98 protein-coding genes and 1 pseudogene are annotated in these 100,335 nt (G+C 70.8%); 55 read left to right on the top strand and 44 right to left on the bottom strand.

Going from position 1 to position 100,335, the window contains the following annotated elements; all coding sequences use genetic code 11:
* Positions 1–189 precede the first annotated feature (189 nt).
* Positions 190–513, bottom strand: a complete 324-nt coding sequence (locus ACWEQG_RS36465) for a hypothetical protein (RefSeq protein WP_452291890.1) — start codon at positions 511–513, stop codon at positions 190–192.
* A gap of 157 nt (positions 514–670) precedes the next feature.
* On the opposite strand from ACWEQG_RS36465, the gene ACWEQG_RS36470 reads away from it, so the two are divergent.
* The 4 genes from ACWEQG_RS36470 (at position 671) to ACWEQG_RS36485 (ending at position 4,048) form a co-directional block, all read left to right on the top strand.
* Entirely contained in the window at positions 671–937 is a 267-nt protein-coding gene (locus tag ACWEQG_RS36470) for a hypothetical protein (protein WP_452291892.1), read from the top strand.
* Positions 938–1,044: 107 nt separating this feature from the next.
* Entirely contained in the window at positions 1,045–1,518 is a 474-nt protein-coding gene (locus tag ACWEQG_RS36475) for a MarR family winged helix-turn-helix transcriptional regulator (RefSeq protein ID WP_452291894.1), read from the top strand.
* 132 nt (positions 1,519–1,650) lie between these two features.
* Positions 1,651–2,484, top strand: a complete 834-nt coding sequence (locus ACWEQG_RS36480; protein WP_452291896.1) for an alpha/beta fold hydrolase — start codon at positions 1,651–1,653, stop codon at positions 2,482–2,484.
* Between the two features lie 130 nt (positions 2,485–2,614).
* A complete protein-coding gene (locus tag ACWEQG_RS36485; protein ID WP_452291898.1) occupies positions 2,615–4,048 on the top strand; it encodes an alkaline phosphatase PhoX in 1,434 nt (477 codons plus the stop codon).
* 12 nt (positions 4,049–4,060) lie between these two features.
* Here the strand turns inward: ACWEQG_RS36485 and crcB (ACWEQG_RS36490) are convergent, their stop codons facing one another.
* From crcB (ACWEQG_RS36490) to ACWEQG_RS36515, 6 genes are all read right to left on the bottom strand, one after another.
* Positions 4,061–4,432, bottom strand: a complete 372-nt coding sequence (crcB, locus tag ACWEQG_RS36490; RefSeq protein ID WP_363464329.1) for a fluoride efflux transporter CrcB — start codon at positions 4,430–4,432, stop codon at positions 4,061–4,063.
* Positions 4,429–4,770, bottom strand: a complete 342-nt coding sequence (locus ACWEQG_RS36495) for a DUF190 domain-containing protein (RefSeq protein ID WP_452291900.1) — start codon at positions 4,768–4,770, stop codon at positions 4,429–4,431. The genes crcB (ACWEQG_RS36490) and ACWEQG_RS36495 overlap by 4 nt, the downstream gene beginning before the upstream one ends.
* Complete coding sequence (gene crcB, locus ACWEQG_RS36500) at positions 4,767–5,297, bottom strand: fluoride efflux transporter CrcB (RefSeq protein WP_452291902.1); 531 nt, start codon at positions 5,295–5,297, stop codon at positions 4,767–4,769. The genes ACWEQG_RS36495 and crcB (ACWEQG_RS36500) overlap by 4 nt, the downstream gene beginning before the upstream one ends.
* Before the next feature lie 369 nt (positions 5,298–5,666).
* On the bottom strand, positions 5,667–6,077 hold the full coding sequence (locus ACWEQG_RS36505) for an SgcJ/EcaC family oxidoreductase (RefSeq protein ID WP_452291904.1): 411 nt from the start codon (positions 6,075–6,077) through the stop codon (positions 5,667–5,669).
* Positions 6,078–6,142: 65 nt separating this feature from the next.
* Positions 6,143–7,096, bottom strand: a complete 954-nt coding sequence (locus ACWEQG_RS36510) for an alpha/beta fold hydrolase (RefSeq protein WP_452291906.1) — start codon at positions 7,094–7,096, stop codon at positions 6,143–6,145.
* Positions 7,097–7,113: 17 nt separating this feature from the next.
* Positions 7,114–7,722 carry a DsbA family oxidoreductase gene (locus tag ACWEQG_RS36515; RefSeq protein ID WP_452291908.1) on the bottom strand — a complete coding sequence of 203 codons (609 nt, stop codon included), beginning with the start codon at positions 7,720–7,722 and terminating at the stop codon, positions 7,114–7,116.
* A 158-nt stretch (positions 7,723–7,880) separates the two neighbouring features.
* Here ACWEQG_RS36515 and ACWEQG_RS36520 point away from each other — a divergent pair, with 158 nt between their 5' ends.
* The 4 genes from ACWEQG_RS36520 to ACWEQG_RS36535 all read left to right on the top strand — a co-directional run bounded on the left by ACWEQG_RS36520 (position 7,881) and on the right by ACWEQG_RS36535 (position 12,700).
* Positions 7,881–8,447, top strand: coding sequence for an NADPH-dependent FMN reductase (locus tag ACWEQG_RS36520; RefSeq protein ID WP_452291910.1), 567 nt, complete (start codon positions 7,881–7,883; stop codon positions 8,445–8,447).
* Positions 8,402–9,424, top strand: a complete 1,023-nt coding sequence (locus tag ACWEQG_RS36525) for a zinc-binding dehydrogenase (protein WP_452291911.1) — start codon at positions 8,402–8,404, stop codon at positions 9,422–9,424. The genes ACWEQG_RS36520 and ACWEQG_RS36525 overlap by 46 nt, the downstream gene beginning before the upstream one ends.
* A 37-nt stretch (positions 9,425–9,461) precedes the next feature.
* The gene (locus tag ACWEQG_RS36530) at positions 9,462–12,173 is read left to right on the top strand and encodes a helix-turn-helix transcriptional regulator (protein ID WP_452291913.1); all 2,712 of its coding nucleotides are present in this window, start codon (positions 9,462–9,464) and stop codon (positions 12,171–12,173) included.
* A gap of 242 nt (positions 12,174–12,415) precedes the next feature.
* Positions 12,416–12,700, top strand: coding sequence for a DUF1540 domain-containing protein (locus tag ACWEQG_RS36535; RefSeq protein ID WP_452291915.1), 285 nt, complete (start codon positions 12,416–12,418; stop codon positions 12,698–12,700).
* Here the strand turns inward: ACWEQG_RS36535 and ACWEQG_RS36540 are convergent.
* The 5 genes from ACWEQG_RS36540 to ACWEQG_RS36560 form a co-directional block, all read right to left on the bottom strand.
* Entirely contained in the window at positions 12,681–14,495 is a 1,815-nt protein-coding gene (locus ACWEQG_RS36540; protein WP_452291917.1) for an IucA/IucC family protein, read from the bottom strand. The genes ACWEQG_RS36535 and ACWEQG_RS36540 overlap by 20 nt on opposite strands.
* Positions 14,492–15,064 carry a GNAT family N-acetyltransferase gene (locus tag ACWEQG_RS36545; protein WP_452291919.1) on the bottom strand — a complete coding sequence of 191 codons (573 nt, stop codon included), beginning with the start codon at positions 15,062–15,064 and terminating at the stop codon, positions 14,492–14,494. The genes ACWEQG_RS36540 and ACWEQG_RS36545 overlap by 4 nt, the downstream gene beginning before the upstream one ends.
* Positions 15,061–16,356, bottom strand: coding sequence for a lysine N(6)-hydroxylase/L-ornithine N(5)-oxygenase family protein (locus ACWEQG_RS36550; RefSeq protein WP_363464337.1), 1,296 nt, complete (start codon positions 16,354–16,356; stop codon positions 15,061–15,063). Before ACWEQG_RS36550 ends, ACWEQG_RS36545 begins: the two co-directional genes overlap by 4 nt.
* Positions 16,343–17,839: a pyridoxal phosphate-dependent decarboxylase family protein gene (locus tag ACWEQG_RS36555; RefSeq protein WP_452291921.1), complete on the bottom strand. Its 1,497-nt coding sequence runs from the start codon at positions 17,837–17,839 to the stop codon at positions 16,343–16,345. The genes ACWEQG_RS36550 and ACWEQG_RS36555 overlap by 14 nt, the downstream gene beginning before the upstream one ends.
* Before the next feature lie 87 nt (positions 17,840–17,926).
* On the bottom strand, positions 17,927–18,970 hold the full coding sequence (locus ACWEQG_RS36560; protein WP_452291923.1) for an ABC transporter substrate-binding protein: 1,044 nt from the start codon (positions 18,968–18,970) through the stop codon (positions 17,927–17,929).
* A gap of 137 nt (positions 18,971–19,107) precedes the next feature.
* Between ACWEQG_RS36560 and ACWEQG_RS36565 the strand changes: the two genes are divergently transcribed.
* The 7 genes from ACWEQG_RS36565 (at position 19,108) to ACWEQG_RS36595 (ending at position 27,653) form a co-directional block, all read left to right on the top strand.
* Entirely contained in the window at positions 19,108–20,148 is a 1,041-nt protein-coding gene (locus ACWEQG_RS36565) for a FecCD family ABC transporter permease (protein ID WP_452291925.1), read from the top strand.
* Between the two features lie 11 nt (positions 20,149–20,159).
* Positions 20,160–21,182: a FecCD family ABC transporter permease gene (locus ACWEQG_RS36570; protein ID WP_452291927.1), complete on the top strand. Its 1,023-nt coding sequence runs from the start codon at positions 20,160–20,162 to the stop codon at positions 21,180–21,182.
* A complete protein-coding gene (locus ACWEQG_RS36575) occupies positions 21,179–22,042 on the top strand; it encodes an ABC transporter ATP-binding protein (protein WP_452291929.1) in 864 nt (287 codons plus the stop codon). Before ACWEQG_RS36570 ends, ACWEQG_RS36575 begins: the two co-directional genes overlap by 4 nt.
* Before the next feature lie 43 nt (positions 22,043–22,085).
* Positions 22,086–24,260 carry a penicillin acylase family protein gene (locus ACWEQG_RS36580; RefSeq protein ID WP_452291931.1) on the top strand — a complete coding sequence of 725 codons (2,175 nt, stop codon included), beginning with the start codon at positions 22,086–22,088 and terminating at the stop codon, positions 24,258–24,260.
* Positions 24,250–24,891, top strand: a complete 642-nt coding sequence (locus tag ACWEQG_RS36585; protein ID WP_452291932.1) for a GNAT family N-acetyltransferase — start codon at positions 24,250–24,252, stop codon at positions 24,889–24,891. Before ACWEQG_RS36580 ends, ACWEQG_RS36585 begins: the two co-directional genes overlap by 11 nt.
* A 14-nt stretch (positions 24,892–24,905) precedes the next feature.
* Complete coding sequence (locus tag ACWEQG_RS36590) at positions 24,906–25,613, top strand: hypothetical protein (RefSeq protein ID WP_452291934.1); 708 nt, start codon at positions 24,906–24,908, stop codon at positions 25,611–25,613.
* A 231-nt stretch (positions 25,614–25,844) separates the two neighbouring features.
* Positions 25,845–27,653, top strand: a complete 1,809-nt coding sequence (locus ACWEQG_RS36595) for a right-handed parallel beta-helix repeat-containing protein (RefSeq protein WP_452291936.1) — start codon at positions 25,845–25,847, stop codon at positions 27,651–27,653.
* A 60-nt stretch (positions 27,654–27,713) separates the two neighbouring features.
* Here ACWEQG_RS36595 and ACWEQG_RS36600 read toward each other — a convergent pair whose 3' ends face one another.
* From ACWEQG_RS36600 to ACWEQG_RS36615, 4 genes are all read right to left on the bottom strand, one after another.
* Positions 27,714–28,631 (bottom strand): RNA polymerase sigma-70 factor, encoded by a 918-nt coding sequence (locus ACWEQG_RS36600; RefSeq protein WP_452291938.1) that lies wholly within the window; start codon positions 28,629–28,631, stop codon positions 27,714–27,716.
* Positions 28,628–29,833: an NAD(P)/FAD-dependent oxidoreductase gene (locus ACWEQG_RS36605; protein ID WP_452291940.1), complete on the bottom strand. Its 1,206-nt coding sequence runs from the start codon at positions 29,831–29,833 to the stop codon at positions 28,628–28,630. The genes ACWEQG_RS36600 and ACWEQG_RS36605 overlap by 4 nt, the downstream gene beginning before the upstream one ends.
* Before the next feature lie 117 nt (positions 29,834–29,950).
* On the bottom strand, positions 29,951–30,472 hold the full coding sequence (locus tag ACWEQG_RS36610; RefSeq protein ID WP_452291942.1) for an AAA family ATPase: 522 nt from the start codon (positions 30,470–30,472) through the stop codon (positions 29,951–29,953).
* Positions 30,469–30,684 carry a hypothetical protein gene (locus tag ACWEQG_RS36615; protein WP_363464358.1) on the bottom strand — a complete coding sequence of 72 codons (216 nt, stop codon included), beginning with the start codon at positions 30,682–30,684 and terminating at the stop codon, positions 30,469–30,471. The genes ACWEQG_RS36610 and ACWEQG_RS36615 overlap by 4 nt, the downstream gene beginning before the upstream one ends.
* Positions 30,685–30,801: 117 nt before the next feature.
* Here ACWEQG_RS36615 and ACWEQG_RS36620 point away from each other — a divergent pair, with 117 nt between their 5' ends.
* Positions 30,802–31,416: a DUF6461 domain-containing protein gene (locus ACWEQG_RS36620; protein ID WP_452291944.1), complete on the top strand. Its 615-nt coding sequence runs from the start codon at positions 30,802–30,804 to the stop codon at positions 31,414–31,416.
* A 15-nt stretch (positions 31,417–31,431) separates the two neighbouring features.
* Here ACWEQG_RS36620 and ACWEQG_RS36625 read toward each other — a convergent pair whose 3' ends face one another.
* The 6 genes from ACWEQG_RS36625 to ACWEQG_RS36650 are packed head-to-tail and all read right to left on the bottom strand — an operon-like array spanning position 31,432 to position 39,425.
* Positions 31,432–32,100, bottom strand: a complete 669-nt coding sequence (locus ACWEQG_RS36625) for a response regulator (protein WP_452291946.1) — start codon at positions 32,098–32,100, stop codon at positions 31,432–31,434.
* The gene (locus ACWEQG_RS36630) at positions 32,097–34,679 is read right to left on the bottom strand and encodes a DUF4118 domain-containing protein (RefSeq protein WP_452291948.1); all 2,583 of its coding nucleotides are present in this window, start codon (positions 34,677–34,679) and stop codon (positions 32,097–32,099) included. The genes ACWEQG_RS36625 and ACWEQG_RS36630 overlap by 4 nt, the downstream gene beginning before the upstream one ends.
* A gap of 6 nt (positions 34,680–34,685) precedes the next feature.
* Positions 34,686–35,549, bottom strand: a complete 864-nt coding sequence (locus tag ACWEQG_RS36635; protein ID WP_452292052.1) for a potassium-transporting ATPase subunit C — start codon at positions 35,547–35,549, stop codon at positions 34,686–34,688.
* 14 nt (positions 35,550–35,563) lie between these two features.
* Positions 35,564–37,675: a potassium-transporting ATPase subunit KdpB gene (kdpB, locus tag ACWEQG_RS36640; RefSeq protein ID WP_452291950.1), complete on the bottom strand. Its 2,112-nt coding sequence runs from the start codon at positions 37,673–37,675 to the stop codon at positions 35,564–35,566.
* Positions 37,675–39,336, bottom strand: coding sequence for a potassium-transporting ATPase subunit KdpA (gene kdpA / locus ACWEQG_RS36645; RefSeq protein ID WP_452291952.1), 1,662 nt, complete (start codon positions 39,334–39,336; stop codon positions 37,675–37,677). Before kdpA ends, kdpB begins: the two co-directional genes overlap by 1 nt.
* Positions 39,336–39,425 carry a potassium-transporting ATPase subunit F gene (locus ACWEQG_RS36650; protein WP_169983891.1) on the bottom strand — a complete coding sequence of 30 codons (90 nt, stop codon included), beginning with the start codon at positions 39,423–39,425 and terminating at the stop codon, positions 39,336–39,338. Before ACWEQG_RS36650 ends, kdpA begins: the two co-directional genes overlap by 1 nt.
* 312 nt (positions 39,426–39,737) lie before the next feature.
* On the opposite strand from ACWEQG_RS36650, the gene ACWEQG_RS36655 reads away from it, so the two are divergent.
* A complete protein-coding gene (locus ACWEQG_RS36655) occupies positions 39,738–40,097 on the top strand; it encodes a hypothetical protein (RefSeq protein ID WP_452291954.1) in 360 nt (119 codons plus the stop codon).
* A 134-nt stretch (positions 40,098–40,231) separates the two neighbouring features.
* Complete coding sequence (locus ACWEQG_RS36660) at positions 40,232–40,609, top strand: DUF3147 family protein (RefSeq protein WP_452291956.1); 378 nt, start codon at positions 40,232–40,234, stop codon at positions 40,607–40,609.
* 20 nt (positions 40,610–40,629) lie between these two features.
* Here ACWEQG_RS36660 and ACWEQG_RS36665 read toward each other — a convergent pair whose 3' ends face one another.
* Positions 40,630–41,235 carry a dihydrofolate reductase family protein gene (locus ACWEQG_RS36665; protein WP_452291958.1) on the bottom strand — a complete coding sequence of 202 codons (606 nt, stop codon included), beginning with the start codon at positions 41,233–41,235 and terminating at the stop codon, positions 40,630–40,632.
* A 314-nt stretch (positions 41,236–41,549) separates the two neighbouring features.
* Here ACWEQG_RS36665 and ACWEQG_RS36670 point away from each other — a divergent pair, with 314 nt between their 5' ends.
* From ACWEQG_RS36670 to ACWEQG_RS36695, 6 genes are all read left to right on the top strand, one after another.
* Positions 41,550–42,716 (top strand): RICIN domain-containing protein, encoded by a 1,167-nt coding sequence (locus ACWEQG_RS36670; protein ID WP_452291959.1) that lies wholly within the window; start codon positions 41,550–41,552, stop codon positions 42,714–42,716.
* A gap of 156 nt (positions 42,717–42,872) precedes the next feature.
* Positions 42,873–44,147: a cytochrome ubiquinol oxidase subunit I gene (locus tag ACWEQG_RS36675; RefSeq protein ID WP_452291961.1), complete on the top strand. Its 1,275-nt coding sequence runs from the start codon at positions 42,873–42,875 to the stop codon at positions 44,145–44,147.
* A gap of 94 nt (positions 44,148–44,241) precedes the next feature.
* Positions 44,242–45,255, top strand: a complete 1,014-nt coding sequence (gene cydB / locus ACWEQG_RS36680; RefSeq protein ID WP_452291963.1) for a cytochrome d ubiquinol oxidase subunit II — start codon at positions 44,242–44,244, stop codon at positions 45,253–45,255.
* A gap of 97 nt (positions 45,256–45,352) precedes the next feature.
* Positions 45,353–46,216, top strand: coding sequence for an MEDS domain-containing protein (locus tag ACWEQG_RS36685; protein WP_452291965.1), 864 nt, complete (start codon positions 45,353–45,355; stop codon positions 46,214–46,216).
* Positions 46,213–47,013: an STAS domain-containing protein gene (locus ACWEQG_RS36690; RefSeq protein WP_452291967.1), complete on the top strand. Its 801-nt coding sequence runs from the start codon at positions 46,213–46,215 to the stop codon at positions 47,011–47,013. The genes ACWEQG_RS36685 and ACWEQG_RS36690 overlap by 4 nt, the downstream gene beginning before the upstream one ends.
* A 27-nt stretch (positions 47,014–47,040) precedes the next feature.
* Complete coding sequence (locus tag ACWEQG_RS36695) at positions 47,041–47,583, top strand: hypothetical protein (RefSeq protein WP_452291969.1); 543 nt, start codon at positions 47,041–47,043, stop codon at positions 47,581–47,583.
* Between the two features lie 12 nt (positions 47,584–47,595).
* Here ACWEQG_RS36695 and ACWEQG_RS36700 read toward each other — a convergent pair whose 3' ends face one another.
* Positions 47,596–49,434: a glycoside hydrolase family 15 protein gene (locus ACWEQG_RS36700; RefSeq protein WP_452291971.1), complete on the bottom strand. Its 1,839-nt coding sequence runs from the start codon at positions 49,432–49,434 to the stop codon at positions 47,596–47,598.
* Positions 49,435–49,651: 217 nt separating this feature from the next.
* On the bottom strand, positions 49,652–50,032 hold the full coding sequence (locus ACWEQG_RS36705) for a winged helix-turn-helix transcriptional regulator (RefSeq protein ID WP_363460293.1): 381 nt from the start codon (positions 50,030–50,032) through the stop codon (positions 49,652–49,654).
* A gap of 41 nt (positions 50,033–50,073) precedes the next feature.
* Here ACWEQG_RS36705 and ACWEQG_RS36710 point away from each other — a divergent pair, with 41 nt between their 5' ends.
* Positions 50,074–50,970 carry an NAD(P)-dependent oxidoreductase gene (locus tag ACWEQG_RS36710; RefSeq protein WP_452291973.1) on the top strand — a complete coding sequence of 299 codons (897 nt, stop codon included), beginning with the start codon at positions 50,074–50,076 and terminating at the stop codon, positions 50,968–50,970.
* Between the two features lie 68 nt (positions 50,971–51,038).
* Here ACWEQG_RS36710 and argG read toward each other — a convergent pair whose 3' ends face one another.
* The 8 genes from argG to ACWEQG_RS36750 all read right to left on the bottom strand — a co-directional run bounded on the left by argG (position 51,039) and on the right by ACWEQG_RS36750 (position 60,457).
* Positions 51,039–52,487, bottom strand: a complete 1,449-nt coding sequence (gene argG, locus ACWEQG_RS36715; protein ID WP_452291975.1) for an argininosuccinate synthase — start codon at positions 52,485–52,487, stop codon at positions 51,039–51,041.
* Between the two features lie 168 nt (positions 52,488–52,655).
* Positions 52,656–53,852, bottom strand: coding sequence for an ROK family transcriptional regulator (locus tag ACWEQG_RS36720; protein ID WP_452291977.1), 1,197 nt, complete (start codon positions 53,850–53,852; stop codon positions 52,656–52,658).
* A gap of 219 nt (positions 53,853–54,071) precedes the next feature.
* The gene (locus tag ACWEQG_RS36725; protein ID WP_452291979.1) at positions 54,072–54,260 is read right to left on the bottom strand and encodes a hypothetical protein; all 189 of its coding nucleotides are present in this window, start codon (positions 54,258–54,260) and stop codon (positions 54,072–54,074) included.
* Positions 54,257–54,814 carry a histidine phosphatase family protein gene (locus ACWEQG_RS36730; protein WP_452291981.1) on the bottom strand — a complete coding sequence of 186 codons (558 nt, stop codon included), beginning with the start codon at positions 54,812–54,814 and terminating at the stop codon, positions 54,257–54,259. Before ACWEQG_RS36730 ends, ACWEQG_RS36725 begins: the two co-directional genes overlap by 4 nt.
* A 10-nt stretch (positions 54,815–54,824) precedes the next feature.
* On the bottom strand, positions 54,825–55,565 hold the full coding sequence (locus ACWEQG_RS36735; protein WP_452291983.1) for a CbtA family protein: 741 nt from the start codon (positions 55,563–55,565) through the stop codon (positions 54,825–54,827).
* An 8-nt stretch (positions 55,566–55,573) separates the two neighbouring features.
* Positions 55,574–55,762 carry a CbtB domain-containing protein gene (locus ACWEQG_RS36740; protein ID WP_452291984.1) on the bottom strand — a complete coding sequence of 63 codons (189 nt, stop codon included), beginning with the start codon at positions 55,760–55,762 and terminating at the stop codon, positions 55,574–55,576.
* Between the two features lie 220 nt (positions 55,763–55,982).
* Complete coding sequence (locus ACWEQG_RS36745) at positions 55,983–56,285, bottom strand: STAS domain-containing protein (protein ID WP_452291986.1); 303 nt, start codon at positions 56,283–56,285, stop codon at positions 55,983–55,985.
* Positions 56,285–60,457 carry a SpoIIE family protein phosphatase gene (locus ACWEQG_RS36750; protein WP_452291988.1) on the bottom strand — a complete coding sequence of 1,391 codons (4,173 nt, stop codon included), beginning with the start codon at positions 60,455–60,457 and terminating at the stop codon, positions 56,285–56,287. The genes ACWEQG_RS36745 and ACWEQG_RS36750 overlap by 1 nt, the downstream gene beginning before the upstream one ends.
* Before the next feature lie 278 nt (positions 60,458–60,735).
* Here ACWEQG_RS36750 and ACWEQG_RS36755 point away from each other — a divergent pair, with 278 nt between their 5' ends.
* Entirely contained in the window at positions 60,736–61,068 is a 333-nt protein-coding gene (locus ACWEQG_RS36755) for a YnfA family protein (protein WP_452291990.1), read from the top strand.
* On the opposite strand, the gene ACWEQG_RS36760 is transcribed toward ACWEQG_RS36755, so the two are convergent.
* The 3 genes from ACWEQG_RS36760 to ACWEQG_RS36770 form a co-directional block, all read right to left on the bottom strand.
* Positions 61,065–62,243, bottom strand: coding sequence for an aromatic ring-hydroxylating oxygenase subunit alpha (locus tag ACWEQG_RS36760; protein ID WP_452291992.1), 1,179 nt, complete (start codon positions 62,241–62,243; stop codon positions 61,065–61,067). The two genes, ACWEQG_RS36755 and ACWEQG_RS36760, sit on opposite strands and share 4 nt — an antisense overlap.
* Positions 62,244–62,324: 81 nt before the next feature.
* Positions 62,325–62,918, bottom strand: coding sequence for a TetR/AcrR family transcriptional regulator (locus tag ACWEQG_RS36765; RefSeq protein WP_452291994.1), 594 nt, complete (start codon positions 62,916–62,918; stop codon positions 62,325–62,327).
* A 76-nt stretch (positions 62,919–62,994) separates the two neighbouring features.
* On the bottom strand, positions 62,995–63,720 hold the full coding sequence (locus tag ACWEQG_RS36770) for an alpha/beta fold hydrolase (RefSeq protein WP_452291995.1): 726 nt from the start codon (positions 63,718–63,720) through the stop codon (positions 62,995–62,997).
* 161 nt (positions 63,721–63,881) lie between these two features.
* Here ACWEQG_RS36770 and ACWEQG_RS36775 point away from each other — a divergent pair, with 161 nt between their 5' ends.
* Positions 63,882–64,700 (top strand): helix-turn-helix domain-containing protein, encoded by an 819-nt coding sequence (locus ACWEQG_RS36775; RefSeq protein ID WP_452291997.1) that lies wholly within the window; start codon positions 63,882–63,884, stop codon positions 64,698–64,700.
* 82 nt (positions 64,701–64,782) lie between these two features.
* Here ACWEQG_RS36775 and ACWEQG_RS36780 read toward each other — a convergent pair whose 3' ends face one another.
* Positions 64,783–65,823, bottom strand: coding sequence for a LacI family DNA-binding transcriptional regulator (locus tag ACWEQG_RS36780; protein ID WP_452291999.1), 1,041 nt, complete (start codon positions 65,821–65,823; stop codon positions 64,783–64,785).
* Positions 65,824–65,991: 168 nt separating this feature from the next.
* Here ACWEQG_RS36780 and ACWEQG_RS36785 point away from each other — a divergent pair, with 168 nt between their 5' ends.
* Positions 65,992–68,301 carry a glycoside hydrolase family 9 protein gene (locus tag ACWEQG_RS36785; protein ID WP_452292001.1) on the top strand — a complete coding sequence of 770 codons (2,310 nt, stop codon included), beginning with the start codon at positions 65,992–65,994 and terminating at the stop codon, positions 68,299–68,301.
* 220 nt (positions 68,302–68,521) lie between these two features.
* Here the strand turns inward: ACWEQG_RS36785 and ACWEQG_RS36790 are convergent, their stop codons facing one another.
* On the bottom strand, positions 68,522–69,343 hold the full coding sequence (locus ACWEQG_RS36790; RefSeq protein ID WP_452292003.1) for a sensor histidine kinase: 822 nt from the start codon (positions 69,341–69,343) through the stop codon (positions 68,522–68,524).
* 812 nt (positions 69,344–70,155) lie between these two features.
* Between ACWEQG_RS36790 and ACWEQG_RS36795 the strand changes: the two genes are divergently transcribed.
* The 16 genes from ACWEQG_RS36795 to ACWEQG_RS36870 all read left to right on the top strand — a co-directional run bounded on the left by ACWEQG_RS36795 (position 70,156) and on the right by ACWEQG_RS36870 (position 85,320).
* Positions 70,156–70,623, top strand: coding sequence for a general stress protein (locus ACWEQG_RS36795; RefSeq protein WP_452292005.1), 468 nt, complete (start codon positions 70,156–70,158; stop codon positions 70,621–70,623).
* A 22-nt stretch (positions 70,624–70,645) separates the two neighbouring features.
* Entirely contained in the window at positions 70,646–72,556 is a 1,911-nt protein-coding gene (gene dnaK / locus ACWEQG_RS36800) for a molecular chaperone DnaK (protein ID WP_452292007.1), read from the top strand.
* 13 nt (positions 72,557–72,569) lie between these two features.
* Positions 72,570–73,064, top strand: coding sequence for a nucleotide exchange factor GrpE (locus ACWEQG_RS36805; protein WP_346230458.1), 495 nt, complete (start codon positions 72,570–72,572; stop codon positions 73,062–73,064).
* Positions 73,064–74,053, top strand: a complete 990-nt coding sequence (locus tag ACWEQG_RS36810; RefSeq protein WP_452292009.1) for a DnaJ C-terminal domain-containing protein — start codon at positions 73,064–73,066, stop codon at positions 74,051–74,053. The genes ACWEQG_RS36805 and ACWEQG_RS36810 overlap by 1 nt, the downstream gene beginning before the upstream one ends.
* Entirely contained in the window at positions 74,050–74,376 is a 327-nt protein-coding gene (locus ACWEQG_RS36815; protein WP_452292011.1) for a chaperone modulator CbpM, read from the top strand. Before ACWEQG_RS36810 ends, ACWEQG_RS36815 begins: the two co-directional genes overlap by 4 nt.
* Complete coding sequence (clpB, locus tag ACWEQG_RS36820; RefSeq protein ID WP_452292013.1) at positions 74,349–76,985, top strand: ATP-dependent chaperone ClpB; 2,637 nt, start codon at positions 74,349–74,351, stop codon at positions 76,983–76,985. Before ACWEQG_RS36815 ends, clpB begins: the two co-directional genes overlap by 28 nt.
* 3 nt (positions 76,986–76,988) lie before the next feature.
* Entirely contained in the window at positions 76,989–77,432 is a 444-nt protein-coding gene (gene trxA / locus ACWEQG_RS36825; protein WP_452292015.1) for a thioredoxin, read from the top strand.
* Between the two features lie 279 nt (positions 77,433–77,711).
* Positions 77,712–78,863: a glutathione-independent formaldehyde dehydrogenase gene (locus ACWEQG_RS36830; RefSeq protein WP_452292016.1), complete on the top strand. Its 1,152-nt coding sequence runs from the start codon at positions 77,712–77,714 to the stop codon at positions 78,861–78,863.
* Between the two features lie 244 nt (positions 78,864–79,107).
* Positions 79,108–80,463, top strand: a complete 1,356-nt coding sequence (locus tag ACWEQG_RS36835) for a sensor histidine kinase (protein ID WP_452292018.1) — start codon at positions 79,108–79,110, stop codon at positions 80,461–80,463.
* Positions 80,439–80,630 (top strand): helix-turn-helix transcriptional regulator, encoded by a 192-nt coding sequence (locus tag ACWEQG_RS36840; protein WP_452292020.1) that lies wholly within the window; start codon positions 80,439–80,441, stop codon positions 80,628–80,630. Before ACWEQG_RS36835 ends, ACWEQG_RS36840 begins: the two co-directional genes overlap by 25 nt.
* Before the next feature lie 523 nt (positions 80,631–81,153).
* Positions 81,154–81,483 carry a PadR family transcriptional regulator gene (locus ACWEQG_RS36845; protein WP_452292022.1) on the top strand — a complete coding sequence of 110 codons (330 nt, stop codon included), beginning with the start codon at positions 81,154–81,156 and terminating at the stop codon, positions 81,481–81,483.
* 2 nt (positions 81,484–81,485) lie between these two features.
* Entirely contained in the window at positions 81,486–81,899 is a 414-nt protein-coding gene (locus tag ACWEQG_RS36850) for a DUF1048 domain-containing protein (protein ID WP_452292024.1), read from the top strand.
* On the top strand, positions 81,899–82,711 hold the full coding sequence (locus tag ACWEQG_RS36855; RefSeq protein WP_452292026.1) for an ABC transporter ATP-binding protein: 813 nt from the start codon (positions 81,899–81,901) through the stop codon (positions 82,709–82,711). The genes ACWEQG_RS36850 and ACWEQG_RS36855 overlap by 1 nt, the downstream gene beginning before the upstream one ends.
* Entirely contained in the window at positions 82,708–83,469 is a 762-nt protein-coding gene (locus tag ACWEQG_RS36860; RefSeq protein ID WP_452292027.1) for an ABC transporter permease, read from the top strand. The genes ACWEQG_RS36855 and ACWEQG_RS36860 overlap by 4 nt, the downstream gene beginning before the upstream one ends.
* A gap of 425 nt (positions 83,470–83,894) precedes the next feature.
* A complete protein-coding gene (locus tag ACWEQG_RS36865; RefSeq protein ID WP_452292029.1) occupies positions 83,895–85,073 on the top strand; it encodes a cytochrome P450 in 1,179 nt (392 codons plus the stop codon).
* A gap of 79 nt (positions 85,074–85,152) precedes the next feature.
* Positions 85,153–85,320 carry a hypothetical protein gene (locus tag ACWEQG_RS36870; protein WP_452292054.1) on the top strand — a complete coding sequence of 56 codons (168 nt, stop codon included), beginning with the start codon at positions 85,153–85,155 and terminating at the stop codon, positions 85,318–85,320.
* Between the two features lie 306 nt (positions 85,321–85,626).
* Here ACWEQG_RS36870 and ACWEQG_RS36875 read toward each other — a convergent pair whose 3' ends face one another.
* The gene (locus ACWEQG_RS36875) at positions 85,627–86,046 is read right to left on the bottom strand and encodes an ester cyclase (protein WP_452292031.1); all 420 of its coding nucleotides are present in this window, start codon (positions 86,044–86,046) and stop codon (positions 85,627–85,629) included.
* 347 nt (positions 86,047–86,393) lie between these two features.
* On the opposite strand from ACWEQG_RS36875, the gene ACWEQG_RS36880 reads away from it, so the two are divergent.
* On the top strand, positions 86,394–86,753 hold the full coding sequence (locus ACWEQG_RS36880; RefSeq protein ID WP_452292055.1) for a tyrosine-type recombinase/integrase: 360 nt from the start codon (positions 86,394–86,396) through the stop codon (positions 86,751–86,753).
* A 400-nt stretch (positions 86,754–87,153) separates the two neighbouring features.
* Here ACWEQG_RS36880 and ACWEQG_RS36885 read toward each other — a convergent pair whose 3' ends face one another.
* Positions 87,154–87,534: an ArsR/SmtB family transcription factor gene (locus ACWEQG_RS36885; RefSeq protein WP_452292033.1), complete on the bottom strand. Its 381-nt coding sequence runs from the start codon at positions 87,532–87,534 to the stop codon at positions 87,154–87,156.
* A 66-nt stretch (positions 87,535–87,600) separates the two neighbouring features.
* On the opposite strand from ACWEQG_RS36885, the gene ACWEQG_RS36890 reads away from it, so the two are divergent.
* Positions 87,601–89,598, top strand: a complete 1,998-nt coding sequence (locus ACWEQG_RS36890; RefSeq protein ID WP_452292034.1) for a heavy metal translocating P-type ATPase — start codon at positions 87,601–87,603, stop codon at positions 89,596–89,598.
* Positions 89,599–89,754: 156 nt separating this feature from the next.
* On the opposite strand, the gene ACWEQG_RS36895 is transcribed toward ACWEQG_RS36890, so the two are convergent.
* Positions 89,755–90,291, bottom strand: a complete 537-nt coding sequence (locus tag ACWEQG_RS36895; RefSeq protein WP_452292036.1) for a DUF4396 domain-containing protein — start codon at positions 90,289–90,291, stop codon at positions 89,755–89,757.
* A 946-nt stretch (positions 90,292–91,237) separates the two neighbouring features.
* Between ACWEQG_RS36895 and ACWEQG_RS36900 the strand changes: the two genes are divergently transcribed.
* Together ACWEQG_RS36900 and ACWEQG_RS36905 are read left to right on the top strand one after the other, a co-directional pair.
* Positions 91,238–92,590: an MFS transporter gene (locus ACWEQG_RS36900; protein ID WP_452292037.1), complete on the top strand. Its 1,353-nt coding sequence runs from the start codon at positions 91,238–91,240 to the stop codon at positions 92,588–92,590.
* Positions 92,591–92,607: 17 nt separating this feature from the next.
* Positions 92,608–93,240 carry a TetR/AcrR family transcriptional regulator gene (locus ACWEQG_RS36905; protein ID WP_452292039.1) on the top strand — a complete coding sequence of 211 codons (633 nt, stop codon included), beginning with the start codon at positions 92,608–92,610 and terminating at the stop codon, positions 93,238–93,240.
* Positions 93,241–93,392: 152 nt separating this feature from the next.
* Here the strand turns inward: ACWEQG_RS36905 and ACWEQG_RS36910 are convergent.
* The 3 genes and pseudogenes from ACWEQG_RS36910 to ACWEQG_RS36920 all read right to left on the bottom strand — a co-directional run.
* A pseudogene (locus tag ACWEQG_RS36910) lies at positions 93,393–94,007 on the bottom strand (M56 family metallopeptidase); the annotation flags it as partial.
* Between the two features lie 80 nt (positions 94,008–94,087).
* Entirely contained in the window at positions 94,088–94,708 is a 621-nt protein-coding gene (locus tag ACWEQG_RS36915) for a DUF305 domain-containing protein (protein WP_452292057.1), read from the bottom strand.
* Positions 94,709–94,783: 75 nt separating this feature from the next.
* Positions 94,784–95,221 (bottom strand): DUF6153 family protein, encoded by a 438-nt coding sequence (locus tag ACWEQG_RS36920; protein ID WP_452292041.1) that lies wholly within the window; start codon positions 95,219–95,221, stop codon positions 94,784–94,786.
* Between the two features lie 464 nt (positions 95,222–95,685).
* Between ACWEQG_RS36920 and ACWEQG_RS36925 the strand changes: the two genes are divergently transcribed.
* From ACWEQG_RS36925 to ACWEQG_RS36955, 7 genes are all read left to right on the top strand, one after another.
* The gene (locus ACWEQG_RS36925) at positions 95,686–96,045 is read left to right on the top strand and encodes a BlaI/MecI/CopY family transcriptional regulator (RefSeq protein WP_452292043.1); all 360 of its coding nucleotides are present in this window, start codon (positions 95,686–95,688) and stop codon (positions 96,043–96,045) included.
* 818 nt (positions 96,046–96,863) lie between these two features.
* Complete coding sequence (locus ACWEQG_RS36930) at positions 96,864–97,043, top strand: heavy-metal-associated domain-containing protein (RefSeq protein WP_452292059.1); 180 nt, start codon at positions 96,864–96,866, stop codon at positions 97,041–97,043.
* 136 nt (positions 97,044–97,179) lie between these two features.
* Positions 97,180–98,613 (top strand): MFS transporter, encoded by a 1,434-nt coding sequence (locus ACWEQG_RS36935; protein ID WP_452292045.1) that lies wholly within the window; start codon positions 97,180–97,182, stop codon positions 98,611–98,613.
* A gap of 106 nt (positions 98,614–98,719) precedes the next feature.
* Positions 98,720–99,001, top strand: a complete 282-nt coding sequence (locus tag ACWEQG_RS36940) for a metal-sensitive transcriptional regulator (protein WP_452292046.1) — start codon at positions 98,720–98,722, stop codon at positions 98,999–99,001.
* 26 nt (positions 99,002–99,027) lie between these two features.
* Complete coding sequence (locus ACWEQG_RS36945) at positions 99,028–99,240, top strand: heavy-metal-associated domain-containing protein (protein ID WP_452292048.1); 213 nt, start codon at positions 99,028–99,030, stop codon at positions 99,238–99,240.
* Positions 99,237–100,172, top strand: a complete 936-nt coding sequence (locus ACWEQG_RS36950) for a hypothetical protein (protein WP_452292050.1) — start codon at positions 99,237–99,239, stop codon at positions 100,170–100,172. The genes ACWEQG_RS36945 and ACWEQG_RS36950 overlap by 4 nt, the downstream gene beginning before the upstream one ends.
* A gap of 29 nt (positions 100,173–100,201) precedes the next feature.
* Positions 100,202–100,335, top strand: a 134-nt coding sequence (locus tag ACWEQG_RS36955; RefSeq protein WP_452292060.1) for a cation transporter, incomplete at its 3' end; no start/stop codon positions are given.

Genomic DNA, 100,335 nt, shown 5'->3' on the forward strand with positions numbered 1-100,335 from the left:
CCGCTGGCCGCCGCCGGGCTGCTCAACCCCATGATCGCCGGAGCGGCGATGGCCTTCTCCAGCATCTTCGTCGTCAGCAACAGCCTCCGCCTGCGGCGCTTCCGCTGAGAGGGTTTCACGGCCGGGTCGTCCACAGCCTGTGGACGACCCGGCCGCGGTCGTCGTGACACGGTCGTCGTGACACGGTCGTCAGCGACGCAGGCGGTCGCGGGTCTCCTCGGTCACCTGCCGCAGGACCGGCGCGATCTCCGGGCGCTCCGTCAGGACGTCCTCGATCCGGGCTCGCCAGGCGGCGACCTCGGCGGACAGCGCGTCCTCGTGCGCCCGGCCGGCCCGCGGAACGTCGTCGTCCCGTCGCAGGCGCAGGCGGGTGCGCTTCAGATCGAGCTCGTACGTCTGCCCGAGATGGCGGCCGAGCGTCTCGCCGAGCCACCAGTAGGCGTCGTCCGTCGCGGCCGCGACGAACACTCTCGCGCTCTCCCACGCGACACGTTCCCTGTGGATGACGGCCACGAGTCGACGGTACGTCCGGGCGCTCCCGCGGGCAATGGCCTCTTCACTCCGGCTCTTGGTGCTCCGCCGGGAGCGCCCTGGGTTTGTCACAACCAATGATCGGATACGAAGAGTGGTGATCGAACACGATTAGTGACATCTGAGATGAGGAATCTTCATGCGCCGCCCTATCCGCCTTCTGTCCGTGGCCGCCCTGACCTGCGCGGGCTTGCTCGCCACCGCTCCCGCGTACGCCGCGTGCGGCTGTGACGCGCCGAAGGCCGCCGCCGAGCCCACGGCCGCCCTTGATGTCGACGCCAACCTCGGCCTCGGCCTCGGCCTCGTCGTGGACCTGGCCGTCGACCTCGACCTGGACGCACGGGTGGGCGCAGGCGCGGGGACGCCGGGCTGCGGCACCCATCGAGTGGTGCGCGCGTGCCGCTGACAGGACGGGCGTGACCCGGCCCCCGCCGGGTCACGCCATCCTCGGCACCTCGTGCCCGATTGGACGGCGCACGTGCAGATGGCGGGCCAGGCTCCTACAGTGGATGGATGACGAGCACCCAGAGTGAGCAGCGGCGTCCCCGCGTCCTCGACGACAAGATGTGCTTCGCGCTCTACGCGGCCTCCCGCGCCGTCACCGGCCTCTACCGGCCCCTGCTCGACGAGATGGGCCTCACCTACCCCCAGTTCCTGGTCCTGCTGGTCCTGTGGGACGGCCCCGAGGAGGGCGTCACGGTCAAGGAGCTCGGGGCCGCGCTGCACCTCGACTACGGCACGATGACCCCCCTGCTCAAGCGCCTGGAGGCGAACGGCCTGCTGCGCCGGGAGCGTCGCGCCGACGACGAGCGCACGGTGCAGATCACGCTGACCGAGCAGGGCTCGAACCTCCGGGAGCGCAGCGACGGCGTCTTCGCCGCGGTCGGCGACGCGATGGCGCTCGAACCCGAGGAGTTCGCCCGCACCCTCGCCACGCTGCGCCGCCTGACGGACAACGTCACCGCGTTCGCGAACCGGAGGGGCTGACCCTCTCCTCCCATCGTCCGGCCTACCACGCACGCACGCAATTACCTTGCACACAATTTAATTGTGGACTAGTGTCTAGAGCGTACTGAGAAACCGGTTGCGGAACGCAGCGGAGAGCAGAAGGAGCGCGCCATGGCGTACATCACGGTCGGCCAGGAGAACAGCACCGACATCGACCTGTACTACGAGGACCACGGCAGCGGGCAGCCGGTCGTGCTCATCCACGGCTACCCGCTCGACGGTCACTCGTGGGAGAAGCAGATTCCCGCCCTGCTCGGCGCCGGCTACCGCGTCATCACCTACGACCGCCGCGGCTTCGGCCGGTCGAGCCAGCCGACGGTCGGCTACGACTACGACACCTTCGCCGCCGACCTGAACACCCTGCTGGAGACCCTCGACCTGCGCGATGTGATCCTCGTCGGCTTCTCGATGGGCACCGGCGAGGTGGGCCGCTATCTCGGCACGTACGGCTCGGCGCGGGTGGCCAAGGCCGCGTTCCTGGCCTCCCTCGAACCGTTCCTGCTGAAGACGGAGGACAACCCGGAGGGCGTCGACGGCAGCGTGTTCGAGGGCATCTCCGCCGCCGTCACCAAGGACCGCTACGCCTATTTCACCGACTTCTACAACGCCTTCTACAACACCGACGAGAATCTCGGCACCCGCCTCAGCGAGGAGGTCGTCCGGGCCAACTGGAACACCGCGGCCGGCGCCTCGTGGTACGCCTCGTCCGCCGTCGTCCCCACCTGGCTCACGGACTTCCGGGCCGACATCCCCAAGATCGACGTACCGGCGCTCATCGTGCACGGCACCGCCGACCGCATCCTGCCCATCGACTCCACCGGCCGGCCCTTCCACCGGGCGCTTCCCCAGGCCGAGTACGTCGAGATCGAGGGCGCCCCGCACGGCCTGCTGTGGACCCACGCCCAGGAGGTCACCGACGCGCTCATCGCCTTCCTGGCCAAGTGACGCCCGGGCGGGATCCGCCTTCCTGAGATCGTCGCGACGTGTTAACCCCCGCGTCCGTTTCGCGGAAGGAGGGGTTCAGTCCGGGGGAATGGGATCACATGGCCTGCCGAATGCACCGAAAGGTACGTCTGTGAGTTCCTCCCTCTCCCGCCGCGATCTCATCCGCTCGGCCGCCGCCGGTGGTCTCGGCATCGCCATCGCCGGCAGCATCGAAGCGATCGCCGGTCCCGCCGCCGCCCAGGCCGCCCAGGCCGGGATCGGCAGGACGACCGGGTACGGCCCGGTCGTCGCCGACCCCGCCGGTCTGCTCGCCCTGCCGAAGGGCTTCTCCTACAAGATCGTCGCCCAGGCCGGCAAGACGATGCTGGAGTCGGGTGAGCCGACCCCCAGCGACGCCGACGGCACCGGCTGCTTCCGCGGCCGCGACGGCTGGGTGCTGGTGAACAACCACGAGATCGGCAGTAACGAGCCCTACGGAGTGCCGCCCCTGCCCGGCCTGACCTACGACCCGGGCGCGAGGGGCGGCACGACGACCATCGAGGTCGACAGGAACGGCAACCGGGTCCGTGAGTACGTGAGCGTGGCCGGCACGCACAACAACTGCGCGGGCGGCATCACGCCGTGGAACACCTGGCTGACCTGCGAGGAGACCGAACAGCGGGCCGGCGGCGCGTACCAGAAGGACCACGGCTACGTCTTCGAGGTCGACCCGTTCGACCGCGAGGCCAACAAGGACCCGGTGCCGCTGAAGTTCCTCGGCCGCTACTCCCACGAGGCCGTCGCGGTCAACCCGCGCAATTCGGAGATCTACCTGACCGAGGACGCGGGCGGCCCGAACGGCCTGTACTTCCGCTGGACCCCGCCCCACGGCTTCCGCGGCCGCAAGGGGGCGCTGCGCGCGCTGGCCCTCGGCCCCGGCGGCGACACGGCCGGGAAGCTGCAGGCCATGCGGTGCCGCAAGGGCAACAGGCACATCGCCGACCTGTCCGAGGCGACCCAGCCGGGCACCCGCTACAAGGTCGAGTGGGTCGACGTCCCGGACCGGGACGCCAAGACCACCTCGGTGCGCAAGCAGTTCACCGACGGCCAGGTCACCCGCAGCCGCAAGCTGGAGGGCGCCTGGTGGGGCGACGGCGGCGCGTACTTCGTCGCCAGCTTCGCCCGGCACGACGACGGCAGCGTCAACGAGCACGACGGCCAGGTCTGGTTCTACGACCCCGAGTCGGAGACCGTCACGCTCAAGACCATCTTCGGCGTCAACCCCGACCCGGAGCAGGACACGAACTACGACGGGCCGGACAACATCACGGTCTCGCCGTACGGCGGCGTCATCCTGGCCGAGGACGGCGAGGGCCTGTCACACCTGGTCGGCGTCACCGACAAGGGCGCCCCCTACCCGATGGCCCGCAACGAGCTCAACGACAGCGAGTTCACCGGCCCGACGTTCAGCGAGGACGGCCGCATCCTGTTCGCCAACATCCAGAGCCCCGGCTACGTCTTCGCGATCACCGGCCCCTGGACCCAGAAGCACGACGATCACGGCCACGGGCACGGCCACCACTGATCCGACGGGTGTCTACAGGAGGAGGGCGGCCAGCGCGAATCCGGCGGCGGCGGCGAGGACGCCGAGAACCAGGCTGCCGAGCGCGTTGAGACAGGCCTCCAGGACCGAGCCCTCCTCCAGCAGCCGTACGGTCTCGAAACCGAACGTGCTGAACGTCGTGAGCGCGCCGCAGAAACCGGTGCCGAGCAGGGTGACCACGTCGGCGGGCAGCCCGACGCCGTCCCGCGCGCCGAGCAGCACCCCGAGCACGAGCGACCCGGCCAGGTTGACCGACAGCGTGCCCCAGGGGAACACGCTGTCGTGCAACCGCTGGACCAGCCGGTCGGCCAGGTAACGGGCGGGCGCGCCGACCACGCCGCCGAGGAACACCAGCAGGAGGATCACCGCTCCGCACGCCTCACGGAGCGGTAGACCTCCACGGGATCGACCATCACCAGGCCCTCGGTCACCAGTTCGTCCAGCTCCGCCAGGAACGCGCTGATCCTCTCCGGGACGTCCACGATGACGACGGCGACGGGCAGGTCCTCGCCGAGCGACAGCAGGCGGCTCGTATGGATGCGCGAGGATGCGCCGAAGCCCTCGACGCCCCGGAAGACGCTCGCTCCGGCCAGGCCCATCGCGTGCGCCCGATGCACGATCTCGGTGTACAGAGGCCGGTGCCGATACTGGTCGCTCTCCCCGACCAGGATCGTCAGTCGTTGCGCCGGGCCGTGCGATCTCATGCGTCCCCCGTGCCGCGCCGCCGTACGGGCAGGCCCGCCAGGGCGCGGGCGAGGACGATGCCGCACCAGACGGCGGCCAGCCCGGCGGCCAGACTGCTCACGGCGTAAACGGCGGCCGTGTGCCACGCGCCCCGCGCCGACCTGTCCACGATCTCCGCGGCGAAGGTGGAGAACGTCGTGTATCCCCCGAGGAAGCCGACCCCGAGGAACGGACGGACGTAGCGGCGCGGCGGCCAGACGTCGAGGACGAAGACCATGAGGGCCCCGAGCGCGAGGCAGCCGGTGACGTTGGCGACGAACGTCCCCCAGGGAAATCCGGTGGGCGACGCCGGGAACGCCAGGCCGACCAGATATCTGGCCACGCTGCCGCCCCCGCCGCCGAGGGCGATCATCGCGAGGACGTCCCAGGTCCGGTGACGGGCGGGGGCCGTCGGCGGACGGAACACGTCCCGTTCGTGGCGGAGGTCCACGTCGGGGTCGATCGGCAGATCCGTCTCTTCGCGATCGCCGTGTACGCGCCGGCCCACGCCGTCCTCCTCGTCCTCGCCCCGGCCCGTCCGCTCCCCGCTGCGGCCGGTGAGGGGAGCGCATTCCGAACGGGCGCATCCCAGTTTACGTACGGGCCTGGAACGGCCGGCGACGGGCGCGGCGGCTGGGGATTCGCGGACTGGTATGGGCGCGATCACGAGGATGAATCGGGTGGGGGCACGGCCGAGCCGTGCCGTCGGCGATGGCCTTGGTGTTCAGCCCCGTTTCCAACGCCTACTTCCGCGGTGTCCGTCGCCCGTGAGAGGTCAATCGAGCCGGCGGGATCGTCCTTGGCCGTGATGCGGCTCCCGCTGCTGGAGGGGTCGCCGTGGTCGGCCCAGCGGCGCTCCGTCTGATCAGTCACCCGATCACGTCACGGTGGTGTTCTGCATGGCGCTGATCCACCAGGAGTCGTCCTTCTTGACCGCCACGATGATGCCGTGGTTGCTGAAGGCCCTGTCCGGGGTCGTCGTGTCCTGCCGCACATGGACGACGGCGATGTCCGTGCTGAGGGAACTCACGCTGAGGATGGAGAGCCGGGTGCTCCAGTCGCTGACCGGGCCCGTCAGGCGGGCGGTGTGGTACGCGAAGAGTTCGTCCCATCCCCTGAGCATCGTGCCGTCAGGCACGGTCAGGATCGCATCGGCGGTGAACCGGCCGTCGAGCACCGCGGCGTCCTTGCCGTTGAAGCCGACCTCGATGTCCCTGACGAGCCGCTCGATCTGACGGATGTCATGCTCGTCGGCGGAAAAGTGGTAGGCGTTAGGCCGCTCAGTCATGTTTCTCTCGCTTTCCATGGTCGGTCGTCGATCTGCCGCGGTGTACGTCGTTCGCCGATTTCGCGTCACAAGGAGTGCAGGAAGCGGATGACCGCCGCGTTGACCGCCTCGGGTCGCTCCTGCTGCGTCCAGTGGCCGCAGCCCGGCAGCACGACCGAATCCCGCAGGTTCGGTACGAGGGGCGAGGCGCCGGCGATCAGTTCCTTGCCGCCCGGCAGGGTCGCGGCGCTGTCCCTGTCACCGGTGATGTAGAGGGCCGGAGGGGTGACGACGGCGTCCTGCCATGCGCTGGTCAGCGTCCAGTTGCGGTCGAGATTGCGGAACCAGTTCAAGGCGGAGGTGAACCCGGTGCGTTCGAAGTCCGCGGCGTAGACGTCGAGGTCTTTCTCGGTCAGCCAGCCGGGCAGCTCGGCGGGCTCCGGCCAGGTGTCCAGGAGCCCGCCGCCCTGCGGGACGATCGGGTTCCACGGGTACCCCTCGCCGGAGGCGCCATAGAGGGCCCGGCGGATCGTGGCGCGCGGGTCCTGCGCCAATTCGCGGTCCGCTACTCCCGGATGCTGGAAGTAGGCGACGTAGAAATTCTCTCCTGCCTGCGCACGCATGGTGGCCAGCGGTGGGGTGGCGGGCCGCGCCCCGTACGGGCCGCCCAGCGCGATCACCGCGCGTACCCGGTCGGGCCGCATCAGCGCGCTGTGCCAGGCGACGCCCGAGCCCCAGTCGTGGCCGGCGACGACGGCCTGCTCCTCACCGAGCGCGGTGATCAGACCGATGACGTCGCCGACCGTGTGCAGGATTGTGTAGTCCTCGACAGCCGCGGGCCGGTCGGTGCCGCCGTACCCGCGCTGGTCGGGCGCGACGGCGCGATATCCCGCCTCGGCCAGCGCCACGAGCTGGTGGCGCCAGGAGTACCACGACTCGGGAAAGCCGTGGAGCAGGATGACCAACGGGCCCGAACCCGCCTCGGCCACATGCATGCGGAGGTCGCCGACCTGTACGTGATGATGGGTGATCTGTGTCATCTGCGTCTCCTCACAGTTCATGGACGCTGGTCGGGTGACGTGAGCGCGGCCAGCAGGACGCGTTCCGACTGGGCGCCGCTCAACGCCGGCCGGCCGGCGAACTGGAACACCGGCACCGCCCGGATGCCTGAGCGCCGTACCCGGTCGAGTTCGGCTCGTGTCTCCTCGGCGCCTTCGTCGCTCCAGCGGACGCCGATCTCGTCGGCGAGCGCCTTCAACGTGTCCGCATCGGCGATGTTGAGCTCGTCGGAGTGGTGGGCCCGGAAGAGCCGCTCGACCATCTCCTCACCCAGTCCTTGGCGCGCGGCCACCGCGACGAGCCGGTGGGCCTCGAACGAGTTGGAGTAGATCGCCCTGTCGTGCCGGAAGCGCAGGCCCTCCTCCGCGGCCATGGCCGTGATCCGGGCCACGGCGTTCTCCGCCTCGTCGCCGAAGGCTCGGCGCAGCACCTCGATCTTCGGCTCTCCTTCCACCGTCGCGTCCGGATCCAACTGGAACGGGCGGAAGACGACGTCAGCCTGGCCGCCTTCGGCGCGGAAACGGGCCAGTGCCCGCTGCATGCGCGTGAAGCCGAAGTAGGACCAGACGCAGGGGATGTCGAAAACGAACGTCACAGTCGCGCTCATGTCCCGAAAACTACGAGCGGCCCGCCGACCGTCGCCTCTGTCGATCGACTGGGGTTGGCCGTCCAGGTCGGCAGACCCCAGTCAATCGACAGAGGAGCAGTCGCCGCCGGTCGCCCTAGCGTCATTCCCCTCGGCTCAACCGAAGGAGGACACACAGCGTGCTGAACGTGGCGATCATCATCGGCAGCACCAGGGAAGGACGTTTCGGCCACGTGGTGGGCGACTGGTTCACCGCCCAGGCGAAGGCGCACGGCGGCCTCAAGGTCGACGTGATCGATCTGGCCGACTTCGACCTGCCCGTGGCGCTGCCTCCCGGCCTGCCGCCCACCCCTCGGATAGCCGATCTGTCGCGGCGGCTGCACGCGGCCGACGCGTTCGTAGTGGTGACTCCTGAGTACAACCGCAGTTTCCCGGCCTCGGTCAAGAACCTCGTCGACTGGCACTACAGGGAGTGGCAGGCCAAGCCCGTCGGCTTCGTCTCCTATGGCGGGATCTCCGGCGGCCAGCACGCCGCCCAGGCGCTGCGAGCCGTGTTCGCCGAGCTGCACGCCGTCACGATCAGGGACACCGTCAGCTTCGTCGATCCCTGGCACGCCTTCGACGCCGACGGCCGGCTCGCCGACCCCGCGGCCCCGGAGCGGGCCGCCAAGACGATGCTGGGCCAGCTCGTATGGTGGGGATGCGCGCTGAAGACCGCCAGGTCCGAGCACCCGTACGGCACCTGACGATGAGGGCCATCAGGCAGCACGCCTTCGGCGGCGCACGTGAGCTGATCCTGGAGTCTGACGTCGCTGTCCCCGAACCCGGCCCGGGTCAGGTGCGCATCGAGGTGGCCGCCGCCGGGGTCACCCGGCTCGACCTCGCCGTACGCGCGGGCATCGGCCGGTGGCTGCCCGAGCTGCCGACGATCCCGGGTAGGGAGGTGGCGGGCGTGGTCGAGGCCCTCGGCGACGGAGTCGAGCGGCGCTGGCTGGGACGGCGTGTCGTCACCTGCCTCGGCCTGGCCAGCGGCGGCTACGCGGAGTTCGCGGTACGTGAGGTCGCCGCGGTGCATGAGATCCCGGACGGCGTGCCGGACCATGCCGCGGTGGCGGCCATCGGCACCGGGCGTACCGCGGTCGGCGTCCTGGACGTCGCCCGCCTTGAGCCGGAGGACGTCGTGCTGGTGCTCGGTTCGGCGGGCGGCGTCGGCAGCCACCTCGTCCAAGCCGCGGTACGCAGGGGCGCGACCGTCGTCGCGGCGGCCGGCGGTCCAATCAAGATCGCTACCTCGCGCAGGCTCGGCGCGGCCGTCACCGTCGACTACACCCGGCCGGGCTGGGCCGAGCGCGTCCGCGAGGAGCTGGAGGGCAGGGAAGTCACCGTGGCGTTCGACGGGATCGGCGGCGGCATCGGCCGTACCGCCCTGAACCTGCTCGGACACGGCGGACGGTTGGTTCTCTATGGCTGGGTGAGCGGACACCCCGTCGAAGTGTCCTCTCGCGAGCTCTACGAGCACGGACTGAGCCTCTGCGCCGCCCCCGGACCCAGCATGCCAAGCCAGCCGGGCGGTGTGCGCAGGCTGGAGGAACGTGCCTTGATCATGGGGACGGACGGCACGTTCTCTCCGCTGGTCCAGCGGTTCGCCCTCTCCGAGGCGGCCGCCGCTCATGCCGCGCTGGAGTCCAGGAACACTGTCGGCAAGGTGATACTAAGTCCGTAATTGTCGATTATTGTCCCGAGAGGTAGGACTTTTCGGCATGCTTCACGGGCGGCGCAGGGAAACGGCCGTGATCGACCGGCTTCTGCAGGGAGCGCGTCACGGCAGGAGTGGCGCGCTCGTGCTCAGGGGCGAGGCGGGGATCGGCAAATCCGCGCTGCTCGACCACGCGGTAGGGGCCGCCGCCGACCTGCGCGTCATCCGCGGAGCCGGGATCGAGGCGGAAAGCGAACTGCCTTTCGCAGGCCTGCATCTGCTCTTCAAAGGAGTGCTCGACCGGATCGGCGCGCTGCCGCAGAGGCAGGAACAGGCACTGCGCGGCGCGCTCGGAATGGCCGCCGCAGTGGAGGGCGACCGCTTCCTCGTGGGCCTGGGCGTGCTCATGCTGCTGGCCGACCTGGCCGAGGAGCGACCCGTGCTGTGCGTCATCGATGACGCGCACTGGCTCGACGGCGCGTCGGCGGAGGCACTGCTGTTCGCCGCCCGCCGCTTGGAGGCGGAGGGCGTCGTCATGCTGTTTGCCGCGAGGGAGGTGCACGCTCCGCCGTTTCCCACGCCTGGTGTGGCCGAGCTGCGGCTGGCAGGTCTGGCTCCGGAGGCGGCCGCGCGTCTGCTCGACGAACACGCGGAAGGGCTGCCTGGACACATCCGTGATCAGATCCTCCAGGAATCCGCGGGCAATCCACTCGCCGTGCTGGAGCTGCTCGCCGCCCAGCGCGAGGGCCAGTTCGCGGCCGTCCCGTACGGCCTGCGCGTCTCCTCCGCGGTCAGCCGCATCCAGCAGACCTTCGCCGACCGCATCGCCACGCTGCCCGAGCCGAGCCGGACGCTCGTGCTGGTGGCCGCCGCCGAAGAGGACGGCGATCCGGCGACGGTGTTCGGCGCGGCCGAACTCCTCGGTGCCAAGGTGTCCGACCTGGAGCCGGCCGAGACCAGGCGCCTGCTCGGCATCTCCGGCGGCCGCCTGGTCTTCCGGCACCCGCTGATCAGGACCGCCGCCTACCGCAGTGCCACCCTCAGCAGGCGGCTGGCCGTCCACCGGGCGCTCGCCGAGGTGCTGGACGGAGACCGGCGGGCCTGGCACCTGGCCGCGGCGAGCACCGGACCGGACGAGCAGGTGGCGGCCGAGCTCGAACGCAGCGCGGAAAGCGCGCGCCACCGCGGCGGACACGCGGCCGTGGCCGCCGCCTTCGAACGCGCCGCCAGGCTCAGCGCCGACCCGCACGAGCGCGGGCGCCGCCTGGCCCACGCCGCCCGTGCCGCCGCCGACGCCGGCCAGCAGGAGCGGGCGGCGATCCTCGCCGACGACGCGGCCGCCCTGACGTCCGACCCGGTGGCCGCGGCGGAGATCGCCCGGTTCCGGGCACAGCTGGCGGACGAGCGCGGCGGCGCCGCCTCCGCGCACCGGCTCTTGGGGGAGGCGGCCTGCGCCGCCGCCGGACAGGCTCCCGGCCTCGCGGCCGACCTGTTGTTCTCCGCCGTCGAGACCGCCTGGACGGCGGGTGACTTCCACGCCGTACGATCCGTGGCCGACCACGCATACAGAATGAAGATCCCCGACGCCCGGCGCATCGGCGAGCTGGCCGGCCACATCACCACGCTGAGCGGTCCTGGAGGCGGCGTGGTCGAAGCCTCCCTCGCCGTACGCCTGCTACTCGACCGGGATCTGGCCGCGGGCCCGTTCGGTCTGCGGGAGAACGCCAGGATCGCGTGGTGGGAGATCCTGCTCGGCGACTACCGCGCCGCCCACGAACGAGCCCTCCACCTGGAACGGCAGAGCAGGGCCCAGGGTGCGATCGGCGTGCTGCCACGCGCGCTGATGCTGCTCGCCCGCACCCAGCTCTGGCTGGGCGCGCACCGCGATGCCCGGACCAGCGCGACCGAGGGCATACGCATCGCCCACGACACGGGCCAGAGCCACAATTCGGTCTTCCTCTGGGCCGTCCTGGCGCAACTCGCCGCGATCGAGGGCGACCAGGAACGCTGCAAGGAGCTGACGGTAGAGATCACGACACACGGCGCGGCACCCAGCTACTCCAGAGCCACGGTCATCAACGCCCTGCTCGACCTCGGCCTCGGCAGGCACGAGGCGGCGCTGGAGAAGCTGAGCGAGGCGGTGAACGGCCCGAACAAACTGGGCACCCTCCACAGCATCCCCGACCTGGTGGAGGCCGCGGCACGCGCGGGCCGCCCGGCAGAGGCCCAGGAGGCCGCTCGCTGGTACGCCGACTGGGCCGACCACACCGCCCGGCCATGGGGACAGGCGATCGCCGCACGGTGTCGGGCCCTGCTCGGCGCGGGGGAGGACGACTGGGCAGCAGCCGTGCGCCTGCACCGCCAGAACGGCGGCCCGCCGTTCGAACGCGCCCGCACCGAGCTCCTATACGGCGAATGGCTACGCAGACAACACCGCAGGACCGACGCTCGCGTCCGGCTGCGCTTCGCGCTGGAGAGCTTCGAACGCCTGGGGGCCAAGCCGTGGGCCGATCGCGCGGCCACCGAACTCCGCGCCACCGGCGAAAGCCTGACGTCGCACGCGGACGACCACGACCCGCTCAGCCGCCTCACGCCCCAGGAACTACAAGTAGTCCGGCTGGCGGCCACCGGCCTGAGCAACCGAGACATCGGCACCCAGCTCTTCCTCAGCCCTCGGACGGTCGGCTATCACCTCTACAACGCTTATCCGAAGCTCGGCGTCACCTCCCGGGGCGAATTGCCCGTACTGCTGTTGAAGCACGACTCTCCCAAGTGATCCGGATACGGGCGGAGTGCGGACGAACAGCGCGATCGGCGAGGTAGCGGCCCTCCTGAACGACCACCGAGGTCACGCCTCGCGCGGCGACCGATCCCGGCCGTTCCTGTGCCGGGAAGTGTCGTCTGGCCCGGCGGCGGACGCTTGGTGGAGTCTGGGGCGGCGGCTGAGATTGCCGACCTGGTCACCGGCGGTATGAGCCAGGACGAAAGCCGCGATCGTCAAAGGGAGAACAGAAGCTCATGGATATGCCCGTCGTCAACCGATGCGAGGCCACCTCGTGCGCGTACAACCGCGACCGCATGTGCCACGCCACCGCCATCACCGTCGGGGACGCGTCCCACGCGCACTGCGACACGTTCTTCAGCGCGCCCGCGCCGGGAGGCGACCCGTCCACGACGGGCCGGGTGGGCGCCTGCAAGATGTCCGACTGCCAGCACAACGTGCAGCTGGAATGCCAGGCGCCCGGCATCGACATCGGCTACTCCCTGGACGAGGCCGACTGCCTCACGTACTCGCCGGCGTAGCGCCTCCGCCCTCACGACGAACCGGGGCGAAGCGGGCGATGGGGTTGACCAGGTCGCCGGCCATCTGCAGCGCGGCCGACGGGTCGGTCAGGTCCACCATCTGCCGGTTGTTGCGCAGTTGCAGGCGGTTGAGGCACGACAGGGCGAACGCCTCGGCGAACAGGTCGTAGCGCCGGAACCGCTCCGCGAGGTGCGGGACCGACCGCTGGTAGGCCGTCGCGCAGTCGGCGACGGTCCGCCAGAAGGCGTCCTCGTCCAGCACGCCGCCGGTGGCCAGCACGGCGTTGAGGAAGCGCAGGAAGCAGTCGAACACGTCGGTGAAGATCGACAGAAGTCTCTGCTCCTCGGGCACCTCGGCGCGGATCCGCCCGACCTCGGGCGGCAGGTCCACGTCCGGGTCCATCACCACGATCTCCTCGGCGATGTCCTTGAAGATCACCCGTTCCACCGCGCCGCCGTCCAGGACCAGGATGACGTTCTCGCCGTGCGGCATGAACGCCAGGTCGTAGGCGTAGAAGGCGTGCAGCAGCGGGACGAGGTAGGCGTCGAGGTAGCGTCGCAGCCACACCTCGGGGGCGAGGCCCGACCGCTCGATCAGGGCCGCCGCGAACGACCGTCCCTCTTCGTCGGTGTGGAGCAGGGAGGCCATGGTGGCCAGGCGCCGGCCCGGCTCCAGCCCCGCGACCGGGCTCTCCCGCCACAGCGCCGCCAGCATCTTCCGGTACGGCGAGTGGCGGTCGGTGGCCGCCTCGTACCGCGGGTTGCGGTACCCGACGGCGGCCCGCTCGCGGATGATCGTCAGCCGGGTCGCGCGCAGGACCTCGTCGCCTGCGATCAGGCCGGCGAGCCAGTCGTTGATCGCCGGGGTCGCCTCCATGTACGCCGCGGACAGACCCCGCATGAAGCCCATGTTCAGCACCGACAGGGCCGTTTTGACGTAGTGCCTGGACGGCGCGCTGGCGTTGAAGAACGTGCGGACCGACTGCTGGGCGAGGTGCTCGTCGTCGCCGGGGCCCAGGCAGACCAGGCGCCGTTCGGCGACCTCCGCCGCGAACGTCACCGAGATCCTGTTCCACCACTGCCAGGGGTGCACCGGCACGAGCAGGTAGTCGGCCATGTCGAGCCCGAGACCGGCGAGCGTGCCCGCGAAGCGGGCCAGGACATCCTCGCCGAGTTCCCCGCGCATCAGCCGTTCGTAGTCGATGTCGCGCGAGCAGGTGAACGTCGTGTGGTCGCGATGGGCGGCCAGCCAGATCAGCCGTACGGGCGCGGCGGCCTCCGGGGCGTACCGGTGGTGGTCGTCGATTCCGTAGCCGATCCGGCCGCTGTTGGCCACGAAACACGGGTGGCCCTCGGTCATGGCGGCCTCGATCTCCTGGAAACCGGCCTTGGCCAGCTCGGCCGCGCCGGTCGGCCGGCGGCTCAGCTTGTACGCGAGGCTCGCCAGCGTCGAGGTGATCTCCTCCAGGTAGACCGGCAGGATCTCGTCGCTCAGCCCGAGCGCGCCGCGCATCTCGGTGACGAACTCCAGCGCGTCGAGCGGCAGGACCTCGCCCGAGGCCCGGTGACGGGTGACCTCGCCGATGTGCCAGTGGTCGAGGGACATCACCGTCGCGGTGAAGCGGTACTCCACCATGCCGGAATCGGCGCGCACCGCCCACCTGCCGTCGCCGACGGGGCGCGGAGTGAGCAGCCGCTCGTGGGCGAACTCGGCGAGCGCCTTGCGCACCAGCCGCCGGTTGGCCTTCTCCCACAGCTCCGGTGTGAGGTGGGAGACCGCATGGATAGGGTTCACGCCGTCGCCTCCCGGGTCGCCGCCAGGAACCGCTCGCGGGTGCAGAAGCTCAGCAGGGCGTCCTTCTCCGGCTTGGCGACCGTGCCGGCCACCTCGAAGCCGACGGCCGCGTTGAGCGCGTGGACCGCCGTGTTGCGCACGTCGGGCTCGACCACGACCCGCCGGGTCGCGGGATCGGCGAACAGGAACTCCATGACCGTCGTGATCACGGCCCGGGTGAAGCCGTGCACCGGGGCGCCGGTCGGCGCGCACAGGAAGTGCATGCCGACGTCGCCGTCCCGGGCCTCGTAGAGCCCCGCCAGCTCGACCCGGGCGGGGTCGTAGCTCTCGACCAGGAACGCCGGGCGCCCGTTCACCAGCCCGAGGAACGCGTCGCGGTGCGGGTGATCGACGATCTCGCGATACTCCTTCGCCACGTCGGCGACGCCGGCGTCGCGCATCATCCAGAACACCGCCTTGGGATGGGTCACCCAGGCGTGCACCACCGACGCGTCGGCCTCCGGGTCGAGGCGGCGTACGGCGAGCTCGCCGACCCGGTCGTCCGCACGGCGGAACAGGACCTCGCTCATGCGACCACGCCCTCGGGCGCGCCGAACTCCTGGAAGGCGATGGCCTTCTCGATGGGGTAGTACTCGCGGCCCAGGATCTGGCTGATGATCCACGAGTTGCGATACGGGCCCATGCCGAGGTCGGGGGAGGTGACGCTGTGAGCGTGGGCGGCGCCGTTCTGCAGGAAGATCCCCCGGCCGGTGACGTCGATGCTGTAGTTCCTCGCCACGTCGAACCGGCCGTGCCGGTCCCACCGGATCCGGTCGCGTACGGGCTCGAGGAAGGCGGGGGGCTCGTAGCGGTAGCCGGTGGCCAGCACGAGGCCCTGGGTGACGAGCGTGTGGTCGCGCTCCTGCTCCACGTGGCGCAGCCCGAGCGTGTACTCGCCCCGGCCGGCGTCGTAGGCCGCCTCGCGCAGCTCGGTGCAGGTCAGCAGCCGGGTGGGGATCGGGCCGCCGACGGTCTTGGCGTAGAGCAGGTCGAAGATGTCGTTGATCAGCGCCGCGTCGATGCCCTTGTAGAGGCACTTCTGCTCGGCTTCGAGGCGGTAGCGGGTGTCCTCGGGCAGTGCGTGGAAGTAGTCCACGTATTCCGGGGACGTCATCTCCAGGGTCAGCTTGGTGTATTCCAGCGGGAAGAACCGCGGGGACCTGGTCACCCAGTTCAGCCGGTAGCCGCGCGTGTCGATGTCGGCCAGCAGGTCGCGGTAGATCTCGGCGGCGCTCTGCCCGCTGCCGACGACCGTGATGCTCTCCTTCGCCTGCAGCGCGGCCTTGGCGTCCAGGTAGCCGGTGTTGTGGACGAGGTCGCCGCCGAGGCCCCGGCAGGCCTCCGGCACGTGCGGCGGGGTGCCGGTGCCGAGCACGAGGTGCCTGGCCCGGTGCTCGGTCTCCTCACCATCGTCCGTCACCGCGCGCACGACGTAGTGCCCGTCGAACTCGTCGTACGTCACGGAGGTCACCCGGTGGCCGAAGCGGACGCTGCCCAGGCGCCCGGCGGCCCAGCGGCAGTACGCGTCGTACTCGGCCCGGAGCTGGTAGAAGCTCTCACGGATGTAGAAGGGGTAGAGCCTGCCGGTCTCCTTCAGGTAGTTCAGGAAGGAGTACGGCGAGGTCGGGTCGGCCAGCGTGACGAGGTCGGCGATGAACGGCGTCTGCAGCGTCACGGAGTCGAGCATCATCCCGGGGTGCCAGGCGAAGCCGGGCCTCGCCTCCAGGAACACGCCGTCGAGCTCGGCGATGGGTTCGGTCAGGCAGGCCAGGCCCAGGTTGAACGGCCCCAGCCCGATCGCGACGAAGTCATGCGTGGACATGCGTAACTCCCGGATGGTCGGCGTGCGGGGCGAGCTCGTCCACGTAGCGCCGGGCGTGCCCCGCGAGGAGGTCGAGGACGTACGCGATGTCGTCCAGCGTGGTCTCGGGGTTCAGCAGGGTGAACTTCAGGTAGTGGCGGCCGTCGACCGTGGTCCCGGCGACGACCGCCGCGCCGGAGGCGGCCAGCGCCTCGCGGGCGTACAGGTTGGCGTCGTCGGCGAGCTCGCGGCCGGGACCTTCCGGCGGCAGGTAGCGGAAGACCAGCGTGCTCAGCTGCGACCGCGTGACGACCTCGAAACGCGGGTCCTCCGTGATCAGGGCGTGCGCCTCGGCCGCGCGGTCGACGACCTCGTCGAACAGCTCGCCGACCGCGTCCGGGCCCATCATCCGCAGCGTCAGCCAGAGTTTGAGCGCGTCGAAGCGGCGGGTGGTCTGCAGGCTCTTGTCCACCTGGTTGGGGATGCCCTGCTCGGCCATCCGCAAGGGGTTGAGGTAGTCGGCGTGGTGGGCCGCGTGGCGCAGGACCGCGCCGTCGCGCACCAGCACGGCGCTGGAGCTGACCGGCTGGAAGAAGGACTTGTGGAAGTCGACGGTGACCGAGTCGGCCCGCTCGATCCCGTCGAGCAGGTGCCGCCGTCTGCGGGAGACCAGCAGCCCGCAGCCGTAGGCAGCGTCCACGTGCAGCCACGCCCCGGCTGATTCGCACAGATCGGCGATCTCCGGCAATGGGTCGATCGAGCCGAAGTCGGTGGTGCCGGCGGTGGCCACCACGGCCATGACCACCAGCCCGGCGCGGCGGCAGCGGTCGAGCTCGCGGGCGAGCGCGGCCGGCCGCATCCGCCGCTGCGCGTCGGTCTCCACGGTCACGACCGCGTCCGGGCCGAGGCCGAGCAGGTTCGCCGCCTTGCGGACGCTGAAGTGCCCGGCCTCCGAGGTGATCACGCGCAGCCGCGCCGGTGAGGCGCCGATACGGGCCTCCTCGCGGGCGAGCAGCAGGGCGTGGAGGTTCGACTGGGTGCCGCCGCTGGTGAAGACACCGTCGGAGGCGGGGCCGAAGCCGATCCGGCCGGCCGTCCACTCGATGAGGCGGCGCTCGATGAGCGTGCCGCCCGCGCTCTGGTCCCACGTGTCGAGCGAGGAGTTCACCGCCGACAGGACCGCCTCGCCCAGCAGCGCGGGGATCACCACCGGGCAGTTGAGGTGCGCCAGGTAGCGGGGGTGGTGGAAGTAGACGGCGTCGCGCAGGTAGACCCGTTCGAGCTCGTCGAGGACGGCGGCCTGGTCGTGCAGCGGCCGTTCGAGGTCGATCGCGGCGATCCGCGGCGCGAGCCGTTCGGGGGACACGCCACTGAACGGCCGGTCGGCGCGCCGGATACGCTCCGCCACCCGCTCGGTCCCGGCGGCCATCGCCCGCCGGTATCCCTCCACCGTGCGGTCGTTGAACAGGTACGCCCGCGCGGCCCCGGCATGGGGATAGGTCATTGTCATCCTTACCGTAAGAGGTTAGGTTAGGCGAACCTAAATTTTGGGAGTCGACACGTGTCCCCGGGTGATTTCTCCGGCGTGTGGTCAGCCGAGCTTCTTGGCGTCGCGGATCGCCGTCGCCAGGTTCTCCAGGATCGGGGCGGCTCCGGCGTACGAGAAGCGCGGCACGGGGTCCCAGCCGACGACCTGGTCGGCCGCCACGGCGGGCAGCTTGGCCCAGGCCGGCTTGGACGTCAGGTCCTTGGGCTGCAGCGCGGTGCTCCGGTTGTCGAGCAGGATCAGGTCGGCGTCGTACTTGTCGGCGTTCTCCCAGCTCAGGTTCTCGTAGTAGCCGCCCTCGCCGGGCTTGTCCGGCTGGACGATCTCGACCCCGAGCTGGGCGAAGTACATGAGGTCGGTGTTGACCTCCGGGTTGGACACGTACAGCACGTCGGGGCTGCCCGAAGCGGCCAGGACCTTGATGCCGGGGTTGTCGGCGACCGCCTTGCGCACGCTCTCGGCGGCGGCCTCGAACCGGGCCTTGGCCTCGGCGACCTTCGGTGCCTTCAGGTCCGCGCCGAGCGACTCGGCGAGGGCGGCGTAGCGCTCGATCGGCTGGGTCATCGGGACGCGGGCCGCGCTGACGGCGACGGTCGGGGCGAGCTGGACGATCTTGTCCTTGCTCTCGTCCGGGACGTACCACAGGGCGCCGGGGTCGTACATGTGCGTGACGAGAAGCTCGGGGCGCAGCCCCGCGTACTTCTCGATGTTGAACTCGCCCCAGACGTTGCCGAGGATCGTCACCTTGTTCACGTCGAGGTCGCCGGCCTGCGGGTCGGGCGAGCCGTCGGCGCGCTTCGTCTCGCCGAAAACGCCGACGATCTTGTCCTGCACCCCGTAGTCGGCGAGCGCCGCCGCCGCGCCCGTGAACGCCACGACCCGCGACGGTACGGCCGCGGCCGTGACCGCCTCCTTCCTGTCGTCGGTGAAGGACCACGACGTCGCGCTCGGACCCGACGTCGCGTTCTGGCCCGCCGCGGAGGGCGCCGGGTCGCTCGACCCGCAGGCGGCGAGCGCCAACGCGAGGACGGCGGCTCCGCCCGTGGCGAGGAGACCGCGGCGGGACATCGTGGTGTTCAGGTTTCGCACGGTTCGTCTTTCTCTTGTCGGGCACGGGCTTCTGCCGACGCGGCCCTTGGGGTTGATCGCTAGTTAGGTTACCCTTACCTAAGTTCTTGTCCAGAGGGGCGATGAAATTCGTCCCCGGCCCCCCACCGGAGCAGGTCGTGGTCGTCACAGAGTCTTCGCAGATCAGCAGGCCTGCGAGGGCGCCCGCAAAACGCGCGGAAATCGGTCGGCGCGCGGCGGCGCTGCTGGGCTCGGCGATCGCGCTGGCCGCCGTCCTCGTGCTCAGCCTCGGGCTCGGCGCCCGGCAGCTCTCGCCGGTGGAGGTCTGGCACGGACTCGTGGACGCCGACTCGGCCGCCTACACGGTCGTCCACCAGATGCGGCTGCCGCGCACCCTCCTCGGGCTGCTCGCCGGCGCCGCGCTGGGGGTCGCGGGCGGCGTCATGCAGGCGCTCACCCGCAACCCGCTGGCCGACCCCGGACTGCTGGGGATCAACGCGGGCGCCTCGGCCGCGGTGGCCACCGCCGCGGGACTGCTCGGCGTGGCGTCGTTCCAGGGCCGCGTCTGGTTCGCCCTGGCCGGCGCGGCGGCCGTGTCGGTGCTGGTGTACGCGGTGGGCGGCGGGCGCACGGCCACACCGGCGCGGCTGGCGCTCGCGGGAGCCGCCATCAACGCCGCGCTCTACTCGTACGTGAACGGGACGATGCTGCTCGACGCCGCCTCGCTGGAGACCATGCGCTTTTGGACCGTCGGTTCCCTCGCGAGCGCGCAGGGCGGGACCGCGGCGATGATGGCGCCGTTCATCGCGGCGGGGCTGCTGCTGGCCATGGCCCTGGCCCGGCCGCTCAACGCGCTCGCGCTCGGCGACGACTCGGCGCGTTCGCTCGGCGCGCACCCCGCCCGGGTCCGCGCGGGCGCCATCGTGGCGGTGACATTGCTGTGCGGGGCGGCGACGGCGGCCTGCGGGCCGATCGTCTTCGTCGGGCTCATGGTGCCGCACCTCGTCCGGGCGCTGACCGGCCCCGACCAGCGCTGGATGCTCCCCTGCTGCGCGCTGCTCGCGCCCGTGCTGCTGCTCGGCGCCGACGTGCTCGGGCGGCTGGTGGCCCGGCCCGGCGAGCTGCAGGCGGGCATCGTCACGGCGGTGCTGGGCGGCCCGCTGTTCCTGTACTTCGTGCGAAGGAAGGTCCGGGTATGAGTGTCGGACCCATGCCCGTGCGAAGGATCGCCGGCGGTATGCCCCTGCGGTTCAGGGCCGTGGCCGTGGGAGCCGGCTGCCTGCTGCTCGCGCTCGTGTTCGGCGTGCTCGCGATCGGCGGCGGCGACTACCCGATGAGCCCCTCCGACGTCGTACGCACCGTGCTGGGCGGCGGCAGCCCGGCCGAGGACTTCATCGTGCACGGGCTCCGGCTGCCCCGCGTCGTCACCGCGCTGCTCGTGGGCGCGGCCCTCGCGCTGGCCGGCGCGGTCTTCCAGTCGCTCGTACGCAACCCGCTGGGCAGCCCCGACCTGCTCGGCTTCACCCAGGGCTCGGCGGCCGGAGCGCTCCTCGTGGTCGTCTCGGGGGGCGGCAGCGCGGCGCTCGCGGGCGGCGCGGTGCTCGGCGGCGTCGTCACCGGAGTCGCCATCTACGCCCTGGCGTGGCGCGGCGGCCTGCACGGTCACCGCCTCGTGCTGGTGGGCATCGGCGCCACCGCGATCCTCACCGGCGTCAACGGGTACCTGCTCACCCAGGGGCGCCTGATGGAGGCGGCGCGGGCCATGCTGTGGCTCACCGGCAGCCTGGACGGGCGCGGCTGGGAGGACGTCCTCCCGCTGCTCGCCGCCATGGCGGTGCTGGCGCCGGTGGTGCTGATCGGCTGCGCGCGCCCCCTGGCGATCACCGAGATGGGCGACGACCTGGCGCGCGGCCTCGGTGTACGGGTGCAGGGCATACGCCTGGTCCTGGTGGGGGCGGCCGTGCTGCTCACGTCCCTGGCGGCGGCGGCGGCCGGGCCCGTGTCGTTCGTCGCGCTCACCGCCCCGCACCTGGCCAGGCGGATGACCGGGGCGCCCGGGCCGAACCTGCTCGTCGCGACGTGCACGGGCGCGGCGCTGCTGACGGGCGCCGACCTGGCCGCGCAGCGGCTCTTCGCCGGCCACCAGTTGCCGGTCGGGGTGGTGACGGGGGTGCTCGGCGGCGGTTACCTCGTCTGGCTGCTCGCCGCCCAGCGGAAGGCGGGACGGATATGACCGAGACCATCGTGGACAGGAAGGCAGTGGCGGGCATGCACGAGGACGGGCCGCGCCTGAGCGGCAGCGCGCTGACCCTCTCCTACGATAAGAGGGTCGTCGCCGAGGGCCTCGACGTCACCATCCCCGACCGGTCCTTCACGGTGATCATCGGGCCGAACGCCTGCGGCAAGTCCACGCTGCTGCGGGCGCTGGCGCGCACGCTCCGGCCCGCCGCCGGGACCGTGCTGCTCGACGGGCGTGACATCACCTCCCTGCCCGCGAAGAAGGTCGCCAGGACCCTCGGCCTGCTGCCCCAGACGTCCGTCGCGCCCGACGGCATCACGGTCGCCGAGCTGGTCGGCCGCGGGCGCTATCCCCACCAGCGGCTGCTGCGCCAGTGGTCGGCCGACGACGAGCGGGTGGTGCGCGAGTCGATGGAGGCCACCGGGGTCGCCGACCTGGCCGGGCGCCTGGTCGACGAGCTGTCCGGAGGGCAGCGCCAGCGCGTGTGGATCGCGATGGCGCTGGCCCAGGAGACGCCGCTGCTGCTCCTGGACGAGCCGACGACCTACCTGGACATCGCCCACCAGATCGAGGTCCTCGACCTGTGCGCGCGGCTGCACGAGGAGCGCGGCCGGACACTCGTGGCGGTGCTCCACGACCTCAACCACGCCGCCCGCTACGCCAGCCATCTCATCGCGATGCGCGAGGGCCGGGTCGTGGCCGCCGGCGCGCCCGGAGAGGTCATGACCGCAGGCCTGGTGGAGGAGGTCTTCCGGCTGCCCTGCCGGGTGATCGACGACCCCGAGACCGGCACTCCGCTGGTCGTCCCCGCCGCCCGCCGCCGCGCCGAATCGGCGGCGAGGGCGGCGTCGTGAGCATCCCCGTGGTCGTGAGCATCCCGCTGCCGGAGGCGGCGTCATGAGCCGGCTGTACCGGGACGCCTTCGGCATCCCCCACCTGCGCGCGGACGATCCGTACGAACTGGCCTTCGCCCAGGGACGCGTCACGGCCCTGGACCGGGCCTGGCAGATCGAGGTGGAGCGGCGCCGGGCGACCGGCACGTCGGCGGCGGTCCTCGGGCCGGACTCCGTGCCCTGGGACCGCTTCGCCCGGCAGGCCCGGCTGGCGGACACCGCCGAGCGTTGCCTGCACGCGCTGGACGGCGACACGGCGGCGTGGGTGCGGGCCTACGTGGACGGCGTCAACGCCGGGCTTCCCGAGGGGGCGCGCCGGGCACCGGAGTTCGCCACCGCGAGGGAAACCGCACCGCGAGAGACGACAGGGTCCGACGCGGCAGAACCCCACGCGACAGGACCCGACGTGACCGGGCTCGCGCCGGGCCGGTGGGAGCCGTGGACACCGATGGCGGTCTGGCTGTCCCACCACATCCTCTTCGCGCACTTCCCGGCGAAACTGTGGCGCGAGGCGGTGGCCGAACGGCTGGGGTCCGAGGCGGTCGCGCTGTTCGCGGCCGACGGGCCGGGCACCTCGGGCAGCAACGGCTGGCTTGTCCCCGGCGACCGCACCGTCACCGGCGCGGCCCTGATCGCGGGCGATCCCCACCGGTTCATCGAGGACCCCGGCTTCTACCAGCAGATCCGCCTGGCCTGTCCCGAGTTCGACGTGGTGGGACTGGCCGTGCCGGGTGTGCCCGGCATCGCCCACTTCGGGCACGCCGGCTCGGTCGCCTGGGCGATCACCAACGCCATGGCCGACTACCAGGACCTCTACCGGGAGCGGCTCCGGCGCGTGGACGGTCGCGTCGAGGCGCTCGGGCCGGACGGCTGGCGTCCGTGCGCCGCCCACGTCGAGGTCGTCGAGGTGGCGGGGGAGAGCCCGGTCGAGGTCGAGGTCGTCGAGACCGGGCGCGGCCCGGTCGTCATGCCCGGCGGCTCCGAGCGGGAGACCGCGTGGGAGGCGGTGAGCCTGCGGTATCCGCCCCGGGTGCGCCGCGACCTGGGGTTCGCGGCGCTGCCCGCGCTGCTGCGCGCGAAGACCGTGGCCGACGTCGACCAGGCGCTCGACCGCTGGGCCGAGCCCGTCAACGTCGTACTCGCCGCGGACGTCGACGGCGGGCTGCTGCACCGGGTCGCCGGTGTGGTGCCTGTGCGCCACCCGGACAACGCGCTGCGCATCGTGCCCGCCTGGGAACCGGGGTACGAATGGAGCGGCCGGTATGCGCCGATGCCGCGCCGCGCGGTCTCCGGCATCACGGTCATGGCCAACGAGCGCGGGCTCGCCGCGCCGCTCGGCGTCGAGTTCGCCGCGCCGTACCGCGCCGCCCGGATCAGCGGCCTGCTCGACGGCTCGCCGCGCTGGTCGGCGAGGGAGATGGCGGCCGTCCAGACCGACACGCTGGTGCCGGGCGCGGGCCCTCTCCTGGACCTGCTCGCCGGGCTGGACCGGCTCGGCCCCGAGGCCGTACGCCTGCGGGACCGGCTGCTCGGCTGGGACCGGCGCATGGACGCCGGCAGCACCGGCGCGGCGGAGTACGCCGCCTTCCGGGCGGAGGTGGTGCGGCGCCTGGCGGCACATCCCGCCCTGGCCGCTCTCGCCGGGGTGGACGCGGAGGTGCCCGAGGTCTTCCGGCCGTGGCTCGCGCTCACTCCCCGCGTCGCGTACGCGCTGGAGAACCTGCTGACGACCGACCGGCTGCCCGGGCTGGACCGGCCTGCCCTCGCGGACCTGGCCCGGTCGGCGCTGGAGGACGTGACCGCACGCGGCGAGGCGGCCGGCGTCCGGTGGGGCGACCTGCACCGGCTCGACCCCTGGCGGGCGGTGCCGTTCCCCGCGACCCCGGACGCGACCCCGGACGCGGCGCCTGCGGAGGCGGGCCTTTCCGGCGACCACGACTGCGTGCTGTCGACGTCGAGCGTGCCCGGCGTCACCCACCACTTCGCCCGGGGGCCCGCCGCACGCTACGTGTGGGACCTGTCCCGGCGCGACGGGAGCCTGTGGATCGTCCCGTTCGGCGCGAGCGGCGTGCCGGGCGACCCCCATCGGCGTGACCAGCACCCGCTGTGGCTGCGCGGCGAACTCGCGCCGGTGGTCACCGACTGGGACCTACTCACCGAGGAGCAGCATGACCACTGAGCCGTTGACCACCGAGCCGTTGACCACCGAGCCGCTGACCACCGAGCCGCTGACCACTGGGGCGCACACCACGGCCTCCGCACGGCGCGACGCCGTGTGGGAGCAGACGGTCGAGGGGTTCGGCACCGTCCGCGTCGTCCCGGTGGACCCGCCGGCCGACGCCGATCTGATCCACTCCTGGGTCACCGAGGAACGGGCCCGGTTCTGGGGCATGCTGGACGCGAGCCGTGACCGGGTGCTGGAGATCTACGACCACCTGGACGGACTCACCACCCACCACGCCTATCTCGTCCACCGCGACGACCTGCCGGTGGCGCTCTTCCAGACGTACGAGCCCGGGGCCGACCCGGTCGGGGAGTGCTACGACGTCCAGCCGGGCGACTTCGGGGTCCACCTGCTCCTCGGGCCGGCGGCGGGGGAGGGCGAGCGCGGCTTCACCGGCGCCCTGCTGTCCGTGCTCGTCGCGTACGCGTTCTCCGACCCGCGCCACACCCGGATCGTGGCCGAGCCGGACGCCCGCAACGACAAGGTGATCGCCCGGATGCTGCGTACCGGCTTCACCCTCGGGCCCGAGGCCGACCTGCCGGACAAGCGGGCCCGGCTGTGCTTCCTGACCAGAGACGACCGCTGACACAAGGAGTGCGAGTGCTGCTCGACGCCCTTTCCGACCATCTGGAAGGCCTCGCGGCGGAGCGGGACGGCGTGCTGGGGGTCCTGCCCAGGCTGATCGCCGACGACTCCCCCGGCTGGATCCCCGCCGCCTCCCTCGTGCGGGAGCCGTACGAGGGGCTGCTCGCGCTGGTGGACGCGACGGCGGCCCAGTGGAGCGCGCCGCGTCACGTGGCGGCGGCGCTGCTGTGGAAGACCTACGGATACTGGCACACGATGCCGATGGCCCTGGGCTGGGCTCTCGGCCGCCGGGTGCCGCTGATGCGCCTGGAGGACACGCTGCTCAGGCCGTCCGCGGCGGGTGTGACGGTGGCGGCGTCCCGGGTGACCGTGGCCGTGCTCCCCGGCGACCCGCTGGCCGGGGCCGACGGCACCGTCGTCGTCCCCGATCTCGCGGCGGCCATCAGGGAGGCGCTCCTGGAGAGCCAGTATCCGTTCGTCAGAGCCCTCAGCGCCGCGACCAAGGTGGGCGAGCGCACCCTGTGGGGGTCCACCGCCGAGGCGGTCGCCCACCCGCTGCTCGCGCTCGGGTCGTACGACGAGGCGGCCCGGCTGCTCGACGAGATCGGGCCGCCCGTGGCCGGACTGCTCGTGCCCGACGGCGACGGATACCGACGCCGCACGTGCTGCCTGTGGGTGACGCTGCCGGACGCCGACCCCTGCTCCACCTGCTGCGTGCATTGAGCCGCACATGAGATCTTGACATCCTCGCGGCAGCCGTGTCAGCGTTCCCAGTGCGTGACCCAGCCGTGGGTTCCACGCTTTTCCATGCGCGCCGGAAGGTCAATGGTCAGGGACTCTTCTGCCTGACGTGCATGGCGACTGCCTGAGGGCCGGGCGTGCGCCCGGCTCTCTCGAGTTCCGCCGCATGGGAGAGACACGATGCGATCGACAACGGCAAGACGGCGAACACGCGTGCCCTGGCTCACCGCTCCGGTGGTCGCCACGGCGGTCGCTACGGCGCTGGCCACGCTGACGGCCCTCGTCCCCGCCCCGCAAGCGCGGGCCGCCGCTTTGTTCGGGGACGATTTCGAGGACGGCGACGCGAGCGGCTGGTCCAAGTCGGGCGGCACCTGGTCGGTGGTGTCCGACGGATCCGCCGCGTTACGCCAGAGCAAGTTGCCCAGTGACCTGGCCCGGGTCTTCGCCGGCTCGACCGGCTGGACCGACTACGCCGTACAGGCCCGGGTGCGGCCCATCACGCTGAGCGGAGCCACGGCGTTCGCCGGCCTGGCCGCCCGCTCGACCTCGTCCACCACGTTCGACCGCCTGATCCTGACCGGCGGTGGCCGCGCCGAACTGCAGGCCGTCCGCAGTGGCGCCGTCAGCGTGCTCGCCTCGGTCCCCCTCGCCGTGGTTCCCGGAAGCTGGTACACGCTCAGGATCGAGGAGTCCGGCGGCACCGTGCGCGGCTACGTGAACGGCGTCGCGGTCGGCTCGGGGGCGAGCCAGTCGGGCAGGGGCCGCGTCGGCCTGCAGACGTCCGGCGCCACCGCGTCCTTCGACGACGTCTCAGCCGGGGACGTGGCCTCGCCCTCCCCCTCGCCCTCCCCGTCCCCGTCGCCTTCCCCGTCCCCGTCGGTCTCGCCGTCGCCCGGCGGCACGCCGCCGACCGGAACCCTCGTCGTGGCGGCGAGCGGCGCCGACACCGACCCGGGCACGCTCGACCGGCCGCTGGCCACGATCCAGAAGGCCGTCGACCTCGCGCAGCCGGGCACCGTCATCGAGATCCGCGGCGGCACCTACCCGCTGACCGCGAACATCCAGATCCTCAAGAGCGGCACCGCGGACAGACCGATCACGATGACGGCGTACGGCGACGAGCGCGTGGTCATCGACGGCGAGCCGCTTCCGAACACGCCCGCGCCGGTCGGCGGCAGCATCCCCAGGGCCCAGCGCGGCGCGATCCACATGGAGGCGTCCCACTGGCGCCTGGCCGGCCTGGAGATCGTCAACGGCCCGTACGCGCTGTACTGCGACGGCTGCGACGACAACGTCTTCGAGCGGCTCTCCACCCACGACAACTACGAGACCGGTGTGCAGATCCAGGGCGCGTCGAGCGGCAATCTCGTCCTCGACCTGGACAGCTACGGCAACCGCGACCCGCGCAAGAGCGGCGAGAGCGCCGACGGCCTCGGCATCAAGGAGGGCAGCGGCACCGGGAACGTCGTGCGGGGCGCCCGCCTGTGGAACAACTCCGACGACGGCTTCGACGCCTGGGAATTCCTGTCCCCGATCACGATCGAGGACAGCGTCGCGTACGGCAATGGCTACAACCGCTGGAACCTGCCCGGCTACACGGGTGACGGCAACGGCTTCAAGCTGGGCGGGGGCGGCGACGTCGACCCGCCCGCCGCGCACGTCGTGCGCGACAGCATCGCCTACGGCAACTCCGCGGGCGGCTTCGTCGACAACGCCAACCCCGGCGCCATCACGATCGACCACAGCACGACCTGGCGCAACGGCAAGACGGGCTTCGACGCCTCCGACGCCGCGGCCACCCTCACGCGCAACCTGTCCGTCGGCGACGGCACCGCCGCCGTCCTCGGCTCCGCGGCCACCGGCAGCGGCAACTCCTGGGACATCGGCGGCACCTGGAACGACGCCGCCCTGGTCAGCATCGACCCCTCGACGCTGACCGGACCACGGCGAGCCGACGGTTCCATCCCGCCCTCGGACTTCCTGCGGCCCCGCAACGGCGCCGACGTGGGCGCCCGCCTCTGACCCGCCTGCGGCCGCACGGGTGCGGCGGCGGTCACCGCCGCACCCGCCGGGGACCGGCGCTCACCGGGTTTCGAGACTGCGGGCGGTGCCATCGGCGATCGCCTGGAGTTTGTCCGGGTTGGCGACGTTGTGAATGGCGGTGATCCGGCCCTCGGGGTCGAAGTCGAAGGTGACGGTGGCGATCACGCGACCCTGTCCGCGGAAGACGACACCCGGCCCGCCGTTGATCTCGGCGAGCTCGGTGGTCATGTCGGCGGGCTCGATGCCCTGATAGGCGACGGTGCCGATGGCCGCGAACCAGGCGGCCACCGTCGCCGCGCCCACGACCGGGCGCAGGGCCTGGCGGACCTTGCCGCCGCCGTCGGTCCACAGGGTGACGTCCGGGGACAACAGCTCCATCAGGGCGTTCACGTCACCGCCGGTCGCGGCGGCGAAGAACCGCTCGGTCACCGCGCGCTGCCGCGACCGGTCGGCGGCGAAGCGAGGCCGCCGGGCCCGCACGTGCTCGCGAGCGCGGTGGGCGGCCTGCCGCACCGCGGCCTCGGAGCGCTCGACCGCCTCCGCGATCTCGGCGTGGCTGAAGTCGAAGACCTCCTTCAGCACGAACACCGCGCGCTCGAGCGGGCTCAGCGTCTCCAGCACCACGAGCATCGCCATCGACACCGACTCGGCGTCCGCGACGGCCTCGGCGGTGTCGCCGCTCGTGAGGACGGGCTCCGGCAGCCACGGCCCCACGTAGGCCTCACGCTTGCGCTGGGTGGAGCGCAGCCGTTCCAGCGCCACGTTCGACACGATGCGCGTCAGGTACGCCTTCGGGTCGGCCACCTGCGAGCGGTCGGCCGCCGACCAGTTGATCCAGGCGTCCTGGACCGCGTCCTCGGCGTCGGCCGCGGTGCCGAGGATGCGGTAGGCCACCGAGAACAGCAGGTTCCGATGCCGGACGAACACCTGCTGGCCGAGGTCGGCGGTCTCGGTCACCGCGCCTCCCCGGCCCGGGTGAAGCGGCCGCCGCGCGGCCAGAACGCGCCCGAGGCCGGCATCTTCTTCATGCGGCCCCACGTGGGCCAGGGTGAAGCGGTCACCGTCTCCTTATAGCGGACCGCCACGCGGCCGGTCAGGTACAGCCGCCGCGGGCTGTCGTCGGGGTGGGTGAACTGCACGACCGCGTCGTGCCGGCCCAGGCTGACCGGCGTGTGGTAGTAGCCGAAGCGGAACGGCTTGGGCCGCTTGCCCTTGAGCGTCCGGACGATCGACACCGCGGCGTGGACACCGGTCGGCATGCCGCCCTGGCAGGTGCCGTGCATGACGCCGTAGCCCTGGCGGATCGCCGCCGCGTCGCCCACGGCGTACACGTCGGGGTGGGAGACCGAGCGCAGGGCGGCGTCGGTCACGATGCGGCCGTGTGCGTCGACGGTCAGCCCGGCGGCGGCCGGCAGCGGCGACACCCGCGTGCCGCTCGTCCACAGGACGGCGTCCGCCGCCACGCTCTGCCCGCCGGCCAGCTCGACCGTGCCGGGCAGCACCTTCACCACCTCGACCCCGCTCCGTACGTCGACGCCCAGGCGCTCGAGCGCGGACCGCACGTACGCGCCGGCCTTCGGGGTCATGCCCGCGCCGGGCTCACTGCGGCCCAGCAGCACGACGCGCAGCTCCGGGTGCCGCTCGGCGATCTCCGCGGCCGACTCGACGCCGGTCAGCCCGCTGCCGACGACCGCCACCGTGCCGCCGCCGAGCCGCGACAGCCGGTCGGCCAGCGTCCCGGCGTCCTGGGCGCTGTCCAGGGTGTACGCGTGGTCCTCGGCGCCCGGCACCGCCGCGGTGTCGGCCACGCCGCCCAGCGCGTACACCAGGGTGTCGTAGGGCAGGACGCGCTCGTCGTCGATCCGCACGGTCTTCGCGTCCGCGTCCACCGCCGTCACCCACCCGCGCTCGAAGCGGGCGTCCGTGCCCGCAAGCAGTTCGGGGATGTTCAGCTCGGCGAGCCGCTGCCCGGTCGCCGACATGTGCAGCCGCAGCCGCTCGGTGAACCGCTCCTGCGCGTTCACCAGGGTCACCCGCACATTGCCGCTCCGCTTGACCCGCGACGCGAGCTGGATCGCCGCGGACAGGCCCGCGTACCCCGCGCCCAGGATCACCACCCGGTGTGTGGTCGCCGCGCCGTTTTCGTGCCGTGCGCTCATCGTTTCCGCCTCCTCGTCTCACCGTTGACGACCAGCAGATGGAAACGGCCCGGCCGTATGTGACACGCACCCGATGTGAGGCTCGCCACATCGCCCTGCGGAATGGCCTCCGGCGGTTCAGGGCTGGTCGGGCGCGACGGTGGCGGCGATGTGTGCCGCGACGCCGGCAGGCGGGATGCCGGTCGTGTCGACGAGCCGGCCTTCGCGGCGGAGCCAGGGGAGGGCGTCCTGGTAGACGGTGAGATGGTCGAGCCTCCACCGCGAGTTCGAGGGCGTGTCCCCCTCGATCCTCCGCAGGAGCGTGGCCCGGTCGGCGTGGAGCACGAAGTGGCGCAGCGGGACGCCGGACGCCTCCAGGCCCGCGCGGATCTCCTGCCAGTAGTCCTCGACCAGGACGGTCTGGGGCAGGACGAGGACGCCGCCGACCTGGCCGGCCAGCCGTGTGACGGTCTCCACGACGAGCGTCCGCCACAGCGTCCAGTCCTGGAAGTCCCCGACCTCCGGCAGGCCCGTGGCGTGCGTGAGCATGACGCCGACCTGTTCGGGGTCGAAGAAGTGCGCCCGTGGGATCGATCGCACGAGTTCCGCCGCCGTGGTGGTCTTGCCCACGCCGAACGTCCCGTTCAGCCAGATGATCACGCGTCGAACTCCGGCCGGGTCTGCTCCGGCGCCACGGCTTCACCGCGCCGTACGGCGGCGGCCCGGGCGGCGAGGAGCACGGACAGGGCCTCGCAGTCGTCCGCGGTGAGCGGCGCGAAGGGAAGCAGGTAGAGCCTGCCCCCGGGACCGTCGACCAGCTCGACCGGCAGGGAACGGGTGGGCACCTCGATCGGCGCGGTGGTGGTGGTCATGATGAGAGCGATTCTTCCGCACGCGACCGACATTCCCGCCCCCGGCGACGGCCGGGAGGCCGGGCGCCGAACGGTGATCGCTGCCATGATGTCCGGCAGCAGATGAGAGAGGTCGCCATGTCGGACATCGACGTGAAATTCGGCTGGTTATCCGGTGACGGGCCGCTGGGCTCCATTTTCGGGGTGTCCTTCGTCCGCGGGCTCGCGCCCCGGGAGGTGCTCGTCCGCCTGGGCGTGGACGAGAGCACCATCGACGAGATGACGTTCGAGGAGCTGGACGAGAACGCGGAGGAGTGCCTGGAGAGCTCGGACGGCATGGACGCCGCCTGGGCCGGCGCCGTGCGGCTGGGCGACTGGACCGTCCTCGTCGAGCCCGGCGGCTGGCGGGTCGCCGCCGAGACCGGCGTGCTCGAGCGCGTGTCGCGGGGGACCGAGGTCGTGGCGGTCAGCAGGCACGACTACGCCTCCGACGACTTCGCCCACGCGATCGACGGCCGGGTGATCACGCAGTTCGAACCCCTGGCGCCGCACCTGCGGTCCGGCGACGACCCCGACCGGTGGCTCGGCGAGATGCGCGACGTGGGGCTCGGCCGCGACGGCTTCGACGACCCCATGCCGCGGGATCCGATCGCCGCCGCGTTCGCCCTGGCGGGCCTCGTCACCGGGGTGGACCTGTCCCCCGCCCTGCTGGAGATGACGTTCCTCGCCGGCACGACGAACCCCGACGACTGAGCCCGGGCGGGGGCGTCAGGGGACGAAACGGTAGCCCATGCCGGGCTCGGTGATCAGGTGGACGGGATGGGCGGGATCCCCCTCCAGCTTGCGCCTGAGCTGGGCCATGTACTGGCGCAGGTAGTGCGTCTCCTTCACGTACCGCACGCCCCACACCTCGCTCAGCAGCTGCCGCTGGCCGATCAGCTTGCCGGGGTTGCGGACGAGGAGTTCGAGGATGCGCCACTCGGTCGGGGTCAGCCGCACGTCGCCGGAGACGGTCTTGCCGGCCAGGTCGACCTCGTGGTCCCCGATCCGTACGCGGGCCGGCTCGCTCTCCCGGGGGCCGGTGCGCCGGGTGACCGCCCGCACGCGGGCCAGCAGCTCGTCCACCCCGAAGGGCTTGGTGACGTAGTCGTCCGCCCCGGCGTCCAGCGCGTCGATCTTGTCCTGGTTGCCGGTGCGTCCCGACAGCACGATGATCGGCACGCTGCTCCAGCCGCGTACGCCGTGGATCACCTCGACTCCGTCCATGTCGGGCAACCCGAGGTCCAGCACGATCAGGTCGGGACGCCGGTCGGCGGCCTCGCGCAGCGCCGAGCCGCCGTCCGCCGCGACGGCGACCTCGTATCCGCGCGCGGCCAGGTTGATCCGCAGCGCGCGCAGGATCTGCGGCTCGTCGTCGACCACGAGGATGCGGCTCACGGCGCTCCGCCGCCGAGCTCCAGCGGAAGCCCGGGCACGTCGCCGGCGTGTACGGCCACGGGCAGGGTGAGGACCATGGTGAGCCCTCCCCCGGGAGTCTCGTCGGGTGTCAACTTTCCTCCCATCGCCTCGGCCAGTCCGCGCGCCAGGGCCAGGCCCAGCCCCACCCCGGTGTGGTTGTCCCGGTCCCCCAGCCGCTGGAAGGGCAGGAAGATCCGGTCGTAGGCGTCGCGCGGCACACCGGGCCCACGGTCGATTATCCGGATCTCGGCCCGCTCGCCGTACCTGCTGGCGGTGACGAGCACGCTCTCCCCGGCGGGGGTGTAGCGGACGGCGTTGGCGACGACGTTGGCGAGCACCCGCTCCAGCAGCGCCGGGTCGGCGACGACCTCGGGCAGGTCGGGCGGGATGTCGAGCCTCACCTCGGCGGCGAGCGGCCCGAGGTCGTCGACCGCCCGGGGCACGACCTCCTCGACGGCGACCGGCTGGGCGGCCACGCCGAGCACCCCGGCCTGCAGGCGGCTCATGTCGAGCAGGTTCGCCACCAGACGGTCGAGTCTGGCCAGCGACTCGTCCGCGGTCTCCAGCAGTTCGGCACGGTCCTGCGCGGACCACTCGACGTCGGTGGCGCGCAGGCTCTCCACGGCGGCCTTGGCGGCGGCGAGCGGGGTGCGCAGGTCGTGGCTCACCGCCGCGAGCAGCGCGGTGCGCATCCTGTCGGCCTCCGCGAGCGGCCTGGCCTGCTCGGCCTCCTCCTGCAGCCGTTCCTGCCGCAGAGCCACGGCGACCTGCGCGGCGAACGCCTCGATCACGCGGCGTTCCGAGGCGTCGAGCAGCCGGCCGCGCGCGGCGAGCACGAGGTTGTCGTCGATGTCCACGTCGGCGTCGGCGGCGCCGGGGCAGGCGCACGGCTCTCCCCCCGCGGTGGCCACGATCCGCCAGGAGCCCGGGTCGGACCGGTCGTCCGGTCCCTGCCCCACCTCGGGGCGCCGTTCCAGCAGCGTGACCACGGCCAGGCCGAACGTCTCCCGCGTACGCGCGAGCAGGGAGGGCACGGCGGCCTCGCCGCGCAGCACGTGCCCGGCCAGCGCGGACAGGATCTCGGCGTCCGCCCCCGCGCGGGCGGCCTCCCGCGTACGGCGGGCCGCCACGTCCACGATCATGCTGACCGCCGCCGCGACGAACACGAAGACGACCAGGGCGAAGAGGTTCTCGGGATTCGCGATCGTCAGGGTGTGCAGCGGTGGGGTGAAGAAGAAGTTCAGCAGCAGGGAGCCGGCGACCGCCGCCGTGATCGCCGGCCACATCCCGCCGATCAGCGCCACGCCCACGACGGTGGTCAGGAACAGCAGGATCACGCTCGGCAGGGCCAGCGTGCCCCGGAAGGGGAGCAGCGCGGCGGTGAGCAGCGGCAGGCCGCCGGCGGCGACGGCCCATCCCGCCAGCCTGCGCCGCCGGGTGAGGGCCGCCCGCGACCATCGCGGGCGCTCCCTTCCCTTGTTGACGTGCTCGTGAGTGATCATGTGGACGTCGATCGAGCCGGACCGCGCGGTCGTCTCGACGCCCACCCCCCTGCTGAGGATCTGGGCGAACCGGCCGCGCCGGGAGGCGCCGAGCACGAGCTGGGTGGCGTTGACGCCGCGGGCGAACTCCAGCAGCGCCCGCGGCACGTCGTCGCCCACCACCTGGTGGTAGGTGCCGCCCATGCTCTCCACGAGGGCGCGCTGGCGTGCCAGCAGCGCCGGGTCGCCGCCGGCGAGCCCGTCGGCGCGGGTGACGTGGACGGCGAGCAGGTCCGCGCCCTTGGTCCGGGCGGCGACGCGGGCCGCCCGCCGCACGAGGGTGTCGCCCTCGGGTCCCCCGGTGAGCGCGACGACGACCCGTTCGCGCGCCTCCCACGTGTCGGCGATGCCGTGCTCGGCGCGGTAGCGGTCGAGCTGCTCGTCCACCTCGTCGGCGAGCCACAGCAGGGCCAGCTCGCGCAGCGCGGTGAGGTTGCCGACGCGGAAGTAGTTGGCGAGGGCGGCGTCCACCTTCTCCGGCGTGTACACGTTGCCGTGCGCGAGCCGCCGCCGCAGCGCCTCCGGGGACATGTCGACCAGCTCGATCTGGTCGGCCCGCCGTACGACCTCGTCGGGCACGGTCTCGCGCTGCGGGACGCCGGTGATGTGCCGCACGACGTCGTTGACCGACTCCAGGTGCTGGATGTTCACCGTGGAGATCACGTCGATCCCGGCGTCGAGGAGCTCGTCGACGTCCTGCCAGCGCTTGGCGTTGCGCGAGCCCGGCACGTTGGTGTGCGCCAGCTCGTCGACCAGGGCGACCCGCGGGCGCCGGGCGACGACCGCGTCCACGTCCAGCTCGGGGAAGGCCGCCCCCCGGTACGTCACGCTCCTGCGGGGGACGATCTCCAGTCCCTCCAGCAGCTGCGCGGTGCGTACGCGGCCGTGGGTCTCCACGAGGCCGACCACGACGTCCGTGCCGCGTTCCCTGCGGCGGTGGCCCTCGCAGAGCATCGCGTACGTCTTGCCGACCCCGGGTGCCGCGCCGAGGTAGATCCGCAGCCGCCCGCGTGGCATGGCCGCTCACCTCTCCCTGTCGAGGGCCAGATTGAGCTCCAGCACGTTCACCCCGGGCTCCCCCAGGAAACCGAGGGCACGTCCGGTGGTGTGCTCCTCGATCAGTGTGCGCACCCGGCGCACGTCCAGCCCGCGTTCCCTCGCCACCCGGGGGGCCTGCAGCTCGGCGTACGCGACGGAGATGTGCGGGTCGAGGCCGCTGCCGCTCGCCGTCACCGCGTCCGGCGGGACGACCACCCGGGCGTTTCCGCGCACCGGCACCGTACGCCCTGACGAATAGTCCTCGCCGGGCCTGCCGCACTCGACCTTCACGCCCTGGTACGTGGCGACGAACGGCACCGCCGGGCACGCCTGGTTGACGCTGACGACCCTTGTGGGCCTGCCGGCGGCGGGAAAGACCTTCAGCACCGCGCCTGTCCCGTCCGCGGTGCAGTACGGCCTGGCCCCGCTGACGCCTTCCCGCCCGCCGACCGCCTTGGAGCGCGCGCACACCTGGGTGAGCAGGGAGATCCTGCCCTTCCGCGCGGCCTCGCCGGTCCCGCGGGGGTCGGGCAGCCGGTCGACGACGTCCTGCGGGCCGAGGTTGCTCGCTCCCGAGGCCGCCGGGTCGTAGCCGCCCGCCGAGGGGCGGCTCTGGAAGTATCCGCGCACCGGGCGGCCGTACCGGTCGGCGAAGGACTGGCCGACGAGGGCGCTGCCCACGTCCCTGCCGTCCGCGCGGACGATCGAACCGCCGGCGCGGTGGGGCAGGAGAAGTTGGGCGACCCCGGTCACCAGCAGGGGATAAAGGACACCCAGGATCAGCGTGAGCAGGGCGACGGCGCGGACCGCCGCGAGGTGCCGGCGGAGCGTGTTCGGCAGGCGTTCCATCACGTCTCCAGCCATCAGGACATCCCCGGAAGGAACCGGACCAGCAGGTCGATGATCTTGATTCCGATGAACGGCGCGACGACGCCGCCCAGGCCGTACAGGCAGAGGTTGCGGCTGAGCAGCGTGGACGCGCTGGAGGGCCGGTAACGCACCCCGCGCAGGGCCAGGGGGATCAGCGCCACGATCACCAGCGCGTTGAAGATCACCGCGGACAGGACGGCCGACTGCGGGCTGTGCAGCCGCATCACGTTCAGCGCGCCCAGGCCCGGGTAGACCGCCGCGAACATGGCCGGGATGATCGCGAAATACTTCGCGATGTCGTTGGCGATCGAGAACGTGGTCAGCGCTCCCCTGGTGATCAGCAGTTGCTTGCCGATCTCGACGATCTCGATGAGCTTGGTCGGGTTGGAGTCGAGGTCGACCATGTTCCCGGCCTCCTTGGCGGCCGAGGTGCCGGTGTTCATCGCCACCCCCACGTCGGCCTGCGCCAGCGCGGGGGCGTCGTTGGTGCCGTCTCCGGTCATCGCGACCAGCCGCCCGCCCTCCTGCTCCTTGCGGATGAGCGCGAGCTTGTCCTCGGGGGTCGCCTCGGCCAGGAAGTCGTCCACCCCGGCCTCCCTCGCGATGGCCCCGGCGGTCATCGGGTTGTCCCCGGTGATCATCACGGTGCGGATGCCCATCCGGCGCATCTCGTCGAACCGCTCCCGCATGCCCTGCTTGACCACGTCCTTGAGATGGATCACGCCGAGCACCCGGGCCGTGCCGCCGCTGACCTCGCCGACCACCAGCGGCGTGCCGCCGGAGGCGGAGATCCCGTCCACCAGATGCCCGACCTGCCCGGTGGGATGGCCGCCGTTGTCCCGCACCCACTTCATCACCGAGGTCGCGGCGCCCTTGCGGACCTGCCGTCCGTCCACGTTCACCCCGGACATGCGGGTCTGGGCGGTGAAGGCGATCCACTCCGCGTGGGCGAGCTCCCCCGGCTGGCGTTCGCGCAGGTCGTAGGCGTGCTTCGCGTGGACGACGATCGAACGCCCCTCGGGGGTCTCGTCGGCGAGGCTCGCCAGCTGCGCCGCCTCGGCCAGGTCGAGCTCGGGGACGCCCTCGGCCGGGACGAACTGCGACGCCTGCCGGTTGCCGAGGGTGATCGTGCCGGTCTTGTCGAGGAGCAGGGTGGTGACGTCACCCGCGGCCTCCACCGCCCGCCCGCTCATCGCCAACACGTTGCGCTGCACCAGACGGTCCATGCCCGCGATCCCGATGGCCGACAGCAGCGCACCGATCGTGGTCGGGATCAGGCAGACCAGCAGCGACACGAGCACCACCCCGCTCACCCCGTCGGCGCCGAGCGCGGGCGTGTCCGGTACGCCCGGGTTCTGGGCCTTGGAGTAGATCGCAAGCGGCTGCATGGTCACCGCGGCGACCAGGAAGATCATCGTGAGCGCGGCCAGCAGGATGTTCAGCGCGATCTCGTTGGGGGTCTTCTGCCGGTCCGCCCCCTCGACCAGGGCGATCATCCGGTCGACGAAGCTCTCGCCGGGCTTCTGCGTGATCCGTACGATGATCCGGTCCGACAGGACCTTCGTGCCGCCGGTGACGGCGGAGCGGTCGCCGCCGGACTCGCGGATCACCGGCGCGGACTCCCCGGTGATCGCCGACTCGTCCACGCTGGCGATGCCCTCGATCACGTCGCCGTCGCCCGGGATGACCTCCCCGGCCTCGACGACCACATGGTCGCCCTGGCGCAGCTCCTGGGCGCCGACGACCTCCCATCGGGCGGGGTCGCGCGGGTCGGGCAGGCGCCGGGCCACGGTGTCGCGCTTGGCCGCCCGCAGCGTGGCGGCCTGGGCCTTGCCGCGGCCCTCGGCCACCGCCTCCGCCAGGGTGGCGAACAGCACGGTCAGCCACAGCCAGACCGTGATCGCCCAGGCGAACGCCGAAGGGTCCGCGATCGCCAGGCCCGTGGTGAGGAACGCGCCGATCTCGACGACGAACATGACCGGGTTGCGCCACAGCGTCGCCGGGTTCAGCTTGCGTACGGCACCGGGCAGCGACCGCACCAGCTGCCGGGGGTCGAGCAGGCCGCCGCCGATCCCGCCGCTCACGCGCCGCGCTGACTTCGGCATCAGGACAGTCCTTCCGCGAGCGGCGCGAGCGCGAGGGCCGGCAGGAACGTGAGGGCGACGAGGACGACCGTGACTCCGGCCACCATCCCGACGAACTGCGCGCGGTGGGTGGGCAGCGTCCCGGCGGAGACCGGCACCGGCGCCTGCCGGGCCAGCGACCCGGCCAGGGCGAGGATGAAGACGATCGGCAGGAACCGGCCGAAGGCCATGCACAGGCCGAGCGCGACGCACCACCAGGGCGTGCCCGCCGAGATCCCGGCGAAGGCCGAGCCGTTGTTGCCCGCCGCACTGGTGAACGCGTAGAGGATCTGCGACAGCCCGTGCGGCCCGCCGTTCAGCATGGCCGCGAGACCGGCCCGGTTGCCCATCGCCGCGGCCGTGCCGGCGAGCACGAGGGCCGGGGTGACCAGGAAGTAGAGCGAGGCCAGCTTGATCTCGCGTGCGCCGATCTTCTTGCCCAGATACTCCGGCGTACGGCCCACCATCAGACCGGCGACGAACACGGTGATCACCGCCAGCACCAGGATGCCGTACAGGCCGGAACCGGCGCCGCCGGGCGCGACCTCGCCGAGCATCATGTTCAGCATCGTCATCATGCCGCCGAGCGGCGTGAAGGAGTCGTGGGCGGCGTCGGTGGCGCCGGTCGAGGTCAGCGTGGTGGCGGCGGCGAACGTCGCGGAGCCGGGCACGCCGAAGCGGACCTCCTTGCCCTCCATCGCCGCGCCGGCCGCCTGGGGGACCGTGGCCTCGCCGGAGAGCTCGAAGACGTTCGTCAGCAGCACGCTCACCAGGGCGATCACCGCCATGACGGCGAGGATCGCGTGGCCCTGCCGCACCTGGCCGACCATCCGGCCGAAGGTGCGCGGCAGCGCGATCGGGATCGCCAGGAGCAGGACGATCTGCAGCCAGTTCGTCCATCCGGCCGGGTTCTCGAAGGGATGGGCGGAGTTGGCGTTGTAGAAACCACCGCCGTTGGTGCCGAGCTCCTTGATCGCCTCCTGGCTCGCCACCGGGCCCCCGGGGATCGCCTGGGTGGCGCCGGTCAGCGTCGTCACTGTGTGCGGCGACGCGAGGTTCTGCACCACGCCACCGGCGACCAGCACCAGCGCGGCGACGAACGCGATCGGGAGCAGGACCCGCAACGTGCCGCGCACGAGGTCCACCCAGAAGTTGCCGATGGTGTCGGCCTGCCTGCGGGCGAAGCCCCGCACGAGCGCGACCGCCACGGCCATGCCGGCCGCCGCCGAGACGAAGTTCTGCACCGCCAGGGCGGCCATCTGCACCAGGTGACCCATCACCGTCTCGCCCGGGTACGCCTGCCAGTCGGTGTTCGTCACGAAGCTGACGGCCGTGTTCCAGGCGACGTGGGCGGGGACCGGGGGCCGTCCGAGGCCGAGGACCAGCCTGTCCTGCAGGCGCTGCATGCCGTACACGACCAGCACCGAGACCGCGGAGAAGGCCAGCAGGGCGCGTGCGTAGACCGCCCAGGGCTGCTCGGCGTCCGGCCGCACGCCGATCAGGCGGTAGACGAGCCGCTCGGCCGCGCTGTGCCGGGTGCCGGTGTAGACCCGGTAGAGGTAGTCGCCCAGCAGCAGGTAGACGACGGCGAGCACCGCGACGGCCGACAGCACGAGCACGGCCCCTGCCGCTGCCGCGCCCATCAGAAGCGCTCCGGGAACAACAGGGCCGCCACCATGAACACCAGCAGGGCCGCGGCCACTCCGAGGCCTACGGCGTTGACCACGCTCACAGGCGCTCCACCGCCCGTACGACGAGCCCGACGATCATGAAGACCGCGATCGTCAGGGCGACGAAGACGACGTCCGCCATGCCCACTCCTCGGTTGTGATTGCTGCGGCACTCTCAGCACAAGCAAAGTCCGAGATCGGGGGCATATGACCGCTCTTGACGGCTTTCATACGGGTTCGCACCGAGTATTGACGCCCCCTGTACGCGCGCCACGCCGGGGGTTTCGGGCGTGCACGTGCCGGAAATCAACGCGGTTCAACCGGCGAGCGGCGCCCCCCGAACACCTGTGTCGGCTCCGGGGAGGGGACGCGGCGTGGACGACGGAAGTGGCGTGATCCTGGAGGTCGTCCTGAAGGCCCTGGCCGGCGGCGTGTTCGTGCTGGCCTTCGCGGCGCTGGCCGAGACGCTGACACCCAAGGGGCTCGCCGGGGTCTTCAGCGCCGCTCCTTCCGTGGCCCTGGCGAGCCTCATCGTCACCGCGGGCTTCACCGGCGTGCCGGACGTGCTCGCCTCGGCCCGCGGCATGTGGATCGGCGCGGCCGGTTTCGTGCTCTACTGCCTGGTCGCCGCTCCCCTTCTGGGCAGGTGGGGCGCCTGGCGAGGAGCGCTGGCCGCGCTCGCGGTCTGGGGTGCCACGGTGGCCGCGGGGTACGCGCTGGCGCCGGAACCGTGAGCGCCGATCGTGACGGCGGCCGGCCTCATGGCCACGGCCGAGCTGATGGCCACGGCCGAGCTGATGGCCACGGCCGAGCTGATGGTGACGGCCGATCTCGAGACGACGGCCGATCTCGAGGCGGCGGTGAGAGGGTGCGGCTGCGCGTCGGCGAGCTCAGGCGGCCGCCCCCGCGCGACTGGATGGTCCGGTTCGCGTTCGGCGCCGGGGTGTCGGCGCTGGCCGGCGTGGTGTCGGTGCTGGCCGGCCCGCGTGCCGGCGGGCTCTTCCTCGCGTTCCCGGCGATCCTCCTCGCGAGCGTCACCCTCATCGCCAAGGAGGACGGCGTACGCCAGGCCGGGCAGGAGCTGTGGGGGGCGGCCTTCGGCGCCCTCGGCCTGATCGGCTTCGCCGTCGTGGTGACGACCACGGTGGCCGTCTGGCCGCTGTGGCTGTCCCTCACGGCCGCCACCCTGGCCTGGGCCGCCGTCTCCCTCACCCTGTACGCCGCCGCGACCCGGCTGCGCCGCTGAGCCGGGTCGCGGACGCTCGGTCACCCCCCGGCGTTCGCCTCGGCCGCCCGGCGTGCGGCGGCCGGGTCGGCGAGGCCCTCACCGGTCGGCTCGTAGGTGAGCAGCACCACGCCGGAGGAGAACGCCTGCGTGCCGGCGAGCCGCAGCGAGGCGGGGTCCGCGGAGTCGTCGTCGAACAGGCGGGCGCCGCGACCGGCGAGCACGGGATAGACGGCCAGACGCATCTCGTCGAGGAGGTTCTCCCGCAGCAGCCACCGCACCAGCGCCGCGCTGCCGAAGACGAGGATGTCGCCGTCCACCTCCTTCTTCAGGGCCTCGATCCGCGCCGCGGCGTCCGCACCGATGATCGTGCTGTTGTTCCAGCCGGCCTCGGTCAGCGTGGTCGACACGACGTACTTCGGCAGGGTGTTCATCGCGTCGGCGTAGCCCACCTCGTCGGTCATCGACGGCCAGGAGGCCGCGAAGCCCTCGTAGGTGACCCGTCCGAGGAGCAGTGCCCGCGCCGCGCGGATCTGGTCGAGGCCGGCCTTCATCGAGTCCTCGCTGACGAAGCCGAAAGCCCACTCGTGCGGGTTCTCGATGACGCCGTCAAGGGTGGTGAAAACAGACAGAACTATGCGTCCCATGGTTCGTATCCCTCATGTCGCGTGAGATGCGGCGGCGGACGTGCGCCCAGTCGGCCGTGGAGAATGCGTGCGCCGCCACTCGGTGCCGGAATGGGCGGTCACGTCCGCCGCCACGGCCCGCCCCCGTGACGCCGCCCCCGAGCACCTGGGTGCTCCGGCGCCGACGGGCCGTTGTGCAAGGCCACCGTGGCCCGGCACGCGGGCTCACGTCCACACATCGGCGGTGTCCCGGACACTTCCGGACGATCTCGGACACCCGGAAAGCGTGCATAGGCTGCCGTGGGAGCGCAGGGGATCTACGGGATGGAGTGAGCGTGACCGACACCCGGCCGCAGCCGCGGACCGCCGCCACGCCCGCGGAGTTCGTCGCCCTGATGAGGCGGCTCCGGGCGTGGAGCGGGTGCAGTTACCGGCAGCTCGAACGCCGCGCCGAAGCCGTGGGCGACGTCCTGCCGCGTGCCACACTGGCCGGCGCGCTCAGTCGCCGGGATCTGCCGCGCGAACACCTGCTCGCCGCGTTCGTACGGGCGTGCGGGGCGGACGACGACACCGTGGCCGAGTGGGTGGACGCCCGCCGGCGCCTGGCCGCCGCCCGCGAGACGACCACCCCGCTGCCCGGCGACGCGCCTGCCGCCCCCGGGGACGGGACGCGCGTCGCGGCCTCCGCCGGGATGCCGCCGGTGCCGCCGTCCGCGTCCGCTCCGCCGGCTCCCGGACGTGAGGTCTCCCGGCCGGACGAACTCCTGGACCTCGGCGCGGGCGGGAGGGGCACCGGCCGGGACCCGGCCTCGTCTCCCGTGGGCGAGGCCTGGCGGAAGGCCCGGGCCCGGCGACCGGTGGCGGGCGCCGCGGCCGCGGCCCTGCTCTGCCTGGTCGGAGTCTGGCAGTTCGACCGTTCACCCACCGGGGAGGCCGCCTCCCGCCCCTCCTCGTCGATGTCGGCCGCCCCGGCGCCGTCCGCTCCGGCACCGTCCGCTCCGGCACCGTCCGCTCCGGCAGCGGCCGGCGCGGCCGCCGGGGCGGGCGGGCCGGCGCCGGCCCGCAGGTGGGTTCGCGTGCGGCCGGCCGCCGATCCGTCCCTGTGCCTGACGGCGGGGCGGGCCAGGGACGTCCCGTACGATCCCGAGATCGCGGTCCTGGGCCCCTGCGCCACGGCGGCCCCGCCGCGGACCTTCCTCACCCCGGCGGGTGGCGGGCTGGTCCACCTGCAGTGGGACCACCCCGACCCGGCGAAGGGCGTCGGCTGCCTGACAGTGATTCCGGCGGGCCCCACGGCGGGCATGCTGCAGCCCTGGAGCGACTGCACCGGCGCCAGGCCCAACCAGCGATTCCGGCTCGAACCCGTCGGCGAAGGCGGTTACCGCATCCGGCCGGCGTCGAGCGACCTGTGCCTCGCCGTCGACGACGCACGCGGAGCGGAGGCCGTCGAACGGCCCTGCGCCTCCGCGCCTGGACAGACCTTCCTCATCGGCCCCGAATAACCATCGCGCCGGGTCGGCGGGCCGAGGGCCTCGCTCCCGGCGAGACGTGGCGGAGAGATATGATCCGTCCCACTCTTGCGGGCTTTGCGAGAAAAGGGCTGATTTGTCGCTTCACCATGCGTCCTGGGCCTCTCTCCTCCGGGTTATGGACCGCCGATGACGGACGAGACGCTGGCGCGCCTGCAGTTCGCGACCACGGCCGGCTTCCACTGGCTGTTCGTGATGCTCACCCTCGGGCTCGCCCCGCTGATCGCGGTGACGCACACCCGGCACGCCCTCCGCGGTTCGCCGCTCACCGAGCGCATGACCCGGTTCTGGGGCCAGATCTACGTCGTGAACTACGTGCTGGGCATCGTCACCGGCCTGGTCATGGAGTTCCAGTTCGGGCTCGCATGGAGCGGGCTGTCGGAGTACGCGGGCAACGTCTTCGGCGCTCCGCTCGCGCTCGAGACGATCGTCGCCTTCTTCGCCGAGTCGACCTTCCTCGGCATGTGGATCTTCGGCTGGGGCAGGCTACCGAAAGCGGTGCACGTCACACTGATCTGGCTGGTCACGCTCACCGCGTACGCCTCGGCGTACTGGATCATGGTGGCCAACGGCTTCCTGCAGCACCCGGTGGGACACGAGGTGCGCGACGGCGTGGCCCGGCTCGCCGACTTCGGGGCCATGCTCACCAACCCCAACGCGATCGACGCGCTGGTGCACGCCGCGGCCGCCGCCCTGATGACCGGCGGGGTCTTCATGGCGGGGGTGAGCTCCTACCACTTCCTCAAGCGCACGGCCGAGCGCGCGTTCTTCCGCGCCTCGCTGCGCCTCGGCCTGTTCGTGGCGACGCCCGCTGCGTTCGTGGCGCTCTACTACGGATTCGTGCAGATCCCGACGCTCGTGGAGACCCAGCCGATGAAGGCGGCGACCCTGCGGGGTCACGTCGACGACATCGGTTCCCTGCGGGTCGAGGACGTACAGGCCCAACTGGTCCAGCGGTTCGGCGCGGGCGACTACCGGCCGCCCGCCTGGATCGCCACCGCCTTCGACGTCATGCAGGACGTCGGCTACCTGATCCTCCTGCTGATCGTCGTGGCTCTGGTCCTGCTCTACCGGGACTGGTATCTCCGGTTCCGCCCGGCGGCGTACCTGATGCTCGTCGCGGTTCCCCTGCCCTTCGTCGCCGCGCTCGGCGGATGGCTGCTGCGCGAGGTGGGGCGTCAGCCCTGGGCGGTGTACGGCGAGCTCACGACCGCCGCCGCGCGGTCGCACGTCGGCTCGATGCTGACGTCCCTGGTCCTGTTCGGCTCGGTGTTCCTCGCCCTGGCGATCGCCGACTGGGCGCTGATCACCCGGTACGCGCGCCGCGGCCCGGCCGACACCGACCTGGGCGGCGCGCCTCGCGACGGGCACGCGGAGCGACCCGCCACGTCGCTCGCCCTGTAGCCCGATTCGTGACTCGCCCCGTAGCCCGACCCGTGACCCGACCTGTGACTCGGCCTGTGGTTCGACCTGTGGCTCGACCTGCCAAGAGGAACCCGTGACTCTCCAACTCCTGTGGCCGGCCCTGCTCGGGCTGCTGCTCGCCGGTTACTTCGTCCTGGCCGGCCTGGACTACGGCGTGCAGCTGCTCGCCCCCACGCTCGGCCGCGACGACGGTGAGCGCCGGGCACTGCTCAACGCCTTCGGCCCCTTCTTCCTCGGCAACGAGGTCTGGCTGGTGGCCGCGGCGGGGGTGTTGGTCGGCGCCTTCCCCTTCCTGGAAGGGCGGCTGCTGTCCGGGATGTACTTCCTGTTCGCGGCGATCCTGACCGGGATCGTCGTCGGCAACGCCGCCGTGCAGGTGCGGAGCCGCCACCGGAGCGCCTCGGCGCGCCGTCTCTGGGACGGGCTGATCTTCCTGGGCGGGCTGGTGCCCGCCGCGGGATGGGGGCTCGTGACAGGCCGTCTGCTCGCCGGGGTACCGCTCGACGCGGGCAACGCCTTCTCCCTCGGCCCGGCCGACCTGCTCGACCCCTTCGTGCTGCTGTGCGGCGCCACGACCACCGCGGTGTTCCTCGCGCACGGCGCGTCCTTCCTGGCCTGGCGAACCGGCGGCGAGCCGGGCGCCCGGGCGGCGAGGGCCGGCCGGCGCGCCCTGTTCGTGGCGGCCGGGGCGGCGGCGGCCGTCCTCGTCGCCGGGTTCCTCTCCTCGGCGCGGCACACCGTCGTGAACTCCCGGCCCGCGCTCGTGGCCGGCGTGGCCCTGGTGGTCGCGCTCCTCGCGGGGGCGGCCCTGCTGCGTGCGGGACGCCCCGGCCGGGCCTTCGCCGCCACCTCGTGCGCGGCCGCCCTGCCCGTCGTCGCCCTCGGCGCGGGCCTGCACCCCTTCGTACTGGTCTCCTCCGGCGCTTCCGGCACCGGCCTGCGCCTGTCGGAGGCGATGGCGGAGGCGGCCACGCTGCGGATCCTGGTGGGCTTCGCCGTGGTGATGGTGCCGCTGATGCTCCTCGCACAGGCGTGGAACTGGTGGTTGTTCCGCCACCGGACCGGTCGTACACCGACGTACCTGTAGTCGCGCCGCCGAGACCGATTCTTGACGTATGCCCGTCACTACTATGGGTACCTCGATGTGGCGGTGGGCGGCGGGACCGCCTGAGGATGGTGGCGCGGTGACGGTCGGTGCGGAGGTGCAGATCACTGATTTGACGATCAACGATCACGCGTGTCTGACCTTCGGCGAGCCCGAAGAGCTGCTCGACCTCACCGCGGCGTACGTACGTGACGGGCTGTCGGGAGGACTGCGGGTCGTCTGGCTGTGCGAGGAGCCCCAGGGAGCCGTGGCCGAGCTGAGCCGCCGCGGGATCGCCGTGCGGTCCGCCACCGCCGACGGACGGATGGACGTCGTCGCCTCTCAGGAAGGCCTGCTGTCCGGACAAACCTTCAGCGTGGATCACGCGATGGGATGGCTGAGCTCCCAGATGGAGCTGACTTCACGCGAGGGCTACTCGGGCCTTCGGGTGGCCCTCGACATGGGCTGGGCGCTGCGGCCGGTCCACGGTGTGGAGCAGCTGCCCGCCTTCGAGGAGAAGATCGCGACGGTCCTTTCCGACAGCAGCGCGTCGGTCCTGTGCCAGTACGACCGGGAACGCTTCGACCCGGGCACCCTCGCCTCGGTCTCCCCGTTTCACACCCGGGCGGTCACCGCGGCCACCTACTACGACGACCCGTTGCTGCGGATCTGCCGCCAGTACGCGCCACCCGGCATCCGGATGGCGGGACAGATCGACCGGGCGGCCGAGGACGCCCTGGCCCTGGCGCTGAGCGAGGCGATCAGGACGGATGGCCCCCTCACGATCAACATGGCCGAGCTGTCCTTCATCGACCTCTCCTGCACCCGGACGATCATCGACGTGGCCCGGAGTCTCGCGCCGGCCCGTACGGTCGTCCTGCGGTGCAATCCCGCCATCGTGCCGCGGTTCGTGCTGCTCGGCGCTCACGGCATTCCCGGGATCAGCCTGGTGACCGCTGCATGAGCGATGACGCGACCGATCATGCCTCCCATGTCGCCTCGGGCCCCGGCAGCGGGAATCGGAACGCCGGGACGTCGGTGCTGATCCTCGACCACGCGTTCGACCGCGGCTCGCTCTACCCCCTGCGGGAGATCCTGCAGGCACACGTCGTCCACGCCGGGCTTCCACACGGGCGGTCCGTGGACCTGGTGCTCACCGTCCACGAGCTCGCCACCAACGCGGTCTTCCACGGCTCGGGGACCGGACGGGCGAGGATCCGGCAGTTCGGCGGCGTGCTGCGGTGCGAGATCGGCGACCCCGGCTCGTCGGGGCACGACACCGCCGCGTGGCCGGTCAGGCACGGGCACGGGCTGTGGCTCGCCCGCTACCTGTCGGACCGGTTCACGATCGCCTCCGGCCCGGACGGCACCCTCGCCACGGCCGACTTCGCCCTCCCCGGGCCCGCGTCGCCGTCCGCCACTCCACGGCTGCGTCGTCTCGAGTCGCACACCGTCTTGGAGCTGGACGGCGCCCTAGACGAGCAGGCGGCCCCCAAGATCAGGGTGGCGATCGGCGAGATCGTCTCCGGCACGCCGGCGCCGGGGCTGGTGATCGACCTTTCCGCGGTGACCTACTGGGACAGCACCGGCATCACCGCTCTGATCATGGCTTATCAGCGCGTGTCGGAGACGACGGCCGGGATGCTGGTCCTGACCGGCCTCGCGGCCGAGTTCGCCGAGCGCCTCGACGCGCTCAGTCCTGTTCCGTTCACGACCCGGGAGACACCCGCCAAGGCGGCCCATTTGTTTCCGCCCTCCTGAAGCACCCGCATGTGCTGAAATATGCCGGTGAATCGGGCGAGGCAGTTGATGGGCGAGATGCTGATCTATTGCTACGTGCTCGTCCTGCTCACCGGCGGCTACCTCGCGTTCTCCTATGTGCCGAGCGGTGAGACGGTCCCCTACACCGGCGCCTACGAGCCGCTGCGGGGCGTCCCGATGTCCGCCGCCTACCATTCGATCCTCGACATCAGCTTCGACGACCACGGCGGGCTGATCGCACGGCAGCTGCACCACCGCTTCCAGATACTGCTCGCCCTGGGGACCGTCGTCTGGGCCCTGCTCGGCCGGTACCGGTACGCGCTCCCGGTGCTGGGCCTGGCCGCGCTCGGCGCACTCGCCGGCTACGGGTCCGCCGACGACCTCCTGTCCGGAACCTTCCTGGCCAGGGTGCCGATCCCCGTGTGGTACGGCCTGCACCTCGTGGTGGCGCTCGCCATCGGCGCCGTGCTGGTGGTCTCCTCGCGCCGGGAGGCCGCCAGGCAGCCCAGGACGGCCGGCTTCGTGGCGTTGAGCCTCGGCCTCACCGCCGTGCTGCTCCTGTGGCCGTGAACCGGAGAGCCGTCACGAGTGCCCGCTTCCGACATGGCCGTGGTCATGGTCGTGGCCGTGGCCGTGCGCGACGTGCTCGGCGGGCCGGGTGCCGGACAGGTGACGGGCGGAGTTGACCAGCCCGACGTGGCTGAACGCCTGCGGGATGTTGCCGAGCTGCCGGCTGGTGGCGGGATCGCACTCCTCGCTCAGCAGGCCGAGGTCGTTGCGGAGGCTCAGCAGCCGTTCGAACAACTCGTACGCCTCCCGGTGCCGGCCGATGCCGTACAGGGCGTCGGCGAGCCAGAACGTGCAGGTGATGAACGCACCCTCGGTGCCCGGAAGGCCGTCCACGTTGCCGTCGGCCCGCGGCCGGTAGCGCAGCAGGAAGCCCTCGGAGCACAGCTCGCGCCGCACCGCCTCGACGGTGCCCGCCACCCGTGGGTCGTCCCAGGGCAGGAACCCCACCCGGGGGATCAGCAGCAGGGCGGCGTCCAGCCCCGTGGAGCCGTAGAACTGGGTGAACGTGCCCCGCTCGGGGTCATAGCCGCGGTCGCAGACCTCGGCGTGGATCCTGTCGCGGGTCGCGCGCCACCGGTCCACGGGCCCGTCCAGGCCGAAGCGTTCGACGGCCTGCACGGCCCGGTCCAGGCCCGCCCACGCCATGACCTTGGAGTGCACGAAGTGGCGGCGGTCGCCGCGCACCTCCCACAGCCCGTTGTCCGGGTCGTCCCAGTGACCCTCCAGGAAGTCCAGCAGCGCCCGTTGCAGATCCCAGGCCGGCTCCTCGGCTTGAATGCCGGCCGTCCTGGCCAGATGCAGCCCGTCGAGGACCTCGCCCCACACGTCGAGCTGGAACTGCCCGGACGCCGCGTTGCCCACCCGGACCGGAGCCGAGCCCTCGTAGCCGGCCAGCCAGCCGAGTGAGTACTCCGGCAGACGGCGGGTGCCGTCGATCCCGTACATGATCTGCAGGTCGGCCGGATCTCCGGCGGCGGCCCGCAGCAGCCACTCCCGCCAGGCCTTGGCCTCGGCGACGAAGCCGGTGCCCAGCAGCGCCTGCAGCGTGAACGTCGCGTCGCGCAGCCAGCAGAACCGGTAGTCCCAGTTGCGCGGGCCGCCCCGCTGTTCCGGCAGTGAGGAGGTGACCGCGGCGACGATGCCGCCGGTCGGCGCGTAGGTCAGCGCCTTCAGCACGACCAGCGACCGGCGTACGGCCTCCTCCCACCGGCCCTGGTATCGGAAGCCGCGCATCCACGACGTCCAGTACGCCTCGGTGTCGGCGAGGGCCTTGTCCGCGTCGACCGGGCGCGGCCTGCGCTCGTGCGAGGGCCGGTAGGTCAGCACGAACGGCACCCGCTGCCCGGCGGTCACCTCGAACTCGGCGTAGGTGGTCATGTCCTCACCGCGGAGCGGCACCGGTGTCGCCAGCCAGGCGGCGTCGGGACCGGCGACCGCCGCGAGCCGCCCGTCCTGCTGCCGCACCCAGGGCACGACGTGCCCGTAGTCGAACCGCAGCCGCAGCGCCATCCGCATCGGCACCCGCCCGCTGACGCCTTCCACGACCCGCACCACGTCGGCCGCCTCGCCGCGTGGCGGCATCGCGTCGATCACGCGTACGGACCCCTCGGGGGTCTCCCACTCCGTCTCCAGGACGAGGGAGTCGCCGCGGTAGCGGCGGCGCGTGCAGAGCCCGCCGGCGGCGGGGGCGAGGCGCCAGAAACCCGCCCGGTCGTCACCGAGCAGGGCGGCGAAACACGCGGGCGCGTCGAACCGGGGCAGGCACAGCCAGTCGATCGCCCCGTCTCGCCCCACCAGCGCGGCCGTGTGCAGGTCACCGAGCAGCCCGTAGTCCTCGATTCGCAGTGTCACCACGCTCCCCCTTCGGGGGTCGATCTCGCGAACAAGGCCGCGCTACCCGTGCAAAGGGAACGTATGCACTGTGCAAATAAGTGTCGACAGCCGAACGCGCCGGCCTACCCACCTTTTTGTGGGTACTTGTCCGCGCTGCCGGGGCGGCGTGAAGCTTGGTTCCGGGCGGCCGGAGGGCCGGCCCGGCTTCAGGCGGAACGGAGGTGCCGGCGGTGTGTCAGGAGACCGACCCAGTCTCCGCCGGCCTCTCCGGGGCCGGCATCTCCAGGGCCAGCCTCTCCAGGCGGCGGTGTCCCCAGTCGGACAGCGGCGCCAGCGCCTCGGACAGCTCACGGCCGAACTCGGTCAGTGAGTACACGGTCTTCAGCGGGCGGCCTTCGTGCACCTCACGGTGCACGAGCCCGTCGGCCTCCATCTCCCGGAGCGTCTGAGTCAGCACCTTCTCGGTGAGCCCCGGCAGCCGCCGGACCAGCTCGCCGGGGCGACGCGGCGCGGATTCCAGGAGCCAGAGCAGGATCGTCTTCCATTTGCCGTCGATCACCGCGATCGCGGCGGTCACCCCGCAGACGTTCGGGTCCTGGGCACGGCTACGCGTCATCGTCCATCCCGTTCAGCTGTCACGCACACAGGAGTTGAGACTTGATCCAGCACACCGACCAGTCTGCCGTCACCGTGCTCGGCCTGGGCCCGATGGGCCGGGCCCTGGCCGGCGCCTTCCTGGACGCCGGCGTCCGGACCACGGTCTGGAACCGGACACCGGGCAGAGATCGCGGGTTGGCCGAGCGGGGCGCGGTGGCCGCCCCCACGCCGGAGGCGGCGGTCGCGGCGAGCGGGCTGACCGTGATCTGCGTGGTGAACTACGACGCCGCGGACGCCGTCCTCCGGCGCGACGCGGTCACCGGCGCGCTGAGGGGACGCACGCTCGTGAATCTGACCGCCGACACCCCCGACCGTGCCAGGAGCACCGGAGCCTGGGCGGCCGAGCACGGCATCGGCTACCTCGACGGCGCGATCATGACGCCGACCACGACCATCGGCACCCCGGCCGCGGTGTTCCTCCACAGCGGCCCGGAGGAGCTCTACCGGCGGCACCGCCCGGTGCTGGACGCCCTCGGCGGCACGCACACCCATCTCGGCGAGGAGATCGGCCGCGCGGCGGCGTACGACATCGCGCTGCTCGACGTCTTCTGGACCGCGATGGCGGGCTACGCGCACGCGCTGACGGTGGCGCGGGCCGAGGGGGTGACCGCCCGCGAGCTGGCGCCGTTCGCCAAGGGCATCGGCGCGATCCTGCCGCCCCTCTTCGAGCAGGCGGCGCGGGACGTGGACAGCGGCGCGTTCCCCGGCGAAGGCAACCCGATCACCTCGGCGGTCTCGTCCATGGCCCACATCGTCCACGTGTCCGAGGCGCACGGCATCGACGCGAGCGTGATGCGCGCGGCCGAGGGCTGGGCACGCCGGGTGATCGACAAGGGCCACGGCGCCGACGGGTTCATCCGGATCACCGAGATCCTCGATCCCCGAGTCCACGTCTGAGGCGGCGACCGGCGAGGACGCGCTGAGGGCACCCGGCGTGCCGGGCGCCCTCGGCGAACGTCGTGGCCTCAGTCGGTGCCGAGCTCCATCGCGGCCTGGTCGAGCAGCTCCTCCTCCGTGGGAGCCTCGCCGCGAGAGGCGATCGCCTCGGCCCCGCCCTCGGCCATCGCGCCGATCAGGCCGGTCGAGGCCGCCTGCGCCGCGCCGATCAAGGCCGGCTGCTGGGTGCCGACCATGCCGAGCCGGGCGTACTGCTCCAGCTTGGCGCGAGAGTCGGCGATGTCGAGGTTGCGCATCGTGAGCTGCCCGATGCGGTCGACCGGGCCGAAGGCCGAGTCCTCGGTGCGCTCCATCGAGAGCTTGTCCGGGTGGTAGCTGAACGCCGGTCCGGACGTGTTCAGCACGGAGTAGTCCTCACCGCGCCGCAACCGCAGGGTCACCTCACCGGTCACCGCCATGCCGACCCAGCGCTGCAGCGACTCGCGCAGCATCAGCGCCTGGGGGTCCAGCCAGCGGCCCTCGTAGAGCAGCCTGCCCAGCCGCCGCCCCTCGTTGTGGTAGGCCGCGAGGGTGTCCTCGTTGTGGATCGCGTTGACCAGCCGCTCGTAGGCCGCGTGCAGCAGCGCCATGCCCGGCGCCTCGTAGATGCCGCGGCTCTTGGCCTCGATGATCCGGTTCTCGATCTGGTCGGACATGCCCAGGCCGTGCCGGCCGCCGATGGCGTTGGCCTCCAGCACCAGATCGACGGCGGAGGGGAACTCCTTGCCGTTGATCGTCACCGGACGCCCCTGCTCGAAGCCGATCGTGACGTCCTCGGTGGCGATCTCGACGGCGGGGTCCCAGAAGCGCACGCCCATGATGGGATCGACGATCTCGATGCCCGTGTCGAGGTGCTCGAGGGACTTGGCCTCGTGCGTCGCGCCCCAGATGTTCGCGTCGGTGGAGTAGGCCTTCTCGACACTGTCCCGGTAGGGCAGCCCGTGGGAGAGCAGCCACTCGGACATCTCCTTGCGCCCGCCGAGCTCGTTGACGAAGTCGGCGTCCAGCCACGGCTTGTAGATGCGCAGCGAGGGGTTGGCGAGCAGACCGTAACGGTAGAACCGCTCGATGTCGTTGCCCTTGAAGGTGGAGCCGTCGCCCCAGATCTGCACGCCGTCCTCGAGCATCGCGCGCACCAGCAGCGTGCCGGTGACGGCCCGCCCGAGCGGGGTGGTGTTGAAGTATGTGCGGCCGCCGGACCTGATGTGGAACGCCCCGCAGGCCAGGGCCGCGAGCCCCTCCTCGACAAGGGCGGCCCGGCAGTCGACCAGCCGGGCGATCTCCGCGCCGTACGCGGTGGCACGCCCGGGCACCGAGACGATGTCGGGTTCGTCGTACTGGCCGACGTCTGCGGTGTAGGTGCACGGCACTGCACCCTTCTCCCGCATCCACGCGACCGCTACCGAAGTGTCGAGGCCACCGGAGAAGGCGATCCCGACACGCTCGCCGACAGGCAGAGAAGTGAGCACCTTGGACACGACTAGAATATATACACGGGAATGCATGATCATGCAATCCAGCGCGTACGCAATCTCGCCGGCGGCCGGATCCGGGGGGGACGAGTGCCGGGGGTTCAGGGTGCCGGGTGCGGGGGCGCGGGGGTGCCTGGATGCCAGTGCGGAGCGAGTGCGGGGCGGGAGCGCCGATCACCTGGCGACCCCGTAGACCTCCTCACTCACGAGTCTGGCCGCGCCGATCACGCCGGCCTGCGGGCCGAGTTCGCTCATCATGATCGGCAGATTCCTGGTGGCGAGCGGCAGCGAGCGCCGGTAGATCGCCCCGCGGATCTCGGCGAGCAGGACGTGGCCCAGCAGCGTGAGCCCGCCGCCCAGCACGATGAGGCTCGGGTTGAAGAACGACACCAGGCCCGCCAGCACCTCGCCCACCCGCCGTCCGCCGTCGCGCACCATCTGGACGGACGCCGCGTCCCCGGCGCCGACCGCCTCGCCCACATCCGCGGCGGTCAGCGTCCCGGTGCGTTCGAGCAGTTCCCGCAGCAGGGGCGAGCGCCCCGACCGGGCCGCGGCGAGGGCGTCGCGAGCGAGCGCCTCACCGCCGAAGGACGCCTCCAGGCATCCCGTGTTTCCGCACACGCAGACGGCGTCCGAATCGGCGACCGGGATGTGCCCGATATCCCCCGCACAGCCGTCCATGCCGCGATAGAGCCCGCCCTTGGCCACGATTCCGCAGCCGATACCCGTGCCGACCTTGACGAACAGGAAGTTCTCCACGGTACCCGCCGCACCGGCGTGTTGTTCACCCAGCGCCATTACATTGACGTCGTTGTCCAATAAAATCGGACAATCGAAGCGTCGGCCGAGCAGATCGCGGGCCGGATAACCGTCCCAACCCGGCATGATCGGTGGCGACACCGGGATACCCCGGGAGAAGTCCACGGGGCCGGGCACGCCCACGCCGACTCCCAGCGGCCTGTCCACTCCCAATTTCACGAGCAGCCGGCGGCTCTGTTCCGCGGCGAGTTCGAGCACCGGCTCAGGTCCCCGGCGTACGTCGCATTCGGTGCGTTCGAACGCGAGAACTCGCAGCCGGCCATCGGTGACCGCGGTGGAGACGGAGGTCGCGCCGATGGCGATGCCGACGAACCGAACGTGACCGGCGAGATCGATGACGGTCGAGCGGCGGCCCCCGCGGGACGCGGCCGGTCCGATTTCCTCGACGAGATGAAGCGCCGTGAGCCGGCCGAGTTCGGTCCCGATCGTCGTTCGTGACACTTCGAAGTGTTCCGACAGCTGAATGCGAGATTGCGGACCGGCGTCCCGCAATCGCGTAAGGATTTTGGCCTGGAGCCGTGTTTCGGCTCGCCCTGGCACCGAAGTCTCCACAGGCCAAGTTTCTCATCGGGTGACGCCTCATTCATCATCCGTGCGAAAGTCCCGGTCCGGCCGGAAATCCGGCGCACTCACGCATCGGAGAAGGGATTGGAAGAACTCCGGCCTGATCCCGGGCGGCGTCCGGCGAGGAAACTCGCATTCGCGCATGTCGGCGCAACTCGGCCGGCCCGCGGGAGACACCGGGCGCCTTCGGCAGGCGCCCGGCCGAAGTCAGCCGTCGGCCGGCTCGGAGTGGGACCGCCATTTCCACCAGGTGTCCAGTCCGGCGTGGCCCCGCCCGCGCTCCCGCACCCCGGGGAGCACCGCCAGGGCGACCCGGAGCGCGCCGAGCAGGCGGGGAGCCGGTGCCGTGACGTGGGCGCCGTTGCCGCCGGGCTCGCCGCGTTCGCGCGGACTCACGACGGGACCTTCCGGTTGACGTAGCCGACCCGCCAGCCGTCCCGGGTGGCGAGCAACTCGGTGACCGACAGCGGCGCGAGATCGAAGAGGGCGGCGCCCGGCGGATCGAGCCCCAGCGCATGACCGATCGCCGCCCGGATCGTGCCCGCGTCGCACACGGCGACGACCCCCGGCTCCGCGCGCATCAGGTCGAGCCAGCCGGCGACGCGCGCGGCGTGCGCGCTCAGGCTCTCGCCGCCGTGCGGAACCACGTGGGGGTCGGTCAGCCAGCTCACCAAGGCGTCCGGCTCCTCCCGCGCGACCTGCTCGTACGGCAGGCCGCGCCACCGGCCGACGTCCGCCTCGGCGAGCGCCGGCGCCACCCGCGCCCGCAGGCCGATGGCGGCGGCGGTCTGGCGCGCGGCGACGGCGGGACCGGCCCACCCGGCCGAGCCCGCCGTCATCGGAGCCAGGGCGGCGGCCCTGGCCAGGCTCGCCGGGTCGGCGTCCCGATCGGTCAGGGGAAACCGGGCGGCCCGCATCTCCGGCGTGGTGGCGTGCCGGACGAGCAGCACCGTGCCCGGCTCAGCTCTGCGTGGCGGCGGTGGCCGGGACGGCCCGCGCGCGTCCCGCCGCCCGGTCGCTCACCCACCCGAACAGCACGCCGAAGGCCGTCCAGAAGACCAGCTGAGTCCCCAGCGACGCGAGCCTGAAGTGCCACAGCAAGGTGGCGGGGAAGCCCTCGGGCACCTCGTCGACGGTGGGCAGCAGAATCCATGCGGCTACCACCGGGACCAGGAACGCCAGCGCCGCCGCGGTCCACCGTGCCCAGGGCCCCGCGGTGACTCTGCGCGCGGTCGCCACCGCGATCACCGCCGCGGCGAGCCCGACGAGGACCATCACCAGGTAGAGCACGGTGCGGCTGTTGATGGTCTCCGGGTCTCCGACAGCCGGCGGGTTCGCCGGATATTTCACGAACGGCACCAGAATCATCGCCACGAACGCCGTCCCGGCGGTGGCGAGCGCCAGCCCGCCCTCCGATCGAGGGCCGACCCGCCCGCGCAGTGCCGCGTACGCGAGGGCGAAGATCCCTCCCACCGCGAGCCCGTACAGGCCGGTGGCGAGGAACAACCCGGCCTTCTGCACGGGTCTGCCGACCAGTTCCTCCTCGCCGTGGTCGTGACCGTGACCGTGCGCGGCGTGGGCCTCCTCCAGCGCGATCGCGCTCTCGACCCGCGGCTCGCCGACGACGAAGGCGAAGCCGCCCGCGATGAATCCGGCCAGCAGGCCCAGAAGCAGGCCCCTGACCACCAGGGTGCGTACCACGCCCGCGCCTAGTGGCAGGGCACGCCGAGCAGATGGCGCCCGTCGTGCATGAGCTCGTGCAGATAGGCACCGGTCTGCGAGATCGCCCCGTTGTCCATCAGGACCAGGTAGGCGATCAGCAGCAACACCGGCACGGTCAGCAGCCAGAGCCTCAGCCGAGGGATCGAGATGACAGAAGAAGTGGACATTCCACTCATAAAGGCCTCCTCAGGGATGACGCGTCCCACCATGCGAGGTCACGAAGGCCCAAGCGACCTGGCTCCCGGGATGTACGTCCCGGATACAGTGGCGCGTCCGCACCGGCATCTCACCGGATTTCCCTTGGACGATCGTGAAATCTACCGGAACGTATCCCTTCCTCCCGTTCGCGTCAACCCTCCACGGATGTGCCTACCGGTCCGGCCGCAGGACCCGGCCTCACCGGACGTCGGGATCGCCGTCCCGGACGGTGGCGAGGTCGGCGAGCCCGGAGATGGTCAGGACGGGGCTCAGCAGGGGGTTGGCGATGAGGGTGATGCGGTCGGCGTGGGCGAACAGGACGCTCAGGCCAGCGCTGTCGAGGTATTCGACGAGGGTCAGGTCGAGGACGACGGGGCCCGGCGTGCGGTCGAGGGCGGCGGCGAGGGTGTCGGTGTTGCTCATGTCGATCTCACCGGCGACGGTCAGCAGGGCGGCGCCGTCAGGGCCATGGCCGGGGGTGAGGGTGAGCGGCGTGGTCATCAGGCGATCCTCATCTGCATGTCGACGGTGGTGCCGGACGGGCCCGGGGTGATGGTGACCTGCTGCATCATGGCGCGCATGAGGGCGACGCCGCGGCCGCGGTGGGTGTTCACCTCGGGTTGCGGGGACTTCCAGCGGCCGGTGTCGGCGACGGTGAGGCGCAGGTTGTCGACGGACGCCTCGGCCCGGAGGCGGACGATGTCGCCCGGAGCGTGGCGATGGCCGTGCTCGATGGCGTTGGCGCACGCCTCACCGGCGGCGACCAGGACGTTCTGCACGATCTGAGCAGGCAGGTCGCACTGGCCGAGCCAGCTCCGCAACGCCTTGCGGACGGGCGCGAGCTGCGACGACTCGGCGGGGAACGTCATCTCCAGCGGGGCCGGGTGCCGGTAGAGCAGCAGAGCGACGTCGTCGTCGTAGCCGTCGGCGGGCGCCAGGCGGATCATCACCTGCGTGGCGAGGTCGTCGACCGCGACGTTCCTGCCGTCCTGTACGGCTCGGCTGGCCTGGTCGATGCCCGAATACAGCGAGCTGCGACGCCGTTCGACCAGGCCGTCCGTGTAGAGCATGAGCGTGGCACGCGCGGGGATGACCGCCTCGCTCTCCGGGCGGGTCGCGCCCGGGCGGACGGCGAGGGGGACGGAACGCCCGCCGTCGAGCAGGCCGGTGCTGCCGTCGGGGTGGGCGAGGATGCCCGGGGGGTGTCCGGCGCTGGAGTACGACAGGTGCCCGGTCTCCGGGTCGAGGACGCCGCAGAAGACCGTGGTGCACCGGGCACCGGGAACACCGGCGGCGAACTGGTCGAGGGCCATGAGCACGCGGGCCGGGCTGTCGTCCTGCAGGAGCAGCGCGCGGCAGGCGCTGCGCAGCTGTCCCATGACGGCCGCGGCCTCCACCCCGCGGCCGACGCAGTCGCCGACGACGATGCCGATGCGTCCGCCGGGCAGGGCGATGGTGTCGTACCAGTCGCCGCCGACCTCCAGGGGCCGGGTGGCGGGCTCGTAGCGTACGGCGAACCCGTCGGGCAGCTGCGAGGGGCCGAGGATGGCGCGCTGCAGCGCGATCGCGGTCTCGCGTTGCTGGTCGATCTGATGGGCGCGAACCAGTCCCTGGGCCAGCCGCCCGGCCAGCAGCGACAGCAACAGCTGGTCCTCGGCGGTGAACGACCGGTCGCCCAGATCGACCCACAGCGCCATCGGGCCGTCGGGGTGCTCCAGGAGGATGCCGACCCCGTCGCGCTCGGCGACCGGGGTGAGCAGCGGCCGCTGCGGCATGCCGGCGAGCGTCCGGCGGCGTTCGGCGGGCAGCCCCCGCCAGTCCACCGAGGGGTCCGTAGCGGTCAGGGCCGGCTCTTCGTCGCCCTGCCTGAAGACGGCGGCCAGCACGGACTTGGCGCGCCACAGGTTCCGCAGTTCGTCCAGCGCGCCGGTCAGCGCGTCGGACAGGCTCCCCGCCTGGGACAGGCCGGTGCTCAGGGATGCGAGGGCGCTCTCGCGCTGGATGGCGTAGTGCTCGGCCGTGACGTCGCGAAGGGTGCCGACGACGACCCGGCGTCCGGTGTCGGGATCCTGTGCCTGGTTGAAGGTGACGCTGACCCACATCCGGTGCCCGTCACTGTGGGTGACGGGGATGGTGTAGCTGCCCTGCCCCGGGCCGAGGAGGCCGCTGAACGCGTCGGCGACCTGCTTGTGGGCCTCGGGGTCGCCCGCGGCGTCGGGCCACCAGGGGTGGATCGGCGTGTAGGGCAGGTTCTCGGGGCCGTAGCCGAGGATGTCGGTGAACGCTTTGTTGATCTCGACGACGGCGCCGTCCTCGTCGCAGACGAAGAACCCCTCCTGCAGCGAGTTCACCAGTGCCGTACGCCAGCGCGCCTGGTGCTGGCGCAGCCGCGCCATGTCCATGGTGGCCCGCAGCCGCGCGAGCAGCTCCGCGGCGGCGAAGGGCTTGACCAGGTAGTCGTCGGCCCCGGCCTGCAGCCCCTCGATGGACGCTTCCTGGCCCGCCCGCGCCGACAGCAGCACGACGGGCACGGTCGCGGTGCGTGGGTCGGCCCGCAGCGCCGCGACCAGGGACAAGCCGTCCAGGCGCGGCATCATCACGTCGCTGACCACCAGGTCGGGGGCGTCCGCGCGGATGGCGTCCAGGGCCTCCATTCCGTCGCCCGCGGTGCTGACCTGGTAGCCGACGCCCTTGAGGAGACGGACGAGATACCCGCGCATGTCGGCGTTGTCGTCGGCGACCAGCACACGCGCCGGTGCCGCGGAGTCCCCCGAGCGGGCCGCGAGGCCCTCGTGGGACACCACCTCCATGGCGGTCCCGGCGGACTCGCCCCGGTCGTCCGGGGGCAGCCAGCGCAGCGCCTCTTCGACGTAGGGATCGGCGACGGCGCCGCCGGCGCCGGCGCCGGCCGTCGTGATCGCGTCCTCGGGCAGATGCGCGGCGCCGTACGGCAGGCGGATGGTGAATCGGGTGCCCTCGCCCTCGGTGCTGTCCGCGGTGATCGTGCCGCCGTGCAGGCCGACCAGCTCCTGCACGAGTGCCAGTCCGATGCCGCTGCCCTCGTTCGACCGCGAGCGGGCGTTCTCGATGCGGTGGAACCGCTCGAACAGCCGGGGCAACTCCGTCGCGGGGATGCCGATGCCCGTGTCGGTGATGGTCACCACCGCGTGGCCGCCCTCCCCGCGCACCTCGACGCCGATCGAGCCCTCGAAGGTGAACTTCAACGCGTTGCTGAGCAGGTTGAGCACCACCTTCTCCCACATGCCGCGGTCGATGTAGACCGGCTCGTCCAGAGGAGAGCACTCGACCCGGAACTCCAGCCCCGCCTTGTCGATCGCGGAGCGGAAGAGGCTCGCCAGCTCGGCGGTGACCATGGCCAGGTCGGCCGGTTCGTAGCTGGCCTGCATCCGGCCGGCTTCGATGCGGGAGAAGTCCAGAAGGGTGTTCACCAGCTTGCCCAGCCGCAACCCGTTGCGGCGGATGACCTCCAGCTCCTCGCGCACGTGCGCGTCGGCTTCCTGGAGACGGCCGCGCAGCTCCTCCACCGGCCCCATGATCAGGGTCAGCGGAGTGCGGAACTCGTGGCTGATGTTGGAGAAGAACACCGTCTTCGCGCGGTCGAGCTCGGCCAGTTCCTCCGCCCGCCGCTGCTGGGCCTGGTAGCTGCGCGCGCTCGCGACGCCCGCCGCGACGTGCCCGGCGGCCAGCTCGATGAACCCGCGGTACGCGTCGTCCAGGCGGCGGTAGCGGTTGAGCGCGGTCACGAGGAACCCGTACGGCGCACTGCCCTGCTGGAGCAGCGGCACCACCAGCGCCTGTACGGGCGGCTCCGGCCAGTCTCCGGACGGGAGACCGGCATACGCGGCGCCGTCGAGCGGGACGAGCACCGGCTCTCCCCGGGCCAGCACCGTCGAGGGCCATATCGCGTCCGGATCGCCGGCCGGCAGTGTGAGGGGGGCGACCGGATGCCCGGCGGCGATCCCGGTCACCCCCGCCAGCCGCACGCCGCCGCCCTCCTGGTACAGGTAGGTCAGGGTGAACGGGAGGTCGTGGAGGTTGCGGCCGAGCTGCCGGCAGGCGAAGGCCAGCATCTCCTGCTCGGTGCGGACCACGCTGGGATCCGAGCCGAGGTCCCGCAGGGTCGCCATGCGCCGCTCGCCGATGACCCGCTCGGTCTCCTCGCTGACGACGCACAACATCCCGACCACCGCGCCGGAGTCGTCCCGCAGGGGACTGTAGGAGAACGTGTGATAGGTCTCCTCCGGGTAGCCGGCCCGCTCCAGGAACAGCAGCAGCGCCTCGTCCCAGGTCGCCTTCCCCGTGGCCAGCACGGCCTCGATCCGGGGGCCGATGTCGCCCCAGATCTCCGCCCACACCTCGCTGGCGGGCCGGCCCAGCGCCCACGGGTATTTCCGGCCCAGGGTGTCGCGGCGGTAGGCGGCGTTGCAGAAGAACGTCAGGTCCGGCCCCCACGCCATCCACATGGAGAACCGGGACGACAGCAGGATGCTCACCGCCGTCTGCAGGCTCTGCGGCCACTCGTCCGGCGGTCCCAGGGGCGTCGCGGCCCAGTCCACCAAAGCCAGGTCCCGGCCGATCTCGTCGTCGGCGGCGAACACCCCGGCGCCTGCCGCTGTCCGCGGCTGCTGCTCAGCGTCCTCGCAGCGCGTCACTCGACACCCCTCCGTTCACGCCGAGCCCAGCTCACCCGCGCCGGACTCCCGTACCGTGCCGTTGCCACGCGGCGGGCCCCGCTGATGTCCAGGGGAAGTCGGTGACACGTGCGCAGCAGGATACCCCCCGCCGAAGGAACAGGGATGAACCGCCATAGAAGGCACATCGAGGATTGCCTCCCGTACCGACGCGCAGACTTACCGCCGGCCTGGGCGGTCGGGGCCGCCCGCGGCTGCCGCAAGCAGGAGACGGTGGCCGTTCCTCTACAGTCGCAGCCGTGACCGTCGCGCGTTCTCTCCTGTTGTTCGCCGTCGCCGCGCTCGCCGAGATCGGCGGTGCCTGGCTCGTCTGGCAGGGAGTGAGACAGGAGCGCGGGCTGCTGTGGGTCGGGGCGGGGTTCGTCGCCCTGGGCCTTTACGGGTTGGTGGCGACCTTCCAGCCGGACGCCAACTTCGGCCGGATCCTCGCCGCCTACGGCGGCGTGTTCGTCGCGGGCTCGCTGATCTGGGGCATGGTCGTGGACGGCTTCCGCCCCGACCGCTGGGATCTGATCGGGGCGGCCGTCTGCCTGCTGGGTGTCCTGGTCATCATGTACGCGCCGCGCGGCTAGATCGCGTCCCGGGCGGTCGTGCCGAGGCCTCCGCCGGTCCCTTCCACCCACGACCGGTAGGCGTCGAGGACGAGGCCGTGGAAGTGATGCACGCCGTGCTCGGACAGCCCCGAGCCGGACGGGTCGTAGACGATGCGGCCCTGGTCGAAGGCCGGGGTGTTCATGCCGCGCTGGACGCTCTCCACGATGGTGATGTCCTGCTGCTGCAGCACCTCGTCGATGTACCGCACCGCCTCCACCTCGGCGCCCATGAGCTCGGGCGTCTCGAAGTAGAAGTCCCAGGTCTCCAGGGTCCGGTCGGGACCGGCCGGAATCACCTGCAGGACCATGAAGTTGCCCCGGCCGGGGTAGCGCAGCAGACAGGTGTTGGGCCACAGCCACCAGACCGCGTGCTCCGTGACCGACGCGCCCGCGACGTCGTACGCGGCGTTCTCCTGCTTGCCGGCCTCGGCGAAGTGGCTCGACCAGATGCCGTGCGTCTTCACCTCGTAGGTGTCCATGTCGACGAGGTCGACGAACTCCTTGTGGGCGACGTGGCAGTGGTAGCACTCCAGGAAGTTGTCGATGACGTTCTTCCAGTTGGACGCGATGTCGTAGGTCAACCGCTTCGCGAGGGTCAGCTCGGCCACGTCGGGGGCCCACCTGGCGATCTCGGCCGCCAGGTCCCCGGCCTGCTCGGCCAGGGGAGCGGCGCCCGGGTCCAGGTTCACGTAGACGAAGCCGCCGAACTCCTCCACCGGCACCTGGTCGAGACAGATCTCGCTCTTGTCGAAGGTCGGCATCCTGTCGGCGCGGCGGGCCGCCTTCAGCCGGCCGTCCAGGCCGTAGGTCCACGCGTGGTACGGACAGACGATGTTGCGCGTGGTGCCGGAGCCGGTGAGCAGCTCGTGGGCGCGGTGCTTGCAGACGTTGTAGAACGCGCGCAGCGCTCCGTCACGATCGCGCACGATCGCGATCGGCATGCCGGCCACCGTGGCCGACACGTAGCTGCCGGGTGACCGGAGCTTCTCCACGTGGCAGACCCACTGCCACGTGCGGGCGAAGATCGCGCGAATGTCGGCCTCGAGCCACCGCGGGTCCGTGTACGCCTCCGACCGCAGCGACATCGATCGTTCGGGGTCCTGGTGGAAACCGGTGCCGACGCGGTGTACGTCGGCCATCGTGACTGGTGCCATGATCGGAGCATACGTTCGCCTGAACGATCGTTCAATATGTCCCTGAACGATCGTTCAAATTCGTCGTCGTCGCGGAGGCGGTCAGTCGGCGAGCGCGATCTCCTCACAGCGACGGACGCTCCTGTCGATCGAGTCGCGGTCGAGCCCAAGCAGGGCCGTGAGCCACAGGCCGTTCTGGATGACGTCGATGTCGGCGGCCCGCTCGCCGCACTCGTCGGGTGACAGCCCGGGGCGGGCCGCCTGTATGAGGGCGGCCAGCCCGGCGCGGTAACGGCTTTGGGCCGCCGTGTTGATGCGCTCGAAGTCCTCATGGGCCTGGGCGAGCGCCCAGAGCTGCAGTCGCAGAGACAGGTATTCCGTCGTCAGGAACTCCGGGTCGGCCACCCGCTTCAGCGCGGCCCGCAGCCGCTCCTCCGGTTCCAGAGTGAGGTCCGGCTCGACCAGCGCGATGTCCTGCTCCTCGATGCGGTGCAGGGCCGCACGGATCAGGCTCGTCTTGTCCTCGTAGTGGTAGTTCACCAGCCCCAGCGAGACCCCTGCCTCGCGTGCGACGGCACGCATGCTGACGCCGGATATGCCCTGCAGGGACAGCAGCCGGAGCGCCGCCTCGAGGATCCGCGCCTGCCGGTCGACTTTCTCCTCGGCGTCCACCGCGCGCACCGGCCTCGGACTCACGTCCACAACCTTAGTAGCGGCAGGAAGGTCCCACCGACGAAAGGCGGAGTCGGCCAGGGCGCCCCTGTCCGCGGGGTCAGCCGAGCTTGAGCAGCAGTTCGGTGAGCTCGGCCGGCATGGTGATCATGCAGTCGTGGCCCGTCTCCAGTTCCCACACCTGCGCCGGGCTGCCGTTGGGCTGTGTCGCCGGGACGGGCCGCCGCTCGATGCCCTCCGGTACGCCGGCGACACAGTGGATGTGCGTCCGCGCGATCGCGCGCGCGTCCGGGTTGTCCAGCCGGACGGGTTGCCGCAGGCAGAGCACCGACTGATCCGACAACATCGTCCGCAGCCACGCCACGTCCGCCGGGTCGGTGACCCCGAACAGGCCCAGGGGCGGCGGCATCTCGGGCATCGGCGGGATCCGCCAGCCTGCCCCGGACTCCGCGGCGCGGTCGATGAGAGCCTGGGTCACGGGTTGCACGTCGACCGCGCTCTCGCCGTCCTCCGGGACCATCGCGTCGAGATAGACGAGATGGGCGATCCGATCCGGGATCCGGTCGGCGGCGGACGAGACGACCAGCCCGGCGTAGCTGTGGCCCACCAGGATCACGTCGGTGAGGTCCTCCTCGGTGATCAGTCGGACGACGTCGTCGACGTGCGTGTCCAGCCCTACCTCGGGGCCGAGCAGATGCGCCTTGTCGCCGTGGCCGGTCAGCGACGGCGCGACCACCCGATGCCCGGCCGCTGCCAGCAACGGGACCACCCGCTCCCAGCATCGCCCGCTGTGCCAGGCCCCGTGTACGAGCAGAAAGGTCGACATGGTGTGGCTCCTCGGTTCGCGGAAGGGACCACCAGCCGGTTCAGCCGGCGTTCGTCCCGGAGGTGAGGTTTCCGCCGGCCCGCCGGCAGAGCCAGAGTCCCCGCGATCCTGGGGGTGACAGGACCAGGCACGCACGAAACCGCGCGACCTACAGTGGGGTCATGAGCGGCGAGTCCAACCTCCTGGGCGATTACGTGCGCGCCCGCCGGGAGCTCGTCACGCCCGAACAGGCCGGTATCCCCTCCGCGGGCGTACGGCGCGTGCCGGGCCTGCGCCGGGAGGAGGTCGCGATGCTCGCCGGCATCAGCGCCGACTACTACCTGCGCCTGGAACAGGGCCGGGACCGCAACCCCTCCACGCAGGTCCTCGAGTCCCTCGCCCGCGTGCTGCGGCTCGACGACGACGCGACGGCCTACCTGCTCCGTCTCGGGGCGGGAAAACCCCGGCGGCGACGGCGGCCCCGGAAGGAGACCGTCCCTCCCGGCGTCGCCAAGCTCGTCGCCGCGCTCCCGCTCCCCGCGTACGTGGAGGGCCGCTACTTCGACGTCCTCGCCGCGAACAGGTCGGCGACCGCTCTGTCGCCGCGACTCGTGGCGGGGCGCAACCGCCTGCGCGACGTGTTCCTGGACTCCGCCGAGCAGGCCCTCTACCCGGACTGGGAGGACGCCGCGCAGGGCATGGTCGCCGGCTTCCGCGAGTCCGTCGGCACCGACACGGACGACCCCCGATTCATCGAACTCGTCGGCGAACTCTCCCTCGCCAGCCCTCTCTTCAGCAGGCTGTGGGCCCGCCACGACGTGAACACCTGCGAAGGCACGCCCAAACACATCGAGCACCCTCAGGTCGGTGGCCTCCGGCTGAACCGGGAGCGATTGGGCGTCAGCGGCGCGACAGGTCAGACGCTCGTCGTCCTCCACCCGGACCCCGGCACCGACAGTGCCGACAAGCTGGCTCTCCTCGCGTGCATCGTGCCGGCATGACCCCGCCCACGCTCGGCCGGATGGGTTCAGCCTCGTAGGCAGTGGTCGCGGGCCGTTCTCCTGCGCTTCCGCCTGCCGCCGGTCAGGTCGGTGCGGCGGTGCTGCCGCGTACGACCAGGTGGGTGGCGAGCTCGATGCGGTGATGTTCGGACGTGTCGCCCGCGCCGACCGCCATGACCAGTTCCGCGGCGGCGGCGCCCATCTTGGCCAGCGGCTGACGCACGGTGGTCATCGGCGGGTCCGTCCACTGGGCGAGCGGCAGGTCGTCGAAGCCGACGACGCTGAGGTCGTCGGGCACGCGCAGCCCGGCCCGCAGGGCTGCCTGGTAGATCCCGAGTGCCTGCAGATCGTTGCCGGCGAAGACGGCGGTGGGCCGGTCGGGGAGGGCGAGCAGCGCCTGCGCCTCGGTACGGCCGGTCTCCACGTAGAGCGGACCGGTCCGCAGGAACCGGGGGTCGACGGGCACGCCCGCGGTCTCCATGGCCGCGCGGTAGCCGTCGAGCCGGGCACGGCAGCACATCAGGGTCGCCGGGCCGTTGATCATGGCGATCCTGCGGTGCCCGAGCTCCAGCAGGTGGCGGGTGGCCGACAGTCCCCCGTTCCAGTTCGTCGCGCCGACCGAGGGGACGCGATGGCTCGGCTCGCCGTACGGGTCGAGCGCGACGAGCGGGATGGACCTGCTGGCGAGCTGCGCGTGCTCGTGGTCGCTCAGCTCGGCGGAGACGGCGATCACACCGGCGGGGCGCCGGGCCAGGACCTCCTCGATCCACTCGCGGTGCGGCGAGTTGTGTCCGTGCATGTCGGTGACAGCCACGGTCAGGCCGTGGGCTTGGGCGACCTCGTTGACGCCGCGGATGAGCTCCAGCGCCCACAGACTGTCGAGGGCCTGGAAGAGGACCTCGATGATGGCCGCGGACTCGGTCCTCTCCGGCCGGCGCTGCCAGCCGTGCTCACGGATCAGCTCCTCGATCCGGCGCCGAGTGGCGGCTGACACGCCGGGGCGCCCGTTGATCACCTTGGACACGGTCGGCGGGGACACCCCGGCCAGTCTGGCGATCTGCGCGACCGTGATCTCCTGGCGGCGCCGCGGTCCTAGCTCAGCGGGAAGGCTTGTGCCGGTCACACACGGAAGTTTAGGGATTTCACGACAGCATTCGTGAAATATTCAGAATCATTCGTCAACTCGATCCCAGGACCTGCGGAAACGAAACAGGTCCGCCTGATGAATGTCCTCCAGCCGATCTCGCGCCCATGATGCGATCACGAAACATAAAGGCCGGAGGTGTTAATCATGAAAAAGCCAGGCTGGACGCGTCGCCCCAGAGCGGCGCTGTCCCTGGCGCTCGCCGTCGGTGCGGCGTCGTTCGCCGTCGTGACCGCGACGAGCCCCGTGCACGCCGTCGCGCGGCCGCCGCTCGGGCAGAACATCAAGGTCAACCAGGTCGCCTACGCGCCGGGCCTGCCCAAGCAGGCGACCGTCGTCACCTCCTCCGCCTCGCCGCTGACGTGGAACCTGCTCGACGGCTCCGACCAGGTGGTGGCGACCGGGACCACGACTGTCTTCGGGCAGGACGCGCCATCGGGCGACACCGTCCACAAAATCGACTTCTCGTCGTACACCGGGACGGGTACGAACTTCGTGCTCACCGTGGGCAACGAATCCAGCCGGCCCTTCGACATCGGGGCGGACGCCTGGAAGAAGCTGCCGTACGACGCACTCGCGTTCTTCCACCATCAGCGCAGCGGAATCGCGATCCAGGCCCAGTACGTGGGCAACCAGTACGCCCGGCCCGCCGGGCACGTGAACGTCTCGCCCAACCAGGGCGACAACAGCGTGCCCTGCCGCACGAGCTGCGGATACACGCTGGACGTCCGCGGCGGCTGGTACGACGCAGGCGACCACGGCAAGTACGTGGTCAACGGCGGCATGTCGGCCTGGCAGCTCGTCAACGTCTACGAGCGGGCCACTCATGTCTCCGGCGCCGACCCCGCGGCCTTCGGCGACGGCACCATGGCCGTTCCGGAGCGGGGCAACGGCGTGCCCGACATCCTCGACGAGGCCCGCTGGGAAATCGACTTCATGCTGAAGATGCAGGTCCCGAGCGGGAGGCCGCTGGCGGGCATGGCACACGCCAAGATCCACGACCAGGCGTGGACCGGCCTGCCGATGCGGCCCGACCAGGACCCCCAGCCCCGGCTGTTGTCGGCGCCCACCACCGCCGCCACGCTGAACCTCGCCGCGTCGGCCGCGCAGTGCGCCCGCGTGTGGGCCTCCATCGACTCGGCCTTCTCCAGCCGCTGCCTCACCGCCGCGGAGAGGGCGTACGCGGCCGCCAAGGCCAACCCGTCCATCATCGCCCCGAGCAGCGACGACCAGGGCGGCGGCTCCTACGTCGACACCAAGGTGACCGACGAGTTCTACTGGGCGGCCGCCGAGCTGTACGTCACCACGGGCAAGCAGACCTACCGCGACGACCTCACCGGCTCGTCCCTCTACTACGGCAGGAGCTTCACCAACGAGGGCGCGCAGTGGTCGGAGGTCGGCTCACTCGGCGACATCACGCTCGCGCTCGTGCCGAACGGCCTGACCTCCACGATCGGGACGCAGCTGCGCAACCGTTTCGTGAGCAACGGCGACACGTTGCTCACCGCGATGCGCGGCCAGGGCTACCCGGTGCCGTTCGCGCCGCCCGGCGGAGGCTACATCTGGGGCTCGAACAACCTGATCCTCAACAACGCCGTGCTGCTCGCACTCGCCTACGATTTCAGCGGGCAGGAACGCTTCCGCACCGGGGTGTTCGAGACGATGGCCTACGAGTTCGGCCGCAACCCACTGGGCCAGTCGTACGTGACCGGGTACGGTGACCAGCCCTCGCGCAACGTCCACCACCGCTTCTGGGCCCACCAGCTCGACTCGTCGCTGCCCATCGCGCCGCCCGGCGCGCTCGCCGGCGGCCCCAACAGCGGGCTGCAGGACCCGGTCGCCCAGGAGAGGCTCAGCGGGTGCAGGCCGCAGAAGTGCTACCTGGACGACATCAACGCCTGGTCGGTCAACGAGGTCGCCATCAACTGGAACGCGGTGCTCGCCTGGGTGAGCGCCTGGACCGCGGAGAAGGTCGGCACCTCCGTGAGCCCGTCACCGTCACCGTCACCGTCGCCCTCGGCTTCGCCCAGCCCCAGCCCCAGCCCGTCTCCGTCTCCCTCTCCTTCGCCGTCCCCGTCGCCGTCGCCTTCGGCGAGCCCGTCCCCCTCTCCTTCCCCGTCGCCGTCGCCTTCGCCTTCGGCGAGCACCGGTAAGGCCTGCACCGCGACGTACGCCGTCACCAGCCAGTGGCCCGGCGGCTTCGGGGCGACCGTCACCGTGAAGAACACCGGGACCGGCACCACCAGTGGATGGACGATCGACTGGACCTTCCCCAACGGCCAGACGATCACCCAGCTCTGGAACGCCTCATACACGGTGAACGGATCGACGGTGAAGGCCACGAACCTGTCCTGGAACGGCACGCTCGGCGCCGGCGCGTCCGCCTCGTTCGGCTTCAACGGCTCCTGGAACGGCACCAACTCGGTTCCGTCCCAGGTGACGTGCACCCCCGCCTGACGAGCACGGGCCCCGCGCAGACCCGCGCGGGGCCCGGCAGCGCGCACGACCGGGTGAACGACCGGGTGAACGAGCCGTACCGGAACTCGGTGCGCTGTCCCTCCCGCCGTGAGCGGGCGACGGGCGGGCTCGCCGCTCCACGTGCTCCAGGGTCGTACGCCGTGACGTCCTCCGGCGGTGCCGCGTAGGTCGAGCCGGGTGTGGGGCGGGACCGGGTGGGTCAGGCCGTCGACGCCGGGGAGGGGGCGAGGGGCAGCTGAACGACGAAGCAGGCCCCGCCACTGGGAGATGGTTCGACCCACACGGATCCGTTGTGAGTCTTGACGATCTCCCGGACGATGCTCAGTCCGAGGCCCGCGCCGGTGTCGCCGCGCAGAGACTCGCTCGTGAGCTGGTACAGCCGATCGAAGACACGCTCCCGCTCCTGCGGCGGAACGCCGGGACCGTCATCGGACACCGCCAGCCGTGCGAAGCGGTCGCCGCATCCGACGTCGACTCGCACGCTGTGCCTGGCGTGGCGCTGGGCGTTATCGAGCAAGTTGGTCAGGATTTCGCACATCTGTGTATGCATGGCTTCGACCTGACCACTGGAAGTGGAACTCACCTCGACGGGTATCGGGTCGGCTCGGGCAGCGACTTCCTGCCTGACCAGCTCGCACAGATCGATCCTCTCCTTTCTCTGGGCGATACGACCCCGGGCGATCAGCAGGAGGTCGGTCGCGAGCGCCTCCAGTCGATCCACCTCCCGCAGCACATCCCTGAACGCGCCGGGGTAATCGGCGTGATCAGGGTCGGCGATCGCCTCTTCCACACTGATGCGTATGCCGGCCAGCGGGGAGCGGATCTCGTGGGCGACGGTGGAGGCGAACTGCCGCTCGCGGTCCAGCATGTCCAAACTCACGTTGATGTTGCCGACCAGCTGGGTCATCTGCGTCGGATCCCGACGCTGGGTGATCTGGTCGTACTCATCTTTGATGTTGATCCGGGCGAGGTCGTCGGAGATCCCGCCGACCCGACGCAGCAGCCGGTAGACGATGATCACGCCGACGAGCAGAACAGTCGGCACCCCCAGCGTCTTCCGTAGCCGGCTCCATGAACCAGTGCCGCTGCCCCACACCGCCCGGTGCCGTTGTCCACACAAGCTCGGCATATGTGAATTTTGCCCGTCAGTACGAACCCATAACCTTCTGACCAGCGAAAACAGTACGCTCATTGGGTTCGGAAAGGTGTGGCGGTCGCCGCGTCGGCGTGCTGCCGGGCCATGACCACGAGCGCAGGGCGAGCCGGCAGCGCCTGGCCGCTTCCCCTGCGACTGTGGTCGCCCAGCACGCCTCGTACGGGATTTCCGAGAACTGGGAGCCGGCGTCTGTGCTGGACGGTGGCGCCGCCCCATCGTCGGCGGATGCGTTCGGCCGCCGCCGTGTTCGCCACGTTGCGCGAGGCCATTACGGACAAGGAGTTCTTCGACGTCACCGTCCAGTTGCCGGACGCGTACCGGGCCCTGCTTCCTCGTCCGTGCGCGGGCGAGGAGCGGGCTCGCCGCTCCACGTGCTCCTTCGGATCTGGTGCTCCCCCTGGGCGACTTGCTACTGCTCATGGGAGGCAGATGAGGGGCAGGGAGGGTGGTGTGAGGGAACGGCAGGCGGGATCCTGGCATGGGAGACGAAAATCCCGTCGGGTGTTCCACAAGCCGACGGGGGGACACGCGTCATAGGGATTGTTCTCGCTGGTAGAGCCCCTGATGCCGCCAACGTCGAAGGTGGCGTGGATTCCGGTTCTCCCGCTCCCGCCGATGCGCATCGGCGGCGGAGCGAGTCGCCTTCACGAGCTGGAATAGCCGAGGGGGTTGGTCCCGTGAGCGTCCCGAGAACGGCAGGGCCCCACAAGGTGGTGCTGGCCACCTACAGCGGCTACGACGCGGCCCAGCACGCGGTGGACGTCTTGGCGCGCCACGACTTCCCGATCGCACACGTCACCATCGTGGGCTGCGATCTGCGGTGGGAGGAGAAGGTGCTCGGGCGATGGGGCCTCGGCAGGGCGCTTGTCACCGGCGCGGGTACCGGTGGCTGGATCGGTCTTCTCATCGGCTTGATGTTCGCGATCTTCAGCCCGTGGGCCGGATGGGCCATCGGCTCCTCGATCGTGCTCGGGCTGATCTTCGGCGTCGTCTGGGGTGCGATCAGTCACGTGGTGCGGCACCGGGCGTTCGCCTCGATGCCTGCGGTCGTCGCCGACCACTACGACATCCTCGTCGACCCGGAGTTCGCCGACGAGGCCCGGCGCGTGCTCACGCACGCTCGTGAGGCCGCTGCGCTCAGGTGAGCGCAAGGAGGGGGATGAGGACATGGCCAAGGCGGTGGGCATCGACCTCGGCACGACGAACTCGGTCATCGCGACCACCGAGGACGCGCATCCGACGGTCGTCCCGAACGCCGAGGGGTCGCGCACGACTCCCTCGGTGGTGGCCTTTACAGACCAGGGCGAGGTGCTGGTGGGCCAGATGGCCAGACGCCAGGCGATCCTCAACCCGAAGGGCACGATCTATTCGGCCAAGCGCTTCATCGGGCGCAAGTTCGACGAGGTGCAGAGCGAGATCAAGGCGGTCTCGTTCGACGTCGTGCCGGGCCCGGACGGCGCCGTGCGGTTCAAGGTGCGCGACAAGCTGTACGCACCGGAGGAGATCTCCGCCTTCGTGCTGCGCAAACTGGCCTCGGACGCCGGGAAGTTCCTGGGGGAGAAGGTCAACGAGGCCGTCGTCACGGTGCCCGCGTACTTCAACGACGCGCAACGGCAGGCCACCAAGGACGCCGGCAAGATCGCCGGTCTGGAGGTCCTGCGGATCATCAACGAGCCGACCGCGGCGGCCCTGGCATACGGCCTGGACAAGAAGGGCAACGAGACCGTCCTCGTGTTCGACCTGGGCGGGGGCACGTTCGACGTCAGCGTCCTCGACATCGGCGAGGGCGTCATCGAGGTCCGCGCCACCTCGGGCGACACTCACCTGGGCGGCGACGACTTCGACCGGCGCATCGTCGACCATCTGGCCGACGAGTTCCACAAGCAGCAGGGCATCGACCTGCGGCGCGATCCGCAGGCCCTCCAGCGGCTGTTCGAGGCCGCGGAGAAGGCCAAGGTGGAGCTGTCCGCGGTCACCCAGACACAGGTCAGCCTGCCGTTCATCACGGCCGACGCGACCGGCCCCAAACACCTGAACACGACGCTCATGCGCTCGACCTTCGAGCAGATCACCCACGACCTGCTCGAACGCTGCCGGGGTCCGGTGGAGCAGGCCATGGCCGACGCGAAGCTGACGACGAACGACCTCGACGAGGTGATCCTCGTCGGCGGCTCCACCCGCATGCCGGCCGTGCAGCAACTCGTGCGGCGGCTGACGGGCAAGGAACCGAACATGACGGTCAATCCGGACGAGGTCGTGGCCGTCGGCGCGGCCGTCCAGGCGGCCATCATCAAGGGCGAGCTGAAGGACGTCGTGCTGCTGGACGTCACGCCGCTGTCGCTCGGCGTCGAGACGCTCGGCGGCGTGATGACGAAAATCATCGACAGGAACACCACGATCCCGGCCCGCCGCACGGAGACGTTCAGCACGGCGGACGACAACCAGTCGGCCGTGGACGTCGTCATCCTGCAGGGCGAGCGCGAGCGGGCCGCCGACAACCGGGTGCTCGGCCGGTTCCGGCTGGAGAACATCCGGCCCGCGCCGCGCGGGGTGCCGCAGATCGAGGTCACCACCGACATCGACGCCAACGGCATCCTGAACGTCTCCGCCAAGGACAAGGACACCGGCGCCGAGCAGCGCATCACGATCAGCGAGAGCTCCAACCTGGACAAGAGCGAGATCGACCGGATGATCGCCGACGCGGAGCGGCACCGCAACGAGGACGCGCGGCTCCGCGCCACGATCGACGCGCGCAACGAGCTGGACTCGGTCGCCCACCAGGTGGAACGCCGGCTGTCGGAGCTGGGCGAGGCCGTCCCGGTGCACGAGAAGGCGCGGGCCGAGCAGCTGATCATGGAGGCGCGTCAGGCGATCAAGGAGGAGGTGCCCGTCGATCGGCTGCGCAGCCTGACCGCGGAGCTGCAGCAGGTCTACCACGGCCTCGGCATGACGGCGTCCGCCGCCCAGGCCCAGAGCCAGGCCCAGCCCCAGGGGCCGGCTCAGGCCGGGCCCGGCCAGGCCGCCGCCGGCTCCTCGGACGAGGACGTCATCGACGCCGAGTTCACCAGCTCCGAATAGCCCGTGACATGACATGACCGAGCGGAATGAGACACCACCTCCGGAGCCCCGGCAGGCCGTCGAGGAACCCGTTGCTGAGAAGCTCGCCGAGCTGGAGGACCGGTGGCTGCGGGCCGTCGCCGACCTCGACAACCTCCGTAAGCGTGTCGCGCGCGACATGGACCGGCAGCGGATCGAGGAGCGTACGCGTGTCGCGGCCGAGTGGCTGCCGGTGATCGACAACCTCGAACTCGCGCTGAAGCACGCGGGCGCCGACGCCGACGCGGTGATCGAGGGGGTCCGGGCCGTCCGCGACCAGGCGGTCGGCGTGCTCGCGCGTCTCGGCTTCCCGCGCAGGGACGACGTCGGGACGCGATTCGACCCCGCCAGGCACGAGGCGGTCAGCACGGTCGCCGTCCCGGACGCCGACCCCGGCACCGTCGTCGAGGTCGTACGGCCCGGCTACGGCGACGGCGCGCTGCAACTGCGCCCGGCCTCCGTCGTCGTCTCCACGAAAGCCGACGAGTGATGGCGGAGCGCGACTTCTACGAGATCCTGGGCGTGCCGAGAACGGCGGACCAGGACGAGATCCAGCGGGCCTACCGGAAGCTGGCCCGCACCTACCATCCCGACGTCAACAAGGCCCCGGACGCCGAGGACCGCTTCAAGGAGGTCTCGGAGGCGTACGAGGTGCTGTCGGACCCCGGGACGCGGCGGCGGTACGACGCGTTCGGGCCGGACTTCCGCCGCGTACCCGAGGGCGTGGACCCGGCGGCGTACGCGCGCGCCCGCGCCGGAGCGGGAGCCGGCGCGGGGCCGGGCTGGGCGGGGCCGGGGCCCGCCTGGGCGCGCGGACCCGGCGGGGAGGAGATCCACTTCACCACCGGCGAGGGCTTCGAGGGCATCGACCTCGAAGACCTGCTCGGTGGCGTCTTCGGCAGGCGCAGGCGCGGCGCGACCGGCCGCGGCTGGGGCCCGGTGCCCGGCGCCGACCAGGAGGCCGAGCTGCCGCTCACGGTGGAGGAGGCCTACCGCGGCGGCCGGCGGACCATCACGATCCCCGGCCCGGGAGGCGGGCGGACCCTCCAGGTGAACATTCCCCCTGGCGTGACCGACGGCCAGCGGATCCGGCTCGCGGGCCAGGGCGGCGCGGGCAGCGACGGCGCCAGGGCGGGCGACCTCTACCTGATCGCGCGGATCGCCGACCACCCCCGCTACCGACTCGAGGGGCGCGACATCCACGTCCGCCTTCCGCTGACGCCGTCGGAGGCCGCGCTGGGGGCGACCGTAGCGGTCGACACGCCCGGCGGGGAGGCGAAGGTCAAGGTGCCGCCGGGCACCTCGTCCGGGCGCCGCCTGCGCCTGCGCGGACAGGGCATGCCGAACCCGCGCGGCCGGCCCGGAGACCTGCTGGCCGAGGTCCGGATCATGGTGCCGCCCACGCTCGGCGACGAGGAGCGCCGTCTGTACGAGCAACTGGCCAGGATCTCGGCGTTCAACCCGAGGAGCCCGTCATGACCTATCCGCTCGTCCGGCTCGCCAAGGTGGACGTCGGGCACCTGGACCTGGAGTCCTTCTCCCGGGCCACGGGACTGCACCCGGAACTGGTGCGTCGCCTGGTGGCGCTCGGGCTGATCGAGGCCTGGACCGGCTTCTCGGGCGGCCTGTGCTTCCCGCCCGCCCAGGTCGCCGCCGTGGGGCGCCTTCAGCGCCTGCACGCGGGGCTCGCCGTCAACTACGCCTCCCTCGGCCTCGTGACGGACCTCCTGGACCGCATCGCGGAGTTGGAAGCGGCTCTGCGCACCCATACGAGATGGACCGGAGACAGATCGTGGACCTGAACCGCCTGACGCAGAAGTCGCAGGAGGCCCTGCACGACGCCCAGACCGCGGCGATCCGCTTCGGACACACCGAGGTCGACGGGGAGCACCTGCTGCTGGCGCTGGTCCGGCAGCCCGACGGGCTCGTCCCGCGCCTGCTGTCCGCCGCCGGCGCCGACCCGGACAAGCTCCGGCTCGAACTGGAGCACGAGCTGGAGCGGCGGCCCCGCGTCACCGGTCCCGGCGCCGCCCCCGGCCAGGTCTACGTCACCCAACGGCTGTCGCGGCTGTTCGATGCCGCCGAGCGGGAGGCCGGCCGGCTGAAGGACGAGTACGTGTCGGTCGAGCACCTGCTGATGGCGCTGCTGGACGAGGGCGTCGACAGCGCGGCGGGCCGGCTGCTCAAGGGACACGGGCTGACCCGTGAGCGCTTCCTGCAGGTCCTGACGCAGGCACGCGGGAATCAGCGGGTGACCTCCGCCAATCCGGAGGTCGCCTACGAGGCGCTGGAGAAGTATGGGCGCGACCTCGTCGCCGCGGCGCGGGCGGACAAGCTCGACCCGGTCATCGGGCGGGACGGCGAGATCCGCCGGGTCGTCCAGATCCTGTCCCGCAAGAGCAAGAACAACCCGGTCCTGATCGGCGACCCGGGCGTGGGCAAGACGGCGATCGTGGAGGGCCTCGCGCAGCGCATCGCGCGCGGCGACGTACCGGAGGGCCTGAAGGACAAGACGATCTTCAGCCTGGACATGGGCGCGCTCGTCGCCGGGGCGAAGTACCGCGGCGAGTTCGAGGAGCGCCTGAAGGCCGTGCTCACCGAGGTGACGGCGTCCGAGGGACGCATCCTGCTGTTCGTCGACGAGGTGCACACGGTGGTCGGCGCGGGCGCCGCCGAGGGGGCGATGGACGCCGGCAACATGCTCAAGCCGATGCTGGCCCGCGGCGAGCTGCACATGATCGGCGCGACGACCGTGACGGAGTATCGCAAGCACATCGAGAAGGACGCCGCGCTGGAGCGCCGCTTCCAGCCCGTCTTCGTCGACGAGCCGTCGGTCGAGGACTCCATCTCCATCCTGCGCGGGCTGCGCGAGCGGCTCGAGGTCTTCCACGGCGTGAAGATCCAGGACGGCGCGATCGTCGCCGCGGTCGTGCTGAGCCACCGCTACATCTCCGACCGCTTCCTCCCCGACAAGGCGATCGACCTGGTCGACGAGGCGTGCGCCATGCTCCGTACGGAGATCGACTCGATGCCCGCGGAGCTGGACGAGCTGACCCGCCGGGTGACGCGGCTGGAGATCGAGGAGGCGGCGCTCGCCAAGGAGGACGACCCGGCGAGCCGGGAGCGCCTGGAGACGCTACGCAAGGAGCTGGCCGACCTGCGGGCCGAGGCCGACGCCATGCGGGCCCAGTGGGAGGCCGAGCGGCACGCCCTGCGCAAGGTGCAGCAGCTGCGCGAGGAGATCGAGAGCGTACGCCGGGAGGCCGAGCAGGCCGAGCGCATGTACGACCTGAACCGCGCGGCCGAGCTCCGGCACGGGAGGCTTCCGGAGCTGGAGCGCAGGCTGCGCGCCGCGGAGGAACAGCTGGAGAGCAAGCAGGGCGGGCGCCGGCTGCTGCGCGAGGTGGTGACCGAGGAGGAGATCGCCGGCATCGTGTCGCGGTGGACCGGCATCCCGATCAGCCGCCTGCAGGAGGGCGAGCGGGAGAAGCTGCTACGGCTCGACGAGATCCTGCACCAGCGGGTGATCGGCCAGGACGAGGCCGTGCGGGCGGTCGCCGACGCCATCATCCGGGCGCGCTCGGGGATCAAGGACCCCCGCCGCCCGATCGGGTCGTTCATCTTCCTCGGGCCGACCGGAGTCGGCAAGACCGAGCTGGCCAAGACGCTGGCCGAGGCATTGTTCGACACCGAGGAGAACATCGTCCGCGTCGACATGAGCGAATACCAGGAGCGCCACACCGTCAGCCGCCTCGTCGGCGCCCCGCCCGGGTACGTCGGCTACGAGGAGGGCGGCCAGCTCACCGAGGCCGTGCGGCGCAAGCCCTACTCCGTGGTGCTCTTCGACGAGATCGAGAAGGCACACACGGACGTGTTCAACACCCTGCTGCAGGTGCTGGACGACGGGCGGCTCACCGACGCCCAGGGGCGCACGGTCGACTTCCGCAACACCGTGATCATCATGACGTCCAACATCGGCTCGCACTACCTCAGCGAGAAGGCGGCGCCGTCGGGCGAGGTCGACCCGGAGGTGCGCGAGATGGTCATGGCGGAGCTGCGCGCCCGCTTCCGCCCCGAGTTCCTCAACCGCATCGACGACATCGTGCTGTTCAAGCCGCTCACCGAGGCCGAGATCGAGCAGATCGTCACGCTGATGTTCAACGACATCAGAGCGCGGCTCGCCGAGCGCAGGATGACGCTCGAGATCAGCCCGGAGGCGGTCCGCCACATCGCCGAGCGCGGGTTCGACCCGATCTACGGAGCCCGCCCGCTGCGGCGTTACATCGCCCGCGAGGTGGAGACCCGGGTCGCGCGGGCGCTGGTCGCCGGCGACGTCCGCGACGGCGCGACCATCCGGGTGGAACTGTCCGGCGGCGAGATCGTGGTCACGTACGACAACCCGGAGGGCTGATCGATGCCGCCGAAGGTCGTGGAGTCGAGCGTCGTCCGGTGCCCGCACTGCGGCCGCGACAACCGCGTGCCCAAGACGGGGGCGGGAGCGCCGCGCTGTGGCGAGTGCCGCGAGTCGCTGCCCTGGGTGGTGGACGCGGGGGACGAGGACTTCGCCGAGGTCGCCGAGGCGGCGCGGATACCGGTCGTCGTCGACTTCTGGGCGTCCTGGTGTGGGCCCTGCCGCATGGTGAGCCCGGCGCTCCAGCAGGTCGCCACCGAGCTGGCCGGGCGGATCAAGCTGGTGAAGGTGAACATCGACGAGGCGCCCGAGACGTCGCGGCGCTTCGACGTGCGAGCCGTTCCGACGCTCGTCGTCCTGCGGCTGGGGCGGGTCGTGGCCCAGCGGGCCGGTGCGGCGCCCGCGCCCGTGTTGCGGAAGTGGGTCGGCGATGCGCTGGCCGTATGAGCTCACCGAGAGGTGCTCGCCGTGCCCGTGGACGAGCTCCGCCGGCCGTCGGCGAGGGCGCGATGGCCGTGCGCCTCGTGCACGAACACCTTCAGCTGAGGGGCTGAGCCGCCCACGCGGGGAGGAAGGGGACCGGCGATGGCAGAAGTCATGGCGGTGCCGAGGTTCGAGCGGTTCTTCAGGACGGCGGGCGGGCCTCGAGCCTGAAGAATCCGAGAACCGAGCAGTGGGAACGCGTGATCCGCGTTTTCGAGCTGCTGCTCTAGAAGCGAGGACATCATGAAGGCAGTCGTATACGAAGGACCTCGGCAGGTCGGCGTCGAGAACGTGCCGGACGCGCGGATAGAGATGCCCACCGACGTCCTGGTCCGTGTCACCACGACCAACATCTGCGGGTCGGACCTGCACATGTACGAAGGCCGGACCGACCTGGAGCCGGGTCGTGTCCTCGGCCACGAGAACCTCGGCGAGGTGGTCGAGGTGGGGCCGGGAGTGGTACGCGTCCGCGTCGGCGACATGGTCTGCGTGCCGTTCAACGTCGCGTGCGGCTTCTGCGCCAACTGCGAGAGAGGCCTGACCGCCTACTGCCTCACCACCAACCCGGAGCCGGGGGTGGACGGGGCCGCTTACGGTTTCGCGGACATGGGCCCGTACAACGGCGGCCAGGCCGAACTGCTGCGCGTGCCGTTCGGCGACTTCAACTGCCTGGTCCTGCCGGACGACGCGCGGGAGAGGCAGACCGACTACGTCATGCTGGCCGACATCTGGCCCACCGGCTGGCACGCGACCCAGCTCGCCTGTGTGCAGGCCGGCGACTCGGTCGTGATCTACGGGGCGGGGCCGGTCGGCCTGATGGCCGCCTACTCCGCGACGTTCAAGAGCGCGGGCATGGTGATGGTCGTGGACCGCCACCCGGACCGGCTGGCCAAGGCCGAGGAGATCGGGGCGATCCCGATCGACGACTCCACGACGTCGCCGGTCGACCAGGTCATGGAGCTCACGCACGGCAGGGGCGCCGACCGTGGCTGCGAGTGCGTGGGCTACCAGGCGCACGACCCCCAGGGCCACGAGCATCCCAACATGACGCTGAACAACCTCGTCAAGTCGGTGAGGTTCGCCGGGACGATCGGGGTCGTGGGCGTGTTCATCCCCACGGATCCCGGCAGCCCCGACGACCTCTACAAGCAGGGCGAGATCGCCTTCGACTACGGAATGTTCTGGTTCAAGGGCCAGACCATGGGCAACGGTCAATGCAACGTCAAGAACTACAACCGGCAGCTCTGCACCCTCATCCACGAGGGGAAGGCCCGGCCGTCGTGGGTCGTGTCACACGAGCTGGATCTGGACGACGCGCCCGGCGGCTACGAGCACTTCGACCGGAGGGATCCCGGCTGGACCAAGGTCGTCCTGCATCCCGCCGGCATCGGCTGACCCTCCCGTGGCGGCCGCGGGCCTCGCGGTCCGACCGCTGCGGCAGTGAGGGGGGGACGCGCCATGCGCACGCCGGACGCCCGCCCCGGATGAGCGGCGACCGTCTGCGTGCTGGGCAAACGTCCGTGCTCGGCATGGTCAAAAGGATTCATGCTTGGAGCGAACAGGCCCCCGCACTGCTGGATACTTGAGAGTTCTGGGGGCATATGTGGGCTTTCTACACTCTTGGTCTATAAGAGCACGTTTGACGCTCGCTGGGGGAGCCGTCTCGGCGCTGCTCTCCTTGCTGTCGGCGATAGGCATCCTCATGGCCATCCGGAGCCTGACCACGGAATACCTGGTGGCTGGGCTGGTGGCGGTGGCCGACCCTGTCGCCTACGCCGTCTCTGCCGGAACCACATACTCTCTTGCACCACGCCCGCCTGCCCGGCATCTCCAGGTGGTGGACCAGCAGGGACGAGTGATCGAGGCGACGCACGGCCTTTGGGGCCAGCCGGCCATCGTCTCCCTCCACCCTGCGGCGAATACGCAAGGACCGATCGCCACGACGGTGTGCAACCACGGCCCGGCCATCTGGGGCTGTCATCTCGTCGTGGCCGTCCCGGCCTTCCGCAGCGGGCACGCCCCCCTGACGGTCTACGCCATCGCCCCCGCCGTACCCCTGTACGTACGCCCGGCTGTCGCCGCGGTGGTCTTCGGCGGCGCGCTCACCCTGACCTGCGCCCTGACCTTCCTGTGCTACCGGCTGCTGGGCAAGACGCTGCGCCCGGTCTACACCATCTGCACCAAGCTCGGCGAGATCCAAGCCACGCACCCGACAGGCAGGGTGCCCATCCCGCCCAACCGGGACGAGATTCACATGCTGGCCCTCACCGTGAACGGCACCCTGGAGCGGCTCGAACAGGCCATGGAACAACAGCGCAGGTTCACCACCGACGCGTCCCATGAGTTGCGTACGCCCATCGCCGCGATGCGCGCGCAGGTGGAGGACGCCCTCCTCGCCTCCGCCGATGACGAGGTGCTCACCCTGGCCCATTCGCTGATCCCCAGCGTCGATCGGTTACAGGCGATCACGACGGACCTGCTGACGCTGTCCCGGCTCGACGCCATGCCGCAGTCAGGCCGGCGTCACATCGACCTGACAGCACTGGTCTCCCAGGAACTGGTACGGCGCCCCTCGACGAAGAAGATCGTTACAAGCCTGCAGACAGATGTGTGCGTCCTCGGTGACAACCTCCGACTCGCCCGCCTGCTGACCAGCCTGCTGGACAATGCCGAACGGCACGCCACCAGCACGATTTCCCTGATCGTCCGCACCGAACCGGGGTCCACGAACGACGCCCACTTGGCGGGGTCTGCCGTTCTGGAGGTCCTGGATGACGGTCCCGGTATCCCGCCGGACAAGCGCGAGGTGGTCTTCCAGCGGTTCGCCCGGCTTGACACCGCACGCAGCCGCGCCGCGGGCGGCACCGGCCTCGGCCTGTCGATCGCCCGGCAGACCGCGGAAAGCCACGGCGGGACGCTGACCGTCGAGGACAGCGCCCACGGAGCGCGCCTTGTCCTTCGCCTACCCCGATGCTCCAACGGCGACGGCGGTTGACGCTGACCGCTGCCCGTGCCCTTGGCCTCAGCCGCAACACCGTCTACCGCCTCGTCAAGCGCGGCGAGTTCCCCTGTCCGGTGATCCAGGCTGGCGAGACGTACCGCATTCCTACGTTTGACATTCTCCGGGTCCTCGGTTTGGTTCCTGACGCCACAGTCGAGTGATCACCTAACCTGCTGCGGTCGCGGAATGCAGGTCGGGCCGCATACGGCAGTTGCGCCAGTCGCGTCGTACCTGTAGCCGTTCGGCCTTCTACGCGACTTGCCGTCAGCGGCGCCGCCGTGGGACTGGCGACGGAAGCCGCGCTGGGCGGCGCGGCAGGCCAGCGGAGGTTTCGACGGCGATCAAGTCGTCTGCGATGTCGTATCAGCAGCCGTGTCAGGACGGCGAAGGCGCGGTATCAGCGTGTTCGGCCATGGTGGACGCCAGGTGACGTCAGCGATTCCGGCACTCGCGGTTGCGCTCGTGGGTGCCGGTACCCCGCCGCCTCCGCGGCAGCGAAGCCGACGGTCGACATCTTCGCGCCGGTTGACGCAGCCCGTCTCCTGCCGAAGGGATGGTGGCGGTCTCGCTCAGCTAGTGATCAGGTCGCCTCCCTCTCACTATTCGGTGTTGCTATGTACCGGTAGTCAGCGTTACTGTGTACTGGTACCTAGCGAGACCAAGTAGCTGAAGAGGGGCGTCTCCATGGGCAAGCAGGCGACCGAGATGCTCAAGGGAACGCTGGAGGGCATCGTCCTGGCGATCCTGTCCCGCCGGCCCGCGTACGGGTACGAGATCACGTCATGGCTACGGGACCAGGGCTTCTCGGACATCGCCGAGGGCACCATCTACGCGCTGCTGGTCCGGGTCGAGCAACGCGGCCTGGTCGACGTGGAGAAGGTCCCGTCCGAGAAGGGACCGCCGCGCAAGGTGTACTCCCTGAACACCCAGGGACGGGAGTACCTCGAAGAGTTCTGGAGGACCTGGAGCTTCCTCGCCGAGAGGCTCGAACAGCTCCGCGAAGGAGGTAAGTAGACATGGCCACAGAGCCGGACGAGTCGAAAAGCCGCTATCTGCACTACCTGGAGAAGGTCACCGGGCCGCTGGAGGACAAGCGGCGCTACCGGCAGTACAAGGCGCGCATCAAGCAGCTTCCCGAGAACTACCGCACGGCGGCCGAGGCGATGGAGCGCTACCTGATGCTCCTCGGGCCGGCGGACGGCGCCGGCGCGATGGCGATGTACGAGGACCTGGCCGATCTGTTCGAACAGAGCGCGGCGGACGGAACCCCGATCCGCGACCTCTTCGGGGACGACCCCGTGGAGTTCGTGGAGGCGTTCGCGGCCAACTACCCGCTCGGACAGTGGAGACGCCGGGTGCGGAACCGCCTCATCAGCGCCGTCGAACGCGCCGCCGGCGAAGAGCCCGGAAGACAAGGCAGGACCACGTGATGACGACACAGCAAGCCCCGGCGATCCAGGTGCAGGGCCTGGAGAAGTCGTACAAGCAACTGCGGGTGCTGCGCGGCGTGGACTTCGACGTGGCGCGAGGCAGCATCTTCGCCCTGCTCGGCTCCAACGGGGCGGGCAAGACCACGGCCGTGAAAATCCTGTCCACGCTACTCAAGGCCGACGCGGGCACGGCACGCGTCAACGGCTTCGACGTCGCAATGCAGGCGGCGAAGGTGCGGGAGTCGATCAGCCTCACCGGGCAGTTCGCCGCCGTCGACGAGATCCTCAGCGGGCGGGAGAACCTGGTGCTCGTCGCCCGGTTACGCCACCTCAGGAATCCCGGCAAGATCGCCGACGACCTGCTGGAGCGTTTCTCCCTGACGGAGGCGGCCGCACGGAAGGTGGCGACGTATTCGGGTGGCATGCGCCGCCGCCTCGACATCGCGATGAGCCTCATCGGCGACCCGCCGGTCATCTTCCTCGACGAGCCGACGACCGGGCTCGACCCCCAGGCGCGCGTCGACGTGTGGCAAGCCGTCAGGGAGCTCGCCGACCGAGGCACGACGGTGCTGCTCACCACGCAGTACCTGGACGAGGCCGAACACCTCGCCGACCGAATCGCGATCCTCCACGAGGGCCGGATCATCGTCAACGGCACCCTCGCCGAGCTCAAGCGGCTGCTACCACCCGCCAAGGTCCAATACGTCGAAAAGCAGCCGACTCTGGAGGACGTCTTCCTCGCCCTCATCGGCGACAACGGCAAAACGACTATGACCGCAACGCCGGAACGGACGCGTAGGGAACAACGATGAGCAAGCATTTCCTGGGCGACACCGTCGTCCTGCTGGGACGATCCCTGCGCCACATCACGCGCAGCCCGGACACCATCATCACGACCGCGATCATGCCGATCGCCATGATGCTGATGTTCGTCTACGTGTTCGGCGGCGCGATCAAAACAGGGTCGGATTCGTACGTGAACTACATGCTGCCCGGCATCCTGCTCATCACGGTTGCCTCGGGCATCGCCTACACCGCGTACCGGCTGTTCATGGACATGAAGGGCGGCATCTTCGAGCGGTTCCAGTCCATGCCGACCGCGCGGTCGTCGGTGCTGTGGGCGCACGTCCTGACCTCACTGGTCGCCAATCTGATCTCACTCGTGGTCGTCGTGCTCGTCGCCCTGCTCATGGGCTTCCGCTCTACGGCGGGGGCGACGGCATGGCTCGCGGTCGCCGGCATCCTGATCCTGTTCACCCTGGCGCTGACGTGGATCGCCGTGATCCCCGGCCTCTCGGCCAAGACCATGGAAGGCGCGAGCGCGTTCTCCTACCCGCTCATCTTCCTGCCGTTCCTCAGCTCGGCCTTCGTTCCCACCGACACCATGCCCGGCCCGGTGCGCGCCTTCGCCGAGCACCAGCCGGTGACCTCCGTCGTCAACGCCATCCGCAACCTGTTCACCCAGCAGCCTGTCGGAACCGACATCTGGACCGCCCTGGCCTGGTGCGTCGGCATCCTTGTCGTCGCCTACGCCTTCGCCATGCGCACCTACCACCGCAAGATCTCCTAGGCCGTATCGGTCGGGCCATGGACAAGAAAGGCATGTCCTCGGCTCGCTCGCGTCACCGTTCGCGGTACGCCAGGAGATATCTACGCGAGATGAGCCCCGGGCTGTGAACGGACTAACCGGAGCACATGCGGCAGCCGCTGACTCTTGCCCATGAGTGGCGATCGGCTTCCAAGCAGGCGTCGCTGAGCCCGGCAACGTGATCGTTCTCACCGTCGGATTGCGGGCCGGAGCGGACGTACCCGATGAAGCAGGCGCTGATATCGCCGCGATACCGCGGCCACGGCGATCCATGCCACCGACAGGGATCGGCATACCGCCCGTACTGACCTCGCCGCCATTCATTGCAGCACGACATTCGAGCTACACGAACGCCCATGATCGACGAAACAAGGAGAAAGGCCATGTCCCTGCACACCGTCACGACGATGCCAACAGCGCGTCGGCCCGGCTGTCCCTTCGACCCGCCCGAGGAGCTGATCCAGGCCCGGGAGCACGGCCCGATCAGTCGCTTCCCCTTCCCCGACGGTCACCAGGGCTGGCTGGTCACCGGATACGACCTGGTCCGGTCGGTTCTCGCCGACTCGCGGTTCAGCTCACGCAGGGAGCTGATGCGTCACCACCCGATGGTCGACTACGGCGACATCGAGGTCCCTCCGGCGCCGCCCGGCGAGTTCCTGCTGATGGACGATCCGCAGCACAGCCGCTACCGCAAACCGCTGGTGGGCAGGTTCACCGTACGACGGATGCGGCAGCTCACCGAGCGCGTCGAGCAGGTCACCGCCGAGCACCTCGACGCCATGGAGAAGGCCGGGCCGCCGTCGGACCTGGTGACCGCGTTCGCCAAGCCCATCCCCTCCGTCATCATCTGTGAGCTGCTGGGCGTGCCGTACGAGGATCGGGGCTCGTTTCAGGAACACATCGACAAGTTCCTCGGCGGGGAGGCCGGCGACGAGGAACTGTTCGCGGCTTACGCCGCGACCCAGGACTACCTCGCCGAGCTGGTGGCCGCCAAGCGCGCCGAGCCCACCGACGACGTGCTCAGCGAACTCGCCGACAGTGATCTGACCGATGAGGAGCTGAAGGGGGTCGCCCTGATCCTGCTGTCGGCCGGGTTCGACACCACCGCGAACATGCTGGCGCTGGGTACCTTCGCGCTCCTGCGCCATCCGGAGCAACTGGCCGCATGGCGCGCCGATCCCGCGCTCACCGATGGGGCCGTGGAGGAGCTGCTGCGATATCTGAGCGTCGCCAAGACGTTCATGAGGACGGCGCTGGAGGACGTCGAGCTGGGCGGCCAGATCGTCGAGGCCGGCACGACCGTCATCCTGTCCTACAACACCGCCAACCGCGACCCCGAGCGCTTCACCGATCCCCATGTGCTCGACCTTCGTAGGCAGGACGGCGGGCACCTGGCCTTCGGCCACGGCATCCACCAGTGCCTGGGCGCGCAGCTGGCCCGCGTCGAGATGCGCGTCGCGATCCCCGCGCTGATCAACCGCTTCCCCACGCTGCGCCTGGCCGTACCGGCGGAGAAGGTCGACCTGCGCCCGGAAATCGCGGACATCTACGGGGTGAAGAGCCTTCCGGTCGCCTGGAACGCGTGACCGGAAGCTAGCGGCCGCAGCCCGCTTTCGCGAGTCGGCATCTTTGTAAGATCGTTCTTCTCGACAGTGCCGCAAGCCGATCGAGCCGCGCAACCTCGCCCGGTCCTTCGCCCGGATCGTGGAGACGCACAAGCTCCGGCCGATCAGGGTTCACGACCTCCGGCACACCGCAGCGTCCTTGCTCAAGAAGCTCGGCGTCGCGCCGCGTGACGCGATGGAAATCCTCGGCACAGCCAGATCTCGGTGACGATGGAGATCTACACGCACGGGGACGGCGAGAGCCGCGAGAATGCCCTCAAGAGGGTGCCGGGACTATTCGAGTGAGTCTGTTGCAGTAGCCGTTGCAGCAAAGCGCCCCGGAGCTTGATCGCTTCGGGGCGTTTATCGTGGTGGGGCTACCAGGACTTGAACCTGGGACCTCTTCCTTATCAGGACTGTCCACGCCGTGATCACGGGATCGCGCCCTGCGCCTGATCAGTGCTGGACGGTCGTGGACGTGAGCCGTCGTGTGCCCCTGTTGCAGTAGCCGTTGCAGTACGGCAGACGTCCGCGGCTAAGGGGGCAGTAGCCCAAGCTGGGCATATGCCTGCAGTTGATCCCAGTAAAGGCGGTGGGTGACGATCAAGCCTGCCTCCAGCGCGAAGATCCAGCAGCATTGCAGATGAACGCGCCGACCGGTAGGCGGGACTATGTCGCCGCCAGGTAGCAGGAAAGGGCCGCTGTGGGTACCGCTGACGGTGGTCAGCGCAGCGACGTCGTCATCCTGCGCAATCGTCTGTTGGGTAGCGTTGTGTACGTCGGGGAACGCTTCCCAGATGTGCGCGTGATACGAAATGATCTCGTCCCGGCCATCGCCGACACCGCCGGGTGACACCGAGACCGCGTCCGGGGCGTAGTAACGCGCAAGGGCATCCAGGTCGTGGGTGTTGTATGAGTCGAAAAAGTCCTGCACAAGTTGTACGACGTCCGTCATGGGCACGGCCTCCCGTCCTTGCTCATGCCGTGCAGGAGTCACCTACCCCGTGAGGTGCTCGCCTTCACCCCTCAGCTGTGGCAGTTGTCCCTCGAACAGGGGAGCGTATGCGGATTCCGCAAGCGTTCTCCCTGGCTGATCGTCCCGTCGCCGTCGTCCCACCCGTCAGGGGAGCGGGCCAGGGCCACGGCGGCGAGACGATCAGCACCGCAACCGTCTACGGCCCCGACCTGCGATCCGGGTCGGCAAGGAACTGCACCACGGGCCGGTGAAGACGAGGGCCGGCAACCGGTCGCTGCCACTCCTCGGCGTCGTACGGAGGCGTTGGAGATCCAGCGGACCAGAAGATCCTCCGCGATGAGGCGGGAAAGGGCCGGACGGACACCGGGCTCGTCTTCACCACCAGATCGGGCAAGCCGATCGAGCCGCGCAACCTCGCCCGGTCCTTCGCCCGGATCATGGAGACGCACAAGCTCCGGCCGATCAGGGTTCACGACCTCCGGCACACCGCAGCGTCCATGCTCAAGAAGCTCGGCGTCGCGCCGCGTGACGCGATGGAAATCCTCGGCACAGCCGGATCTCGGTACCAATGGAGATCTACACGCACGGGGACGGCGAGAGCCGCGAGAATGCCCTCAAGAGGGTGCCGGGACTATTCGAGTGAGTCTGTTGCAGTACCCGTTGCAGCCAAGCGCCCCGGAGCTTGATCGCTCCGGGGCGTTTATCGTGGTGGGGCTACCAGGACTCGAACCTGGGACCTCTTCCTTATCAGGCAACGACGCGTCCGCGAGAGCTGAAGGGCAGGATCATCCGCTATGACGAGTTCCGTCCCGCGCAGCGTGTGAGGTTGCCGTCGAAGGTCGTCGATCGGACCATCCCCTGACCGGCAGCATGATGGCCTACAACTGGGCCATCAACGGCAGGTCGTACGGCCCGAAGACCGTCCTGCCCATCCGTCCCGGGGAACGGGTCCGGCTGCAGTTCGTCACTGAACCATGATGTGGCATCCCATGCACCTGCACGGCCACACCTTCGCCTTACCGACAGCGGAATCCGCACCGCCGCGCACCGCCAAGGCTGAGTGCGGGGACGGTCCGGCTGCGTGTGTCAGGAGGCGGCGCGGGCAGGCCGTGTCGCAGCGCCGGACGGCTCCTGGTCGTGGTCTTCGCCGCGGTCGATGTGATCGGCGTGGAACAGGCCCTCGGCAAGCAGACGGCGCACGTGCTCGTCGGCGGCGCTGTAGTAGACGAAGGTTCCCTCGCGCCGGCCTTTGACCAGCCCTGCCAGGCGCAGCTTGGCCAGGTGCTGGCTGACCGCGGTCGGCGCCGCGCCGGCGAGCTCGGCCAGGCAGGCCACCGACGACTCGCCCTGCAGCAGCGCCCACAAGATCTTGATGCGGGTGGGGTCGGACAGCAGCCGGAACGACTCGGCGGCCAAGTGCACCTGTTCCTCGTTCGGCATTTCGAAGTCGGGCAGCGAGGTGTGCATGCCGCCAGCATAGTCCCGAACCCTGCTATTTGCGTACCTGCATGACTGCGCATATAAGCTGGCAGGGTGACGACAGACCTGACAACGCGCCCCACTCCCCGGGCCGTGGCCGCACCCAGCCGTAAGCAGGCCTGGTGGCGGTCTGGGGCCGGATCACTGCCCGAGGTGCGCTGGGCGATCGCTGCGACCGTTCTGTTCGCCGCCGGCGGCGTCTGCCAGCTGTCCGGGGCGCCCTCCTGGCTGTGGTGGGCCCTGTATCTGACCTGCTATGCGGCCGGCGGGTGGGAGCCAGGGCTGGCCGGGCTACGGGCACTGCGCGAGCGGACACTGGACGTCGACCTGCTCATGGTCGCCGCGGCGATCGGCGCCGCCGCGATCGGGCAGGTCTTCGACGGCGCGCTGCTGATCGTCATCTTCGCCACCTCAGGGGCGCTGGAGGCGGTGGCGACCAAACGCACCGCCGACTCGGTGCGCACCCTGCTGAACCTCGCCCCCGAAAAGGCGACCCGGCTGGATCCGGCGGGACAGGAGGAGGTCGTCGAGACCACCGCTCTGGCCGTCGGCGACGTCATCGTGGTCAGGCCCGGGGAGCGCATCGGCGCCGACGGCCAGGTGATCGCCGGGGCCGGCGACGTCGACCAGGCGACCATCACCGGCGAGAGCATCCCGGTGGACAAACAGGCCGGCGACGAGGTGTTCGCCGGCACCGTCAACGGCTCCGGGATGCTGCGCGTGCGGGTGGGCCGCCCGGCCGGCGAGACGGTCATCGCCCGGATCGTGGCCATGGTCGAGCAGGCCAGCGCCACCAAGGCACGCACCCAGCTGTTCATCGAGAAGGTCGAGCAGCGCTACTCGGTGGTCATGGTCGCCGCCACCCTCACGCTGTTCGTGATTCCCCTGGCCTTGGGCCAGGACCTGCGGGGCAGCCTGCTGCGGGCGATGACCTTCATGATCGTCGCCTCGCCGTGCGCGGTGGTGCTGGCCACCATGCCGCCGCTGCTGGCCGCCATCGCCACCGCGGGCCGCCACGGCGTGCTCGTCAAGTCCGCGGTGGTGATGGAACAGCTCGCCGACGTGACCCAGGTGGCCTTCGACAAGACCGGCACCCTCACCGAGGGCCGCCCGCACCTGGCCCACATCCGCGCCCTGCCCGGCACCACCCTCAGCGAACGTGAGCTGCTCACGCTCGCCGCCGCTGCCGAGGACGGCTCGGAACACCCCCTCGGCCGGGCCGTCACCGCCGCCGCCCACGACAAGGGCCTGCCACTGCCCCCAGCCACAGGGTTTGCGGCAGTGCCCGGACAGGGCGTGCGCGCTCATGTCGCCGGTCACCTGGTCCAGATCGGCAGCCCCGCCCACCTGCTTCCCGAGTGGGAACCCGATGCCGAGCCGGCCCGGGCCCTGGTGGCCGAGCTCGAAGACGGCGGACACACGGCCGTGGTGATGCTGCTGGATGGCCACCCTGCCGCGGTGCTGGCCCTGGCCGACCGCATCCGGCCCGGCGCCGCCGACGTCGTGGACCACCTGACCGCCCTCACCCACGCCGCACCGGTGCTGCTGACCGGCGACAACCCCCGCGCCGCCACCCGGCTGGCCGCCCAGACCGGCATCACCGACGTCCGCGCCGGCCTGCTGCCCGAGCACAAGGTCGACGCCGTACGCGGCCTGCAACAGCAGGGGGCGCGGGTGGCGCTGGTCGGCGACGGCGTCAACGACGCCCCCGCCCTGGCCACCGCGCACATCGGCATCGCGATGGGCCACACCGGCGCCGACCTGACCTTGGAAGCCGCCGACGCCGTCATCACCCGCGACGAGCTCGACGCCGTCCCCACCGTGATCGCGCTGGCCCGCCGCGCCCGCCGCCTGGTCATCGCCAACCTCGCCATCGCCGCCATGTTCATCGCCGTACTGGTGGCCTGGGACCTGCTCGGCGACCTGCCACTGCCGCTCGGCGTCGCCGGGCACGAAGGCTCCACCGTCATCGTCGGCCTCAACGGCCTACGCCTGCTGCGAGGCGCCGCCTGGCGACGCGCCACCGGCGACCTCACCGAACGCCGGCCCTGATATTTCTTGGCGGCGATCTTCGCGCGACCTCGGTGCACACCTGTCCCCCGGGGCAACAGATGACGGGCACCGAGCCGGCGTCCGTCCCGAGTGGCGAAGGCCGCGACGGGACCCCCATCACGGCGGCCTGACCGAACAGGCCGCCCACACCGCTGCTCAGTGGTGGTAGGCGTGGACGACGGCGTGTCCCTTGCCCTTGCCGATGATCCACTTGTTGATCGGCGTGGTGACCAAGAAGGCGACGAGCAGGGCAAGCGCCAGGGTGCCCCAGAACAGCGCGGACGCCAGGGTAGCGTCCATGGCGCCTGGGACCGCGAGCATGACGCCGTTGTCCACAATCTCCATGACGATGATGGAAACGGTATCGGCCGCCAGCGCCAGCTTGATCGCGCTGCCCCAGCCCACTCCAGCCTTACGGAGAGGCAGCAGGGTCAGCAGGTAGCCGAAGAAGAAGGCCAGCACGACGGCCAAGGCGACGGACAGGCCGGTGGTCCAGCCGAGCGCGGTGGAAATCACCAAGCCCAGCACTTCGCCGATGGCGCACCCGGTCAGGCAGTGCAGCGTCGCCGACGCGGCCGTCCGCCAGGACGCTTTCATGTCGACGCCGTGATGCGAATGGGCCGCATGGTCCGTGGTTGGCGGGTGCTCGCCGTACCCGTGCTCCATCTGGTCGTGGTGGTGCTGCTCGGTCATGGCTACTCCGACACAAGTAGGTGGGCCTCGTTACCCGTCCGAGGGTAATACCCCTGGGGGGTATAGGCAAGACGGCGAGCGGAACCGGGCGAAGCGACAACCGTGAGTCGGCGTCGGACGACAGGGTGAGGGCCGATGAGACTTGCGGTCGCCGAGGGCCGTCAGGCGCGGAAGGGCCTGTAGGCCGCGGAGAAGGTCCGGCCACTGTCATTGGACTGATGGACCGTGCCATCCTCTGTTGCAACGAGGAGACGGCGTCCGTCGGAGGTGGCGACAGCCGCGGGGCCGGGGACAGTTCCCTGCGTCTTCCAGGGCTTCCCGTCGTCCTGGCTCACACGAACCGTCTCGTCGGTAGCGACTCCAATGACGAGGCCCTTGCCCAGCGCGTCCAGGAAAGTGAACGTGGGGCCACTCTCACGGCGGTGTCTGTCGCCCTGACCTGGAAGAGGCCGAAGTGGCCGGCGACATGAATCGCGCCGTCAGCCGGATCGACGCCGAGGCCGTGGATGTGGCCGATCCCCGGATCCATGGATTCACTTCGTTGGCTCTGGGGCCGATCGACTAGATCGGCTTGGCAGCCGGTTACCAGCATGGCCAGCAGGGCGACGATGCCAGGGAGGCGACGCCGGGTCGCAAGCATGGCAATCCTCGTCTCGCGGGCACCCGGGACCGTCTTTGTGACGATGCTACTAGGAACCCTAGTAGATGTTGCACATGCTGAAACGCCCGCACCAAGAACTCGTACAACGCTGTTCGGGTTATTGGGCTACGCTAACCCGTACACGGTTGTACGACTTATCTGTCGCGCTTGGGTTCGTCGTGCAGCCTTCACGTCCCCTTCCGGAGGTCGCTCGTGAGCCATCCCGTCTCTGCTCGCCATCCGCATGACGTGCGGGCCCATCCCGAGACCCCACCTGACCGGCTCCGCTGGGTTGCCCTCGCGTTGGTGTGCCTGGCCCAGTTCATGCTGATCCTCGACGTCACCGTCGTGAACGTCGCGCTACCCAGCATGAGCGCCGACCTGCACTTGGACCGCGAAACGCTCACGTGGGTGGTCACCGCCTACACCCTCTGTTTCGGAGGGCTGATGCTGCTGGGCGGCCGGCTCGCGGACGCACTCGGCGCGCGACGGACCCTGCTGGCCGGTCTCGCCGTCTTCACCCTCGCGTCGCTCGGGACGGGCCTGGCCGCGAGCGGACCGGTGCTGATCGCCGGTCGTGTCGCGCAGGGAGTCGGAGCAGCCCTGCTCTCCCCGGCGGCGTTGTCCATCGTCACGACCGCCTTCCACGGTGCTGAGCGCAACAGAGCGCTGGGCGTCTGGGCCGCGCTGGGCGGCATCGGATCGGCGGCGGGAGTCATCCTGGGCGGCGCGATAACGGCCGGCCCCGGCTGGGAGTGGGTGTTCTTCATCAACGTCCCCGTCGGCGTCGTAGTGCTGGTCGCCGTGCCGTTCACCGTCCCGGCCCCGGCACGCCAAGCTCAGCGGGGTCGGATCGATCTGCTCGGGGCGCTGCTGGTCACCGGGGCGACCGCCTCCCTCATCTACGGACTGGTCGAAGCGGGCGACACCGGCTGGGGCGGTGCGGCGACGCTCGTGCCGCTGATCGCCGCCCTGGTGCTGTACGCCGGGTTCGCGATCGTGGAAAGGCGGGTTCGCGCGCCGCTCATGGACGTTCGCATGCTCTCCCGGCGTCCCGTCCTCGCGGGTGCCTTCCTCATGCTGGTCGCCAGCGCGTTGCTGATCGGCTTCTTCTTCCTCGGTTCCGTCTACCTGCAGCACGCCCGCGGGTACAGCGCCCTTGGCACCGGTCTCATGTTCCTGCCCGTCGCGGTGGCCACCGGCATCGGTGCACACGTCGGCAGTCGTCTCATCGGGCGCGCCGGCAGCCGTCCGATCGCCGCCGCGGGGTTGGCGCTCGCCGCCGTCGGCGCCTGGCTTCTCACCGGCCTGTCCGCCGAGGCCGACGTCTGGGCGGTCCTGATACCGGGCTTCGCCGTGGCCGCGGCCGGCCTCGGCGCGGTGTTCGTCGCAGCCACCACCTCCGCACTCGGCTACATCTCCCATCAGGAGGCCGGCCTCGCATCGGGCGTGGTCAACACCTTCCACGAGGTCGGCGGGTCGGTCGGCGTCGCCGTCGTCTCCACCGTCGCAGCCGCGGGCATCGAGACCGGCACGATCACCGGCTTCGGCACCGCCTTCACCGTGAGCGCCGTCAGTGCCGCTCTCGGCGTCCTCGTCACCCTGGTCCTGGTCCCACGCGGCAGACCACATCACGTCGCAGGGCCGCACGCGCACTGAGGACCTAGGCTGCATCCATGGTCACGGCACGCGACACCCGTACGGCGGACGGGCGGCGGGACGAGGACGACTCGCCCCGCCGGGCCGACGCCGAGCGCAACATCGCCACCATCCTCGCCACCGCCCTGGACCTGTTCGGTAGGAACGACAACGTCAGCATGGCCGACGTCGCCCGCGCCGCCGGGCTGGGCCGGGTCACCGTCTACGCGCACTTCCCCTCCCGGGCGGACCTGATCGACGCGTTGGTCGTGCACGCGATCAGCAAGGCGGAGCAGGCGATGGACGACTGCCTGGCCCGCTCCCACGGCTCAGCGGACCGAGCCTTGGCGGACCTGATCGATTCGACCTGGCAGGTGCTCAACCACTACCGGCGGCTGCGCACTCACGCGACGGCCACGCTGGGAATCGAACGGCTCAACCGACACCACGACCCGGTACGCCACCGGGTCGAACAGCTCGTCGCCCGGGGGCAGGAGGAGGGCGCCTTCCGCACGGACCTGCCGATCGACTGGATGGTCACCAGCCTGTTCAGCCTGATCCACACCGCAGCCGACGAAGTAGAGGCGGGACAGGTCACGCAGGATGCCGCTCCCTGCCTGCTGACCTCGACACTGCTGGCCATGCTCCGGCCGCCATCCCCCGCACAGTGAAATCGCCGCTGGTTTTCGGTCGCGGGACGGTCGGCGACTGAGAGCTTCTGTAGCGCACCGATGAGTGGAGCCCTTCCGTGGTGGTGCGCCGCGTGATCGTCGGCGGCCAGTTCCAGCAGGCCGGGCAGGGTGGTGTGCGCGAGCCGTAGCGTACCGAGCCAGAGAACCGCGGCGCGCAGTGCGTCGGCCAGCATCAGGACCAGGTGGTGCCGCTGCCGCAGGTGCGCGCGCTCGTGGGCCAGCACCGCCTCCATCTCGGCCGGGCCGAGCCGGTCGAGGGCGCCTGTGGTCACGACGATGGGCCGTTCTCTCGCCGGCAGACAGTAGATCACCGGTATGGGGTGCTCGAGCACGCGGACGTCCGGTGTCCCGGCGAGATCCCCCGCGACCACGTCGAGCATCTGCCGGTGCTCGCGGCGTTCCCGCACGGTCCGGACCACTCTGGGCACAGCCAGGCTAAGGGACGTGATCCCCGCCGCGAGAAGCAGGACCGTCGCGAATGCCGCCACCGGGGATATGGCATGGCCGTCCTTCGGCAGGCAGTCGGCAAGCCAGTCGACGAGCCGGCGACCGGGAGCGGAGGGCCAGACGAGTGCGATAGCGGTCAGCCCGGTCAAGGCCGGCATGGTGCCGGCGAGGGCGGCGGTCCACAGTGCTACGGCGGTGCCGGGCAACCCCGCCGACCATCGCGCGCGCAGCAGCATGGGGCCCGCGAGGTGCCCGAGCAGGAACACGCATGCGGCCAAGGCGATGATTGCGGCGATCATTCCCAGTTCTCACCTTCTAGCGCCTGGGATTCGGGGAGCGGGTGGGCGACGGGGGACCCGTCGCCCACCCGTCGGGAGTACTACTGCAGGAGCTTCTTCATGGTGCTGATCTCCGCGGACTGGCTGGTGATGATGGAGTCGGCCATCTGCTTGGCCGGCTCGTAGACGCCGGCTCCCTGCTCCTCCTTGGCCATGGTGATGGCGCCCTCATGGTGCTGGATCATCATCGTCAGGAACGCCTTGTCGAATGCGGCGCCCTTGAGGCCTTCGAGCTTCTTCATGTCCTCGCCGGACATCATGCCGGGCATGCCGTGGTCCATATGGTCCATCGGCATGCCGTCCTCACCGGGGGCCTGGACACCCCAGCTTTCGAGCCAGCCGGTCATCATCTGAATCTCGGGATCTTGGGCGGCTTCGATCTGCTTGGCCAGCTCCTTGACCTTGCTGCCGGCGGCACGATCCTCGGCCAGCTTCGCCATGTCAAGGGCCTGGCGGTGGTGCGGGATCATCATCTGCGCGAACCAGATGTCCCGGTCGTTGTGGTCCGCGGCCGGGCTGGTGACAGGAGCCGGCGATTCGGCAGGTATCGCGGACATCGACGACGTGGCGGACATGTCGTGGCTGGCGGTGTCCGCGGAGCCGCAGGCACTGGTGAGCAGACCGGCCGAGAGCAGGGCAGCGGGAATGGCAAGACGCTTCATGATGAACACTCTCCGTGTGTAGGTGCATGCAGGTCGCTGTAGCTCGACGGCGAGGCAGACCGTCGAGTGCGCCTTCTACACCCGGATCACACAGAGTTGCGTGAGAGTAGGCCCTCTGGGACGGCCGGTGGGCCCGCAAGGGAGGAACGACTGCAAGAGCAGTCGGATCGGCGAGGCACCGAAGCGGCCTGCACCCACCATGACGAGGAGAAGTAGTAGGACCGACCCGCCCAGGAGGAGGGCGAGACAGACCTGGCCGCCGCCGTGGCCCTGGTGGGGAGAACTGGGTTCGTCGCTGTGCCGGTCGTGGGATCCGGCCATCGGCATCGCCGAATGGTCGCTCTGAGCGGAGTGCAGGGCCAGGACGTTAGGAGTGGGAAGAGGTCCTGGTGAGGGCTGCAGCCCGTGCATGGCGAGCAGGCCGCACAGGACGGCGGCAAGCAGGAGCAGTCCGCTCAAGGAAGCGAGCCTGCGCGCCACACCGTCCGTAGTCACAGTGGACACATTAGCCATGGATCCAGGCGCTTCCCCGCATCACCCGGCTATGCCTTTCCAAGCGCTCACTACTACCCGCACTAGTGATCGTGATGGCCTCCGGCGAACTAGTGCCGGGCCATCGGCACTGACGTTCGATCACGATCGTCGCCGAGACCGTAGGCAAGGAAGCGAGCGATGGTGCCGTCTGGAGGACAGGAGATCGGGAGACATCCGATAGCGCGATTGCCACCTACGCCTTGAACTACTACCTCGCTCCGCAGCGGACTCGGCCATCAGGCAGCAGGTCGACGGTTGAGGGGCTGAACAGGGATAGTGTGATCGTCGGCGCCGGAGGAGACACCACTGATTCCGGCGTGGCATCCCGGGGGCAGCGGTTGGTCGACCGCCACCGCCTACGACAGGAGCCCGGAACTGGTGACGCTTTGTCGCACCAGGCCTGATCTACTACCTTACCTAGGAAGGACGAAGGCGGAGGAGACGTGCGCGAGTTCGGCAAGCTCGAGGCAGCGGTGATGGACTGCGTCTGGGCTCTCGGCCGGCCCGTGTCCGTACGCGAGGTGCTGACCGAGCTCCAGAAAAGCCGCGACATCGCCTACACCACGGTGATGACGGTGATGGACACCCTGCACGGCAAGGGCTGGCTGCGCCGTCGATTGGAGGGCCGCGCCTACAGTTACGAGGCTGTGGCCTCGCGCGAGGCGTACACGGCTCGTTTGATGCGCGGAGCGCTGGCCACGAGCAACAACCAGGCTGCGGCGTTCGTCCACTTCCTCTCCGAGCTGACCCCTACGGAGGCGGAAGCGCTTCGGCAGGCGTTGAAAATCGTCCCCCCGAACTGATCTCCGCCCACCAACAGGTTCCGGTTCGGATCAGCGTACTCGGACAGGGACATACGGTCGCGCCTCCCGCGCGGTCCTCTCCGTGACCATGGCTTGGAAGTGCGCGCACGAGGTGAAGTCCTCATGGTCGCAGTCCAGCGCACATCGGATGAGCTCCAGCGAGGCTTCCGCCTGGGCGATGCGCCGCCCCAAATCGTTCTCGAGACGCCGCAGAATGACGCGCCGTTCCGCCGGCTCCCTGGCTGCGATCGTCTCCCGGATGGTTCGAGGACGTGGCGGTAGAGGTCCACACCGGCATCTTCACCGACGCCACCATGCTGCCCGATGCTGTCGGGCATCGCCGAGGGAGCCTGCGCGACCGGGCGCACTCGACCGGGAGCAGGCCGACATGTGGATCGCGGAGCAGGCCGCACGAGCCAAGACAGGGCGGCTCTTCCTTGCGATACCGCTGTTCCTCGCCTCGGCACGACGCCCCTGACGAGAACGCCTTCCGGTGACGGTTCAAGAGACCAGCCGTACGCCGCCCATGAAGGGGCGCGTCCTGATGCTGACGATCTTCACCACGTCTCCGTCTGCACGGCGATGACGGGGCGGGGTGGGTGCCGGCCGACAGCCCTCGCCCGGCTCTCTTCAGGAGCTGACCGGGGAAGACAAACCCCGCGGGGGTATGTTACGGTCACGCTGCCATACCCCCTAGGGGTAGCGACTGAAGGAGGACGGATATGTGCACGGCATGCGCGTGCGGTACGGAGTCGGCTCAGACCGCGGCGACCGCTGAGGCGAATGCGGCTGACGGCAAGGTCTATTCGGTGAGCGGGATGACCTGCGGCCACTGCGTCTCGTCGGTGTCCGGGGAGATCGGCAAGGTCGGCGGCGTCACCGGCGTGGTGGTCGATCTGCCGACCGGCGCGGTCACCGTCAGCGGCGCGGGGTTCACCGACGAGGAGATCCGCGCAGCGGTGGAGCAGGCCGGCTACCAGCTGGCGAGCCGGTCCTAGCGGGTCGCGCCCTGAAGAAGGCGGTGGGCGTGCACTGGCATGCACGCCCACCTGCGGGGCCGGTCCGATTCGGCATCACACCCAACCCTCTGGCGCATCCTCCCATCACGGCGGATGCGAAGAACAGGAGTGCGGCATGAACGCCGTCAATCCGCGCAGGTGGCGGGCACTGGTCGTGCTCGCCGCCGCGCAGTTCATGGTCATCATGGACACCTCGATCATCGGTGTCGCGTTACCCGACATGCAGCGCGATCTGGGTTTCTCCCCGGACGCGCTGCAGTGGGTCTTCAACGCCTACGTCATCGCCTTCGGCGGCCTGCTGCTGCTCGGAGGTCGTCTGTCCGACCTGTTCGGCGCCCGCAGGGTCTTCACCACGGGCTGGCTCGTTCTGATCGCCGGGTCGGCCGTCGCCGCCGCGGCGAGCAGCCCTTGGGTGGAAATCCTCGGCCGTGGTGTGCAGGGTGTCGGCGGCGCGCTCATCGCTCCGGCCTCGATGACCCTGCTCATGATGCTCTTCTCGCACGATCCGCGGGAGCTCGGCAAGGCCATGGCGCTGTACGGCGCGGCGGCCCCGGCCGGCGGCACCGCCGGGGTGTTCCTCGGCGGGGTCATCACCGAGTATCTGAGCTGGCCGTGGGTCTTCATCGTCTACATCCCCATCGGCATCGCCACCCTGCTGGCCGTGCCCGCGCTGCTGCCCTCGGTTGCCGGCAGGCGCGGGTCGGTGGACGTGCTCGGCGGGGTCGCCGTCACCGCCGGGATCGCCTTGGCCGTGTTCGCGATCGTCCGGGCGCCCGAGCAGGGCTGGGGATCTGCCGCCACACTGCTGGAACTGGCGGGGGCGGTCGTGCTGCTCGCGCTGTTCCTGATCGTTCAGCGCGTGATCCGGGAGCCGCTCATGCCGCTGGGGATCTGGCGCACCCCCGGGCTGGCCGTCGCCAACCTGGCGATGGCACTGCTGGGAGCGGCCTGGATCCCGATGTGGTACTTCCTCAACCTCTACCTGCAGCAGGTCCTCGGCTACAGCGCCTTCCCCAGCGGAGCGGCCCTGCTCCCGATGACGATCGCCATCATGATCTTCATGATCGGGATCACCGCCCGGCTGCTCGGCCGGTTCGGCGCCAAGCCGCTGATCGTCATCGGGCTCGGCGTACTGGCCGCGGGGGTGGCCGGGCTGTCCCTGGTCCGGCCGGACGGGACCTTCGTCGCCGACGTGCTGCCCGCCTCGCTGGTCGCGGCGGTCGGCATGTCCCTGGCCTACATCCCCGCGATGATGTCGGCCATGTCCGGCGCTCGGCCCGAGGAGAGCGGCCTGGCCTCCGGCATCGTCAACACCACCTACCAGATCGGCTCCGCGCTCGGCCTGGCCGTGATGACCGCGCTCGCCACCAGCGAGGGAGCGGCCGCAGCGACCGGTCCGGCCGCGCTGACCGACGGTTTCCAGGCCGCCTTCATCGGCGCGGCCGTCGTGGCCGCGGCGGGGGCCGTGCTGACCCTGCTGCTGATGCGCAAGCCCGCATCCGCCGTGTCTCCTGCAGTGGACGCCGATGCGACATCCGCACACGTGTGAGTGACGGTAAGTGGGCCCGCCCCTGGAAGCGGCGGGCCCACGAAATACCCTAGGGGGGTAGAGTGTTCAATAGAGACAACAGACCTCAGCAGAGCAAGGCGGGGAGATGGCCGGATACACGGGGACCAAGGAAGACCACCTCAGGCGGTTGCGCCGGATCGAGGGGCAGGTCCGCGGACTGCAGCGGATGGTCGACGAGGACAAGTACTGCATCGACATCCTCACCCAGGTCTCGGCCGCCAACAGAGCACTCCAGGCGTTCGCCCTGGAACTGCTCGACGAGCACATGGCGCACTGCGTCGCCGAGGCCATCGCCAAGGGTGGCACCGAGGCCGACGCCAAGATCAAGGAAGCCTCCGACGCCGTCGCCCGTCTCGTCCGTTCCTGATCGATCGACAACCGAAGGAAAACGTCATGACCACCGCCACCTACACCGTCACCGGCATGACCTGCGGCCACTGCGTCAGCTCCGTCAAGGAGGAGGTCGGTGAGGTTCCCGGCGTCACCGGAGTCGAGGTCGACCTGGCCACCGGGCTTCTGACCGTCGAAAGCGGCAGCCCTCTCGACGCTGCCCGCATCAGGGCCGCCGTCGAGGAGGCCGGATACGAAGTGGCGGAACAGTCATGAAGGCGTCATTCACCCTGGGTGCCTACGCTCTCGGTCTCGCCGTGGTCTTCGCAGGAGCGTTCGGCATCGGCGGCGCCGTCGGCGCCACCGCACCGGCACCCGCGAAGACCGGCCACGCGGAGCACGCGAAGGCGGCCGTGAAGGAGACGGAACACGTCCCGGGAGGACTTCAGGTGTCCCAGAACGGCTACACCCTCACCCCGCAGGCCACGACCATCACCCCCGGGACCGAGACCGACTTCCGGTTCACGGTGAACGGACCAGACGGCCGGCCGGTGACCGCCTACCAGACCAAGCACGACAAGAAGCTGCACCTCATCGTGGTCAGCCGAGATGCGACCATCTTCCGGCACCTGCACCCAGAGCTTGCCGGTGACGGAGTCTGGTCGGTGCCGCTGACCCTGCCCGACGCCGGCGCCTACCGGATCTTCGCCGACTTCGCGCCGCAGGGCGGGGAAGGCCTGACCCTCGGCGCCGACCTGTATGCCCCCGGCGACTACGCGCCCCGGCCGCTGCCGGCGCCTAGCCGTACGGCGACTGTCGACGGATACACCGTCCAGCTTGACGGCACCCTCACACCGGGTGCTGCGAGCAAGCTCACCGCACAGATCAGCAGGGACGGCAAGCCCGTCACCGACCTGCAGCCCTATCTCGGGGCCTACGGGCACCTGGTCGCGCTGCGCGCGGGCGACCTCGCGTACCTCCACGTGCACCCCGACGGCGCTCCGGGTGACGGCATCACCCCCGCCGGCCCAGGCATCACCTTCTACGCCGAGGTCCCCAGCCGCGGCGACTACCGGCTCTTCCTCGACTTCCAGCACGACGGGACCGTGCACACCGCCGCCTTCACCGTACGGGCGGAGCACCCCTCAGGGGCGGCCCCCTCCGTCACGGCGGACCACGAATCCGAACACTCTCACTCCGGCCACTGACACCGGGCATGATCCAGAAAGGAGGAGCGATGACCTCCATCACCGGCGACAAGCCGTCCACCGCGGGCGGCGCGGTCGAGCTTTCGATCGGCGGCATGACCTGCGCGTCGTGCGCCAACAGGATCGAGCGCAAGCTCAACAAGCTGGACGGTGTGACCGCGAC

The organism is Microbispora sp. NPDC004025 (assembly GCF_053604425.1).

Coding starts and splice junctions, on each gene's coding strand:
- ACWEQG_RS36470 (WP_452291892.1), top strand. CDS start 671: ATGCGCCGCCCTATCCGCCTTCTGTCCGTGGCCGCCCTGACCTGCGCG.
- ACWEQG_RS36475 (WP_452291894.1), top strand. CDS start 1,045: ATGACGAGCACCCAGAGTGAGCAGCGGCGTCCCCGCGTCCTCGACGAC.
- ACWEQG_RS36480 (WP_452291896.1), top strand. CDS start 1,651: ATGGCGTACATCACGGTCGGCCAGGAGAACAGCACCGACATCGACCTG.
- ACWEQG_RS36495 (WP_452291900.1), bottom strand. CDS start 4,770: ATGAGATCGCACGGCCCGGCGCAACGACTGACGATCCTGGTCGGGGAG.
- ACWEQG_RS36505 (WP_452291904.1), bottom strand. CDS start 6,077: ATGACTGAGCGGCCTAACGCCTACCACTTTTCCGCCGACGAGCATGAC.
- ACWEQG_RS36510 (WP_452291906.1), bottom strand. CDS start 7,096: ATGACACAGATCACCCATCATCACGTACAGGTCGGCGACCTCCGCATG.
- ACWEQG_RS36515 (WP_452291908.1), bottom strand. CDS start 7,722: ATGAGCGCGACTGTGACGTTCGTTTTCGACATCCCCTGCGTCTGGTCC.
- ACWEQG_RS36525 (WP_452291911.1), top strand. CDS start 8,402: ATGCGCGCTGAAGACCGCCAGGTCCGAGCACCCGTACGGCACCTGACG.
- ACWEQG_RS36530 (WP_452291913.1), top strand. CDS start 9,462: ATGCTTCACGGGCGGCGCAGGGAAACGGCCGTGATCGACCGGCTTCTG.
- ACWEQG_RS36535 (WP_452291915.1), top strand. CDS start 12,416: ATGGATATGCCCGTCGTCAACCGATGCGAGGCCACCTCGTGCGCGTAC.
- ACWEQG_RS36545 (WP_452291919.1), bottom strand. CDS start 15,064: ATGAGCGAGGTCCTGTTCCGCCGTGCGGACGACCGGGTCGGCGAGCTC.
- ACWEQG_RS36550 (WP_363464337.1), bottom strand. CDS start 16,356: ATGTCCACGCATGACTTCGTCGCGATCGGGCTGGGGCCGTTCAACCTG.
- ACWEQG_RS36555 (WP_452291921.1), bottom strand. CDS start 17,839: ATGACCTATCCCCATGCCGGGGCCGCGCGGGCGTACCTGTTCAACGAC.
- ACWEQG_RS36570 (WP_452291927.1), top strand. CDS start 20,160: ATGCCCGTGCGAAGGATCGCCGGCGGTATGCCCCTGCGGTTCAGGGCC.
- ACWEQG_RS36575 (WP_452291929.1), top strand. CDS start 21,179: ATGACCGAGACCATCGTGGACAGGAAGGCAGTGGCGGGCATGCACGAG.
- ACWEQG_RS36580 (WP_452291931.1), top strand. CDS start 22,086: ATGAGCCGGCTGTACCGGGACGCCTTCGGCATCCCCCACCTGCGCGCG.
- ACWEQG_RS36585 (WP_452291932.1), top strand. CDS start 24,250: ATGACCACTGAGCCGTTGACCACCGAGCCGTTGACCACCGAGCCGCTG.
- ACWEQG_RS36605 (WP_452291940.1), bottom strand. CDS start 29,833: ATGAGCGCACGGCACGAAAACGGCGCGGCGACCACACACCGGGTGGTG.
- ACWEQG_RS36615 (WP_363464358.1), bottom strand. CDS start 30,684: ATGACCACCACCACCGCGCCGATCGAGGTGCCCACCCGTTCCCTGCCG.
- ACWEQG_RS36620 (WP_452291944.1), top strand. CDS start 30,802: ATGTCGGACATCGACGTGAAATTCGGCTGGTTATCCGGTGACGGGCCG.
- ACWEQG_RS36630 (WP_452291948.1), bottom strand. CDS start 34,679: ATGCCACGCGGGCGGCTGCGGATCTACCTCGGCGCGGCACCCGGGGTC.
- ACWEQG_RS36635 (WP_452292052.1), bottom strand. CDS start 35,549: ATGGAACGCCTGCCGAACACGCTCCGCCGGCACCTCGCGGCGGTCCGC.
- kdpB (WP_452291950.1), bottom strand. CDS start 37,675: ATGCCGAAGTCAGCGCGGCGCGTGAGCGGCGGGATCGGCGGCGGCCTG.
- kdpA (WP_452291952.1), bottom strand. CDS start 39,336: ATGGGCGCGGCAGCGGCAGGGGCCGTGCTCGTGCTGTCGGCCGTCGCG.
- ACWEQG_RS36665 (WP_452291958.1), bottom strand. CDS start 41,235: ATGGGACGCATAGTTCTGTCTGTTTTCACCACCCTTGACGGCGTCATC.
- ACWEQG_RS36675 (WP_452291961.1), top strand. CDS start 42,873: ATGACGGACGAGACGCTGGCGCGCCTGCAGTTCGCGACCACGGCCGGC.
- ACWEQG_RS36690 (WP_452291967.1), top strand. CDS start 46,213: ATGAGCGATGACGCGACCGATCATGCCTCCCATGTCGCCTCGGGCCCC.
- ACWEQG_RS36705 (WP_363460293.1), bottom strand. CDS start 50,032: ATGACGCGTAGCCGTGCCCAGGACCCGAACGTCTGCGGGGTGACCGCC.
- ACWEQG_RS36740 (WP_452291984.1), bottom strand. CDS start 55,762: ATGAGTGGAATGTCCACTTCTTCTGTCATCTCGATCCCTCGGCTGAGG.
- ACWEQG_RS36745 (WP_452291986.1), bottom strand. CDS start 56,285: ATGACCACGCCGCTCACCCTCACCCCCGGCCATGGCCCTGACGGCGCC.
- ACWEQG_RS36760 (WP_452291992.1), bottom strand. CDS start 62,243: ATGGCACCAGTCACGATGGCCGACGTACACCGCGTCGGCACCGGTTTC.
- ACWEQG_RS36770 (WP_452291995.1), bottom strand. CDS start 63,720: ATGTCGACCTTTCTGCTCGTACACGGGGCCTGGCACAGCGGGCGATGC.
- ACWEQG_RS36775 (WP_452291997.1), top strand. CDS start 63,882: ATGAGCGGCGAGTCCAACCTCCTGGGCGATTACGTGCGCGCCCGCCGG.
- ACWEQG_RS36785 (WP_452292001.1), top strand. CDS start 65,992: ATGAAAAAGCCAGGCTGGACGCGTCGCCCCAGAGCGGCGCTGTCCCTG.
- dnaK (WP_452292007.1), top strand. CDS start 70,646: ATGGCCAAGGCGGTGGGCATCGACCTCGGCACGACGAACTCGGTCATC.
- ACWEQG_RS36805 (WP_346230458.1), top strand. CDS start 72,570: ATGACCGAGCGGAATGAGACACCACCTCCGGAGCCCCGGCAGGCCGTC.
- ACWEQG_RS36810 (WP_452292009.1), top strand. CDS start 73,064: ATGGCGGAGCGCGACTTCTACGAGATCCTGGGCGTGCCGAGAACGGCG.
- ACWEQG_RS36815 (WP_452292011.1), top strand. CDS start 74,050: ATGACCTATCCGCTCGTCCGGCTCGCCAAGGTGGACGTCGGGCACCTG.
- clpB (WP_452292013.1), top strand. CDS start 74,349: ATGGACCGGAGACAGATCGTGGACCTGAACCGCCTGACGCAGAAGTCG.
- trxA (WP_452292015.1), top strand. CDS start 76,989: ATGCCGCCGAAGGTCGTGGAGTCGAGCGTCGTCCGGTGCCCGCACTGC.
- ACWEQG_RS36830 (WP_452292016.1), top strand. CDS start 77,712: ATGAAGGCAGTCGTATACGAAGGACCTCGGCAGGTCGGCGTCGAGAAC.
- ACWEQG_RS36840 (WP_452292020.1), top strand. CDS start 80,439: ATGCTCCAACGGCGACGGCGGTTGACGCTGACCGCTGCCCGTGCCCTT.
- ACWEQG_RS36845 (WP_452292022.1), top strand. CDS start 81,154: ATGGGCAAGCAGGCGACCGAGATGCTCAAGGGAACGCTGGAGGGCATC.
- ACWEQG_RS36850 (WP_452292024.1), top strand. CDS start 81,486: ATGGCCACAGAGCCGGACGAGTCGAAAAGCCGCTATCTGCACTACCTG.
- ACWEQG_RS36855 (WP_452292026.1), top strand. CDS start 81,899: ATGACGACACAGCAAGCCCCGGCGATCCAGGTGCAGGGCCTGGAGAAG.
- ACWEQG_RS36860 (WP_452292027.1), top strand. CDS start 82,708: ATGAGCAAGCATTTCCTGGGCGACACCGTCGTCCTGCTGGGACGATCC.
- ACWEQG_RS36865 (WP_452292029.1), top strand. CDS start 83,895: ATGCCAACAGCGCGTCGGCCCGGCTGTCCCTTCGACCCGCCCGAGGAG.
- ACWEQG_RS36875 (WP_452292031.1), bottom strand. CDS start 86,046: ATGACGGACGTCGTACAACTTGTGCAGGACTTTTTCGACTCATACAAC.
- ACWEQG_RS36885 (WP_452292033.1), bottom strand. CDS start 87,534: ATGCACACCTCGCTGCCCGACTTCGAAATGCCGAACGAGGAACAGGTG.
- ACWEQG_RS36895 (WP_452292036.1), bottom strand. CDS start 90,291: ATGACCGAGCAGCACCACCACGACCAGATGGAGCACGGGTACGGCGAG.
- ACWEQG_RS36905 (WP_452292039.1), top strand. CDS start 92,608: ATGGTCACGGCACGCGACACCCGTACGGCGGACGGGCGGCGGGACGAG.
- ACWEQG_RS36915 (WP_452292057.1), bottom strand. CDS start 94,708: ATGAAGCGTCTTGCCATTCCCGCTGCCCTGCTCTCGGCCGGTCTGCTC.
- ACWEQG_RS36920 (WP_452292041.1), bottom strand. CDS start 95,221: ATGGCTAATGTGTCCACTGTGACTACGGACGGTGTGGCGCGCAGGCTC.
- ACWEQG_RS36930 (WP_452292059.1), top strand. CDS start 96,864: ATGACCTGCGGCCACTGCGTCTCGTCGGTGTCCGGGGAGATCGGCAAG.
- ACWEQG_RS36935 (WP_452292045.1), top strand. CDS start 97,180: ATGAACGCCGTCAATCCGCGCAGGTGGCGGGCACTGGTCGTGCTCGCC.
- ACWEQG_RS36940 (WP_452292046.1), top strand. CDS start 98,720: ATGGCCGGATACACGGGGACCAAGGAAGACCACCTCAGGCGGTTGCGC.
- ACWEQG_RS36945 (WP_452292048.1), top strand. CDS start 99,028: ATGACCACCGCCACCTACACCGTCACCGGCATGACCTGCGGCCACTGC.
- ACWEQG_RS36950 (WP_452292050.1), top strand. CDS start 99,237: ATGAAGGCGTCATTCACCCTGGGTGCCTACGCTCTCGGTCTCGCCGTG.